104 protein-coding genes and 1 tRNA gene (1 of these 105 cut by a window edge) are annotated in these 115,343 nt (G+C 45.2%); 71 read left to right on the forward strand and 34 right to left on the reverse strand.

All coding sequences use genetic code 11. The features are described 5' to 3' along the window. The first annotated feature begins 49 nt into the window (after positions 1–49). Entirely contained in the window at positions 50–1,093 is a 1,044-nt protein-coding gene (locus OCU35_RS13785; protein WP_065598282.1) for a DUF1254 domain-containing protein, read from the forward strand. A 161-nt stretch (positions 1,094–1,254) separates the two neighbouring features. On the opposite strand, the gene OCU35_RS13790 is transcribed toward OCU35_RS13785, so the two are convergent. The 3 genes from OCU35_RS13790 to OCU35_RS13800 all read right to left on the reverse strand — a co-directional run bounded on the left by OCU35_RS13790 (position 1,255) and on the right by OCU35_RS13800 (position 3,155). Then, positions 1,255–1,569, reverse strand: a complete 315-nt coding sequence (locus OCU35_RS13790; RefSeq protein ID WP_017028235.1) for a helix-turn-helix domain-containing protein — start codon at positions 1,567–1,569, stop codon at positions 1,255–1,257. Continuing rightward, complete coding sequence (locus OCU35_RS13795; RefSeq protein WP_017028234.1) at positions 1,556–1,888, reverse strand: type II toxin-antitoxin system RelE/ParE family toxin; 333 nt, start codon at positions 1,886–1,888, stop codon at positions 1,556–1,558. Before OCU35_RS13795 ends, OCU35_RS13790 begins: the two co-directional genes overlap by 14 nt. Before the next feature lie 382 nt (positions 1,889–2,270). Next, positions 2,271–3,155 carry a LysR substrate-binding domain-containing protein gene (locus OCU35_RS13800; RefSeq protein ID WP_261826293.1) on the reverse strand — a complete coding sequence of 295 codons (885 nt, stop codon included), beginning with the start codon at positions 3,153–3,155 and terminating at the stop codon, positions 2,271–2,273. Positions 3,156–3,356: 201 nt separating this feature from the next. Between OCU35_RS13800 and nagE the strand changes: the two genes are divergently transcribed. Then, positions 3,357–4,817, forward strand: coding sequence for an N-acetylglucosamine-specific PTS transporter subunit IIBC (nagE, locus tag OCU35_RS13805; protein ID WP_017028232.1), 1,461 nt, complete (start codon positions 3,357–3,359; stop codon positions 4,815–4,817). Between the two features lie 236 nt (positions 4,818–5,053). Here the strand turns inward: nagE and OCU35_RS13810 are convergent, their stop codons facing one another. Continuing rightward, the gene (locus OCU35_RS13810; RefSeq protein WP_102360358.1) at positions 5,054–5,983 is read right to left on the reverse strand and encodes an NADP-dependent oxidoreductase; all 930 of its coding nucleotides are present in this window, start codon (positions 5,981–5,983) and stop codon (positions 5,054–5,056) included. Between the two features lie 72 nt (positions 5,984–6,055). Continuing rightward, positions 6,056–6,478 (reverse strand): organic hydroperoxide resistance protein, encoded by a 423-nt coding sequence (locus OCU35_RS13815; RefSeq protein WP_017028230.1) that lies wholly within the window; start codon positions 6,476–6,478, stop codon positions 6,056–6,058. Positions 6,479–6,607: 129 nt separating this feature from the next. On the opposite strand from OCU35_RS13815, the gene OCU35_RS13820 reads away from it, so the two are divergent. Together OCU35_RS13820 and OCU35_RS13825 are read left to right on the forward strand one after the other, a co-directional pair. Next, positions 6,608–7,045 carry a MarR family winged helix-turn-helix transcriptional regulator gene (locus tag OCU35_RS13820; protein WP_198590674.1) on the forward strand — a complete coding sequence of 146 codons (438 nt, stop codon included), beginning with the start codon at positions 6,608–6,610 and terminating at the stop codon, positions 7,043–7,045. A gap of 458 nt (positions 7,046–7,503) precedes the next feature. Continuing rightward, positions 7,504–8,796, forward strand: a complete 1,293-nt coding sequence (locus OCU35_RS13825) for a DEAD/DEAH box helicase (RefSeq protein WP_102443538.1) — start codon at positions 7,504–7,506, stop codon at positions 8,794–8,796. Positions 8,797–8,868: 72 nt separating this feature from the next. Here the strand turns inward: OCU35_RS13825 and OCU35_RS13830 are convergent, their stop codons facing one another. Continuing rightward, positions 8,869–9,168, reverse strand: a complete 300-nt coding sequence (locus tag OCU35_RS13830) for a type II toxin-antitoxin system RelE/ParE family toxin (RefSeq protein ID WP_261826294.1) — start codon at positions 9,166–9,168, stop codon at positions 8,869–8,871. A 6-nt stretch (positions 9,169–9,174) separates the two neighbouring features. Next, entirely contained in the window at positions 9,175–9,417 is a 243-nt protein-coding gene (locus OCU35_RS13835; protein WP_102427610.1) for a type II toxin-antitoxin system Phd/YefM family antitoxin, read from the reverse strand. Between the two features lie 257 nt (positions 9,418–9,674). Here OCU35_RS13835 and OCU35_RS13840 point away from each other — a divergent pair, with 257 nt between their 5' ends. The 8 genes from OCU35_RS13840 to OCU35_RS13875 all read left to right on the forward strand — a co-directional run bounded on the left by OCU35_RS13840 (position 9,675) and on the right by OCU35_RS13875 (position 15,977). After that, a complete protein-coding gene (locus OCU35_RS13840) occupies positions 9,675–10,364 on the forward strand; it encodes a zinc metallopeptidase (protein ID WP_261826295.1) in 690 nt (229 codons plus the stop codon). Positions 10,365–10,725: 361 nt separating this feature from the next. Continuing rightward, positions 10,726–11,085, forward strand: coding sequence for a carboxymuconolactone decarboxylase family protein (locus tag OCU35_RS13845; RefSeq protein ID WP_261826296.1), 360 nt, complete (start codon positions 10,726–10,728; stop codon positions 11,083–11,085). After that, positions 11,085–11,600, forward strand: coding sequence for a VOC family protein (locus tag OCU35_RS13850; RefSeq protein WP_102427612.1), 516 nt, complete (start codon positions 11,085–11,087; stop codon positions 11,598–11,600). The genes OCU35_RS13845 and OCU35_RS13850 overlap by 1 nt, the downstream gene beginning before the upstream one ends. Further along, entirely contained in the window at positions 11,597–12,040 is a 444-nt protein-coding gene (locus OCU35_RS13855) for a DMT family transporter (protein ID WP_261826297.1), read from the forward strand. The genes OCU35_RS13850 and OCU35_RS13855 overlap by 4 nt, the downstream gene beginning before the upstream one ends. Then, positions 12,037–12,543 carry a DMT family transporter gene (locus tag OCU35_RS13860; RefSeq protein WP_261826298.1) on the forward strand — a complete coding sequence of 169 codons (507 nt, stop codon included), beginning with the start codon at positions 12,037–12,039 and terminating at the stop codon, positions 12,541–12,543. Before OCU35_RS13855 ends, OCU35_RS13860 begins: the two co-directional genes overlap by 4 nt. Further along, positions 12,533–12,856, forward strand: a complete 324-nt coding sequence (locus tag OCU35_RS13865; protein WP_261826299.1) for a hypothetical protein — start codon at positions 12,533–12,535, stop codon at positions 12,854–12,856. The genes OCU35_RS13860 and OCU35_RS13865 overlap by 11 nt, the downstream gene beginning before the upstream one ends. A gap of 89 nt (positions 12,857–12,945) precedes the next feature. After that, positions 12,946–13,884, forward strand: a complete 939-nt coding sequence (locus tag OCU35_RS13870; protein WP_261826300.1) for a LysR family transcriptional regulator — start codon at positions 12,946–12,948, stop codon at positions 13,882–13,884. A gap of 524 nt (positions 13,885–14,408) precedes the next feature. Next, a complete protein-coding gene (locus OCU35_RS13875; RefSeq protein ID WP_102329051.1) occupies positions 14,409–15,977 on the forward strand; it encodes a polysaccharide lyase 6 family protein in 1,569 nt (522 codons plus the stop codon). 471 nt (positions 15,978–16,448) lie between these two features. On the opposite strand, the gene OCU35_RS13880 is transcribed toward OCU35_RS13875, so the two are convergent. Further along, the gene (locus OCU35_RS13880) at positions 16,449–17,111 is read right to left on the reverse strand and encodes a M15 family metallopeptidase (RefSeq protein WP_065599637.1); all 663 of its coding nucleotides are present in this window, start codon (positions 17,109–17,111) and stop codon (positions 16,449–16,451) included. A gap of 458 nt (positions 17,112–17,569) precedes the next feature. On the opposite strand from OCU35_RS13880, the gene OCU35_RS13885 reads away from it, so the two are divergent. Together OCU35_RS13885 and OCU35_RS13890 are read left to right on the forward strand one after the other, a co-directional pair. Then, positions 17,570–18,877: a carbohydrate porin gene (locus tag OCU35_RS13885; protein WP_261826301.1), complete on the forward strand. Its 1,308-nt coding sequence runs from the start codon at positions 17,570–17,572 to the stop codon at positions 18,875–18,877. A gap of 284 nt (positions 18,878–19,161) precedes the next feature. Next, positions 19,162–20,169: a LacI family DNA-binding transcriptional regulator gene (locus OCU35_RS13890; protein WP_017031621.1), complete on the forward strand. Its 1,008-nt coding sequence runs from the start codon at positions 19,162–19,164 to the stop codon at positions 20,167–20,169. Between the two features lie 64 nt (positions 20,170–20,233). On the opposite strand, the gene OCU35_RS13895 is transcribed toward OCU35_RS13890, so the two are convergent. Continuing rightward, entirely contained in the window at positions 20,234–20,833 is a 600-nt protein-coding gene (locus OCU35_RS13895) for a LysE family translocator (RefSeq protein ID WP_017031620.1), read from the reverse strand. Positions 20,834–20,952: 119 nt separating this feature from the next. Here OCU35_RS13895 and OCU35_RS13900 point away from each other — a divergent pair, with 119 nt between their 5' ends. After that, positions 20,953–21,438, forward strand: a complete 486-nt coding sequence (locus OCU35_RS13900; RefSeq protein WP_261826302.1) for an Lrp/AsnC family transcriptional regulator — start codon at positions 20,953–20,955, stop codon at positions 21,436–21,438. A 38-nt stretch (positions 21,439–21,476) separates the two neighbouring features. Here OCU35_RS13900 and OCU35_RS13905 read toward each other — a convergent pair whose 3' ends face one another. After that, on the reverse strand, positions 21,477–22,535 hold the full coding sequence (locus OCU35_RS13905) for a GGDEF domain-containing protein (protein WP_261826303.1): 1,059 nt from the start codon (positions 22,533–22,535) through the stop codon (positions 21,477–21,479). Positions 22,536–22,871: 336 nt separating this feature from the next. Here OCU35_RS13905 and OCU35_RS13910 point away from each other — a divergent pair, with 336 nt between their 5' ends. After that, on the forward strand, positions 22,872–23,975 hold the full coding sequence (locus tag OCU35_RS13910; protein WP_261826304.1) for a choloylglycine hydrolase family protein: 1,104 nt from the start codon (positions 22,872–22,874) through the stop codon (positions 23,973–23,975). A gap of 90 nt (positions 23,976–24,065) precedes the next feature. Here the strand turns inward: OCU35_RS13910 and OCU35_RS13915 are convergent, their stop codons facing one another. After that, positions 24,066–24,686: an SGNH/GDSL hydrolase family protein gene (locus tag OCU35_RS13915; protein ID WP_102321800.1), complete on the reverse strand. Its 621-nt coding sequence runs from the start codon at positions 24,684–24,686 to the stop codon at positions 24,066–24,068. 170 nt (positions 24,687–24,856) lie between these two features. Here OCU35_RS13915 and OCU35_RS13920 point away from each other — a divergent pair, with 170 nt between their 5' ends. The 3 genes from OCU35_RS13920 to OCU35_RS13930 all read left to right on the forward strand — a co-directional run bounded on the left by OCU35_RS13920 (position 24,857) and on the right by OCU35_RS13930 (position 26,830). After that, positions 24,857–25,906, forward strand: a complete 1,050-nt coding sequence (locus OCU35_RS13920) for a cysteine synthase A (protein WP_261826305.1) — start codon at positions 24,857–24,859, stop codon at positions 25,904–25,906. Between the two features lie 226 nt (positions 25,907–26,132). Continuing rightward, complete coding sequence (locus tag OCU35_RS13925; protein WP_261826306.1) at positions 26,133–26,426, forward strand: Fis family transcriptional regulator; 294 nt, start codon at positions 26,133–26,135, stop codon at positions 26,424–26,426. A gap of 269 nt (positions 26,427–26,695) precedes the next feature. After that, a complete protein-coding gene (locus tag OCU35_RS13930) occupies positions 26,696–26,830 on the forward strand; it encodes a hypothetical protein (RefSeq protein ID WP_017031615.1) in 135 nt (44 codons plus the stop codon). Positions 26,831–26,941: 111 nt separating this feature from the next. Here OCU35_RS13930 and OCU35_RS13935 read toward each other — a convergent pair whose 3' ends face one another. Together OCU35_RS13935 and OCU35_RS13940 are read right to left on the reverse strand one after the other, a co-directional pair. Continuing rightward, positions 26,942–27,817 carry a patatin-like phospholipase family protein gene (locus tag OCU35_RS13935; protein WP_102429501.1) on the reverse strand — a complete coding sequence of 292 codons (876 nt, stop codon included), beginning with the start codon at positions 27,815–27,817 and terminating at the stop codon, positions 26,942–26,944. 61 nt (positions 27,818–27,878) lie between these two features. Then, the gene (locus tag OCU35_RS13940) at positions 27,879–28,013 is read right to left on the reverse strand and encodes a hypothetical protein (protein ID WP_261826307.1); all 135 of its coding nucleotides are present in this window, start codon (positions 28,011–28,013) and stop codon (positions 27,879–27,881) included. Between the two features lie 295 nt (positions 28,014–28,308). Between OCU35_RS13940 and OCU35_RS13945 the strand changes: the two genes are divergently transcribed. The 3 genes from OCU35_RS13945 to OCU35_RS13955 all read left to right on the forward strand — a co-directional run bounded on the left by OCU35_RS13945 (position 28,309) and on the right by OCU35_RS13955 (position 30,634). Further along, complete coding sequence (locus tag OCU35_RS13945) at positions 28,309–28,845, forward strand: hypothetical protein (protein WP_261826308.1); 537 nt, start codon at positions 28,309–28,311, stop codon at positions 28,843–28,845. 639 nt (positions 28,846–29,484) lie between these two features. After that, a complete protein-coding gene (locus OCU35_RS13950; RefSeq protein WP_261826573.1) occupies positions 29,485–30,144 on the forward strand; it encodes an SDR family NAD(P)-dependent oxidoreductase in 660 nt (219 codons plus the stop codon). A gap of 58 nt (positions 30,145–30,202) precedes the next feature. Further along, the gene (locus tag OCU35_RS13955; protein WP_261826309.1) at positions 30,203–30,634 is read left to right on the forward strand and encodes a DUF2000 domain-containing protein; all 432 of its coding nucleotides are present in this window, start codon (positions 30,203–30,205) and stop codon (positions 30,632–30,634) included. A gap of 130 nt (positions 30,635–30,764) precedes the next feature. On the opposite strand, the gene OCU35_RS13960 is transcribed toward OCU35_RS13955, so the two are convergent. Together OCU35_RS13960 and OCU35_RS13965 are read right to left on the reverse strand one after the other, a co-directional pair. Beyond that, positions 30,765–31,217 (reverse strand): exoribonuclease R, encoded by a 453-nt coding sequence (locus OCU35_RS13960; RefSeq protein WP_261826310.1) that lies wholly within the window; start codon positions 31,215–31,217, stop codon positions 30,765–30,767. Between the two features lie 74 nt (positions 31,218–31,291). Then, positions 31,292–32,113, reverse strand: coding sequence for a helix-turn-helix transcriptional regulator (locus OCU35_RS13965; RefSeq protein WP_261826311.1), 822 nt, complete (start codon positions 32,111–32,113; stop codon positions 31,292–31,294). 139 nt (positions 32,114–32,252) lie between these two features. On the opposite strand from OCU35_RS13965, the gene OCU35_RS13970 reads away from it, so the two are divergent. The 3 genes from OCU35_RS13970 (at position 32,253) to OCU35_RS13980 (ending at position 37,033) form a co-directional block, all read left to right on the forward strand. Continuing rightward, positions 32,253–33,872 (forward strand): MFS transporter, encoded by a 1,620-nt coding sequence (locus OCU35_RS13970; RefSeq protein ID WP_261826312.1) that lies wholly within the window; start codon positions 32,253–32,255, stop codon positions 33,870–33,872. Between the two features lie 41 nt (positions 33,873–33,913). Beyond that, positions 33,914–36,271: a GH36-type glycosyl hydrolase domain-containing protein gene (locus OCU35_RS13975; protein ID WP_261826313.1), complete on the forward strand. Its 2,358-nt coding sequence runs from the start codon at positions 33,914–33,916 to the stop codon at positions 36,269–36,271. 255 nt (positions 36,272–36,526) lie between these two features. After that, positions 36,527–37,033, forward strand: coding sequence for a DUF3087 domain-containing protein (locus OCU35_RS13980; protein ID WP_017028947.1), 507 nt, complete (start codon positions 36,527–36,529; stop codon positions 37,031–37,033). 112 nt (positions 37,034–37,145) lie between these two features. On the opposite strand, the gene OCU35_RS13985 is transcribed toward OCU35_RS13980, so the two are convergent. Beyond that, complete coding sequence (locus tag OCU35_RS13985; protein ID WP_261826314.1) at positions 37,146–38,456, reverse strand: serine hydrolase domain-containing protein; 1,311 nt, start codon at positions 38,454–38,456, stop codon at positions 37,146–37,148. A gap of 173 nt (positions 38,457–38,629) precedes the next feature. Here OCU35_RS13985 and OCU35_RS13990 point away from each other — a divergent pair, with 173 nt between their 5' ends. The 3 genes from OCU35_RS13990 (at position 38,630) to OCU35_RS14000 (ending at position 41,846) form a co-directional block, all read left to right on the forward strand. Then, entirely contained in the window at positions 38,630–39,529 is a 900-nt protein-coding gene (locus OCU35_RS13990; RefSeq protein ID WP_261826315.1) for a LysR family transcriptional regulator, read from the forward strand. 12 nt (positions 39,530–39,541) lie between these two features. Further along, positions 39,542–40,312: a nucleotidyltransferase domain-containing protein gene (locus OCU35_RS13995; RefSeq protein ID WP_261826316.1), complete on the forward strand. Its 771-nt coding sequence runs from the start codon at positions 39,542–39,544 to the stop codon at positions 40,310–40,312. A 211-nt stretch (positions 40,313–40,523) separates the two neighbouring features. After that, the gene (locus OCU35_RS14000; RefSeq protein ID WP_261826574.1) at positions 40,524–41,846 is read left to right on the forward strand and encodes an MATE family efflux transporter; all 1,323 of its coding nucleotides are present in this window, start codon (positions 40,524–40,526) and stop codon (positions 41,844–41,846) included. A gap of 32 nt (positions 41,847–41,878) precedes the next feature. On the opposite strand, the gene OCU35_RS14005 is transcribed toward OCU35_RS14000, so the two are convergent. Together OCU35_RS14005 and OCU35_RS14010 are read right to left on the reverse strand one after the other, a co-directional pair. Then, complete coding sequence (locus OCU35_RS14005; RefSeq protein WP_261826317.1) at positions 41,879–43,045, reverse strand: alpha/beta hydrolase; 1,167 nt, start codon at positions 43,043–43,045, stop codon at positions 41,879–41,881. 279 nt (positions 43,046–43,324) lie between these two features. Then, positions 43,325–44,542 (reverse strand): BamA/TamA family outer membrane protein, encoded by a 1,218-nt coding sequence (locus OCU35_RS14010; RefSeq protein WP_102377160.1) that lies wholly within the window; start codon positions 44,540–44,542, stop codon positions 43,325–43,327. Positions 44,543–44,851: 309 nt separating this feature from the next. Between OCU35_RS14010 and OCU35_RS14015 the strand changes: the two genes are divergently transcribed. The 3 genes from OCU35_RS14015 to secF all read left to right on the forward strand — a co-directional run bounded on the left by OCU35_RS14015 (position 44,852) and on the right by secF (position 48,209). Then, positions 44,852–45,292: a hypothetical protein gene (locus tag OCU35_RS14015; RefSeq protein WP_102329056.1), complete on the forward strand. Its 441-nt coding sequence runs from the start codon at positions 44,852–44,854 to the stop codon at positions 45,290–45,292. A gap of 176 nt (positions 45,293–45,468) precedes the next feature. Continuing rightward, positions 45,469–47,304: a protein translocase subunit SecD gene (gene secD / locus OCU35_RS14020; RefSeq protein WP_261826318.1), complete on the forward strand. Its 1,836-nt coding sequence runs from the start codon at positions 45,469–45,471 to the stop codon at positions 47,302–47,304. Positions 47,305–47,306: 2 nt separating this feature from the next. Further along, complete coding sequence (gene secF / locus OCU35_RS14025) at positions 47,307–48,209, forward strand: protein translocase subunit SecF (RefSeq protein ID WP_261826319.1); 903 nt, start codon at positions 47,307–47,309, stop codon at positions 48,207–48,209. A 334-nt stretch (positions 48,210–48,543) separates the two neighbouring features. On the opposite strand, the gene OCU35_RS14030 is transcribed toward secF, so the two are convergent. The 3 genes from OCU35_RS14030 to xylF form a co-directional block, all read right to left on the reverse strand. Next, positions 48,544–49,716, reverse strand: coding sequence for a sugar ABC transporter permease (locus tag OCU35_RS14030; RefSeq protein ID WP_102549692.1), 1,173 nt, complete (start codon positions 49,714–49,716; stop codon positions 48,544–48,546). Further along, complete coding sequence (locus OCU35_RS14035; RefSeq protein ID WP_017028450.1) at positions 49,716–51,236, reverse strand: xylose ABC transporter ATP-binding protein; 1,521 nt, start codon at positions 51,234–51,236, stop codon at positions 49,716–49,718. Before OCU35_RS14035 ends, OCU35_RS14030 begins: the two co-directional genes overlap by 1 nt. Positions 51,237–51,346: 110 nt before the next feature. Next, positions 51,347–52,336: a D-xylose ABC transporter substrate-binding protein gene (gene xylF, locus OCU35_RS14040; protein WP_017028451.1), complete on the reverse strand. Its 990-nt coding sequence runs from the start codon at positions 52,334–52,336 to the stop codon at positions 51,347–51,349. A 442-nt stretch (positions 52,337–52,778) separates the two neighbouring features. Between xylF and OCU35_RS14045 the strand changes: the two genes are divergently transcribed. Further along, positions 52,779–53,426, forward strand: a complete 648-nt coding sequence (locus tag OCU35_RS14045; protein WP_261826320.1) for an HAD family hydrolase — start codon at positions 52,779–52,781, stop codon at positions 53,424–53,426. Positions 53,427–53,571: 145 nt separating this feature from the next. After that, a tRNA-Gly gene (locus OCU35_RS14050) sits at positions 53,572–53,646 on the forward strand. A 498-nt stretch (positions 53,647–54,144) separates the two neighbouring features. Here the strand turns inward: OCU35_RS14050 and OCU35_RS14060 are convergent. Next, positions 54,145–55,035 carry a LysR family transcriptional regulator gene (locus tag OCU35_RS14060; RefSeq protein ID WP_261826321.1) on the reverse strand — a complete coding sequence of 297 codons (891 nt, stop codon included), beginning with the start codon at positions 55,033–55,035 and terminating at the stop codon, positions 54,145–54,147. A gap of 162 nt (positions 55,036–55,197) precedes the next feature. Here OCU35_RS14060 and OCU35_RS14065 point away from each other — a divergent pair, with 162 nt between their 5' ends. Next, positions 55,198–57,156 carry an amidohydrolase gene (locus OCU35_RS14065; RefSeq protein ID WP_261826322.1) on the forward strand — a complete coding sequence of 653 codons (1,959 nt, stop codon included), beginning with the start codon at positions 55,198–55,200 and terminating at the stop codon, positions 57,154–57,156. A gap of 109 nt (positions 57,157–57,265) precedes the next feature. Here OCU35_RS14065 and OCU35_RS14070 read toward each other — a convergent pair whose 3' ends face one another. After that, the gene (locus OCU35_RS14070) at positions 57,266–58,543 is read right to left on the reverse strand and encodes an NAD(P)/FAD-dependent oxidoreductase (protein ID WP_017028453.1); all 1,278 of its coding nucleotides are present in this window, start codon (positions 58,541–58,543) and stop codon (positions 57,266–57,268) included. 13 nt (positions 58,544–58,556) lie between these two features. Further along, positions 58,557–59,969, reverse strand: a complete 1,413-nt coding sequence (locus tag OCU35_RS14075) for a glutamine synthetase family protein (protein WP_261826323.1) — start codon at positions 59,967–59,969, stop codon at positions 58,557–58,559. Between the two features lie 234 nt (positions 59,970–60,203). Between OCU35_RS14075 and OCU35_RS14080 the strand changes: the two genes are divergently transcribed. From OCU35_RS14080 to OCU35_RS14115, 8 genes are all read left to right on the forward strand, one after another. After that, positions 60,204–61,535: a glutamine synthetase family protein gene (locus OCU35_RS14080; protein WP_261826324.1), complete on the forward strand. Its 1,332-nt coding sequence runs from the start codon at positions 60,204–60,206 to the stop codon at positions 61,533–61,535. A 60-nt stretch (positions 61,536–61,595) separates the two neighbouring features. Then, the gene (locus OCU35_RS14085; protein WP_102329060.1) at positions 61,596–62,960 is read left to right on the forward strand and encodes an aspartate aminotransferase family protein; all 1,365 of its coding nucleotides are present in this window, start codon (positions 61,596–61,598) and stop codon (positions 62,958–62,960) included. Positions 62,961–63,017: 57 nt separating this feature from the next. After that, positions 63,018–64,127 (forward strand): extracellular solute-binding protein, encoded by a 1,110-nt coding sequence (locus OCU35_RS14090; RefSeq protein WP_261826325.1) that lies wholly within the window; start codon positions 63,018–63,020, stop codon positions 64,125–64,127. A 56-nt stretch (positions 64,128–64,183) separates the two neighbouring features. Beyond that, a complete protein-coding gene (gene potG, locus OCU35_RS14095; protein WP_261826326.1) occupies positions 64,184–65,326 on the forward strand; it encodes a putrescine ABC transporter ATP-binding subunit PotG in 1,143 nt (380 codons plus the stop codon). Further along, positions 65,323–66,240 carry a putrescine ABC transporter permease PotH gene (gene potH / locus OCU35_RS14100; RefSeq protein WP_017028459.1) on the forward strand — a complete coding sequence of 306 codons (918 nt, stop codon included), beginning with the start codon at positions 65,323–65,325 and terminating at the stop codon, positions 66,238–66,240. Before potG ends, potH begins: the two co-directional genes overlap by 4 nt. Further along, the gene (locus OCU35_RS14105; protein ID WP_017028460.1) at positions 66,237–67,079 is read left to right on the forward strand and encodes an ABC transporter permease subunit; all 843 of its coding nucleotides are present in this window, start codon (positions 66,237–66,239) and stop codon (positions 67,077–67,079) included. Before potH ends, OCU35_RS14105 begins: the two co-directional genes overlap by 4 nt. A 48-nt stretch (positions 67,080–67,127) precedes the next feature. Beyond that, the gene (locus OCU35_RS14110) at positions 67,128–67,670 is read left to right on the forward strand and encodes a cupin domain-containing protein (protein WP_065598509.1); all 543 of its coding nucleotides are present in this window, start codon (positions 67,128–67,130) and stop codon (positions 67,668–67,670) included. Between the two features lie 214 nt (positions 67,671–67,884). Then, positions 67,885–68,307 (forward strand): Hsp20/alpha crystallin family protein, encoded by a 423-nt coding sequence (locus tag OCU35_RS14115; RefSeq protein WP_065598508.1) that lies wholly within the window; start codon positions 67,885–67,887, stop codon positions 68,305–68,307. Between the two features lie 43 nt (positions 68,308–68,350). Here OCU35_RS14115 and OCU35_RS14120 read toward each other — a convergent pair whose 3' ends face one another. Next, positions 68,351–69,838 carry an aldehyde dehydrogenase gene (locus tag OCU35_RS14120; RefSeq protein ID WP_261826327.1) on the reverse strand — a complete coding sequence of 496 codons (1,488 nt, stop codon included), beginning with the start codon at positions 69,836–69,838 and terminating at the stop codon, positions 68,351–68,353. Positions 69,839–69,854: 16 nt separating this feature from the next. Then, positions 69,855–70,403, reverse strand: a complete 549-nt coding sequence (locus OCU35_RS14125; protein WP_261826328.1) for a cupin domain-containing protein — start codon at positions 70,401–70,403, stop codon at positions 69,855–69,857. A 238-nt stretch (positions 70,404–70,641) separates the two neighbouring features. Between OCU35_RS14125 and OCU35_RS14130 the strand changes: the two genes are divergently transcribed. Genes OCU35_RS14130 through OCU35_RS14140 form a run of 3 tightly spaced genes read left to right on the forward strand, consistent with a single transcriptional unit; the run spans position 70,642 to position 74,246 of the window. Further along, complete coding sequence (locus OCU35_RS14130) at positions 70,642–71,988, forward strand: aspartate aminotransferase family protein (protein ID WP_261826329.1); 1,347 nt, start codon at positions 70,642–70,644, stop codon at positions 71,986–71,988. A 4-nt stretch (positions 71,989–71,992) separates the two neighbouring features. Beyond that, positions 71,993–73,489: a CoA-acylating methylmalonate-semialdehyde dehydrogenase gene (locus OCU35_RS14135; protein WP_017031589.1), complete on the forward strand. Its 1,497-nt coding sequence runs from the start codon at positions 71,993–71,995 to the stop codon at positions 73,487–73,489. A gap of 7 nt (positions 73,490–73,496) precedes the next feature. Further along, positions 73,497–74,246: a type 1 glutamine amidotransferase gene (locus OCU35_RS14140; protein WP_261826330.1), complete on the forward strand. Its 750-nt coding sequence runs from the start codon at positions 73,497–73,499 to the stop codon at positions 74,244–74,246. Between the two features lie 96 nt (positions 74,247–74,342). Here the strand turns inward: OCU35_RS14140 and OCU35_RS14145 are convergent, their stop codons facing one another. Continuing rightward, positions 74,343–75,281: a LysR family transcriptional regulator gene (locus OCU35_RS14145; protein ID WP_017243642.1), complete on the reverse strand. Its 939-nt coding sequence runs from the start codon at positions 75,279–75,281 to the stop codon at positions 74,343–74,345. 176 nt (positions 75,282–75,457) lie between these two features. Between OCU35_RS14145 and OCU35_RS14150 the strand changes: the two genes are divergently transcribed. Both OCU35_RS14150 and OCU35_RS14155 read left to right on the forward strand, forming a co-directional pair. Beyond that, entirely contained in the window at positions 75,458–77,428 is a 1,971-nt protein-coding gene (locus tag OCU35_RS14150) for an alkyl sulfatase dimerization domain-containing protein (protein ID WP_261826331.1), read from the forward strand. A gap of 81 nt (positions 77,429–77,509) precedes the next feature. Further along, positions 77,510–78,001 carry a hypothetical protein gene (locus OCU35_RS14155; RefSeq protein WP_261826332.1) on the forward strand — a complete coding sequence of 164 codons (492 nt, stop codon included), beginning with the start codon at positions 77,510–77,512 and terminating at the stop codon, positions 77,999–78,001. Between the two features lie 87 nt (positions 78,002–78,088). Here OCU35_RS14155 and OCU35_RS14160 read toward each other — a convergent pair whose 3' ends face one another. Further along, positions 78,089–78,448 carry a glutaredoxin family protein gene (locus OCU35_RS14160; RefSeq protein ID WP_017028470.1) on the reverse strand — a complete coding sequence of 120 codons (360 nt, stop codon included), beginning with the start codon at positions 78,446–78,448 and terminating at the stop codon, positions 78,089–78,091. A 553-nt stretch (positions 78,449–79,001) separates the two neighbouring features. Here OCU35_RS14160 and OCU35_RS14165 point away from each other — a divergent pair. From OCU35_RS14165 to speB, 7 genes are all read left to right on the forward strand, one after another. Continuing rightward, the gene (locus tag OCU35_RS14165; RefSeq protein WP_017028471.1) at positions 79,002–80,402 is read left to right on the forward strand and encodes a glycoside-pentoside-hexuronide (GPH):cation symporter; all 1,401 of its coding nucleotides are present in this window, start codon (positions 79,002–79,004) and stop codon (positions 80,400–80,402) included. 166 nt (positions 80,403–80,568) lie between these two features. Continuing rightward, complete coding sequence (locus OCU35_RS14170) at positions 80,569–81,591, forward strand: aldose epimerase family protein (RefSeq protein ID WP_261826333.1); 1,023 nt, start codon at positions 80,569–80,571, stop codon at positions 81,589–81,591. A 12-nt stretch (positions 81,592–81,603) separates the two neighbouring features. Further along, a complete protein-coding gene (locus OCU35_RS14175; RefSeq protein ID WP_017028473.1) occupies positions 81,604–83,094 on the forward strand; it encodes an L-fucose/L-arabinose isomerase family protein in 1,491 nt (496 codons plus the stop codon). A gap of 150 nt (positions 83,095–83,244) precedes the next feature. Continuing rightward, on the forward strand, positions 83,245–83,802 hold the full coding sequence (locus OCU35_RS14180) for a hypothetical protein (protein WP_261826334.1): 558 nt from the start codon (positions 83,245–83,247) through the stop codon (positions 83,800–83,802). Between the two features lie 158 nt (positions 83,803–83,960). After that, entirely contained in the window at positions 83,961–85,709 is a 1,749-nt protein-coding gene (locus OCU35_RS14185) for a formate--tetrahydrofolate ligase (protein ID WP_261826335.1), read from the forward strand. A gap of 471 nt (positions 85,710–86,180) precedes the next feature. After that, complete coding sequence (gene speA / locus OCU35_RS14190) at positions 86,181–88,091, forward strand: arginine decarboxylase (RefSeq protein ID WP_065211038.1); 1,911 nt, start codon at positions 86,181–86,183, stop codon at positions 88,089–88,091. Further along, positions 88,092–89,009 carry an agmatinase gene (speB, locus tag OCU35_RS14195; protein ID WP_102359876.1) on the forward strand — a complete coding sequence of 306 codons (918 nt, stop codon included), beginning with the start codon at positions 88,092–88,094 and terminating at the stop codon, positions 89,007–89,009. Between the two features lie 331 nt (positions 89,010–89,340). Here speB and OCU35_RS14200 read toward each other — a convergent pair whose 3' ends face one another. Together OCU35_RS14200 and OCU35_RS14205 are read right to left on the reverse strand one after the other, a co-directional pair. After that, positions 89,341–90,711 (reverse strand): L-serine ammonia-lyase, encoded by a 1,371-nt coding sequence (locus OCU35_RS14200; protein ID WP_017031578.1) that lies wholly within the window; start codon positions 90,709–90,711, stop codon positions 89,341–89,343. Positions 90,712–90,723: 12 nt separating this feature from the next. Continuing rightward, entirely contained in the window at positions 90,724–92,265 is a 1,542-nt protein-coding gene (locus OCU35_RS14205; protein WP_261826336.1) for a sodium:solute symporter family transporter, read from the reverse strand. 347 nt (positions 92,266–92,612) lie between these two features. Here OCU35_RS14205 and OCU35_RS14210 point away from each other — a divergent pair, with 347 nt between their 5' ends. The 16 genes from OCU35_RS14210 (at position 92,613) to OCU35_RS14285 (ending at position 109,523) form a co-directional block, all read left to right on the forward strand. Next, on the forward strand, positions 92,613–93,917 hold the full coding sequence (locus OCU35_RS14210; protein ID WP_261826337.1) for an MFS transporter: 1,305 nt from the start codon (positions 92,613–92,615) through the stop codon (positions 93,915–93,917). A gap of 214 nt (positions 93,918–94,131) precedes the next feature. Then, positions 94,132–95,148, forward strand: a complete 1,017-nt coding sequence (locus tag OCU35_RS14215; protein WP_102359879.1) for a nuclear transport factor 2 family protein — start codon at positions 94,132–94,134, stop codon at positions 95,146–95,148. Positions 95,149–95,353: 205 nt separating this feature from the next. Continuing rightward, positions 95,354–96,454, forward strand: coding sequence for a porin (locus OCU35_RS14220; protein ID WP_261826338.1), 1,101 nt, complete (start codon positions 95,354–95,356; stop codon positions 96,452–96,454). 224 nt (positions 96,455–96,678) lie between these two features. Then, the gene (locus OCU35_RS14225; protein ID WP_102359882.1) at positions 96,679–97,692 is read left to right on the forward strand and encodes a LacI family DNA-binding transcriptional regulator; all 1,014 of its coding nucleotides are present in this window, start codon (positions 96,679–96,681) and stop codon (positions 97,690–97,692) included. A gap of 70 nt (positions 97,693–97,762) precedes the next feature. Then, a complete protein-coding gene (locus tag OCU35_RS14230) occupies positions 97,763–98,278 on the forward strand; it encodes an NUDIX hydrolase (RefSeq protein ID WP_065598498.1) in 516 nt (171 codons plus the stop codon). Positions 98,279–98,696: 418 nt separating this feature from the next. Beyond that, the gene (locus tag OCU35_RS14235) at positions 98,697–99,488 is read left to right on the forward strand and encodes a transporter substrate-binding domain-containing protein (RefSeq protein WP_102449104.1); all 792 of its coding nucleotides are present in this window, start codon (positions 98,697–98,699) and stop codon (positions 99,486–99,488) included. A 14-nt stretch (positions 99,489–99,502) separates the two neighbouring features. After that, entirely contained in the window at positions 99,503–100,171 is a 669-nt protein-coding gene (locus OCU35_RS14240) for an amino acid ABC transporter permease (protein WP_261826339.1), read from the forward strand. Positions 100,172–100,183: 12 nt separating this feature from the next. Next, positions 100,184–100,834, forward strand: a complete 651-nt coding sequence (locus OCU35_RS14245; RefSeq protein WP_017029522.1) for an amino acid ABC transporter permease — start codon at positions 100,184–100,186, stop codon at positions 100,832–100,834. After that, entirely contained in the window at positions 100,821–101,549 is a 729-nt protein-coding gene (locus OCU35_RS14250; protein ID WP_017029521.1) for an amino acid ABC transporter ATP-binding protein, read from the forward strand. Before OCU35_RS14245 ends, OCU35_RS14250 begins: the two co-directional genes overlap by 14 nt. 25 nt (positions 101,550–101,574) lie before the next feature. Continuing rightward, complete coding sequence (locus tag OCU35_RS14255) at positions 101,575–102,393, forward strand: MurR/RpiR family transcriptional regulator (RefSeq protein ID WP_261826340.1); 819 nt, start codon at positions 101,575–101,577, stop codon at positions 102,391–102,393. 21 nt (positions 102,394–102,414) lie between these two features. Then, positions 102,415–103,416, forward strand: coding sequence for a bile acid:sodium symporter family protein (locus OCU35_RS14260; protein WP_102479985.1), 1,002 nt, complete (start codon positions 102,415–102,417; stop codon positions 103,414–103,416). Between the two features lie 10 nt (positions 103,417–103,426). After that, positions 103,427–104,620 carry an amidase gene (locus OCU35_RS14265; protein WP_261826576.1) on the forward strand — a complete coding sequence of 398 codons (1,194 nt, stop codon included), beginning with the start codon at positions 103,427–103,429 and terminating at the stop codon, positions 104,618–104,620. Then, positions 104,617–106,191 carry a gamma-glutamyltransferase family protein gene (locus OCU35_RS14270; protein ID WP_261826341.1) on the forward strand — a complete coding sequence of 525 codons (1,575 nt, stop codon included), beginning with the start codon at positions 104,617–104,619 and terminating at the stop codon, positions 106,189–106,191. The genes OCU35_RS14265 and OCU35_RS14270 overlap by 4 nt, the downstream gene beginning before the upstream one ends. Beyond that, complete coding sequence (locus OCU35_RS14275) at positions 106,181–107,413, forward strand: pyridoxal-phosphate-dependent aminotransferase family protein (protein WP_261826342.1); 1,233 nt, start codon at positions 106,181–106,183, stop codon at positions 107,411–107,413. The genes OCU35_RS14270 and OCU35_RS14275 overlap by 11 nt, the downstream gene beginning before the upstream one ends. Before the next feature lie 21 nt (positions 107,414–107,434). Next, positions 107,435–108,673 carry an allantoate amidohydrolase gene (locus OCU35_RS14280; protein WP_261826343.1) on the forward strand — a complete coding sequence of 413 codons (1,239 nt, stop codon included), beginning with the start codon at positions 107,435–107,437 and terminating at the stop codon, positions 108,671–108,673. 1 nt (position 108,674) lies between these two features. Beyond that, complete coding sequence (locus tag OCU35_RS14285; protein WP_261826344.1) at positions 108,675–109,523, forward strand: DUF5718 family protein; 849 nt, start codon at positions 108,675–108,677, stop codon at positions 109,521–109,523. A gap of 162 nt (positions 109,524–109,685) precedes the next feature. Here OCU35_RS14285 and OCU35_RS14290 read toward each other — a convergent pair whose 3' ends face one another. After that, positions 109,686–110,567, reverse strand: coding sequence for a DMT family transporter (locus tag OCU35_RS14290; RefSeq protein WP_261826345.1), 882 nt, complete (start codon positions 110,565–110,567; stop codon positions 109,686–109,688). A 385-nt stretch (positions 110,568–110,952) separates the two neighbouring features. On the opposite strand from OCU35_RS14290, the gene OCU35_RS14295 reads away from it, so the two are divergent. Then, complete coding sequence (locus OCU35_RS14295) at positions 110,953–112,560, forward strand: DUF4145 domain-containing protein (protein WP_261826346.1); 1,608 nt, start codon at positions 110,953–110,955, stop codon at positions 112,558–112,560. A gap of 264 nt (positions 112,561–112,824) precedes the next feature. On the opposite strand, the gene OCU35_RS14300 is transcribed toward OCU35_RS14295, so the two are convergent. The 3 genes from OCU35_RS14300 to OCU35_RS14310 all read right to left on the reverse strand — a co-directional run. Beyond that, on the reverse strand, positions 112,825–113,880 hold the full coding sequence (locus OCU35_RS14300) for a permease (protein WP_261826347.1): 1,056 nt from the start codon (positions 113,878–113,880) through the stop codon (positions 112,825–112,827). A 132-nt stretch (positions 113,881–114,012) separates the two neighbouring features. After that, a complete protein-coding gene (locus tag OCU35_RS14305; protein ID WP_017029510.1) occupies positions 114,013–114,306 on the reverse strand; it encodes an ArsR/SmtB family transcription factor in 294 nt (97 codons plus the stop codon). 163 nt (positions 114,307–114,469) lie between these two features. After that, positions 114,470–115,343, reverse strand: a protein-coding gene (locus OCU35_RS14310; RefSeq protein WP_261825663.1) for an IS3 family transposase; it runs 298 nt beyond the window's last position. Within the gene, positions 114,470–115,343 belong to an annotated coding region that runs on past the window's edge; the region does not span the whole gene.

The raw sequence follows: 115,343 nt of genomic DNA on the forward strand, positions 1-115,343 counted from the left end.
TTATACAGTGGTTGCATTTTTACTTAGAAAGAATTGAGGTATTGAATAGATGAAAAAATTTCTACTAGCACCAATCGCGATAAGTATCCTAGGTATGTCAAATATGGCATCTGCTGAAGTGAATGTTAATCGAGACAACTATATTCAAGCTGAAACTTCTAAGTACTTTGCAGTAACTGAAGCAAAAGCAACAGATGGCGTAAATAGCTGGAGACACTTCCGTACGCCACCATTGACTGAAGAACAGCCAATCGTGCGCATGAACCGTGACACAATCTACTCCACTGCAGTAGTTGATACGGAAAAAGGCGCGACAGTGACGCTACCTGACTTTGGTGACCGTTTTGTAATGGTGCAGTTTACTGATGAAAACCACCAAACTTATGACATGGTTTACACCAAGGGTAATGAAACGCTAGAAGTGCCAAACTCGACAAAATTCATGTTCGTGATTGTTCGTACTTACCTTCCAAACCTTCATGATAAACAAGAAATTGCAGAGCTTAATAAGCTGCAAGATCAGTTAGTGATCAAAGCGGGTTCAAAAGATGACTACCCAATCTTTGGTGGCTACGACTTGCCAACGCTCGCGGCAAAGCTTGAGCCAGTGAAGAAAGAGGTTTTGACTGAAATTGCCGTTGAAGGTGTTGCTGACTCTGAGAAGATGTTCGGTACAGGAGAGTACACAACTGCAGAAAAGCGCATCCAAGGTGCAGCTTACGGATGGGGTGGGGCGACGTTTAAAGATAACATCTATCAATACTCGCCTAACTTTGAGTCAACGCAGTGTCACTCAGTGACATTTGAAGACCCTAAAAACAAAGGCTTTTGGTCATTCACCGTCTACAACGAAGATGGCTTCATGTTCAATGATGATGCAAGCACCAACAGTGGTGTAGCTCAGCCAAATGCAGATGGTACATACACTGTATACTTTGGGTGTGATGAAGAGAAATACGGAGCTAACAATATTCCGTTAGATGGCTTACAAGAGGGTCAAGAATGGAACGTGCTAGTGCGTCACTATGCACCAACGACAGAGTTCCTGTACAAGGACATTGACCCGAGCAAGGGCATCACTCTAGTAAAGTAGTAATGACTCAAAACTCTTAGTGTAAAGACCTGATTATTCAGGTCTTTTTTATGTCATTAGTTATGTGATTATGAAATACGTTTTTGTACATAAACGATTTACGATTACTGAGCTAAACCGTTTCTATCAGATTAGAAACAGTATCTTAAATCCTTAAGCGCTTATAGTTCAGCGATATGAGACAGAGTTTCAGGATGACGCTGAACCAATTTTAGAAGGGTTACCGCTTGTCCATTTGGTGCGCTACGCCCTTGTTCCCAGTTTTCTAGTGTACGAGATGATGTATGCAGCAAACGCGCAAACACACCACGCGACATATTAAACTGCTCACGAATACTCACGATTTCATCAGGTGAAATATCTAGCTCACTGATATTGTTAACATGATGAGTTTTAAGGGTTAGTTTACCCTCGGAATGCTCTTGAGCCTCAACAAGAGCTGAACTTAACTCTGCAAATAGATCACGATTGCTCATTACGCCACGCCTCCATAAAAGCCTTTAGTTGTTTCTTTTGGTCTGCGGTTAAATCGGACATTTCATTCTTGCCATAAATTGTCAGTAAGTAGAAACGACGTCTTTCATCGAGGAAGTAATAGATAACCCGAGACCCGCCACGCTTGCCCTTACCTTTACTTGCAACTCGAATCTTTCGCAAACCACCTGTACCCTGAATCACGTCCCCTTGTTTTGGGTTAGACATTAACTCAGCTTGAAAAAGCCTAAACTCATCATCACTTAGATATTCATTGCGATACTTTTCAAATATGGTTGATTCGACAAATATACTTTTCATACGCAAAGTATACGTAAGTAACGTACAGATGGCAAAACTATACGTGATTAACGTAGTCGTAACTTTAAGATGGTGGATCTGACCTGAGCTATATCGGCTTTAGACAGAACTTTCCCGTATTCTTATTCTACCTATTTTGCTGTTATCCATTATTAAACCCATTGGGTATCAAAACGTTATGTGAAAATAAAGAAAAAATCAGGAAAAACCACGTGAAGTATCTGCGCAGAATGGAGTTCGAATGAGTAACATCCTCCACACTAGTTCAATGCATTGTTGCTAACGAAACGTTTATGAAGTCGTTATTCAATTGAATCACCAACTACAAACAAGCTTCCGACTCAACAGGTGGCGTTACACCTCATATGGCACATAACATAAACTACTGTTCTAACTCACTTTTTACCCACTGAATAAAGGCCGCTATTTTCGGTCTATCTTGCATGCCTTCTACACAGAGTAACGCGTAGTGCTGTTTAGTCTCCATAGCAGAGAAGGGGGCTAACAGTTCTCCGGATTCGATGGCATCTGTTATAAACCGCAGTCTGCCAATCGCAACCCCAACGGAGTGCTTAGCGGCGTCCACGGCCAAACCCTGCTGAGAAAATTGGTAACTGTGCTTCAGGCAATCAATATCGCATCCGACCGAATCTAACCAGCGCTGCCAAGCAGTTGAGGGCGTTGAGTGCAAAAAATTCACCTCTTTTAGTCCTTCATGGCCCCGTTCTAATAGGCGATATTGTTTCGCATATTGTGGGGAACACACAGGCAAATACTTCTCTTCAAATAGTGGCATAGCGTATATGTTTGGCTGATGATAATCGCCATAGTAAAACGCGACATCAAACTCTTGCGTCGCCAGATCCAACGCTTCCTCATTGAGTTTCATCACCAAGTTCAGCTGTGGGAACGCTTTCTGAAACTGTCCCAGTCTTGGTACTAACCACTCTTTGGCAAAGCCAGGAGCGGTTAAGATCCTTAACTCTCCGGTTAAATCAGAAGACTGAATGCTGTCAATTTCATTAAAAATGCTAGAAAGCGAGCGCGATAAGGTGGAATACAAGCGCTCACCTTCAGGTGTCAACGAAAGCTGTCTTGTGCCTCGAACAAACAGATTAAAACCGAGCTCTTTCTCTAGGCCTTTAATGCGATGACTAACCGCACTTTGCGTTAAATGCAGTTCGTCAGCGGTGCGCTTAAAGCTCATGTTTTTCACAGCAATATTGAAAGTGTGCATGTTCCTTAGCAATAACTGTTTGGTATTCATATTGCCTCATAGGTGAAATGCTTTCATCTATAGTAACTTTTTTTTCGTTTGTCTGGATAGCTGAAATTAGGTCAAATGTAGCCATGTTAAAGAGTAAATTGCGCCTAAAGAAGTTAATTTCAATTAGAAAATAAGATTCAAGCGGCGATATAGACACCACTATAACTAAATTTTTTTAATCTATAACGTAAGGTCTACAACATGAACATTCTCGGTTACATGCAGAAAGTAGGTAAAGCATTGATGGTGCCTGTCGCCACCTTGCCTGCGGCTGCCATCTTAATGGGTATTGGATATTGGCTTGATCCAACCGGTTGGGGAGCAGATAGCGTTCTGGCTGCATTCTTGATTAAGTCGGGTGCTGCCATCATCGACAATATGGCGGTGCTTTTCGCAATGGGTGTTGCCTTCGGTCTCAGTAAAGACAAGAACGGGTCAGCTGCACTTTCCGGTTTCATCTGTTTTCTTGTTTTAACGACCTTGCTAGAGCCTGGTAGTGTTGCCCAGTTGCTCAGCGTACCAATTGAAGAAGTGCCCGCAGCCTTTGGTAAGATCAACAACCAATTTGTGGGTATCTTGCTCGGTATCATTTCAGCGGAAATTTATAACCGCTACTCAACGGTTGAACTGCCAAAAGCGCTAGCCTTCTTTAGCGGAAAACGCCTTGTGCCTATCCTGACTTCTATTGCTGGCATGGTAATGGCGTTTGTTCTGATGTACCTATGGCCGGTAGTTTACGATTCACTGATCATCTTTGGTACTAAGCTACAGTCGCTAGGTGCGGTTGGTGCTGGCTTGTTTGGCTTCTTTAACCGATTAATGCTAACTGTGGGTATGCACCACGCATTGTATCCAGTGTTCTGGTTTGATGTGGTGGGTATCAACGATATTCCAAACTTCCTGGGTGGTGCTCAGTCGATTGCCAATGGCACAGGTATCCCTGGCACAACGGGCATGTATCAAGCCGGCTTCTTCCCTATCATGATGTTTGGTCTTCCAGCTGCAGCGTTGGCAATGTATCACTGCGCTGATGCTAAAAATAAGAACAAGACGTTCTCGATCATGCTGGCTGCTGCAATGGCATCATTCTTTACCGGCATCACAGAACCTCTAGAGTTCAGCTTTATGTTCCTAGCGCCAGTGCTTTATCTAATTCATGCGGTTCTAACGGGCCTATCACTGTTCATTGCCGCAAGTATGCAATGGATGGCTGGATTTGGTTTCTCGGCAGGCTTTGTAGACTTTGTACTTTCAAGTCAGAACCCACTTGCGACTCAGTGGTACATGTTAATACTGCAAGGCATCGTGTTCTTTGTGCTTTATTACTCTATTTTTAGATTCGCTATCATCAAGTTCAACCTAAAAACACCGGGTCGCGGTGAAGATGATGAAGAAGAAGTAAAAGAACAAAGTATCGAAGGTTTAACGGTGAGCTACATCGAAGCGATTGGTGGCAGGGACAATATTGTTGAAGTCGATAACTGTATTACTCGCTTACGCCTGACAGTAAAAGATTCATCACTTGCAGATAAGAAAGCGTTACTTGCCTTAGGTGCGGCTGGCGTCGTACCAATGGGTAAGAGTGGTCTTCAAGTTATTGTTGGGCTTGGCAAAGTCGACAAAGTTGCTAGCCAAATGAAAATAGCCTTGGCGAACGCATAACAGAGTAAACGTCCAGTAAGTGAGCTTTATCCAAGACTCGCTTACTGGATTCCCCCGAAGTGCAGATATTTAGTCAGCGCAAGTTATTGCGTTTCTGCACTTCACTTTTTTTCTACACCACCCCACAAAATCATCAACCACATTACAAGCATCTACTCATAGTGAATCCGTTCTTATCGTGCAGTGTATTGTCAGCAACTTAGATAAGTCACCAATCAGATTATCGTAAAGAAAGCTTAGCTTACTTCTATACCAATCTTACCTCGTGTACGACCTGATTGGCTTTGAAGGTGAGCATCAGCAATATTCTCTAGTGGGAAGCGGTGCTCTACGAACGGGCGAAGCTGATCAGATTCAACCAACTTATTAAGCTCAGTAAGAATGCGTGCGCTTGGTTGTATGAAGACAAATGCGGCTTGTACATTGTGCTCTTTTGCTGTCTCTTCACTTGGTGGCTCAACAACAGAAACCATCATGCCATTAGGCTTAAGTAACGACCAAGATAGTTGCTGCACTTCTCCGCCCATTGTATCGAGAACCACATCAACCGGTGAAATCTGTTCACTTAACGGTGCTTTAGAGTAATCAATCGCTTCATCTGCACCAAACTGAGTTAATAGTTCAAGGTTTGCTGATGATGCGGTAGCAACAACTGTTGCGCCTTTGGCTTTGGCTATTTGAATCGCGAGGTGACCAACACCACCCGCACCAGCATGAATTAGGACTCGTTGACCCGTCTGGATATTGGCGACATCGACCAAGCACTGCCATGCAGTAATACCCGCAAGTGGAAGGGCAGCAGCTTGTACAAAATCGAGTTTAGTCGATTTTAATACCGCTTCATCTGCTTTAACTGCAATGTAATCAGCGTAGCTGCCATCACGCGCAATATCGGGGCGGCTAAAGACTTCGTCACCTACAGAAAACTGACTGACATTGCTGCCTACTTGAGTAACGATACCGGATACATCCCAACCTAGCGTAATAGGCAATGCGTAAGGGATGAAGTCTTTCAAATAGCCTTCACGAATCTTCCAATCAACAGGGTTGATAGAGGCGGCTTTTACTTGAATTAGGATGTCATCGTTATTAATTGTTGGTTTATCAATCTGCTCTAACTTCAATGTTTCAGTGCCACCATATTGGTGGATTCGTACTGCGCGCATAGGATGTCCTTTTTAATTAACTATTCTTTTGAACAGGCAACTCGCCTAGTTTTCTATCGGTTTATTGTGGGATTAAACGGCTTGACCATTCACCGACAGTTTTACATCGATGTTGCCACGAACTGCGTTTGAGTACGGACAAACTTGGTGGGCTGTTCTTACTAATGTGAAGGCTTGCTCTTGGTCTAGATCTAATTCAACTGATAACGCTACCGTCAATGCAAAACCGCCGCTTGCATTTGGACCAATACCTACAGTTGCGGTAGTCGGAGCAGAACTGATTTTAATCTTCATTTCTTTAGCAACGTGTAATAGAGCATTTGAGAAACACGCAGAATAGCCAGCGGCAAAAAGTTGCTCTGGGTTGGTTGCACTGCCAGTACCACCCATTTCTTTAGGGTAACTTAGTGCAACGGAAAGTAGGTTGTCGTCAGTAGATACTTGACCGTTACGGCCTGCTGTTGCGGTAGCTGAAGTAGTGTATAGCGTAGTCATTGTTGAGATCCTTGAATTTAAATTGATAGCAATTAGGTTGTGCGCAATCTAATTTTGAATTCATACTAATTGATAAAATCTAAGTGCGCAAGTATATTGTGCACAATGTAATTGCGGGGCGAGATGAACATGAGCGATCAAGATGAATACCTAAAGCTAGACAATCAGGTGTGCTTTGCACTTTATAGTGCGTCAAATGCAATGGGCAGAGCTTATCAACCCTTGCTTAAAGCGCTTGACCTTACCTACCTTCAATACATCGTCATGATGGTGCTTTGGGAACAAGAAGAAGTGAATGTGAAAACGTTAGGAGAGAAAACTCATCTTGATTCTGGAACGCTAACACCACTGCTTAAACGCCTAGAAGCAAAAGACTATGTGCGCAGAACGCGAAGTAAAGAAGATGAGCGAGTGCGTGTGATTACATTGACACCAGCAGGTGTAGACTTGAAACAGCAGGCACAACAGGTGCCTGTAGAGATGTTTTGCCTTTCAAAGATGGATGAACAAGAACTTACGCTTTTGAAGAAACAGTGCGAACAGTTGCTGGCAAACTTGCAATCATAAGTCATTGAAAGATTAATTTAAGCCCAGGTCTTATTTACAGTTTTCAGGCTTTTCTAAACATCTGTATTGGTTTTTCTGGGTTGAATTTGAATTTGAAGTTGCCGGATTGCTTTGGTGCTTGATACGGCAACTACAAATTTAGTGCGACGTGTTTGATCCCTCGCGATACATAGCCGGTTTAATATCTAGAAATGCATGCAATTGAGGCAAAGGAGTTTTTGCTTGCCGGTATTTGATAGTCCACTACACTGTTAGTCGTTGGGAGTGGTTAAGCCGCACTTTTACTTTAAAAAAATGGCCACTAGAGGACTTGTTGCCATTAAATAGTCATATTTTCGAGCTTATTGCGACGAATTGGTAAAAAGCCTGCCGTTCCGATGCAGTTTGTTCTACAATCTGCGACCGTATTTTTGGTTATGCTTTACGTGGTCGTAGCCGCTTAATTTAGGAACACAACAATGTCATTTTCATCTCAGAATTTTTCTCCAGAAATTGTGAAAGCACTGTCCGAGTGCGGCTACGAAAAACTTACTCCTGTTCAGCAGAAAGCGATCCCTCTCGCTCGTAAAGGGCACGATATCTTAGCGAATGCTCAAACAGGGACAGGTAAAACTGCCGCTTTCGCTCTGCCAATTATTCAGCAGCTATTAGACAAGACCAAAGTGACTAAGCACTTTCAAACACGAGCACTGGTTCTTGCACCAACTCGTGAATTGGCTGCACAGATTGCGCAAAGCATTGAAGATTATATCAAGTACACATCATTGAGTGTTGCTGCCATTTATGGTGGCGTGAAAATGTCATCTCAGGTTCAAAAGCTAAAGAATGGTATCGACATTTTGGTGGCAACACCAGGTCGCTTAATTGAGCATCTGGATGAGAAAAATGTTTCCCTACAGAATCTTGAATTCTTGGTTTTCGATGAAGCCGACCGTATGTTAGACATGGGCTTTATTTCATCAATTGAAACCATTATGTCTGGTGTTTCAACCAAGCCACAGACGATGCTGTTCTCGGCGACGTTCTCTCCGCAAATGAACAAACTAGCGGCGGAAATGTTGAATCAACCGAAAAAAGTTTCCGTCACTCAAGAAAACGTGACGGCAGACACTGTCGCGCATGTTGTCTATCCAGTGGACCAAGAAAGAAAGAATGAAATGCTGTCTGAACTTATTGGTCGTAAGAACTGGCAACAGGTATTAGTCTTTGTGAACTACAAAGAAACGGCCAACATGTTATTGAAAGAACTCAAACTTGACGGCATTAAAGCGGTACTATGTCACGGCGATAAAGCACAAAGTGCCCGTCGTAGAGCGCTTGACGAGTTTAAAGAAGGCAAGGCACGTGTGATGATTGCAACCGATGTGGCTGCTCGTGGCTTAGATATTAAAGGCCTTCCACACGTAGTGAATTTCGATATGCCATTTTTGGCAGAAGATTATGTTCACCGCATTGGCCGAACAGGCCGAGCTGGCCAAAAAGGTCATGCTGTGTCTTTTGTCAGCCGTGAAGAAGAACTGACGTTGCAACAAGTCGAGTCGTTGATTGGTCATACTATCCGACGTGTAGAGCAAGCAGGATACGAGCCAAAAAGCCGTGATGCTCTATTGCAGAAAATGCACAGCAAACCAGCATTCAAAAACCGTAAAACCCGTACAAATAACCCTTCTGATGCCAGTCAGGGTTCAGCTGAGAGAAGCGCTCGATTACGTAATATCGTAAAAAATAAAGCCGCAGGCTCTAAGAAGTAAGCGAATCAACACACACTAAACGCCGATGATGCAAATCAATCGGCGTTTTTTTCGTTTTATCCAGTGAGATTTCTATCTTAGATGGTTTTGCGGCAACTGTGATTGACTGAGTACAGCCACTACCAAAATGAAACCATCTTCTTTGGTAAAATATGCTGTGTGTTTGCCAACAGGGAAGTAGTATCCGTTTGCGTAGATATCGTCACAGTTTCTACCGACAGCAGGGTTATCAGCGAGCATCTGGAATCCGGTAAGCAGTACTTCCTTATAATTTCGCCATTGTGCTTCTGAAAAATTGTTAACAGTATAGCTTTTGATTTTCTGCAAATGAGACTGTGCTAATCTGCTTAGTTTGCAATTGCTCTTTGGCATAAATAGTTACAAAGCTCTAAAAAAATCTTCACCATCAATGACATTTCCTTGAGCTAAATCTTGCTTTGCAGACTCAAAGCAATGCCTGAGGTAATCAACCTTCATGGCTTCTAGCTCTTCATAATCTTTAATAGACATAACAACTACAGCGTCTTTGCTGTTTTTGCTAATCTTGACAGGTTCACGTTGAGCACTAAGAAGTAACTCGCCAAAATTACGTTTCGCATCATTTGCTGTCAATGTGTGCATGATCAATCTCTAAGTTTGGATCTATAATCAGATTATAACTTGTCGCACGAAATGTTCAATATAATTAAATCGTGCGATCTGTGCGAAAACGTTTAAAGTGTAAAGATACCTATTCTAATCTGATTGTGACACTGTAAAACATTGCTTATAAAACGCTTCTGTCCATCTCGAGTCAGACTATTATCGAAAGCATCTGTTGCTCATTTCTATGCGTATAATATATCGTAGTCACACAATTCTCTTGGCATACTGTTTAAATGTTCTGGATAGTCCTATTACTCATAATCGCGATATGCGTCTTCCTGCCGGGCCTGTGGGTCAAGCATGTGATGCAAAAGTACAGTCAGCCGGCTGATCGCTACCGCAAGCAGGGAAGCGGGGGTGAACTTGCTCGCCATCTGCTGGATTGCTCCGGCTTGAGTAACGTCGTGGTAGAGGAGACCTCTGCAGGTGATCACTATGACCCGGTGGCTAAGGCTGTGCGACTGACGCCGGAAAACCACTCAGGATATTCGCTGACAGCAGTGACTGTAGCCGCCCATGAAGTGGGGCATGCCATTCAGGATTCTCGTGGAGAGGCTTTGTTCCTGGCGCGGCAGAAACTCGTAAAGACTGCCATGGTTGGCGAGCGTATTGCCGGAATAATGCTGGTGGCTGCCCCGCTTGTCTTAATGCTAACCCGTCTGCCGCAAGCGGGAGCGATAACGATAATGATTGGTATTGTTTCAATGGCACTAAGTACCTTGGTGCACCTGTTGACTCTTCCGGTTGAGTTCGATGCCAGTTATGGCAAGGCTCTGCCTATCCTGAAGGAAGGCGGTTACCTGCACGATGGTGATCTGGAGCATGCGGAAAAAATCCTCAAAGCGGCGGCGCTAACCTATGTCGCCGCCTCGCTGACCAGCTTGTTGAACTTGGGGCGATGGATCGCGGTGCTCCGTCGGTAATGGGTGCTTGATGCTAGAGGTTTAGCAATAGCCTATGTCATTGAGCACGTGTGGTATCAACTGGGCCTCTGAGTTAGTTCTTTCATACCTCATATTATCCGCTACCTACTAGATGACTAAAATATCCAATAAGGAAATGCCCTAAAATCTACTAGTGACGCACTCCCGCTAACACAACTAAGCTCCAATCCCAGTCAGTTACACGCGCTTCTTTATCCTTTCTCACTTTTCCCTTTTCCAAGCACCTGTGCAAGATCTGCATAAGTCCTATTCCATTCTGCTAGTTTTTCAAAATCCCTCGCTCTCTATAATGCCCGACATCCGCTACAGCGAACAAGATTCACTAACGAGAGTGTCGAGTATGACTAAGAAATATGAAAATGCAGTGCTGGATGATCAAGCACTGATTGATGGGCTTAAATCAATCAATCCAGTATGGGGCGATATGACAGTGCGCGTTGCTGGAGAAGCATGGGGCATGCCTTTAATTGACCAAAGAACCAAAGCATTAATTACCATCGTCATTGACCAAATGGCGTTGAATGTAACGGGCGAAGGTAATCCATTTGGAGCCCATGTTGATATGGCGCTTAAGCAAGGCGCTACCTATGCAGAGCTTGAAGAATTAATCGTGTTTGCATCGGCATACACCGGCTTCAATAAGGGTGCGACCACTATGGGTGCATTAAATAAGATTCGCCACGAACGAGGAGATTTCTAATGGCTATTCCAGGCTTAAAAAAACCAGACCACATCGGCTTCACGGTTCCAAATCTGGATGAGGCGATTGCCTTTTTCCAACAGCACTTTGAGTTTGAATTGGCGTACCAGTTTGGTCCATTCGCTTCAGATGATAATTGGATGACAGATCACCTAAATGTTAATCCACGCGCTGAGATCACCAAGATAGCGGTGATGAATGCAAAAGGGATTAACTTAGAGATCTTTGAATACGCAGACACGGTAGAACGCAACAAAACAGCGCCTAATAACGCAGACATTGGCGGTCATCACCTCGCTTTTTATGTTGAGGATATGAATGCCGCAGTATCGTATCTAAGAGAGCAAGGTATTCAAGTCCTTGGTGAACCGACAACTATGACCGAAGGTCCCACAGGTGGCGAGTCTTGGGTCTACTTTATGGCGCCTTGGGGGATGCAGTTAGAGCTTGTTTCTTATCCGAACGGCAAAGCCTATGCCGATCACTCAACAGTAGCGCTGTTTGATCCACGATGAACATCATCTTTATTGTTCTGATTGTGATCGCGGGAATGGGGCTGTCTTTCGAGGCAGGCCTGTTAGGCCCTCTAGGTGAGCAAGTTGGTCATCTATGGGCAACGTTGAGCATCTTTGGTGTTGGTACCGCGCTGCTGTGGATGATCCGCCATTTTACACCGCAAGGAAAGTTTAAGGCTTGGAATACGATTCCAAAATGGCAGCTTATTGGTGGCTTACTAGGGCCCGTTTACGTAGTGATCCTTACGTTATCGACACCCATTTTAGGTGTGGCGATGACGATGGTCTGCGTCTTGTTTGGGCAAATCACTAAGAGTTTTGCCATCGATTACTTCGGTTGGTTCTCTATGCCAAAGCAAGCAACCAATCCACTGCGTGTGCTTGGCTTGATGTTTATTTTTCTTGCGCTTTGTTTTGTCTACTTAGGGGGACAGCAATGACCTTAATTATTTTACTGGCGATTGCGTCAGGTATGGCGCTTAGCGCTCAAGCGGCGATAAATGGGCAACTTGGTGCAAAAGTGGGTGTGATTGAGAGCTCGCTACTGACATTTAGTATGGGCACTGTCATAACCGGTTTATTGATCTTTTTCTTTGAACCTAGCTATGACGCCACACTGTTGACGGTTCCTAAATGGCAACTGGCAGGGGCACTCTTTGGCATCTTTTATATGATCGTTATGGTTGCTGCGGTGCCCAAGGTTGGTGTTGCCATCGCAACTGTGGCAACTATTTTGGGCCAGGTGATCATGAGTTTAGTGATCGATACTCAGGGCTGGCTCGGTAATGCTCCAATTGAACTGAACTACTGGCGCATAGCCGCCATGGTGTGTATTGCATGCGCTTTGCTATGCATCTATTTAGCGAATCAACAAACACAATCTGCGTTGGATGCACCTGTAGCAAAGCCAACAATTATCAAGGAAACACTGCATGTCAGCTAAAACACTGATCGTATTTTTTAACCTAAAAGCGACAACAGACGAAACACAGTATCTGCAATGGGCCAAAGAGTCCGATTTACCCACGGTAAACAAGCTCAGCAGCGTGTCATCGTTCGAAGTATTCAAAGGCATCAGCATGTTTGGCCAAGATAAACCCTCACCATGGGATTATTTTGAGGTAATACATATTGAATCTGAGGACGCATTTCTGAGTGATATCCAAACCGAAGAAATGCAAAAGATTGTCGACCAGTTCCAGTCTTTCGCCGAAGATGCGCACTTTATCGTTACCGAGAATATTCTTGCTGCATAATAGATAAAGGTTCAGGCAAGCTAAGTATTAGCTTGCCTTTTTTTATGTTTAGAACTTAATCTTTGTTTATTGCTGGTAGGAGAAATTTTGTGAATTACGATGTGTCTTTATTGGAAATAAAATTGTTCTTGATGACCACTCAGTTTGGCAATTTTTCTGAAGTGGCACGTCGGCAAGATATGACGCCATCTTCGGTGTCTCGCAAAATGGCGCATCTAGAAGATAAAGTCGGAACAAAGTTATTACACCGTCATACTCGCTCCATATCACTGACCGATGAAGGCATCGCATTTCATAAGCACTGTGCCGAAATCATTAACCAGTATGAACGTGTCGTTGAACATATTGAGCAGCGGGCAAATACCCCTCGCGGCACAGTAAAGATAAGTGCTCCTGTTGCCTTCGGACGCCTTCATATAGCGCCATACCTCACCGAATTACTAGAACGTTATCCACTTCTTAAGGTTGAAATCCAGCAGACCGATGCCTTTGTGGATCCCGCAGCAGAGGCGATTGATCTGATGATCCGAATCGGTGTCCCCCAAGACTCCTCACTGAGAATGAAGCGTTTTGCGAAGCAATGCTATGTGATGGCGGCAAGTCCAAGCTATCTAAAGTCTTATGGCGCACCAAGCACACCGGAAGAGCTCAAACAGCACAACTGCTTAGTGTTTAAGGGGACCAATGGTTTGCAGCGCTGGTTTATCGGTAAGGATAAATTAGAGCCATATGAGGTTACTGGCTCACTCTACGGCAATAATGCGGAAACCTTAGTGGCTAGTGCGGTGGACGGCAGTGGTATTGTGGTCTTTCCCACTTGGTTGATTGGTAAAGAGTTAAAGAGCGGCAAATTAGTACCAGTGATGAAAGATTATCAAGTATCGACCAGTATAGAGCAGCAAGTGATTGGTGCTCTCTATCTTGAGACCGATAATCTTGCTGCAAAGGTGAGGGTAGTGATTGATTTTTTGGCGGAGAAATTCAGTAGTACAGGCGATAAAGATAAATGCTACTGGGATGAAGTCTAGCCAAATACTCTTGCCGTGAGTTTGTTTAAGCAAGGGAGAGAATAGACACATCGCATGCCACAATTGCCACATCAATAAGTAAAACACGACCAATTAGCGTTTCTATCCTACCTATACTGAAAATACCTAGATTTCGAAATAAAATATTACAATTAGAGCTATTTAGAGGGGTGTTAATATTGTTCGTGGTATGCATTCGACCGTGACAATTGATTCTATGTTGAGTCGTAATAGTCGGGTTATTAAAGATTAAAATTATTTAAAATCAATTACTTATGTGTGATTTTTCCTGCTTGGCACTACACAATTCCCTATTGCAGAACTGGTTCTTCTAACTTGAACTTTAGCTTTTTTCAAGCCTATGTCCCTTCAGGTTTATTTGTATTATTAAATTATTTGACGGTGTCCACAAATCGATAAATTAGGTTGGTGTAAGTAGACATTTCTGGGCAATAGAGAGTTTCTATAGATGCAACATGTTGCTAATCTCGCGCTCAACGGAAACACCTTACAAAGAGATACTTATGAAAAAGTCACCAATTCTATTAATCGCAGGTTCACTACTATTAGCGGGTTGTACTTCAAATCAGGGAAGTACAGTGCCAGTTACTCAGTCTACATTCATCATGGTAGACCAAGGCGTTGCTATGGCTTCTATGCAAGAGGTTTTAGAGCTACGAGAAAGCATTCTTAACGCTCAAGATGGCGACGTAATCAGCATCAAAGAAGGTCGTTATAAAGACCTAGGTAGTGTTACGCTGACTGCGAATAACGTGACTATTAAAGCTGAAAAGCCAGGTTCTGTTATTTTTAATGGTTCGACTCAGTTTGTGATCAAGGGTGACAACAACCTAATTGAAAGCTTGGTATTCACTGAAGGTGGCGCGACACTAAGCACAGAAAGCCATGATGCAAACATCATGGGTGTATTTGGGATCTTCGGTAAAAACAATACGCTAAACAACTCTGTTATCTACAAGTTCAATGACTACGAATACGTTGCAGACGAGAAAGGCAAATACCCTAACATCCGATGGGTAACGGTTGGCGGCGAGAACAACAAGATCACCAACAATACCTTTGAAGGTAAGTACAAGCGTGGCGCTATGCTTGTGGTTGCAACTTCAGACAAGCTAGAAAAGACATTGATTGAAGGTAACATCTTCAAAGACTTAACTGCTTTGGATATCGAACTGATCGAAAACTCTGACCCTAAGATGGTGAGAACAAACCGTAACGATCGTCAAGCAATCCGAGTAGGTGATAGCCACAACTCTCTGTTTGATTCTCAAAGCATCGTAAGAAACAACTACTTTGACAACATCAGTGGCTACGTAGGTAAAAATGGCTCTGGTGAAATTGAACTGATTTCAGTGAAAGCGAGCGGTATTACCTTTGACGGAAATACTATTAAGAACAGTACTTCAATGATCTCTCTAAGACATGGCCACAATAACGTCGTAACAAACAACGTTATCTTACCTGGCGATACACCAAACTCTGGCGGTATCCGAATCTATGATGAAAACCATATCATTGAAAACAACTACATCGAAGGAACATTAGGCAAAGGTACATACCGAGGTGCGCTTGTTCTTAATACCGGTATCATCGATGTAACTAAAGGTGAAGTACTAAGCAAGGACTCTACAGACGGTAAAACGCTACAAAAGCAGTGGACGCCTAAAGATGTCGTTGTTAAGAACAATACTTTAGTGAATAACACGCAAGGCATCTTTGCTAGTAATGCGGTTCACCGCGTAAGCCTAACTGACGATGCTCGTGTTGAGACTATCTTCCCAGCTGTTGATACATTATTTGAAAACAACTTATCAATTGCTGCAAACGAAGGTACCAACGCGTTCAGACAATTTGAAGGCGAGAAATTCCAAATGGTTGGCTCTGAATATGTGAACAACATCTTCTACGGCCAGATTGAAGGGCTTGAGCCACTTCCTGCAGGGATCTCTACAGAAAAACCAGCAATGGAGCGTGACGAGCAGGGCTTGATCAAAGCGGTAGGTACAGTGGGCGCAACTAACCTAACGGTACTAACCGAAGATATGGTTGGCTCTTCAATCGTATTCAAATAATAAAACTATCTAAATACTAAGGCGGGTCATTCACTTTTTACGAAAGTACAAAGTGAATGGCCCGCCTTTTTGTATGTCTAGAATTTGGCGATCGCTACGGATTTAAAACACTACGCCAACCGTTTATTTGCAACATGAAGCTCGATGGTTGCAATGCCAATGAAATTCCTAGCTACAGGCAAACCTTCAATTTACATGTTAGGTTCCGCAGAACTGGTTTTTCGGCAGATCTAGACTATTGAAGATAGTTTGATATAAAGCTGAGGTATCATTTGGCAGCATAACGATAATTTAGCGGTTCATTTCATTGATGATCAGCAAGTCGAATTAGGCTTTACTATTGCCCCTGACACTCAAAAGTTAGGCTTCTATTTTGTATTAGAGATAGAGGTGCTGTGCTTCCCAAGAGAAGCGCACTTTGTTCAGAGTGTTTTTGCAAAGGCGCTTGGGCGAACAATATCAATATACTGCCTATGTCTCAAAATCTACAGCAGAGAATAGAGCGTGTGGTGCTTCACTCATAGCGGCCCAGTACTTGTCTCCATAAGACCAGTGCCACCATTCAAATGGGTAATTAACAAAGCCCACCGACTCCATGCATCCAAATAAAATCTCTCGATTCTTTAGAACATTCGGTGGTAGGTCATCGAAGAAGGAGTAACACTTGCCACTAGATGCGGTTGGATCCTCATCGTACTTGCAACCAAGGTCAATCTCAGCTCCATTTTTGTCTATCAATGACACGTCAACGGCTCCACCTGTTGGATGACCGGCGACATTAGGTGGTGCTATATATTCAGACGTAAGCTTATGAACCTGAGCAGATGAAAGGTTCTTATGTTCTTGCAGGCAGAACAGTTTAATTAGTCTTCGATTATAAATAAAAGACTGGAATGACTTAGGTCTATGGGTCTCTTTTACCAATAGATAGAGCCCTTCGGGAAGAAGAAGTGACGCTTGCTTTAATCTATCCACTACGCTTTTTCGCGCTATAAATTCGTTCGCATATCCCAGCTCTACATCATGGTCTAAAACCAACTTAGCCCCCTGCAATGCTATTGAGACCATTGGCTCATTGTTTTCAATGACAGCCATGTTCTGAACGCTAGGGTGCAGTAAGTTGATGTTATCCAATTTAAATATCCTACTGATAGAAGTGAAAAAAGCGATGAATGATAGGTTTTGGGAAATGTTCATGCAACAAAAAGTTTGTGTTCATCACAACGTGCTTAGAGGCTTAGGGGAAATCTCGTGCTATGGCTGCAACATGATAGTCGAGTAAAAGAGTGGTCGAGCCCTTTAAGTCCCATGAAACGTTTCATGAGTATCACTTCTTTCATAATTTGCGATGCAAATAAAGTTTATCTGTTACATAAAAAGGTGATACAGGTCTTGTTGTGAACTTATAGATAAGGTTTTTCCCTCTGTATATTTATGGCTAAACACCTAGTAAGCCTAGGGTGAGGCTCTTTTTAAATTTTCACCTCAAATAATAGAAATTGGGCTGTGAAGGCCTTCAATATTTTCGCGCGTTTCATTCCATATAATTTTTCCCGTCCTAAAACACATTCAAAAATTGGGAAATAATAATAATGAAACAATTTAACCTATTACCTGTATCTTTAGCTGTTGCTGCCACTTTGGCTGCAGCACCTTCTTTTGCGGACACTGAACTGGAAGAACTAAAACAACGTTTGGCAGAGCTAGAATCTAAACAACAAACCTCTAGCTATGTAGATGAGCAACAACCACTAATACTCTCTTCCAAAAGTGAAGTTCCTGAAGGCGTAGTTTTTACAGGTTATGCTCGTTACGGCATGCAATATGCTGCAGATGATGCGGGACGAGTTACCACTGATGGCGCACTCACAGGTAACTCGACAGGTCGTCTAGGTAACGAAGGCAATGGCGGAGAGTTCCAGTTTGGTAAATTCTTTGAAAGTGATGGTGGGGCGATCTGGGATGTACAGGTCATGCTTGAACACTGGCAAGGTGATGCTGATGGCGATGCGGTAGGCCTTAAAAAGTTCTATGCCGGTGTTACAAATCTGTTTGAGTCTCAGCAGGATCTCTATATTTGGGCTGGACGTGATTTCCACCAACGACCTGCAACAGACCTAAACGATTACTTTTGGATGATGCACGATGGTCAAGGTGGTGGTTTCTATAACCTCGACCTAGGCGGCGTGAGCTTTGATATGTCTGTGGTTGGCCAAGTTGATGGTGCTTCAGTTGAAGACAACGGCCGCTATGCGGTGACCTCTAAGTTGCACGGTATCTCTTTGGGTGAAGCTGATTTTAGTTTCTACGCCAACTATGGTTTTACATCGAAGGATGATTTGACCAATATTTCTGAAAAAACAAGAAGTAGCGTAGATGCTGCTAGCAGTGCTTACCAACTTGTTGGTCAGGTGGGAATGTATGACCAAAACTTTATTGTGCGTTACTCGAACAACGCCCTTGATAGTGTTTTTGATCTAGCCGAAGACCAAACAGCGCTGTTGTTTAGCTTTGATGGTAGTTACTCATTTAACGACCAGTGGGGTGTTGAATACCTAGCAGCCTACCAATCACTGGAAGGCAAAGATGTCGAAGACCGCGTAAATACTAACTTCATTGTACGCCCGACCTATGCCTGGAATGATGTCCACTCTACATGGTTAGAGATGGGTTACAGTGTCGTAGAGTTTGACGATATTGATGCCACGAACTCATCTTGGAAGACGACTCTGTCGCAGAATATCTCATTTGGCGATATGGGCACGGCGCGACCAATGCTTCGCTTCTACGCGACTGTGGGTAACTCTGATAACGAGTACACAATTAACCACAGCGATCCAACCTACGTTAGAGATGAAGACACTTTAACTGTTGGCGCAATGTTTGAAGCTTGGTGGTAAATAGCCACTGTTTAACAATAGGGCTAAGATATTATTTCTTAGCCCTATTGACTGTAATTATTAATATTAAAACTGAATAATTGATTGATATTATTAATTAATGAGGTGGTTGTTTGTCGTTACAATTATTAACTTTTTTAATTAGCAAATATGTAGTATTTAAATATCTATAATAAAAGATTTAATTGCGCGAGTAGTGAATTTCTCACTTCAATATTAATCACAGAGGATTAAAGCGCCCTTAGCAATGGATGCATTTTTACTTTAATAGAGGTAACCATTCTATGGCGACAATTCGAGACGTTTCAGAGCGTGCAGGTGTATCTGCTGCGACAGTATCAAGAGTCATCAATGGCACTAGCCATGTATGTCATGACAAAAAACTAAGAATTGAAAAAGCGATCAGAGAACTCAATTATAAACGAGGCTTTACCCGCTTATCACCACGCCTTAACCGCAATGGGGGCATCGGCATTGTGGTTCCTGAACTAGGTGGACCAATTTACGCCAGCATATTCCAATCAATCGAGGAATGCTTTCGTCAGTTTGGGTATCACATCATTGCCACTTCAGGCTCAAATGATTCGAGTAAGCAAAAAGAATCCGTCGAATACCTTTTGAGCCGTAGAGTAGATGCCATCATTCTGTGCAATCTAGATCTCGATGACGACTACCTAATGGAAATCGAGAAACGAGGTGTCCCATTAGTGATCTTGAATCATTACGTCCCAGAACTTTCAGAGAGCTGTATTAGTATTGATCATCATTCGGGTGGACGGATTGCAACGCAGTATTTGCTCAACAATGGGCATACTCAAATAGCCTGTATTTCTGGGCCACAAAACAAAGCAGGTGCTAGAGCAAGACTACAAGGTTATAAAGACGCGTTAACATCGGCAAACATAGAATACAATAATGACCTAGTGTGCGAAGGGGACTATCTAGAAGCTTCCGGCGCCAAGGCGATGGAGCGGATACTCAAACGAAAACAACCGTTTACCGCTGTATTTGCCTCAAATGACAGGATGGCTTTTGGCGCGATGCAAACCCTACGCAAACATGGTTTGTCAGTACCTGAGGACGTTTCATTACTAGGATTTGATAATTGGAGTTTTAACCAATATATCACCCCAGGCATTACTACAATCAATATCCCACTTAAAGAAATGGCATCAGAAACTGTGCAGCTCATCTTACAAAAACTCTCCAAGAAGCCCTGCAGTGTTGATTTTGTTCTGCAGCCAACATTGGTTATAAGAGACTCTGTTCAATCATTGGCGGTGCATTCATAGCGTTTGTCGTAGACAAATAACAAAGCCTCCAAAATGGAGGCCTAAGTTAACGATCTACTTTATTTTACGCTGGCTGATAAAGCATGAAAGCCACTACAAGCGCAAGGCTTCCTCCTAGACAGCGGTTCACGATCATCATCTGTTTGGGTGATTGCAGTAGCTTTTTAAGCATAGTGCCGCAATATGCCCACACCAACATGCAAGGTACACCGGTTATGACCATGCCGCTAATGATGGTCACTACTTGAATTAGGTAGTCCGCATTTGGGGTGATGAACTGTGAGAACACGGTTAAAGAAGCAATCCAACCCTTAGGGTTCAATACTTGAACCAATACGCCGGAAACAAAGCCTGAACGTTTGTCCGTGGTGCTTTCTTCTATTTGAAGGTTGGCAATAGACCACGCCATGAACAACAAGTAAGCCGCACCCGCGTATTTTAAAATAGTGTACAGCTCTGGGTAGAGGCTAAACAGGCCCACTAAGCCGACGCTAGACCCTGCCAGTACGATGATAATGCCAAACGCGTTGCCAGATATAAAAGGTAAAGTCGCGGCAAACCCATAACGACTTGATATCCCAAGTAATGCGATATTTCCTGCCCCAGGTGTAATTGCGATAGATGTTGAAAACAGCAAGAACGCCAGCATTAACTGAGAGCTCATTCCTCTCACTCCTAATTGATAAAGTTTTGATGCGGAGAGTCTACCTATTTGACTAGGAATTAAATTGCTAAATGCGCTAGTATATAGATAAGTTTGAGCAATATATTTCTAAAAACGGCATGAAGAAGAAAGAATCCACCAATGAAGTGCTAGATGACACAGATGTTGCCATCTTGGATCATATTCAACAAGACGGACGCATGAGTAATAGCAAGCTTGCCGAAAAGGTTAACCTTAGTGAAACCCCTTGCTGGCGTCGGTGGAAGCGCATGGAAGATACCGGCTATATCGATGGTTATGCGGCTAAGTTGAACCGTAAAAAGCTGGGTTTTCATGTGGCTGGTTTCACCCTTGTCACCTTAGGGAACCACGAAGTAGAAAACACCGAGCCGTTTGAAGAGTTTGTAGCCGTCACCGACTGGATCCCAATGTGCCACTGTATTGCGGGTGGAGCAGACTACATGGTTCAAGTGCTTGCCAAAGATTTGGAAGAGTACTTTGAGCGTATTAGTTCAATCAGGCGGGTAAAAGGCGTCAGCGCAATTCAGTCCAACATCTCAGTGAAAGAGTTGAAGAACAGCTACGCGCTACCTCTGGGTGATTGATAGGTCTATTTGAACCTATTAAGTTAGGTTCTTTACGATTATTTGTTAGTTTCGAACTCAGGCTTCCACACTTTAATACAATCCCTACCTTGGTGTTTCGCTTCATACAGCGCTGTATCAGCACGTTGAATGAGCTCTTTGCTAGGGACATTATTTTCGTAAGCGGTTAAGCCAACACTGGTCGTTACTGAGTCATCAATTGAAAAGTTGTGTGCTCTAATTTGCTCACTTATTCTTTCGCATATATTTAAGGCTTCATTAATTTTTGTTCTAGGTAGTAGCAACACAAACTCTTCGCCACCCCACCGAGCTAAAATGTCGGTATTACGTATCCCCTTATTAATGACCTCAACAAATTCCTGGAGTACCAAATCTCCTGTTGTATGACCGTACTTATCGTTTATTTTTTTAAAGTGGTCTATGTCATAAATGACTAATGTGAATGGAGTTTTTAAGCGCAGTGCGTTTGATATCTCGGTATCCAAGCTTTGCAAGAAGACGTATCTGTTCCAGCAATTGGTTAGCTCGTCTTTTGTGGCACTGTCATGGAGCGTATTAATGACTTTTTGCTTACCCAACTCTAAGTAACAAGCCGCTCCGCCTCCGAGTATGAGGGCAATTAAATGGTTGTAAATAAAGGCATTTGGAGTTGCAGAGCCTACGTCTGGAGGATTAAGTATTAAGTTGCCTATGATAAAAACAGAGAACACACCAGACAATGCAACGCCTGAGCTTACGCCTATAAGAGAGAAAGAGATGAGTGGCACCAGCAACAACAGTGGAGCGGCGAGGATAGGGTTGTGATAGGACAGGTCTCCAACAATCCAAGCGACAGACAGCGAGCCTACCCATGCAGGAAAATCAAGGCGATGCTTTACCCTAAACAGATAATAAGCCACTGCAATAAGTACACACCACAATATGCCAACCGTAAGTTCTAAACTGGTGCCGATATACATAAAGTTTCGCGCGGTTGACCTTGCCAGAAATAGAAAACCAATGAGCAACCAAAAATTGAGCAGCTTAGCTCTTCGATAAGCATGCAGGTCATCGCGAGAAAAGAAACGGGGAGTTGAAAATAATCTAACTGGACTCATAACAGTACGGCGTATGGCTGGTTTCTTATAATAAACAGTTCTTTAATGATTAAGCTACTTATTTATTGAATAGGTACTGTGCTGATATTTCTATTTGGGGGTTGTAGATAATGCTCCTATAAAGGGCTTTGTATTTATTTGTGTTGTCTTTGTGATGCTCCCATAATAATTAAATCTAGAACGGCTTCTTATTTTAGTCTCTGAATTTTGTAGGTTTTGGTCATTCATGAGTGAGTGCTCAGTAGTAAATAGCGCATGCTAAAGTGGCGTTAACACCGAGGATTTTGCCTTCTGGTGTAACTAATCTCGCTTAATTAACCAAGATTACAGGTTCCTATGAAGACTCCGTTTCGTAAACTCGCGTTAGCGTCAATGCTTGCCTTTACTATCCCAGCACAGAGCGTACTTGCGTGTACCGCAATCACATTGAATGCCAATGATGGTTCAATTATTCAGGCTCGTACGCAAGAGTGGGGAGCGTTTGATCTTCGCTCAGAAATCATCAAAGTGCCACAGAATGTGATGATGAAAGGCAATACCCCAGAAGGAACTAACGGTCTTACTTGGGAGAGCAAATACGGCGCAGTAGGCATCAATGCGGTAGGTTTACCTGTGTTTATTGACGGAATGAACCAAGAGGGTCTTGCCGTTTCTGTTCTATATATGCCAGGTTTTGCTCAGTTCCAAGATTACGAGAGTCAACAAAGTGACATCACTTTGGCTGCTTATGATCTGCCAGCATGGTTACTGACAACAAAAGCCAATGTTGAAGAAATTAAAACAGAATTGCCGAATATTCGAGTCTCGGATGTGAAAGTCCCTTCATTTGGCAATATCGCACCACCGATTCACTTTCTTGTTACCGATAGCAAGGGTGGCAGTATTGTCATTGAATATACTAATGGTGAGTTAGCCATCTACGACAATGAAGTGGGCGTAATGACAAATAGCCCAAGTTACCCTTGGCATCTTACCAATCTGCGCAACTATGTAGGTCTGCAGCCAGAGTCGGTTGAACCGAAGCAAGTGGGTAATATTACCCTAAGCCCTATTGGTGTCGGTTCGGGTATGTTGGGTCTGCCTGGCGACTTCACCCCACCATCGCGATTTGTTCGCGCCGTAGCAATGCGAAACACGGTGGTAGAGCTAGAAGACAGTGAGCGCGCAATCAACGAGTCATTTCGTATTTTGGATAACTTCAATATTCCACTCGGCGCAACTGAAGCACCCGATCAATTGCCAACAGATGGAACACAGGGCTCCACTCAGTGGACAACCGCCATGAATGCGCACTCCCTAGAGTATTACTACCATACGATGAACAACCGCACCTTGCGTAAAATAGACCTCAAAGAGATTGATTTTACAAAGGGAGAAATTACGTTTTATCCGCTGGATAAGAAAAAAGTGCAGACCATAGAAATGGTTGAAGTGGACTAGACATTAGATGAATGGAAGCAAGCACCTATCGAGTGCTTGCTTGTTTACTATCCCTTGTTCTACCTACAGCTACACCACACAAGCTGTGCTTTAGAGAATGGTAGGAATACGCTTAGCCAGTATATTGGCAAATTTTTCATGTTGATCCAATTGCCAGTGAATACCCTCTTTCGGGCAAGGTTGAATCTCGGTTGCCGCATCAAAGAAATGGCAACCAAGCTCTTCAGAGCGAAGCTTAAAATAGTGGCCAAGCTCTTTTGATTTTGGTTCAGCGTTTTCAAACCCCTCTTTAAGCGGGTTTACTTCAAGGACATGAGTGGGTGATATCAGCAAGACCTCAGGTGGCTTCGCCATGAAACCGTGTTGATAGTTTTGTACCAATTGAACAAGTCGTGCTGCACCTTTAGAAATATCACTGGCAGTCAAATTGAAGCGAGACTTTAAGTCATTTGTGCCAAGCATCAGCACGACAAGATCTGGATGGTGACTTTCGATACATGGGAAAAGGTAATCAAGTCCTTTTTTCCCTGCCTCATAAGGGTCTTCTAACACGGTAGTTCGACTGTTTAAGCCTTCTTCAATGACCACATACCCAGCAGGTAGCTTTTTCTGCAGCAGCTTAGTCCAACGTTCTTCAGTGTTATACCTGCGTGGTAAATCAGGCGAGCAACCCCAAGTATTAGAGTCCCCAAAGCATAGAATTGATTTCATAGTTATTACTATTGTCATTAGAATTTGTTTAATTGTATTACAAATGAACTTGAGATTGTTTGCGCAGTGTCATGGATAACCTTGAATAAGCACCCCTTAGAGCTACGCTTAGGTAATCGATGATTCCGTCGACAAATAATCGAATATTCAATTAGATAAGTGAAACCATTATGTCAATCTCCTCCATTGCAAATAATGTCAGTGAACTCATTGGGCATACTGACCTTGTCAGAATCAATAGCCTTTCCGAGATCTCTGGCTGTAACATTTTACTTAAGTGTGAGCATCAAAACCCGGGAGGATCGATCAAAGACAGAGCCGCTCTTCAGCTCGTTACCGATGCCATAGAGTCAGGCAAGCTCAAGCCTGGCATGACCATAGTCGAAGGCACAGCGGGTAATACGGGCATTGGCCTTGCGCTGGTGGCTAAATCTCTTGGATACAAAATGTTGGTGGTGATGCCTCGCGGACAGGCGCAAGAAAAAGAGCGCATGATCGCGCTGCACGGTGCAGAATTGTTACTGGTGGATCCTTGCCCTTTTGCTAATCAGAATCATTTTTATCATACCGCGAAGCGAATAGGTGCAGAGAACGAGGACTACTGGTGGGCCGATCAGTTTGAAAACCTGAGTAATTACCGAGCGCACTATTTGCACACTGGGCCTGAAATCTGGGAACAAACGCAAGGCAATATCGATGCCTTAGTTTCAGTTGTAGGCACAGGAGGGAGCATTGCCGGAAACTCGCATTACCTTTCTTCAAAACAGCCGAATTTTAAAACTTGGATAGTCGATCCAGATGGTTCGGGCATTTATTCCTACTTGAAAGAGGGCACCTATCAATCTAATGGAAGTTCGTTCACAGAAGGGATAGGTATCATGAGACTGGTCGAAAACTTCAAGCAGGCCAAAATCAATCACGCAATCACCTTACCCGATCAGGATCTAGTGACGATATCGCGCATTGTTGCAGAGCAAGATGGCATTCTTTTGGGGAGCAGTTCTTCGTTAAATGTGGCTGGCGCGTTATACGCGGCTGCGAGAATGGGCAAGGGCAATACGATTGTCACTTTTAGTTGTGATCTTGCTGAGCGTTCTTATTCAAAGTTGCATAACGAGCAGTTCTTAAAAGAACGAGAAATAGAGCTTAATAAAGAGAACCTAGCAGAACTATGGGCACGTTATCAGGCCGATGGTGACAGCAAGGTGGTCAATGTGTAGTGGTTTAAGAACACGAATAGCAAGAGTGTGTTTTGTATCGCTTGAAGTGTAATGTCATGTTGGATGGCTAAATCAACACCTTAGCCATCTATCGAAAAGAGCTGATCTGCTCTTTTGTTTTTTGTTGGAACTCAAAAGTACCCAGATACGTGCCAGCACGATTATCGCTAGCACGTTGTTGCCCGAAATATCTTTTTTCAGATGTGTTAAATAGGAAGTTTGCTTCATGCGTAAAACAGATAAGAAGATCGAAAATAGAATTAGAAGGGTGTTAACCGAAGTTTGTGAAGATACGTTGAAAGGCTATGATGGTTTTCTTTGGGTAACTCATACGGTCAATTACTCTTCTTTTCCCCAAAGCTTAAGAATTGTCTGTGTATTCGACACAAATCAAGATAGAGCAAACTTTTTAGCAGGAGAAGGGCAGCTGAATGTCTCAACAACCATTCAAAAGGCGTTTGATCAGGTTGGGATCCAACTAAAGAACGTAGATAAGCAAATCAGTTACGAACACAAGTAAATTGCGATTGCGGTCGGCAAGGTAAAGTTAATTAGGTTTTAGTGGGAGTCTAAGGCTTTATATCGGGAGTTTTGATAAAAAGCCAGAAGGCTATGTCTGTCCCCACGTTTTGTTATGCTGATTGATTACAAACATCCAGACCTAGACAAATCTGTATCTAAATCGCTGACTTTCGTTAAGACAATACTGTAACTGCAGTTAATATCACAATTCATATAGGCTACTTAAGATACTGTTTAAGAAGTTTTCTTTATAAATAGGTGAGTGTCATGGGTACAGTTATAGGTATGTTGGTTTTGGCATTCATTGCGTATTTGATAAAGAAAAACACAGGCCTACATTTACACCAGTGGGTTTCTAAGAAATACCAAGAGCACCTAGATGCGAAAGAAATGAACAAATAGTCAGCATGACTCACGATGAGATATGTTGCTCCCATTCGTCACATGAAATTGTCCATATTCGAGTTAACAAGGCACTCACTTTTGCCCAGAATACACTGATGTTTCCTTTGCTTATCCATAACACGCCGAGCACTCTTCTGGAGTAAAGCGCTTTATCCCTTTCAAGTTTGCCAGGTGCTCTGCTCCTGCATTGACGCCCATTTGATAGCCTGACTCGAGTACAGCATGTTTACGAGATAAGCGCTTAACGGGAAAGTCTTCTGGTGGAGCAATAACCCGTATTTTGGCATCCGCTGGTGGGAAGCGAATGAAGTCTAAGGCTTGGTTGTATCGATTTGCTCTGGTTTTTAGAGTTTCAGCAACCATAGGATTGTCTGACAGCAATCGTTTCATTAGCCAGTGGCTATTTGATTCTGGCATCGAGTAGCTAAGTGGGTGAGACAGTATCACCGTGATGTCACGCGCTCCTCGTCTATATGCTTCCTTGACAGGAATAGAGTCCGCTACCGCGCCATCAGTAAAGCAACTACCTGAAAAACAAGGTGTCTCTCTATAGGCGACAGGTAATGCTGTGGTCGCTTCCATTACATTGAGCAGGTTGTCTTGTGTGACTTTAAAGTAATTGGCCACACCAGTGTTGATATCGGTTGTAGCTGCATATAAGGGGATGTTACTGAGTAACTGTTCAAGGTGAAGTGGGTATTGTTGCAAGGAGGTTTCGCTAAGCCATTTCACATCTGTTAAGTGTCCACCCTTCACGAACCGAGCAGGGTTGTAGAAGTCTTTGGATGTGCCGAGATCAGTAATGATTTGGTAACTACGCTTTGGTTGCTTTGCTAAATAACCAAGTAGATTGGATGCACCCGCAGAAGCTCCGATTGCGAACTGAAAAGGGTTATATTCTTCTTGCATAAAAGAGTCCAACACACCCGCCGCAAAAATACCGCGCATGGCCCCACCTTCAACGACTAATGCTTTATTGTCCATCACTCCAACTCACCTAAACCTGAATAACCGAATGTTATTGGAAAAATAATGGTAGGTATAGTCAATCGTTCTTATAGATTTGATAGTTATTACCAATGGTGGTGGGGTGTTTTAGCTGTGCGATCAATTTGGAGTGGCAGCCAGGTGTCGCAAGCGCGGTACTCGCCTTTGCCCCAAAGCTTGTCAGAACTGCCAAACCGGTTTCCTAGATTGCTCGAGAATAGATAAATGTGATTTAAGCCATATTCTTGGGGAGCTATGTGAAGATTGTTAATAGTATTCTCTTTAAAATTCTCTTTAAAATTCTCTTTAAAATTCTCTTTAAAATTCTCTTTAAAATTCTCTTTAAAATTCTCTTTAAAATTCTCTTTAGGTTCACATAAGAAATTGATGTTGGTTGAATTTCATAATGAGTAGTAGTTATATTGATTTAGTTTAGGCGCGAAACTAGTTTGCTATACGCGTTCAATTTTCAAAGACAAGGAGTCGTTATGAAAATACACAATTTAAAATTACTGATGCCATTAGCGTTAACTATGTTGTTAACGGGTTGCCCCATTGATGGAGATAATGGTTCTGATGGCACTGTGGGGCTCTCAGGGATTAATTGCTGGGACTTAAATGGAAATCGCATCAACGATGATGACGAAGATAAAAACAATGATGGTCTGTGGGATGCGGACGACTGCGGTTCTCAAAATACTATTTCTCAAAATACAGACGCAGTTTTAAACCATCAACATTTTTGCGAAGCTTTTGCAGCCCTCGGCCAGTACCCATCTAGTTGTCCCTCGATGAGTCATACCCCTCCAACTGGAACTCTCACTCAGCAAACTAGAACTACTTGGTATGATGACGGACTAGGCAATGGTTGGAGCTGCAATCAACCACCACCGAACAGTGGGCCAGTAAGCATACAACCCAAGGCTGATGGATACTATTGGGTAGTTGAAGGTGGTTTTATAGCGGCCGAGGCAACATTTGCTGTTGAAGACGAAATTAATGATGCAAGGTGTTTTAATCTTTGAGATTTAGACCCAGACTGTATTGCCTCTTTAGCCAGCCTGAAGTCTAGCCCAAGTGTATATGCGTGCAATACTTTCCATCATTCTGATACAGTTTCTCCATGGTCGCAACGTTGCGGGAACTCGGGGGAAGAGTGTATAAACAAACAAGTCCCTGCCGTATATTGGAGTGCCCGCTGCCCCTAACCTAACAATAAGTAGTACCGGCAGCTTTTTGCTGCCGGTGTGCTTGGTGTTATATGAACGTAGGGAATAACGATATAACAGGATATTAGGTGGCAATAGGTAATTTTTGACGCTACCTTTGTCCCACATCACCTCGCTTAAAGATATAAGGTGCTTTTTCTAATCCGATAGAAACAGCTTAGAGCAATTTCCGTAAATCGTTTTTGTCCAATACTTTCATAGAACAACCTTCCTCTTCGGCACGACATACTCAGAAATAAATCAACTTAATAGCCGACCTAAGAGACTTCCCGCAAGCTAGAAAAACATCGACCAATAGAATGTAAGATTGTGACAATGGTGAACCTTCGCATCTTCTGTAAGGATAGAATTTCGAACGAGAGGTGAGCTATAAATCTGGAATTAGATGGGAAGAAAGTTGTTGTTACTGGCGGCTCTTCTGGTATTGGGGCTGCGATAGTTAAGACCTTTTTAGAAGAAGGTGCGCATGTCTATTTCTGCGGGCGTGACCAAACAAAGATCGATACTCTTTTGGGTGAGCTTGAAGAATATTCCCACCTGCATGCCAAGCAATTGGACGTTACGCATGCTGAGGATTTCAAGGCTTGGGTCGAGGATATTGGGCAGGTTGATGTATTTGTTCCCAACGTCAGTGCGCTGTCTTCTGATTGGGAGCAGTCTGTTAATATCGACTTGCTGGCATCAGTGCGTAATATCGAATGCGTAATTCCGGCGATGACAGGGAGTAATTCAGCAGTGACATTTATAGGCTCCACCAGTGCTTCCGTGAGTGAGAGTAAAGGGAATGCCTACGGAGCAATGAAAGCTGCGGTTACCCATTATGTTCAATCTTTATCAAAGGCACATGCGGGGACTATTCGCTTTAATATCATAGCGCCTGCCTCAACGTTATTTGCTGGTGGCGGTTGGGATAAGTTTCGTATAGCTGCCCCAGAGCGATTTGCTGAGAAAGTAGATACACTACCAATGAAGCGTTTGGCAACACCGCAAGAAATCGCAGATAGCGTCGTCTTTGTTTCATCAATGCGTGCAAGCTATATCTCGGGCGAAGTGATTCATGTGGACGGTGGGGAAGGGAATTCAATTACTCTTTAGTTTCACCGTGTGTACTTAGTTACTCGAAGTTCCGGACTCCAATTAATAAGAAGGTTCTATGTCAGTTTTACCAGATGAAAACCAAAAGCGATACGTTGCAATTCTAAGTAAAAAGATGGATCTAGGAAGATCACTGAACGTCTTAGGTCACTTAAGTGTTGGCCTATCTAATCTGCTTGAAGATAGCGAAGGTCAGTATGTTGATTATCAAGATATGGATGGCAATGTGCACCCTAACTTATCGCATTACCCTTTCATTGTTTTAAAAGCAGATAACTCCAACAAGCTTCGAAAAGTCAGAGACGAAGCCATCAGTCGCAATATCAAATTTACCGATTTTACTAGTTCAATGATTGAAGGGGGCTCAGTTGAGCAGCAACAGAGAACAAGGGAAACGAAAGAAGCAGATCTGGAGTACCTAGGAGTGTGCTTGTTTGGTGATACAGATGTTCTGCGTGAGATTACGAAGAAGTTTAGTTTGTACAAATAAATCTATATATACAGTTAGTTAATTTTGTCCCGATGCTGGGGGTTTTTAACTCAATCTTCAGGTGGTGTGCACCTTTCTAAGGCATGGGAATAGTCACCATGCCTTATTGATCTTCGCAACCCCGTCTCTATTAAGGGTTCTGCTCCGCATTAATACTCGCGTAGGTATGCAGCAGTTCTGTCAGTGTTTTTACCCAACCGAAGGCATCTTGAGGCGGGTTAACTAAGATTTTTTCCACCTGCTCGCAATGGGTTTCTAGGGTGATGGCTTCTTCTAGGTTGAAGGAGATAGCGTAGAAGTGCCACAGTACCAAACGGGTCATTCTTTCGCTGTTTTGCTTGGCATTTTCTGAGTCATCAAAGGCTTGCTGAACTTCACTAAGAGCAATTGCTGTCATGCGTAGGGTTGCATCAAGGCGTGCTGACATCATGCGCTCTTCGCTATCCACTTCTTCATGATCAAAAGTGAAAAGCTCGCTCATCACGTCTTCTGGCACCATTTTACTGATCATTCGTGCGCCAAACTCTTCAAGTTCGTGGCGGGGCATGGTGACAAGGCAATCGAAGGTGTAATCACGAAGCATAAAAATCGCTCTAGTTAGCTGTTGAATAGAACCCGCATTCTAAGCCTTGTGTGCGATTTTACCAGTGTTAGATGCTATTGCTCAGCCTTATTTCTTAGGCTTTCTGGGCTGACGCCCAATACCTTTTTACACATCTTAGATAAACCAAAGCCATCTTTATAACCCACTTGCTCGGTGATAACCGCAAGGGGCCAGTGCGTATTGAGTAGCAAGAACTGTGCGCGTTTAATTCTGAGTTCGATGACCTTTTGCTTCGGGCTCTGCTGGTAGATGTTTTTACAAAGACGGTGCAAGGTGGGCTCTGAAATATGCAGTTTCTTTGCCATGACTTGTGTCGTCCATGGGAAATGCAGCTGCTGATCAACCTCTAGGAACAGACGCTCTAGTTGCCCTTCCATATCTGGCGCATCGAATTGAATGATGGATTTTTGAATATAGCGATGGATGTCTTGGTTGAGGATCTTTCGGGTTTCAAATGGCACATCCAGTGTCAGCAAGTGCAGCATGTGCTTTAAGTTATCGTTGTAGTGGCCCTTCCCCAAAGAGAGCGGCAGCGAGTTCATTCCTGCCCAGTTAGAGGTGGGTTCGAGAATAAACCACACAAAGTCCCAGTGGTTGTCCGTTTTGTAATACACAAAATCAACATCGTGTTTGAGCAGCACCATGCTAGAGGCGGTGAGGTTTATAGTCTGTCCTTCACTTTCCACCGTAGCGTTGCCTGAGAGGGTAAACAGCAAGGTGTGATGATCAGGGTTCTTCCTAGAGCAAAGGTATTCATCAGCCACATGAGTCACCCCCGCCATTCGTATCTGCTGGCTGGCAAAAAGCGGCGCGTTGTCTTGCGAAATGAATAACTCTGTCGAGTTTTTACCCAATTTGAATTTATTTGACACCATCGACGTTATTGCCCGCTTGATAGTTTATGACATGCTCAAGAGAGATTGTGCCATAGAATGAGATTATGAATACATTAAAGTGTCAAACAAGCCGTGTATACGGACATAACAGAAAATAATAAAAAATAGGGCACAACAAATGTCGAACTCTTTAGATAGAACAGCAAAGCTCAGCCTGCGTGAAAAGCTAGGTTATGCCATAGGTGACTCTGGCTTCAACTTCTACTGGATCATCATCGGTTCTTACTTATCTTACTTCTACACAGATATCTTTGGTTTATCTGCGGCTGCCGCAGGTACCATGTTTTTGGTTACTCGAATCGTCGATTCCTTCTCTGATCCATTGATGGGGGCTATCGCTGACCGTACTCAATCTCGCTGGGGTAAATTTAGACCCTATTTGATCCTAGGTGCTCTGCCGATGGCAGGTGCGGCAGTACTGACAATGAGTACTCCCGATTTAGGTGAAGGCGGAAAGCTCGTCTGGGCATACGGCACATACACACTAATGATGCTGTGCTACACCATTCTTAGTACGCCATATTCGTCTCTTGCAGGGGTTATTACGGCCGATACAGAAGAAAGAAACTCTCTGTTTGGTCTGCGTTTTTTCTTTGCGTACTCAACCGGCATCTTAGTAGGTGCGTTCACTCCTGAGCTTGCTGACTTCTTCGGCAATGGCGATGACGCGAGAGGCTGGCAGTTAACCATGGCATTGTATGCGAGCGTGGCAACTGTGTGTTTCTTTATCACTTTCTACACCACTAAAGAGCGCGTAGTGCCGCCTGTTGGGCAGAAGACCAACCCAATTTCTGACATCAAAGACCTAATGAACAACAAGCCTTGGGTGATCTTATTTGCTCTTGCGATGATCATCATGATGACCATTGTTTTCCGTGGCAGCAGCGCAACGTATTACTTCAAATACTTTGTTGAGCGCCCAGACCTTATGGGTTCGTACATTGGCTTGCAGATGGCGGCTTATGCAGTGGGCTGTCTGGCGACGCCTTACCTAACACGTAAGGTTGCAGATAAAGCCAAGCTTCTGATGATCCTGATGGGGATTGTCGGTTCTCTAAGCCTAGCGTTTGCATTCGTACCAAAACCTGCGGCAACAGGCGTTGTAACTATCCCTTCAAGTGAGGCTATTACATTAACAGCGACTGAAGTACTGGGTGAATCAACACGTGAAGGCGAACACATTCAGTGGATAGAGCACCAAAAATCATTCTGGATATTCAGCGATAAAGTCGTAGTTGCCCAAGGTACAGAAGAGCTCAAGCTTGATGATGCTCGCGGTACGGTCATTAGTATTCAAAAAACCTTGGCTAACGGTGAGGTGATGAACAGCTCAGACCTACCGATAGAGATTATCACCATGTTTGTGCTGAACATCTTAATCAGCTTGGCACTAGGGCCTAAGTCTCCAATTACTTGGTCAATGTACGCTGATGCCGCTGACTTCAATGAGTGGAAAACAGGCCGCCGCGCAACGGCAATGACCTTCTCTGCAGCGACCTTCTCTCAAAAACTGGGTGGCGCTATCGGCTCGGCAACGGTGCTTTGGGTGCTCGCGGCCGTTGGTTACTCCGCGAATGAAATTCAAGATGGCGCTTCACTATCAAGCATTGTCTATCTGCAAACCATCGTACCTGCGTTCTTTGCCTTTGTTGCAATTTGGGCATTGCGTTACTACGACCTAACAGCAAACAAGATTGAGACCATTCAAATAGAACTAAAAGAACGAGTAGCGATTTAAAAACGCAGCGCTTTAAAAATTATTAAGAAAGGCTAAGCAAAATGTTGATTACCACCAAACAAAATGGCGAGCGAGTAGAGCTTTTAAGCCCAACAGAGATGCCAAGGGCTTCAGGGTTTCTTTGGAACAAAAAAATGATGATTCAAGTAAATTGTCGTGGCTATGCGACCGCACAATTTATGCAGCCAGAGCCTGCAAAATACATGCACGCTCCAAACCTTGAAGCAAAGAGCTTCATGCAACCTGAGCAGCCGTATTTTGCTCATCATCCTGGTCGTTTCTTTTACATCAAGGATGAAGAATCTGGAGAAATCTTCTCGGCACCTTATGAGCCAGTGAGAGCAAATCTAGACAAGTACTGCTTCTCATTGGGGCAGTCGGATATCCAATGGCAGATTGAGCACCTAGGTATAGAAATAGAGCTGTGCCTTAGCTTACCTGAGGATGATGTGGTCGAGCTGTGGCAATTAAAGGTGAAGAACGTGTCTGGGCGCGCTCGAAAGCTTAGCGTTTATCCATACTTCCCAATCGGTTACATGAGCTGGATGAATCAGTCAGCTAAATACCGTCAAGATCTGGGCGGTGTAGTGGCTAGCTGTGTAACGCCGTATCAAAAGGTAGCCGATTACTTTAAAAATAAAGGTCTGAAAGATAAGACGTTTTTCCTTCATGACAGAGCGCCGACGTCTTACGAGACCATTCGTGAGGTGTTTGAAGGTGAGGGGGGCTTGCACAATCCTACTGGCGTTCAGCAAGGTAACTTAGACAATGGTGATGCCTTGTATGAAACGCCTACCGCAGCTTTGCAATATCAGATGGAATTGGGTGCAGACCAGCAAGAGGATTATCGATTCTTGTTAGGCCCTGCCTTTGATGACGCAGAGATTGAGCTCAAGCGTGATCGTTACTTTGCTGATGCAGACTTTGCTAACACCAAACAGAAATACGCCGCTTATGTGGCGCAAGGCAAGGGCAATATAGAGATCAACACGCCAGATACTCAGCTTAATGAGTTTGTGAATAGCTGGCTACCGAGACAGATGTTCTATCATGGCGATGTAAACCGTCTAAGTACCGACCCGCAGACACGTAACTACATCCAAGATGCGATGGGTATGGTGTATATCAAGCCCGACGTGACTCGCGCTGCGTTCCTGCATGCTCTTGCTCAGCAAGAGGAGTCAGGGGCTATTCCCGATGGGATTTTGCTCACCGAAGAAGCGGAGCTTAAATACATCAATCAGATCCCGCATACCGACCACTGTATTTGGTTCCCTGTGTGCTTGCGTGCCTATCTTGATGAAACCAACGATTACGCCATCTTTGACCAATCAGTTCAGCAGTTCAAAGGTACTGAAACTAAGACCGCCTTTGAGCGTATTAACGATGCCATGCGCTGGCTGTTCAACGAGCGTGATCATCGAGGTCTAAGCTATATCGCGCAAGGTGATTGGTGCGACCCAATGAATATGGTGGGTTACAAAGGCAAGGGCGTATCGGGCTGGTTATCTATGGCCGCCGCCTATGCACTGAACATTTGGTCTGATATCTGCCATCAGCTCGGTGAAGATGAGCTTTCAGAAGAGTTCAAACGCAATGCTGACGCGCTCAATGAAGCGGTGAATAAGCACATCTGGGACGGTGATTGGTACGCGCGTGGTATCACCGATGATGACGTGGTGTTTGGTACCAGTAAAGATGAGGAAGGCCGCATCTTCCTTAATCCGCAAAGCTGGGCAATCTTGGCCAATACGGCAGACGCGGAAAAGCGCGACAAGATGATCAAGCAAGTAGAGCAGCAACTCGAAACGCCTTATGGGGTGATGATGCTTGCGCCAAGCTTTACCGGAATGCGAGATGATGTTGGCCGTGTAACGCAAAAGCATCCAGGCTCGGCTGAAAATGGCAGTGTTTATAATCACGCTGCGATTTTCTATATCTTTAGCCTTTACCAAGCGGGTGAAACAGACCGTGCATTTAAGCTAATGTCGCAGATGTTAGCCGGTCCAGATGAGGCGGATTATGTTCAGCGTGGCCAGCTTCCAGTGTTTATCCCTAACTACTATCGCGGCGCCTATTATCAGCACCCAAGAACGGCCGGCCGTTCGAGTCAGTTGTTTAATACTGGCACAGTATCTTGGGTCTACCGTTGTATTGTTGAGGGTTTATTTGGTCTGAAAGGCTGTGCTGGTGGCTTATCTATTGAACCTCAACTACCTGCAGATTGGGATAAAGCCAGTGCCGTTCGCAGTTTCCGTGGGGCAACGTTTGAGGTGACCATTCAGCGAGCCGATGTGACACAAACTCAAGTGAGTGTTGATGGAGTGAAGCTATCGTCCACTATGATCGAAGAGTTCGAACCAGGAAAAACCTATAAGGTTGAGGTCTTGATTGCTTAGCTTTGCTTGTTGATTGAGTCTGCAATAGTTCGATTGAACGAAAAATGCCGCTGAAGAGATTTAGCGGCATTAGCGCATTAAAACACTTGGTTATCCATCCTAATCAGCCCCTTAAGTTACCTCATCCGAAAATAGGGTTCTATAACGCAATTACTAACAAATAATCCTTATTCGCAATATTGAAGCGTGTATAATTTTTTCCTTATCGACCATGGTCGGTATCATTCATTCGGCGATAGGGATTCTGGTATAAAAATGCAGTTAAAAGAAATAGATAAAAAGCGATACCGTTCACGATTAAACGTGGTGATTGTTGCCTGCATCGTCAGCCTAGCGGTGCTGAGTTTATCTATATCTCAGACATTGATTTACCTCTTCCCCTCAGAGGCGGGTTCTCACTTTCATTGGAACTTACTGGGAGTGGTAGTCAGCGCAATTGCAGTAGGTATGACACTGCGTAAACTCAAGAGTCATCCAAAAATGTTTGAAGTGGCTTATATTTGGGATCTGAAGCATCAGCTGAATTTGATCTACAGAAAGAATCGCAAACTCCTTGCCGCAGCAGAGCAAGGCAATAAAGAGGCCATGTTAGCCCTGCAATTTAGCTATCAAGGTTCTCGCCAGTTATGGCAGATGGATGACAACACCATCACCATGAGCAGTCTGAATACCGCGCAAAATCAACTGGATAAATGGGTTGAAGAGTACGATGTGCAGCTGGATATTTCAGACTATCACTCAGGTTTACTTAAAGAGTTTTAGCCGTAATACAGGCGCTAATTGTGTTCTCGTTTTTTAATGTAAAAAAGCCCGCTTACTGCGCAATGAGCAAGCGGGCTATCTGTTATCTAACGCTTTTCTTAGTTCTTACTTCTTATTTGTTATAGTGATCGGCGATGGCTTCAAATGCCGCTAGCCTTGGTAGATTAGTCGCTCTTGCTGCGTTGGAGGCTGACTCCGCGGAAGAGAAGGTGGCAATGACTAGGTTCTTCTCTTGGTTAATGTACAGGTGCTGTCCAAACACTCCGCGGAATGTCGCAATGCCTTTCTCGCTATCATGAACCCACAGGTAGTTTTTGTAACCCTCTAACCATTGGTCATAAACGCCTGAATCGCGGTCTTTATACACGCTGCGATCCATGTGTGACTTTTCATCGTCAGTGAGAGCGAAGGTATCTTTAATCCACGCTTCTGAGAACACTTGCTGCCCGTTGTATTGGCCATTGTTAGCCATGGCGATCCCGACTCTTGCAAAATCTCTCAATGTTGTCGTAAAGCCACCCGTTGCAATGGGGGTAAATGTCATGTCCGCCATGAAAGTCGCATCGTGCTCTACACCTAGCTTGGACCAGATATTTTCAGCAATGAACTTTTGAAGAGGTTGCCCAGATACTCGAGCGATAAGCCAGCCTGCAACATCTACATTAGGTGAGTGATATTCGTATTTATAATCTACCGCGAGATCTGAATTTTGCGTAAATTCTGGAGCGAACTCTAATATACCTCGGGGCGTGTCGTCTTTGGTTGGATCGATCGCCATGAGATCATAAGCAGGAACTAGGCCTATTCTGCGGAAGTATTCAAAGTGCATGGTTCCTGGAGTGATATTGGCATAGTCTTCGCTGTAATCTAGGGCCGATGTCATGTTAAGGACTGTTCGAACGGTTTGCTTACCAAAGTGACTACCTTTTAGTTCCTCTATGTAACTCTCGACTGTCTCATTAGGGTCGATCTTACCTTGCTCAACTAAAAGGCCGATTGCTTGACCAGTCATAGACTTGGTGCTTGATGCCCACATATGATGATCTTTAGGGCCAAACGTACCATAGTACTCTTCATGAACAACCTCACCATCTTTGATAATGATATAGCCATCAGTGCGGTCGTTGATCATCGCTTCTTCAACTGTGTAGCTTGCGTCAGCATGTTCGAACTTCAGTTTTGCGATGCTAGGGTCTAGTTTGTTTGGTAGAACAGAAATATTGCCATCTCTAGGCACCATTACCGTTGGGTGAATGCCCATATTCTGAAATGCCCAGTGGTTATAATCATGATGCATCCAGTTACCCAAAGTCACCTGACCTTTTGCTGCAACAGGTACTGAATACATTGCTTGAGCCTTGTCGTTAGCACTTACTGACAAAGCCGATAAAGATACAGTAATCGCAAGTAATTTTAGTTTCATGTCATAGACCTTTATTTGTTGTTTTCTTGAGTTCTAGATTCAAAGTGCATGATTAAATCAATGTGATTTCACTAAGGGTTCATCACGTTTCAAAGGGATAATATGTTTTATAATTGATACAATCGAATCCATAATGGATGGATTTCACGTACATATTTTTGGCGAGATAAACGATGATTACGTTAGAGCAGCTTGCATGTTTTAAAGCGGTGTATGAGCTGAGCAGCTACAGCAAAGCGGCAAGAGAAACCAATAAAACCCGAGCCACAGTGCGAGAGCGGGTAAAGGCTTTAGAGGATGTATTGGGTTTTGAGTTGTTTGAAGTTGTAGGGAAAACCCTTTTCGCAACTGAGCAAGCGAAGCATTTGTACTCCAGAGCGGACAACCTTACTAGGCAAGCAAAAGAGTTTTATAGCGTCGCTCTATCCACCTTTTCGACAGAGATCACCTCCATCGTTTTGCATCATGACGATCTGATACCTTTGTGCTTGTTATCCGATATCGATGACGCCATTGAGCGTGAGTTTCCACATATATCGATTAATTGGTTGCAGAGGGATAGAGAGTCGAGCTTTAAGGATATTGAAAGTGGCAGTGCACTGTTTTCAATTATGCCCACTGTTGGAAAGATTTATCCTAGCATCAAGGTAGGGATCGTTAACTTAGGGACATATCAATACGCACCGTATACGTCAGTAAAATCCAGCATTCCCGAGCAGTCTATTGACCTTGTACAGCTAACGACGGAAGATTTTCTGGTGACAGAAAATGCAGTGCTGAACGAGATGCGCTACGCAAACATTAGTAATCAAAAGCACCTAATTTCTAACAACGACATGCTGATGCATAAGATTCAAAAAAAGGGTTGGACCCTATTAAGCATTGCTAATGCCCAAGACTATGTGGATACAGGGAAACTTCGAACCATACAAGTGAAAGAGACATTAGGTAACTTAAGGCAAGAGATGGTCTTGTTCTATGGGTTGCATTCAGAAATGGATGCTGTGAGAAGCCGCATCATAGACATCACCAAGCAATGTGCGGCTAACTTTGCCAAAGGGCCTTATGCCTAGAGAGGACTAAACATGTCAGAGCAGGGAAACGGGCTCGATGAGCTCGGGTATATCGTAAACAGTTGTTCGTTGGATAAGATTCAGCCTGAGTTTCACGCAGTGGTGAATGCGGTTATTGATGAATTGTGTCTACGATTCCCAGACAGAATCGATGGGATTTATCTTTATGGTAGCGTTCCAAGAGGCACGGCTAGAGTAGGGGAGTCCGATCTTGATGTGTCTATTGTATTTAAAGATGAAGTGACCAGCGACGATAATGAAGCCTTACGTTCAATTTCTTTATCATTATCCAGATTACACATTGAAATCAGCAAGTTAGATTTAGACCCTGGCTCTCTTCAGGACATATTACAGCCTCAAGAAAAATACCATTGGCAGTTTTGGCTAAGGCATTGCTGTTGCTGTGTTTGGGGTAACGATCTCTCACGTCAATTTTCTCAGCTAAAGCCAAGTCTGCATATTGCACGCGCTTTGAATGGAGATGTCGATGATTTTGTTGGGCAAATGGCAGATAAGTTTGAACGCATGTCAGCGGGGGAAATGAGTCGAGTTGTCGGCAAGAAACTTTTGCGCTCAGCTTATTATCTCATTGCAGAGCAAGATGGCAGCTGGCATACGGATCTCGCCCTTTGCGCAAAGGCTGCCAGAGAATATCACCCACAGCATAAAGATGAACTACACCTAGCCTATCAGTTAGCGACAGGTCATCTATCGTCAAAAGAGCAAGCCTTATCACTTTTTAACAAGCTTAAAGAGACATTGAATGCAGGCCTAATCAGCTAACTTAATGGTTTTAATTATTGAATGAATGTTTAGATCGCAATGATCTTTTCAATATTCGCTATTGAAATACCGCAACGATCTGGATATTTTGTGTCACCTTACAAAGGGCAGAACACTACCGCACCCTTTGTAATATTACCCCCACACTCTGCAACATATAAAAAGGCATTCAGTGTTTAAGAACAGCACCTACATTAAAAAGAACATCAAGATGGCTTGGCCGATTGCGATCAATGCCTTGTTAATGCAGGGCATGTTGATGATTGATACTTTGCTTATTTCGCCATTAGGAGAGGGCTCTCTGGCGGCAATGGGGATTGCAAGTACCATCGTTGCATTAATGCTAGGGGTTCAGAATGCTTTAGCGAATGGCTCGCAGAACGTGTTATCTCGAGCCTTTGGCTCTGGTAAAGAGAGCTTGTTATCAAAATCTTTCCTCTCTGGCATGATTATCAACCTGTCGGTTGCTGTATTGTTCTTTGCTTTGGTGACGGTATTCAAATGGCCACTGATCAAGTTGATCAGTCACGATACCCATTTGTACTCGGACATCGATGCGTATCTGTCTACGATCAAATATGCCTTGCTACTGACCGGCATTTCTCAGGTATCCATTGCTCTGTTCAATGCTATGGGCAAGACCAAGCTGCCGCTGCTCAGCTATTTGCTCACCATGCCAGTTAATGCAGTGGTCTCTTATTATCTGATCTATGGGTTAGGTGATTTTTCAGGTATTGGTATCTCGGGTGCCGCCTTAGGCTCTGTGATTGCGCTTGGGTTGAGAATGCTATTCTTGTTGGTGTGCTTACGATACCAAAAGACCTCTAAACTCTCGTTCAAACAGGCTAGCGAAGGCGTTGCACGTAACGTTAGGCTGCACTTTAAAGAAACCTTCCCGATTGCGGCCAACATGATGGTGTTGGCGATGGGCCTTGCTGCCTATAACCTCTTATATACGCAGTTACCCACAGAAGCGTATGCAGCTGTTGTTATGATAACGCCATGGCTTTCTGCGCTGTCGCAGTTTGTCTTGGCGTGGGCGGTGTCATCGGCAATTACCATTTCGCAGGCTATCGGCTCAAACAAGCTAGAGACTTTGGACTCGGATGTGAGCCTGAGCATTAAGGTCACTATTGCGGTATCTGGCATTATTGCTTTTGCCTCTTTTATCCTGAGTTTGGTAATAGACAAAATCTACCCAGGTCATTCACAAACCACCTATCAAGCGCTAGCGGTGATCGCCCCTTTGTACATCTTGATGCCTTTGATACAAGGTTATACTACAGTGCATGGTCAGGTACTTCGTGCGTTGGGTAAGACGACAGCAGTCTTTAATATCAACTTTATTACTCGTTGGCTGATTGCCTTACCGCTGTGTGCCTTTGTTGTGCTCGTTCTAAATGCATCAATCTTCTGGGTTTATGCGGTGGTTGTGTTTGAGCAGGCCTTGAAAATAGTGCCAATGCGTTACCAAGCGCGTAAGTTCTTGCGAGAGTTTGATAGCAAAAAAGCCAAAGATCTCATGTACGACTGATCGCGTGAGTAAGTGTTAACTTTTTCTGCTCGCTACTGCTTCGACAGCACCTTTTCCAATTCCTCAATGCTCTCGTCAAAGTAGGGGTTGAAGGTGAGCCTTGCGTGGACCTTTCCTGGTTCTAAATAGCCATAAGATGAGTACCAAACCGGCTCACCAGACTGGCATTTCAGAGTATCTTCAATGGGTTGTCCATTATCGCAGATGCGAACCTTGCCCTCGATGCCATATTCTTTATTCTCCGGTGAGAACAATCCGCCCATATGTGAGCCCTCACTCACCCGAAATGAGGGAAGGTTCATGCTGTAGGCTGATACGCGTTGGTCTTTGGGTGGATTATCCCCAAGCCAAACGAGGTGCGAATTAGGGTTGGTAAAGGTCGTTGTAAACTGCTGCACAGCAAAGCTTTTATCGATGACAGTGTCCCCTTCACTGAGAAGCATGAATACTGGCTTATCATAACTTCCCGCCTTTGAGAGCTGTTGTTGAACTTGCTGCGTTGTCTCGTAGTAGCTGGCCGCCGCTTTCATTGGTAAAGAGCCGTAGCGTAAGTAGTTATCCTCTGGGTCTTGGTCAGCCCAATCCATAAAGTATTGTGCCCATTGCGTCATAGGAGCAAGGTTAGACTGCGCTTTAAACGCAGGAGAGAAGAGGATCAGACCGTTAAGCGAGTCATCGTTCAGTGCGTAACTGGTCACAAGATTTGCGCCAGTTGAATACCCCCCAAGCCAAACACTGTTTACTTCTCGCTGAAGCAGTTTTATCTGCTGTTCTACGCTTTGTTGCCAAAGCTTCGCAGAAACCAGTTTTAAGTCGCCAACCTTAGTGCCGTGACCGGGCAGTAGCATGGTTCTTACCAGATAACCTTGATCAGAGAGTCGCTGCGCAATATCAATAAAGGAGTAGGGAGAGTCACCCAAGCCGTGAACCAGCAAGATAGCCTCGCCATTCATCTTGGAGGGACGGTATTCCTTAGGAGAATTCAGCGCTATTTCGCGTTCTTTATCTTCCGTTAAGTAATAGCGCTCAGCGCGTATCCAGGCTTGTGTCTCAGAGACGTACTCCTCGAAGGTATCTTGATCAAATGAGCTTAGGCTTTCACCGCTTTGATAATAGAGAGGCTCATTGTGATTAGAACCACACGCCGCCAAGGTGGTAGTCACAATAGCAATGGTTAAGTGTTGGGTCTTTTTTAGCATGGATAAAATCTATTTCCTTATGGATTTTCCATTTATACGCACAAGTTTACCTGAGCAGAACAAGAATAGCAGTGGCAAGGTGCGCTTAACCTCAGTGTCGATTGACTGTGACTAAATCCACTTATAAAAGTCATTGCATCGATCATCGTCTGTCAAAAATTTAGACTGTACTTGTTTTTAAGGACCCAGGGACCCAGGGTCCTAGGCCCTAGGATCCTAGTTACCTAGAACCTAGAACCTAGAACCCAGAACCCAGAACCCAGGGCCGGGTTCTAATCCCTAAAACCCCGTCCCCACTGTAAAATAGAGCGCTTGTTCTTCATCACTAAAGCCCAAGTCGACGCCCATGTGTAAGCCGTAGCGACGAGCAATTTGGTATCTGAAACCGGCGCCATAGGCGTCAACGGTTGTTGATGATGTTTTCGAGGTGAAGCAGTTGCTTGGGCACCCGCCAAGGTCGAATCCGGTGGTTTCGTTGCGAGTATGGCCAACACCGTAAAAGCCTAAGATCGTCCAGCGATTGTCGATACGATACATCAATTGCGTTTGCGCTGTGGCCACTTGATCCCCTTGATAGCGAAACGATGAGATGCCTCGCAGGTCGATGTACGGGTTCGAAGTAGGAGTGAGCATGGTTTCGTCACTACTAATGGAGTCGTAACTTCCTGCAAAGGCAATGATCCATTTCTCGCCAATAGGAACAAAGGCTTGCCCTTCGATGGAGAGAGTATCGTAATCGTGATCAGCACCTATCTCTTTTCTATGCCACATATAATCAGCGTTGAGAGAGTAGCCCTTGGTAGGGAAAAACATGTTGTCACGGCTATCGTATTCCAACACTAAGCCTAAGCCTGAATTGTTGGTTTCATCTAAGTCCATGAATTGCAGGGTTTTATCAACCACGCCATTAGAAGACTCAAGAGTCGATTTACTCCATGTTTGCTTCGCACCTAACAGCCAATTGGTGTTAGGGAGGCGAAACTGTATTTGCTGTAACAACACGGCAAAATCGGTTTCGGTATCGAACTTAAAGGCTTTGTCTGGAGGGAGTAGACCGCCAAAATCATTGTAGATATCGATGTTTGCATGACCAATAGCGCCGCCACCCATATAACGAATGCTGTCTTCTTTCCAAGTGCGTCGGTGACCTGCGGCTATCACCCATGTGCCATTTTCGGTTCCTGCAGCAGCAACGGCCGTCATTGCGGGTGGAATTAGCTGCGCACCACCATCGAGGGATTCTTTGGCCAATCTCTGACGTGTCTCTTTTTCTTCATCGGTTTCGTGCAGAAACAAACCCGCAACGCCACCGCCATAACCCACAGCAGGCTCGGTAATGATGATGGGAACGGGAAGAAAGCCATAAGCGTTATCAGCGAGATAATCACCCATATCAAATCGCCCATCGACGGGATCGGTAAACGAAGCGAATGCAGCCGAAGGCAATACGCTTAGAGACAAGAGTGCAGCAAAAGAGGTGTGTCGAAAATTGGTCACTGTAGAGCTCGGTTCAGGTTGAAAAACGAGCTGATTTTACGGATCTAGGCGAAAGTGCAAACTACCGTTTGATGGACGGCTTCCTACATAAGAAACATCTAGGCTAGATTTAAATCGGTTGAATTATGTCGCAAGAGGTTTCGTATCATTGCAGAATTAATGGGAGTTTTGTTCGTTAATTTTTTGGCCTGAATTTCTTTGAATTCACTATGCAAGAGAATTTACATGTTTTTAGTTGTAAGTCACTCTGAGTCCGCTTAGGATGCTCTCGTCGAATGGTGAGTTCGATTTATTTCAGATGAGAGTTTCATGCCTTTATTTACTATCAGACAATTCGTTCTACTGCTACTTGTAGCAGCGCTTGCTCCTATGCAAGCACTCGCGTCTGATGCAAGGGCGCCAGGGTTTACTGCCGAACAGATTGTGGCTTATAGCCAGCTATTGGAAGTAGAATCCGCTCCTACCTCTGAAATACCTGCAAGCACCTCATACGTGCAGCACAATACCCTGGCTATTGTGCAAAACCAGCGCAGTGTTTTTGCTCCTAAGCAAGAATTAGACAGCAATAATTCAGCGCGCAACACCTCAAATCCAAACGTATTTTGTTTCAATGATGACGCCTATGCATTTACTGCTAAATGGCATGCATCTCGCGCTGCGTTTCATCATGATAAGAGTGCACACAGACTTGGTGGCTGGAAAGACAGTAATGCCCTGTATGTCGCTCTAAACGGCCAATACTCTTCATAGTTCCAATCGCTTAATTTTTCGTGCACTAGTGACTATTTCTCTCACTGGCTACAGCGAATCTCTAATGACATTCGGCTTAAACCCACCACTATTTAAATAGTGCGATATCGCCTGTCTGTCATAGCCCAAATTAATTGAATTTACTCTGTCCTTAGGGATGGAGGGATAGCTTATATATGAAGAACAAAGGCATAACTCATAAAAGCAGAAAGCGCATCAATCACTATTCTGCTTGGAAATACGTCATACTTGTTGCCACTGTTATCATCCTTACGCTCAGTGCCATTCCTACATGGTTTGGTGAGAAGCCAGCAATACAGATACAAGTACCTGAAAAGACGGTATTTCCTACCTCAATTCAGACCCTAAAACGCTCACTAGAAGAGCAGGGTATCCCTGTTTTGTCTGCTACAGAGCAAGACAACCAGATCTCGTTACTGTTTGATAATGAGTCTGACCAAACACACGCTCGTACCCTTCTAAACAAACAGTATTCTGAAGAATCCATTGCCTACTCGTATCAATCAGTAGCACCGCAGTGGTTGTCTAATATGGGTATGAACCCGATTAAATTAGGGCTCGACTTGCGTGGTGGTGTGCAATTTTTGTTGCACGTTGATGTTGATAAAGCGATGCAAGAACAACAATCCACCATGGTAGAGGACATCAAGGCGCATCTGCGTCAGAACTCCATTAGAAATGTACAAGTCCGAGTAAGCAGCGCTGACGCTATCAATGTGAATGTGCGCGACTCTAAGGCTCAGCAACAACTGATGGAGTATGTACGCACTCACTTCCCTGATTGGCAAATTAGTGCAAGTTCAAGTGGTTTCAGTTTGGCTCAAAATGAACAAAACCGAACCGAACTTCAGTCCACTATCGTGCAACAAAACTTGCAAATCATGCGAGGCCGAATCGAAGAGCTTGGTATTACTGAGGCTATGGTGCAAAGGCAAGGTACGGACAATATCCGCATCGAGCTGCCCGGCGTTCAAGACCCCGCTCAAGCTAAGAATGTGATTGGCGCTACTGCCAGCCTTGCATTTTATGAGGTCAAAAGTGGCTCTTCAGCCTACAGCCGTCAAAACTTAGTACTCAAAGATAATGATGGTCGCTCGGTTGTCCTTGAGAAGAGACCTGTGCTTGCAGGCGAGCACATTACCAATGCGCGCTCTGGCATGGATGAGATGGGGCTTTCAGAAGTGAACATCACCCTTGACCACGCTGGTGGCAAGAAGATGAGTGACTTTTCGGCTACCCACATTGGCAAGCCTATGGCGACGGTCTACCGAGAATACCAAACCAATGAGCAAGGCATGACTGAACGTAGTGAGCGAGTGATCAGTGTCGCTACTATTCAATCTCAGCTAGGCAGTCAGTTTAGAATCACCGGCTCTGGCTCAATGCAAGAAGCACAAGAGTTGGCAATGTTGTTGCGAGCGGGCTCTTTGACTGCGCCGGTTACCATAGTGGAAGAGCGCACTATCGGTGCTTCGCTAGGTGCTGAAAACATCCAAAATGGTTTTGCTGCTTTGGCATTTGGTATGGGTATGACGCTGCTGTTTATGGCCGTTTGGTATCGTAGACTTGGCTGGGTGGCCAACGTTGCACTGTGTACCAACATGCTGTGCTTGTTAGGCCTTATTGCACTGTTGCCGGGCGCGGTTCTAACGCTACCTGGTATTGCGGGCTTAGTTTTGACCGTGGGCATGGCAGTAGATACCAACGTTATTATCTTTGAGCGAATCAAAGACAAGATGCGAGAAGGCCGCAGCTTTGCTCAATCTATCGATGCCGGGTTTGATAGTGCGCTTTCTACCATCTTAGATGCCAATGTCACCACCATGATCACCGCAGTGATCCTCTATTCCATCGGTAATGGTCCTATTCAAGGGTTCGCGTTGACCTTAGGTCTTGGTCTTCTGACCAGTATCTTCACTGGCGTTTTTGCCTCAAGAGCGATGATCAATTTAATCTGGGGCCAAGATGCCCGCCGTGAAGTGAGGGTGTAATCATGGTTAAGTTTTTTAAACACAATATTCGTAAAGTTCGTTACTTCACTACTGTTGTTTCAGTATTACTCACAGTGGTTGCTATCGCGGCTATTGGCCTTAAGGGGTTAAACCTTGGCTTAGATTTTACCGGCGGTATGGTCACTGAAGTACAGCTCGACAAATCACTGTCGAGTAATCAAATAATGAAACAGCTTCAGCCTGAAATGGGAGAGTCTGTGAGTGTCACCTCTGCCGGAGAAGAGGGACGTTGGGTTATTCGCTACTCGGTTCCTGAAGATGGCTCAGATGCTGTGGATGTAGGCTCAGTGCTATCGTCTTACTCTGATCAGGTGGATGTAGTGAGCAATAGCATCGTTGGTTCTCAGGTAGGACAAGACCTATTTGAGCAAGGTGGGTTGGCATTGATGATCTCAATCTTGTCGATACTGGGTTACCTTTGCTTCCGATTTGAATGGCGACTGGCGAGTGGTTCGTTGTTTGCGCTATTTCATGATGTGATACTGGTACTAGGCTTCTTCGCACTGACTCAGATGGAGTTTAACCTCACGGTATTTGCCGCCATTCTGGCGATTCTAGGATACTCATTGAATGACTCGATTATCATTGCCGATAGGATTCGCGAACTGCTGGTGGCCAAGAAAGATAAGGGCTCCAAGTGGGTCAATGACCAAGCGATTATTGCGACCTTCTCACGTACTATGGTGACCTCGGGTACTACATTGATTACCGTCGGGGCATTATGGGTGATGGGTGGTTCTGCGCTGGCAGGCTTTTCTACCGCAATGTTCATTGGTGTTCTTTCTGGGACTTGGTCTTCAATCTCCATTGGTACCGTACTGCCTGAATGGCTGAAACTAGAAGCGAAGCACTATCAACCTGTAGAGGTAGATGCTGCGCCTTAAAACTTAGCTATCCAATAACACATTACAACGCAAACCAGCAGCCTTAACTCAGCAGAGTTAGGGCTGTTACCTGTGTTTATTTGTTATCATCCCCTCCTTGATAATTTCGCTTGTCTCAGTCTGGGGTGAAATCCAGCCATCGAAGCGATACGCCACATACACCTTACCTATAGTATTCTTATTTTACCCATTAAGTTGAGAGAGATTTTTAACGCTCGTCGACGAAGAAGGAATTATCAGTGAGGATAGAATATCAAGATGACAATAAAGGTGATTAAAAAATGAAAGCCCTAAAGCTGTCGGGCTTTAGGGCTTTGTTATGAATGACAGGTGACTAGCGACGCTGTTTAGTAGCACTATCCATCCATACTGCTAATAGCAAGATCGCGCCTTTAACAACGTACTGCCAGAAGGTCGGAACGTCCATCATGCTCATTCCGTTGTCTAGAGAGGCCATGATAAACGCTCCAATCACAGCGCCGATAACAGTACCAACGCCTCCCGCCATACTCGCGCCGCCAATAACACAGGCTGCAATGGCATCCAGTTCGGCAATGTTACCGGCAGAAGGAGAGCCTGCGCCTAAGCGTGAGCTCAGTATGAGACCGGCGATAGCAACCAAAAAGCCGTTCATTGCGTACACTTTTAGCTTGGTTTTCTCGACATTGATACCAGAGAGTCTTGCTGCATCAATATTGCCACCAATTGCATAGATGCGACGACCAAAGCGGGTTTTCGAAGCCAATATCGTGCCAGCAATTAGGAATATGGTTAACAGTAGTACGGGTGTTGGCACACCGCGATAATTGTTTAGCACCAAAATCAGAGATAGAGCCGCGATACCAATAAAGGCACTTTTAAACAGTGATGTCCCAGTTGCGCTTGTTGGTAAGTTATATTGAGCTCGATTGATGGTTTGCTTTTTCTGCCACCCAAAGTAGAGAGCAAGACAGGCGGTACCCAGAATTAAACTGAACAGGTTCGGTAGGTAGCTTTGACCAATCAAAGACATGGCCTCTGAAGTAGGGGCTACCGTTGTACCGTCAGTAATCCCAATAAGGATACCGCGAAACGCCAACATGCCCGCGAGCGTTACTATGAACGAAGGTACCTTGCGATACGCAACCCACCAACCGTTCCATGCACCCAGCAGAAAACCAGCGGTAAGGGTAATCACTATGGTCAGTGGCAGTGGCAGGCCAAACCACACATCCATAATGGCAGCGCAGCCGCCGAGTAATCCCATCATAGAGCCCACGGACAGGTCGATCTCACCACTAATGATCACAAACACCATACCGATGGCCAAGATACCGGTAATTGCCGTTTGTCGGAATAGGTTAGAGATGTTCCTTGGTGTTAAGTAACTCCAGTCGGTCATGATGCTAAAGAACAGCATGATGAATAGGATGGCACCTGCCATGACGAGCAGTTGCAGATTCATGCTTTTCAGTTTGTCCAGCCAACTCTCATTGTTGATGGCATTGATTTCTTTTGATTGCTCCATTATGCAATTTCTCCTTCAGATAATGCACAATCCATCACGATCTCTTGTGATAGATTCTCATTAATTAGATCGCCTTTAATTCGGCCTTCATGCATGACAAGCACGCGGTCGCTTATTCCAAGTACCTCAGGTAGCTCGGACGATATCATGATGATACTTATGCCTTTTTTGACTAACTGAAACATCAGCTTGTAGATTTCGTATTTGGCACCAACATCAATACCGCGTGTTGGCTCATCCAGAATAAGCACACTTGGATTGATCATTAAAAAGCGGGCTAGGATTGCCTTTTGTTGGTTACCACCGGATAGATTTTTTATGGCGGTTTCTGCATTAGGGGTTTTTACGGTGAGTTTCTTGATCGAATCGCTGATGGCATTGGCTTCCGCAGACTCATCAAGAAAGCCGAGGCTTTGGAATTGGTCGATTCCAGCTAAAGAAATATTCTGACCTACGCCCATAATGGGCACGATGCCGTGACGTTTTCTATCCTCTGGCACCATCGCAATGCCTGCATTCAGCGCATCTCTGCTACTGGAGCAATTGAGGACTTCGCCATTGAGGTAAAATGTCCCATTGTGTTTGCCTTGATAACACCCGTATAGACACTCCATCAGCTCAGTTCGGCCTGCGCCTACCAAGCCGGAAACACCCAATATTTCGCCACGGCGCAAAGTGAAGCTGGCATTTCTCACCTTAGGTATGGATGAATTGGCCTTGTCCCATGCATTGATGTTTTTTGCCTCTAACACCACCTGTCCTATGTCGTGGGGCTCTCTAGGAAATAGCTGTTTCATCTCACGACCTACCATCATAGTGATGATGTCATCGGTGGACATATCTGCCGCTTTACGAGTGCCAATATGCTTACCGTCTCGGATCACGCAGATTTGGTCTGAGATCGCTTTCACTTCACCTAATTTGTGGGAGATGTAGATACAGCTGACTCCAGAGGAGCGTAGATCTTTAACCAGATCGAGTAAGATATCGGTCTCGGATTCTGTAAGGGGAGCGGTAGGCTCATCAAGAACAAGCAGTTTTGCGTTCTTTGACAGGGCTTTTGCTATCTCTACTAATTGCTGCTGACCTACGCCAAGGTCCTCAATCTTTGTTTCTGGGGATACCGAAAGCTTTACTTTCTTTAATAGAAGCTCGGCTTCATAGTGCATCAACTCAAAATCAAGAAGCCCGTACTTTGTCAGCTCGGCTCCTAGAAATAGATTCTCAAGAATCGACAGCTCTTTTACTAAGGTCAGCTCTTGGTGAATGATGGCAATACCAAGAGCCTCGGTATCTGCAATGCTTTTGGGTTGTATGTTTTCGCCGTTATAAGAGATTGTGCCTTCGAACTCTCCATGAGGGTATATTCCACAGAGCACTTTCACTAAGGTTGATTTTCCGGAACCATTTTCTCCACATAAAGAGAGAATCTCGCCTTTTTCTAGGCGAATACTGACACCATCTAATGCTTTCACTGGTCCAAAGCATTTGACGATATTTTTCATTTCTAACAAGGACATCTTGCACCTCTAACCATTCCAAGACCCATCCTGTGCTATTCACTTAGCAACGAATAGATGACAAATCTGCAATTGCGCCAAGCTAGGCTCGGCGCAAATATCGCTATGGTTTACTGTGTATAAACATCAGATTCTTTGTGGAATTTGTCCGCAATAACGGTAGTTTTTACGTTGGTTCTGTTTACTGGAATAGGCTCTAGTAGGAAAGAAGGAACGTCTTTGATGCCGTTGTTGATAGAGAAGTTAGAGGTTGGAGATTGGTCTTCACCTAACTCAACAGCAATCTCAGCAGCTCGAGTTGCCAGTGCAGAAATAGGCTTGTAAATGGTCATAGTTTGCGTGCCATCGACAATACGGCGGATTGCAGCTAGGTCAGCATCTTGCCCTGAGATAGCGACTTTTCCTGCGAGTCCTTGTGCGTCTAGTGCTTGAATTGCACCACCTGCAGTAGCGTCATTTGAAGCGACAACAACATCGATTTCATTTTGATTAGCCGTTAGGGCATTTTCCATGATTTTGAGAGCATTCTCTGCTAACCAGTAATCAACCCATTGATCGCCAACAACCTTGATATCGCCTGAGTCGATCTTAGGTTGTAGAACGTTCATTTGGCCTTGACGGAACAGCTTGGCATTGTTGTCCGTAGGAGAGCCACCCATCAGGAAGTAGTTACCTGTAGGTTGTGCTTCAACAAGTGCTTTAGCCTGCAGTTCGCCCACTTTTTCGTTATCAAAAGAAAGATAGAAGTCGATTTCGGCGTTATTGATCAGGCGGTCATATGCAAGAACATTGATGCCATCACGCTTCGCTTCCTTAATCACGTTGGAAAGGACCTCGCCATTGGTTGGTATGATCACTAGCACATCTACACCGCGAGAGATCATGTTTTCAACTTGGGAAATCTGGGTTTGTTCATTACCGTTTGCAGATTGAACGTAAACCTTTGCACCCAGTTCCTCGGCGCGATTCACGAACATATCTCGGTCTTTTTGCCATCGTTCAAGCCTAAGATCATCAATCACCATACCAATCTTAACCTGAGCAAAAGCAGGGGTGGCGAAGCCAATGATTAGAGCGCATAACATTATTATTTTTTTCATTACACTATCCTTTGATTCACGTTTATTATTGAAATTCATTATTTTTTGAATCTCATATATATTTTAAATCAATAGGTTGCTTCATTCTTTTGTCTGAAATGAAAATAGGTTTACGTTTTTTAGTGTTTGTATCAAATTGTGATAACGCTTAACATACAAGCAATCTGTTTAATATTTAAGCTGCTAAAGATCACTAAAATTAGCCCTAATTTCATCTTGAATGTGATCTTTAAATCTCAGTGAGAACGGAAAAGCAGTGTCAATGGGATTATTTGGCCATTAAGTTCTGAAGTCATGCGTAGGAGAATAGAAGTCATTAGCAAATGACAAAGAAAATTATCTGGAGCCTTGTCTTAATTTTCTAAACTCGAGATCTAAATGTGTGGTCAGCTAGAGTAAAATAGTCGGGTTAGCTTGGTTAAAAAGAGTAGAGGAAAAGACAATGCTGAAAGCCGTGCTGTTTGATATGGATGGCCTCATCTTCGACACTGAATCTGTCTATAAACAAAGCTGGCAGTTTGCCGCACAGGAGCAAGGGCTTCGCATTACCGATGACTTTTATCAGCAGTTCATTGGAGTTCAAGACCCTGAGTGCGAACGCATCCTGGCAGAGCATTTTGGTTCAAAGATGGATATGACCCGTTATTGCATGGTGAGAGATAAGCACTTCCATGCATTAAGAGACAAAGGCATTGCTTACAAGCCCGGTTATGACGCTCTGTTTAATGCTATTAAGCAGCGTGGGTTAAAAATGGCGATTGTGACTTCCTCGCATCTACCTGAGGTAGAGCATAATTTCCGTGATAGTGAATACTTAGCGGATTATGACCTAGTGATTACCGCCGAAAATGTCGCTCGCGGTAAGCCAAACCCAGATTGCTATCAAATGGCCTATCAAAAGCTAGGCCTTGAAGCCGAGCAATGCCTAGTATTGGAAGACTCCAACAATGGAGTACAAGCAGGCCTTGATGCCGGTTGCCATGTAGCGATGATTCCTGACTTATTGCCTCCAAAAGAAGACTTTTTGCACAAAGTGAGGGTTCTAAAGCAGTTAGATGAAGTGATAGAAATACTAGAAAGCAGCTGTTAAGAGCTAGGCGAACCCCAGATAACGCCTTGTGTTCGCATGGTTTTTGCTCATTTAGGGCAAAAAGCGCGCGAACGCTCATAAACAGTGAAATTAGGGCTTTTAATTTCTCATCGTTATGGCATATTAAATGCGTCTACACGATGATGCGTGCATCGTATAATGGCTATTACCTCAGCCTTCCAAGCTGATGATGCGGGTTCGATTCCCGCTGCACGCTCCAATCGCCTCTCCTAGATTTAAAATCCCAACTATTTGAAAATGATACGCTTTATTGCGTGTTTTTGTGTGTCTGAAAGCTAATTTCTATTATTCCTGGTTTCATTCCTGAAGATAAATCTATTGCACCTTGTGAGGCTGCGAACCGCTTCGATCCTTCAATTACACACCGTGAATTGACGACTGAAGAAGTAAAATACTTCATCTCCAAATTTATTGAGTCCGCAGCTATTGCCCAAAAAGCAGGGTTTGATGGTGTATAAATATATACGGTTCATGAATGCAGCTTGCTTGACCATTTCACCAGACTTTTTGTCGGTTATTTGTATTTAGTCACACAGGTCTCAATAGCTAATGACAAAGCTTGAATACGGTAGCACGGATTCACAACGCCAGACGGTTGGCGTTTAGATGGTGATGTAGAGTTGAAAGCTGAGACTGGCATTAAGTGGCCCTTTTAAGTAGCAATTAAACGGACATCTGCCCAAGATATGGCACTTTTTTATACAAAGTGTTTCTTTGCATACTCTCGAACCACCCTTTGTAAACCATTAAGCTCCGGTGAATTTTTCATTGATATTGGGAAATAAAACGAAAGACCAATTTTGATTGGAGACGGCGATTCTACTGGCATTATCTCTACCAATTTTCCTGCGTTAACCAGCGGTTGCGCTAACGCATTGCTACAAAAAGCCCATCCGTCATGTACAAGCAGGTTTAAAAGTACATCATTGTTGCTCACTGTATGCTGCATTGATGAAACTGAAAAAACTTCAGGAAGGGAATGAATATGGTTCTCGCTCACATACTGCTTAGAGAGTTGCAAATCCTCGATCGTTAAGTGTTTAACTTTTGTGAGTGGATGGTCAGGTCGACAATAAACAGAAACTTTATCTGAACCTAAGTGTAAGTACTGATAGGCATCTTCTGTATTGGATTGCAGTTTATGTTGCATGATAGCAACGGCATTTTTTTCTGTAGCAACTTCGTTCAATATTTCCTGACGGTTACGGTGTAGCCAGTTGATTGTAATGTGAGGGAAATGCTCCTGCATATATTGTTCAATATGAAGAATAAGCGTGTGAGGTGCCAAGATGTCGTGATAGAAATTAAAACTCGTAAACTGTGTTTTATAACTGTCCATCATACGAGCATTGAGCTTGTCACTATTATTAACCAATAGTTTAGCCTGTTTATATATTGCCTCTCCTTCAGCAGACGGTACCGCTTTTTTCCCTTGTATATCAAATAGCGTGACAGCGTAGCTGTCTTCTAACGCTTTCACTTGCTCCCTAACCGTTGTCCTATCTTTTCCAAGATGTTTAGCCGCTTGGCTGTAACTACCGTGATCAACCGTAGCGCAGAAAGCGGCAAGGTGTTCATATGAAAACATAGTGATTCCAAATGATGGGTTTTACCCAACAAACTGTAATTTTTAGAACGACTATAGAGTGGTAAGGTTCAACTTTCAATGACATGGATGCTTGAATTGGTTTTTGGGTGAACCATTATCAGACTTAAGGAGGAGAGAATTTAAACCTAGCAGGTGAAATCTATGTACTCTCATTTCAAATTAACGCTATTGGCATCAAGTGTCGCATTTGTTGTTGGTTGCTCCCCGCAACATTCAACGAATCAAAACGTCACTCCAGAACTCACTTCCGACAGCCCTATTACATTATTCGCTACAGGTGAACTGATTACTATGGCCGAAGATACTCCAGAAGGTGCTAATTCTGTTGTTGTTCAAGACGGCAAGATTCTAGAGGTCGGTATAGATTCTGAATTAAAACAAAAATATTCGGCCCTAGATGGCTTTAGTGTTAACCAAGATTTCGCAGATAAGGTTGTGACACCAGGGTTTGTCGAACCTCACATTCATCTATGGATGAGTGCCATGTTCTTGGGTATGGAGTTTATTACACCTGCTGATTGGAATTTCCCGTGGGGCGAAAGAAAAGGGGTAACTGGCAGTGAGGGTTACTTCGAAAGATTGAATCAGTTGCATGCTGAAATGCCAGAAGGTGAGCCTATCATGACTTGGGGTTACCACCACTATTTCCACGGTAGTGATATGAGTCGTGAAGCGTTAAATAAAATTTCAAAAGAACGTCCTATCTTGGTCTGGCATCGCAGTGCCCATGAGTTCTTTGTGAATGATGCGGCTATTGAATTACTAGGCTGGGATAAGTCTGATTGGCATGGTGATGGCCCTGCCTTTGACCAATTAGATTGGGAACAAGGTCATGCTTTTGAAAATGGCATGAAATTAATGGCACCAAGATTAATGCAGTACTTTATTGAATCTGGGCGTTTTGCAACGGGTATGGAAAGAACGCGAGATTACGTTCACTCAGGTGGTATTACGACCGCTGTCGATCCGGGCGTAATTGCTACACCAGCGTTATACGAGCAGATGGTGAGAATTCTACTAGATGATAATTTCCCAATGGATTACTGGCTGATCCCTGCAGGTAACATGTCTTACGCTATGGCGGGCTATGATTCCGAGAAAGGCAAAGCGATGGCCGAGGCTCAGACTGAAATCATGACAGGTGAAGAGCAAATCCAATGGCTACCTAAGTTTGTGAAATTGTTTTCAGACGGCGCTATGTATAGCCAGTTAATGATGATGAAAGACGGCTATACCGATGGCCATGAAGGCGAATGGTTGCAAACACCTGAGCAACTTGAAGACAGCATGCGACCTTACTGGCAAGACGACTACACGATCGTTGTTCATGCCAATGGTGATTTAGGTTTTGAAACGGCAGTAGATATTGTCGAGCAAATGCAAAAAGAGAAGCCACGTGACGACCATCGCATGAGCTTCCACCATCTAGGTATGACAGATAAAGACGATATCCCTCGTGCGGTAGAGATAGGGACAAACTTCAGTGTGAATCCTTATTACACGCATATTTTGTCTGAGCTATACAGCGCAGAAGGTGTGGGCGAAGAGCGTGCTTCGGTGATGTCTCGTGGCCGTTCATTCCTAGATGCTGGTGGCCACCTATCTCTGCACTCGGATGCCCCAATGGCACCCGCACAACCACTTTCGTTGGTTTGGGTTGCTGTGAACAGAATTGGTTTGTCAGGTGACAAGGTAATGGGGCCAGAAGAGCGCATTACGGTTGATGAAGCAATGAAAGCCATCACAATCGACGCGGCTTATACAGCTAGGCTTGAAGACAACATTGGTAGCATTGAGCCTGGCAAGTATGCCGACTTTACGATTTTGGATGCGAACCCTTATACCGTTATGCCAGAAGACATAAACCAGATTGATGTTCATGCAACGGTTTATCGTGGTGTACCAGCTGAAATCGCAGTGAGTAACGCTGGTATTTCTTCTAATAGACGTACCTTGTTGGTATTGAATCAACTGCAACGTCTCGAAGCTCACGATCACAGTCATCATGGACACAGCCATGCACATGGTGACGTATGTGAGAGCAGCTTGTACTTCCAACAAGTAATAAGTGACACATTAACTTCAAACGTTAACAAATAAATTTTTCTCCCGTCGTTACGATTCATTTCGATGGGAGATTTTTTATCTATTTTTTAGAAAGAGATGATCTCTTGATCAAACCTCATTTAAAAATCGTCACAGCTGGGCCCTACAAAAGATCGCGAACTCTATAATACGACATAGCTAAAAGTAGCGCCGGTGTTCGCAATAGACGTCCGCCGGGGAAGGGCATATGAGGGATTTTGTCGAAGATTGAAAAGCGCTCTGCGGTTGTCGCTACACACTCTGCCATAAGCGTGCCTGCCATACCGGTTGCTGCAATGCCGTGGCCGGAGAAACCTTGTGCGAAATAGACGTTAGGCTTTAAGCGTCCAAAGTGGGGCGCTCGGTTCATGGTAATTGCGACATTGCCGCCCCATGCGTAGTCAATTTTTGTATCTTTTAGCTGAGGGAAGATATCGAGCATTCGACCTTGCATCGCTTTTTCTAAGTTAACGGGTGCAACCCCCGAGTAGCTTACTCGGCCGCCGAACAACATTCGATGGTCCCCAGAGCAGCGGTAGTAGTCGAGGACAAAATTAATATCACAAGCCGAGATATGATCTTTCATCAGTGCGCCAGTTACCTCTTCACCTAGAGGCTCGGTGGCACAGATATAGGTACCTACTGGCATGACTTTATTTTCAAGCTTTGACTCAAGCCCTTTCATATAGGCATTGCAGGCCAGAATGACATGGTTTGCCTTTACTGTTCCCTCTTTGGTAAACAGCGTCGCTGGATCACCGTGCTTAATTTGGTTCACCGCGCTGTCTTCATAGAACTCGGCGCCAGCCAATTTTGCGGCGTTCACTAGGCCTAGTGTGTAGTTAAGAGGGTGAAGGTGGCCACTGTTGCTATCGAACATGCCCGAGGTATATTTGTTACTGGCTATTCGGCTGCGGACCTCATCTTGGTCCCACATTTCGAGTGATTCATAACCATAGTTTTCTGTAAGATCGTCGTGCCAAGCTTGAAGCTCTTTATCGTGGCGCGGTTTCATACCCACATGCACCATTCCATCACGCCAATCACAATCGATGTTGTATTTGTTGATGTTGGATTTAGTTAACGCTAACGCTTCAACAGAGATATCCCACAGCTTTCTCGCATCGGATTTACCCACTAGTTTCTCAAGGGTGTCTTGTTCCGACGCCCAACCAAAAATTGCTTGCCCGCCGCTACGTCCAGAAGCGCCCCAACCCACGCGGTTTGCTTCTAACACAATGACCTTAAAGCCTTTATTGGCGAGTTCTAATGCAGCGGTGGCTCCGGTGATTCCAGAGCCAATCACACAGACGTCGGCAACATGTTCTCCCGTGAGTTTGGGAAAATCAAACTGCTGATTTTTTGATGCTGCGTAGTAGGAGTCTGTGTGTTTCACTTTCATTGTGTGTCCTTACTTATTTGTACCACTGATATTCTAAAGGAGAGACTTGCGCTGAGAATCGCGCTTGTTCGTGTTTTTTATTGGCTAGGTAAACCTTACAAAACTCTTCGCCAAAGCTACGCTTCATAAATTGACTATTCTCAAATTCATGCAAAGACATATCCCAAGATATAGGCAGCATTGGTAGCTCTAATAAGGTTGCGTCGCCTTCAATTGGCGGTGGTGGAGTCAGTTTGTTCTCAATACCGTCGAGTATTGAGGCCAGCAACACGGCGACAGTTAGATAAGGGTTAACATCAGCGCCTGATAGGCGATGCTCGATACGCTTGTCTGTCTCTCCACTTGCGGGGATCCGTACTGCGACAGTGCGATTATCCCAGCCCCAAGTAGAATGAAGGGGGACAAACATATTGGGTTGAAGTCTGCGATAAGAGTTCGCGTTTGGTGCAAAGATGGCCATGCTATCTTCAAGGTGTGCAAGCACTCCTGCGACGGCATTCAATAACACTTCTTCATTCTCACCAAAGATATTGGTGCCCATTTCATCTTGAAGACTGATGTGTACATGACAGCCATTTCCAGCATATTCGGTATAAGGTTTTGCCATAAAATTAGCGTAGAAACCGTGTTTTTTGGCAACGGCTCGTACCACTCGTTTGAGCAGCATCGCCTGATCGCACGCCAAAAGGACATCATTAGTGTGTTTTAGATTAACTTCGAATTGTCCGGGCGCATATTCGGCGGTAATGTTTTCAGCAGGAATGTTCTGTTCGTTACAGGTTTCGATTATCTCGTCGAGGAAGGATTTAAATTCATCAAGCTCTTCCAGCGAATAGACTTGTGTTTGGGTCATCCTTTCGCCGCTAATCGGCATCAGTGGCGGTTGAGGATTCCCTGCTTCATCAGGTTCTAGATCTTGTAAGTAGAATTCAAGTTCTACTGCAATACAGGGCTTCAATCCCTTGGAGGCGAATTTATCCAGTTGCACCTCTAGCACATGGCGTGGGTCGGCAAAAAAGGGTTGATTGGAGATTGGTTCGAACATGGTCACGATAGCTTGCGCGCTATTTTCCTGCCAAGGGGTAGTGGTCAGTGAGCTTGTCACCATGCGGCATATTCTATCACCGTCACCTTTTTCAAAACCAAGGCCGGTTTCCTCTACGGTTTCTCCGCAAATATCCAATGCAAAGACAGAAGCGGGCAAACAGATGCCTTGTTCTAATACTTTATTGAGCTGAGAGAGTGGAACACGCTTTCCTCTGACAACACCATTCATATCAAACAGGATCAGGTCTAACGTCGTGACATCAGGGTGCTGTTCAATAAATCGTTCTATGGTCAGCTTTTCTTGGCTCACCTGAATTTGTTCGATGTTATCAGTGCTATTCGAAAGTTGACTTGTTCCCACTGTGGTTCCTCCACTCATTTCCAACATATCCCTATTTAGCCAGCATTGCGTTGTGTTTTGTGCTGTTGGTTTCTTTTTAACCATAGACATAATGTTTAGTAAAAGACAACACTTATGTGTATAAAGTGTTAATGGTTGCCTCATGATTTGCTAAATAATTAACATATTTGTTTGACAATCGTACACTTTGATGTCAATTCTAAATAGAGCTTATCGATAAATTCGTTGAGAAAATAACGAAAAGAAGGATTTATGGAAACGATTAGGGAATGGATAGAAAAGAACCGTATTACTGAAGTTGAGTGTCTGATCCCAGACATTACAGGCAACGCTCGTGGCAAAATCATGCCTGCGAAAAAATTTCTTCGAGAAGGAGGAATGCGTCTTCCCGAAGTGGTTTTTTTCCAGACCGTAACCGGTGATTGGCCAGATGATGAAAGTATGATTGATCTGACCGAGAAGGATATGACTCTGGAGCCAGACCAAAATACCATACGTTTTGTACCCTGGACTAAAGAGCCAACCGCACAGGTTATTCATGATTGCTATACCGTAGATGGCGATCCCGTTGATATTTCACCTCGCGCTGTCCTGCGCAGAGTATTGAGTCTTTACGAGAAAGAAGGCTGGCAGCCAGTCGTAGCACCAGAGTTAGAATTTTTCCTAGTCAAGAAAAACCTCGATTGGGACTACCCATTAGAGCCGCCAATTGGCCGTAACGGCCGACCAGAAACAGCACGTCAGTCGTTCAGTATTGATGCGGTGAACGAGTTTGACCCTATCTTCGAAGACATGTACGACTACTGCGAAGCGCAAGAGCTAGACGTGGATACCTTAGTTCACGAATCTGGTGCGGCTCAAATGGAGCTGAACTTTGATCACGGTGAGCCTCTAGATCGCGCCGATCAGGTGTTCTTATTTAAGCGTACGATGCGTGAAGCGGCACTGCGCCATGATGTTTATGCCACCTTTATGGCAAAACCTATGGAAGATGAGCCGGGCAGTTCAATGCATATTCATCAAAGCTTGGTGGATAAAAACGGTAAGAACCTATTTTCAAATGCGGATGGCAGTAACAGTGACCTCTTCCTGAATTACATCGCCGGAATGCAGAAATATACCCCCGCCGCTATCGCCTTCTTTGCTCCTAATGTGAATTCCTACCGCCGTTTAGTCTTTGGTGAATCTGCACCCACTAACGTGGCGTGGGGAGAAGACAATCGCACGGTTGGATTACGTGTACCAAATTCTGATAAAGAAGCTCGTCGACTTGAAAACCGCTATGCGGGAGCGGATGCGAACCCATATTTAGCAATGGCGCTGACGCTAGCCTGTGGCTACTTAGGCATGAAAGAAAAACTGACACCAACAGAGAAAAGTACCGGTGACATGACCACTGAGCCGTATTCACTTCCGCACAATCTGGAAGATGCTCTGGGCTTGTTAGAAAACTGTGACGAATTGAGAGAGATATTAGGCGATCGATTCGTGTCGGCTTACGTGGCAATCAAGCGTAAGGAATACCGAACCTACTTCCAAGTCATCAGTTCTTGGGAGAGAGAGTTCTTATTATTGAACGTTTAACACAGGTAACGCTATAGAGAAAAGCACACCCGTTAATACCACGAGAAATGGAATTAAGTTATGTCACAACAAACTGGGTCTAAATGGATTGAACAAGATAGTGCGCATTGCTTGCACCCATTTACCAACTTTAAAGCACTCAATGACAAAGGCTCACGAGTAATTACTCGAGCTGAAGGTATCTATATCTACGACGAAGACGGTAACAAAATCCTAGATGGGATGGCGGGATTGTGGTGCGTAAATATGGGGTACAACTGCCAACCGCTTATCGACGCGGCAACAAAGCAGCTTCAGGAGTTGCCTTACTACAATTTGTTTTTCCAAACCACGCATCCACCGGCGGTAGAGTTGTCAACGCTGCTTGCTGAAGTGGCTCCTGAAGGAATGAATCATGTGTTCTTTACGGGGTCTGGCTCGGAGTGTAACGACACGGTTGTGCGTATGGTTCGTCATTACTGGGCAAGCTTGGGCAAACCTAACAAGCAAACCATTATCAGCCGTAACAACGCTTATCACGGCAGCACAATGGCGGGCGCGAGCCTTGGTGGCATGGCGTTTATGCATGCTCAGGGAGGGTTGCCACTTCCAAATATCGTTCATATTGATCAGCCGTATCACTTTGGTGAAGGGCAAGGTGTTGATGCCAATGAATTTGGTTTAGAGCGTGCTCAGCAACTGGAAGCCAAGATCTTGGAAGTCGGCGAAGACAATGTTGCTGCCTTTATTGCCGAGCCTATCCAAGGTGCGGGTGGGGTGATTATTCCCCCAGACAGTTACTGGCCTGAGATTCAGCGCATCTGTGATAAGTATGAAATCTTGCTTATTGTCGATGAAGTCATCTGTGGCTTTGGCCGAACGGGAGAGTGGTTTGCGAGCCAAACGTTCGACATTAAACCTGATTTAATGTGCATGGCGAAAGGCATTACCTCAGGTTACCTGCCACTGGGTGGCGTCATGGTTAGGGAGCATGTTGCTAAGGTTCTCACTGATGCCGATACCGAGTTTGCTCATGGTTTTACCTATTCAGGTCATCCTGCGGCATGCGCCGTTGCCATTGCCAACATCAAAGAGATGCAAAAACACAATATTGTGAGTCGAGTTCGTGAAGACATTGCTCCATATTTTGCTTCTCGTTGGGGTGAGTTACTGGATCACCCGATGGTCGCCGAAGCCAGAACGAAAGGCTTAGTGGGAGCCATTGAGCTAGTAAAAGATAAGGCAACAAACGAGCGCTATCACAAGGATCTCGATGTTGGAACACGATGTCGTGAACACTGCTTCTCTGCGGGAGTGGTACTTCGCGCCGTTGGCGACACCATGATTTGTTCGCCACCGCTGATCATCACTCGTGATGAAATCGATGAATTTATTGAAAAAGCAAAAATTGCGTTAGATAACACACTCGCCGACGTTTCGCGGTAGCCGACGAGACTTATACCCAAAGGTATTAAACAAGAGCAAACAGGAACGGAGATCCAAATGGAGAAAATTAAAGCATACTTTAGTGTCGCGTTAGGGATGACGATAGGACTTAGCTCTATAACATCCTATGCTGCTGAGGAAAAGGTGCTCAACATCTACAACTGGTCTGATTATATCGCGGAAGATACGATTAAAAGATTTGAAGACGAAACAGGCATCAAGGTGGTTTACGATGTTTTTGACTCAAATGAAGTGTTAGAAGCGAAAATTCTGTCAGGAAACACTGGTTTTGACTTGGTTGTACCAAGTAATGACTTTTTAGGACGCCAAGCGAAAGCCGGCGCGTTCCAAAAGCTAGATAAATCTCAGCTGACGAACTACAAAAACTTAGACCCTAAATTGATGGGGATCTTGGCTGAAACCGTTGACCCAGATAACGCTTATTCTGTTCCTTACCTTTGGGGCACAACGGGTATTGGCTATAACGTTGAGAAGGTCACAGAAGTCTTGGGTGCTGACGCTCCTGTAGATAGCTGGGATTTGGTATTCAAGCCAGAGAACATGGAGAAGCTGTCTAAATGTGGTGTGGGCTTCTTAAATGCCCCAACGGAAATTATGGCGGCTGCCTTGAATTACATAGGCAAAGATCCAAACAGTGCCGATCCTAACGACTACAAAAAGGATGCGTTAGCGCTACTGAAAGAGGTTCGTCCTTATGTCACTTACTTCCATTCTTCGCAGTACATTAACGATCTTGCCAATGGTGATATCTGTGTCGCTATCGGCTGGTCTGGTGACGTATTGCAAGCGGCTGACCGAGCAGCAGAAGCGGATAATGGTGTAGAAGTCGCGTATTCAATTCCAAAAGAGGGCGCTCTTGCTTGGTTTGACCTGATGGCCATTCCAAAAGAAGCGAAGCATCCGAAAAACGCACACTTGTTCATTAACTATCTACTTCGCCCTGAAGTCATTGCAGAAGTGAGTAACTACGTTTGGTATGCAAATCCTAACCCGCCATCGCGTGAGTTTATTGACGCTGATATCTTGAATGATCCAGGCATTTATCCAACGGAAGAAGCGCAAGCAAAATTGTATAGCTCCAAGATGTTACCGCATAAAACATCTCGTGCTATGACCCGTGCTTGGACAGACTTCCTTAAGAACTAAATCAATACCTATGTTGGCGACTCTCTTTGAGTCGCCATTTTTGCTTGGAGATTACCATGACATTGATGTCACTCGATACCAAACTCAACCATGAACATGTTGCACCTGTACCGCCAAAGCCACTTTTAGAGATTCGAGGTTTAACCAAGGAATTCGACGGCTATCCTGCGGTAGATAATATTGATTTAACCATCAATCAAGGGGAGCTGTTTGCGTTACTTGGCGCATCGGGTTGCGGAAAGTCGACTTTATTGAGAATGCTCGCCGGATTTGAGCAACCAAGTGCCGGAAAAATTATTCTAGATGGACAGGATTTGGCAGAAATTCCACCCTATAAACGTCCTGTAAATATGATGTTTCAATCTTATGCTTTGTTCCCGCATATGACGGTTGAAAAGAATATCGCATACGGCCTAGAGCAAGACGGAATGCCTAGTCAGGAAAGAGCGAATACGGTCAAGCATATGCTTGAACTGGTTCGAATGACCGATTTCGCCAAGCGTAAGCCACACCAGCTATCGGGTGGTCAGAAACAGCGCGTAGCGCTAGCTCGAAGCCTAGCTAAGAAGCCGAAACTCTTACTGTTAGACGAACCTATGGGCGCGCTTGATAAGAACCTTCGTGAAAAAATGCAGCTTGAAGTGGTCGATATCTTGGAAAGTGTTGGTGTGACCTGTGTGATGGTGACTCACGACCAAGAAGAAGCGATGACAATGGCCAGTCGAATCGCAATCATGAATAAAGGGCAGTTTGTTCAAATCGGTTCGCCGGAAGCTATTTACGAGCACCCTAATTCCAAATTCTCCGCTAAATTTATCGGTTCGGTCAACATCTTCGAGGGTGTTTTAGAAACCAACCTTAGCGATAAATCGACCGTAAGAACGCCTGACCTACCAAACGCTATCACTATTAATCACGGCATCTCTGGTGCTCCAGGCATCCCTGTGATGATTGCCGTCCGACCAGAAAAAATGACCCTTTGTGAGCACACTCGTCACGCAACGAATTCGTGCAGTGGAGTGGTGGAAGATATTGCGTATATGGGCAATCAGTCCATTTATCATGTGCGATTGGACTCGGGTAAACTGGTCACTGCGACTTTGCAAAATACCAGTCGTGTTAGAAAAGGCATGCCCACATGGGAGCAGCGAGTCAACCTTTGCTGGGATATGGACAGCTGCGTGGTGTTAAAATTATGAAGAAACGAGCCAAACTCAATCTTTGGCGTGTTATACCAACGCCCAAATGCTTACTCCTTGCGATCCCTTATGGTTGGCTACTCCTGTTTTTCTTGTTGCCATTCTTAATTGTCTTCAAGATCAGTTTTGCTGAAGCCCAAATCTCTATTCCTCCTTATTCAGAGCTAATAAGTTACGCCGAACAACAACTACAATTGCTGCTGAATGTAGGAAGCTACCAATACCTTATTGAAGATGATCTTTATGTGTCTTCGTATTTGCAGTCAATTCGAATCGCACTGGTCTCGACTGTACTGTGCCTGATTATCGGGTTTCCCATTGCATGGGCGATTGTGCACTCAAAACCATCAACGCGTAATGTGCTTTTGATGCTGATAATTCTGCCCTCATGGACCAGTTTCCTAATACGTGTTTACGCTTGGATAGGCATTCTCAAAAATAATGGATTGCTGAATAATGTGCTGCTGGCTGCAGGTGCGATCGATGAGCCACTAAAAATACTCCACACCGATACCGCTGTGTATATCGGTATCATTTATACCTATCTGCCGTTTATGGTGTTACCGCTTTACACCGCTTTAATGCGCGTTGATTATTCTTTGTTAGAAGCGGCCAGCGATCTGGGTGCTAAACCTATCACCACACTCTTTACTATTCTCGTGCCGCTAACGAGAGCGGGAATTATCGCGGGCTCAATGCTGGTGTTTATTCCTGCAGTGGGTGAATTTGTTATCCCCGAATTACTCGGTGGACCCGATACGGTATTAATAGGCAAGGTGTTGTGGCAAGAGTTCTTTAATAACAGGGACTGGCCCGTTGCATCGGCAGTGGCAATTGTGATGCTACTCATTCTGATGTTGCCTATTTTATGGTTCCATCGCTATCAAAAACGTGAACTGGAGGCGCAAGGATGAACGACATTCCGGTCTACAAAAGTAAGCTAAAATGGGCAATTCTTGCAGCAGGTTTCACCTTCTTATATTTGCCAATTTTTATTCTGATTATTTTCTCATTTAATGAAAATCGTCTGGTAACGGTTTGGTCGGGCTTCTCATTCAAGTGGTATTTTGAATTATTAGAAGACGATCTACTGATGGGCGGGGTAAAGCTGAGCTTGATCATTGGCTTCTTATCGGCCAGTGCCGCTGTCGTGCTTGGCACCATTGCCGCCTTTGTGGTGAGTCGTTTTGGTAAATTCAGAGGCGAGACAGGCTTTGCGTTTATGATCACGGCTCCGTTGGTGATGCCAGAGGTGATTACCGGTCTTTCTTTATTGCTGCTGTTTATCGCCATGGGGCAAGTGTTTGACCTATTCAGTCAACGGGGAATGTTGACCATCTGGATTGCCCACGTCACTTTCTGTACCGCTTATGTGACGGTTGTCGTCAGCTCACGATTGCAAGAGGTGGACCGTTCAGTTGAAGAGGCTGCAATGGATTTGGGCGCGCCACCATGGAAAGTCTTCTTCCAAATTACCCTTCCGTCCATTGCTCCAGCGATCCTTGCCGGTTGGCTTCTGGCCTTTACTTTGTCTCTCGATGACTTGGTTATTGCCAGTTTTGTCTCTGGTCCGAGCGCAACAACCCTGCCAATGGTGGTATTCTCCAGTGTACGCTTAGGAGTCAGCCCTAAAATCAATGCGTTGGCAACGTTAACTATATTAGCGGTCTCTTGTGCCACCTTTATCGCTTGGTGGGTAATGGCGAAAGCCGAGAAGCGTAGGCTGCTTGAAATGAAGATGAGTCAGCAATAGAAACTGCCTTCAGGCTGCTCGGTACTTGGTCCTTTCTGGGAGAAAAACATGGATGTAGGGAAACAATTAAAAACAATTCGTACTATGCGAGGAATGTCCCAGCGGGAGCTCGCAAAGCGAAGTGGTGTCACCAACTCCATGATTTCCCAGATAGAGCAGAACCTAGTGAACCCCTCGGTTGGATCATTGAAGAAGATCCTCGACGCTATACCTATTTCGATGGGGGAGTTTTTTACCTTAGACGTAGAACCGAAAGACGATATTTTCTTTACCGCCGAACAGATGGCTGATCTTGGCGATGGCAAAATAAAAATGCTGCTGGTGGGTGCAAAGCGCGAAGGGCGTCAATTGGCTGTTCTCAGAGAGATCTATCCTCCAGGCTCAGATACCGGTACCGACTTTATTGAGCATGATGGTGAAGAGGGTGGGATAATCATTCGTGGTGAAATTGAAATCACCGTGGGTAGTCACACTCGTGTCTTGAAAGCGGGCGACTCTTACTACTTTGAAACACGTAAACCGCACCGATTTCGCAACAGAGGCAAGGTCGAGTGTGAATTAATCAGTGCTGCGACTCCGCCTACCTTCTAGATTATACCAATCGTACTAAATAACGAGCTAGGCTGATCACATTACTTAATGTGATTGGTATTACTGACTCTTTTTACGCTGAGGTTGTCTCATCGGCAATTGCTTACCTCTTTGTGTAGTTTGATGGTGATCAACTTTGACCGAGAATGTTTAAATACACTCTACCAATAGAACTAAACTTATATTGGGTATCTAAACAAGGTTGGAGGTGATTATGAGCTTGCTACCAAGAGACTCTTGGTCTGACTTCGGGAGACTGTTTGATAATGCGGTACCTACGTTTCACCCTCGGTGGAATCATTGGCAGTTTTCTCCAAATGTTGATGTGATGGAAAAAGAGACTGCGTTTGAAATCATCGCTGATTTACCGGGTGTCGACAAAGACAACATTTCGGTGTCGTGTGAAAAGGGGATGTTAACCATTTCTGCGGTCACCATAGAGTCACGTAAAGACACTCAACAAGAAAAGTACATTCACAAGGAGCGCTACCAAGGTAAAATGGTACGCAGTTTTACCTTAAGCAACAATGTGAACACGAGTGATATTTATGCTGAATTCACCGATGGTGTTTTGGTTGTAGTGGTTCCTAAAATTGAGCCGTCTGCGCCAACGCCAAGAGAAATAGAGATCAGCTAATATGTGTAAATGAAAAGGCCTAGCTCATGCTAGGCCTTTATTGTTAGTCCAACTCTATCCAAGTTGATTTAACCTCAGTGTACTTGTGCAAGGCATGCAGTGACTTGTCTCGACCATTACCACTTTGTTTATAACCACCAAATGGCATTGTCATATCACCGCCGTCCCAGTTGTTCACAAAGACGGTTCCTGCTCGTAAAGCCCGTGAGCACTTAATGGCGGTAGACATATCCGACGTCCAAATACCCGCAGCCAACCCGTACTCGCTGTCATTGGCGAGCGTTATGGCCTCATCTATGGAATCAAAGCTAGTCACACACAAGACAGGGCCGAAGATTTCCTCTTTATAAATGCGCATGTCTGGAGTGACGTCGGTAAATAAAGCGGGTTGAATAAAGAAGCCATCGGTGTGGTTCATCACGGTAGTGCCACCAAATGCCAGTGTAGCCCCTTCAGACTGACCGATATTGATGTAGTTTAAGACTCGCTCATACTGGGCTGAATCAACAATGGCTCCTACTCGAGTATCGCTTTCAAGGGGATCCGCAGGTTGCCAATTGGCCATGTGTTTTTTAACCAGCTCGATGAACTCATCTTTGATGGAAGAGTGGACCAGTAAACGAGACCCTGCTGTACAAACTTCGCCTTGGTTATAACAGATGGCTGAAGCCGCTGTAGCGGCCGCTTTCTCTATATCCTTAACATCATGATGGACGATGTGAGGGCTTTTCCCGCCGCACTCCATGAATGCACGCTTAAGGTTTGATTCACCCGCGAAACTGAGAAGTTTTTTGCCTACAGCGGTTGAGCCGGTAAAGGTAATGCAGTCAACATCATTGTGCAGAGCAAGTGCTTGTCCTGCCTCATGACCAAAGCCTGGAAGAACTTGAAATACGCCATCTGGAATACCCGCTTGTTTGGCCAAGTCTGCCAGCAAAATGGCGGTAAGAGGGGATTTCTCCGAAGGCTTTACTATCACTGAATTACCGGTGGCAAGAGCTGGGCCGATTTTCCATGACGCCATGACAGTCGGGAAGTTCCAAGGCACAATAGCGGCAACCACGCCCAAGGCTTCTCTAGTCACCAGCGCCAGTGCACCCTCGGTGACAGGTGCGACTTCGTCGTACACTTTATCGATAGCTTCTGCGTTCCATTGAATACAGCGAGCCGTTGCAGGGGCATCATAGCCCATAGCATCTGAAATGGGTTTGCCCATGTCTAAGGATTCCAACAAGGCAAAATCTTCCTTGTGTTCGTCAATGAGCTTAGCGTAGTTAAGGAGAATCTCTTTGCGGTCGGCTGGAGCTAAACCGCTCCAAATACGACTTTCAAACGCATTACGAGCAGCATCGACCGCAAGGTTAACATCGGCCTCATCACAACGGGCAACATGAGCAAGCAGGCGCCCAGTAGCAGGGTTAATGATTTCAAACGTATCGCCAGAAACGGAGTTTACAAATTCTCCGTTAATAAATGCTTGAGTACGAAAGCTAAGGGCTTCGGCCTTAGCATGCCAAGTAGTAGTATCCATAAATTTACCTTCTTCCTTAAAAACTGGCCGGTGAATTTGCGCTGACGATAACGCAATCGTAGTTTGTGGTATTTCTAAATCGGTGCGCACGCATGCTGTCAAAGTAGTAGCTATCACCTTTGCGTAGCACGGTTACTTCATTATCAACGGTAAGCTCTAATTCGCCCTCTACGATGACACCGCACTCTTGTCCTTCATGATTCAACATCTCTTTGCCAGTGTCTGCACCGGGTGCTAGGGTCTCTCTTAGCATGCCAATATGCCTACCTTCATGGTAATGCCCGACTTGGCGATAGCTGATCTTGCCTCTTCCGATTTCGGGTTGCTCTTCTTTACGCGTAAAGAACTGCTCTGGCATTGGCTCATCGATGGCAAAAAAGTCCGCCATGGATGAGGGGATCTTACTGAGCAACTTACTCAGTGACGCAACAGAAGGGCTAACCGCGTTGCTTTCTATTTGTGAGATAAAGCCATTGGTGACACCCGCTCTCTTAGCGAGCTCACGTTGTGATAGACCGGCTTGCTCTCTCAAGGTTTTAAATCGTGGTCCTATTTCCGTATCCATTGGGCACAATCTCCAACTTTTCGCGTTGTGATTAGTAAACTAAACACAATCCTAGCTCACTAAACGCAAAAAACCAGTAAGTGTTTATAATTCAATCATTGAACAGCTAAATAAAACGTTCTATAGTCAATTTTGTTCATTATTTAATAACATTGTATTTACATGTTGAGGTGTGAGTGTTTTGCGGTGTTTAGTAAAAGAAACGATGTTGATTCAACATGCTTAGTTGGAGTGCACAATGCAAGGGATAAACAAGCAAGATACCAATAGTTCAGCAAATAGGGATGCATTCTGGATGCCGTTTACTGCCAACTCGCAGTTTAAGGCTTCGCCAAGGATGCTAGTGTCTGCTGAAGGGATGTACTACACATCTGAAGATAGACGCAAGATCCTCGATGGGACGGCTGGGTTGTGGTGTTGTAATGCGGGTCATGGTCGACGTGAAATTAGCGAGGCGGTGGCTAATCAAATTCACAACCTTGATTTCGCTCCTACATTCCAAATGGGACACCCATTAGCGTTTGAGTTCGCAGAATCTCTAGCCGAGATTGCTCCTGCAGGTCTATCTAAGGTGTTTTTTACTAACTCAGGTTCAGAATCGGTCGATACCGCCTTGAAAATCGCGCTGGCGTATCAAAGGGGCATTGGGCAAGGTACTCGTACTCGTCTTATTGGCCGAGAGCGTGGCTACCATGGTGTCGGGTTTGGTGGCATATCGGTAGGTGGCATTGTTAATAATCGAAAGGCATTTGGAAGCTTATTAACTGGTGTTGACCATCTCCCACATACGCTAAGCATTGAAAACAGCGGATTCAGTAAAGGTTTACCCGATTACGATCCTGGGTGGGCTGAAAGCCTTAACAATATCGTCACTTTGCATGATGCCAGCAATATTGCTGCGGTTATCGTTGAACCTATTGCTGGCTCTACGGGCGTTATTCTGCCACCTAAAGGCTACCTAAAGCGTCTTCGAGAAATTTGTACGCAACACGGCATTCTGCTGATCTTTGATGAGGTGATTACCGGATTTGGTCGTATCGGTAGCCCTTTTGCCGCTCAAGAGTTTGATGTTAAGCCCGATATTATTACCTCGGCGAAGGGACTGACCAACGGTGCAATACCAATGGGGGCGGTCTTTGTGAGTGATGAGATTTACCAAGCGATGGTTGCACCAGACAGTCAAGCTATAGAGCTCTTTCACGGATATACCTATTCTGGGCACCCAGTGGCAGCGGCGGCGGGACTGGCAACCCTTAATATTTATCGCAACGAAAACCTCTATACCCGCGCTGCCGATCTGGCCGATTACTGGGAACAAGCCGTGCATAGCTTAAAAGGTCTACCTCACGTGAAAGACCTGCGTAACTACGGTTTGATTGCCGGCATTGAACTAGAAGGGATTGCCGGTAAACCGGGTTCACGAGCGTTCCAAGTCTTCACTAAGTGCTTTGAAAAAGGCGCGCTCATTCGAGTGACGGGCGATATTATCGCGCTGTCGCCACCGCTTATTATCGAAAAACAGCATATCGATGATCTATTTACTTTAATAGCAGATGTTTTACAAAATATTGATTACAAGGAATAAGACTATGTCAGTTTTGGTATCCAATTTTATTAACGGACAAACGGTAGCAAGTAACAGTGGGCGAACGGCTGACTTGTTTGATCCTGCCAATGGTGAACTTCGAGGACAAGTGCAGTTATCTAGCGCCGAAGAGGCATTAGCGGCTGTCGATGTAGCAAAGCAAGCACAACAAGCATGGCAAGATACACCGCCGCTACAGCGTGCGCGTGTGATGTTTCGTTTTAAAGCCTTGCTTGAGGAAAATGCCGATGAGTTGGCCACCCTCATTTCCACAGAGCACGGTAAAGTGCACAGTGATGCTTTGGGCGAATTAACCCGTGGTTTAGAAGTGGTGGAGTTTGCCTGTGGGATCCCGCACCTTTTGAAAGGAGAACATTCGCTGAATGTCGGTCGTGAGATTGACAGTTATTCCATGATGCAACCTGTGGGGGTGTGCGTAGGTATTACACCGTTCAACTTCCCTGTGATGGTGCCACTTTGGATGATTCCGGTGTCACTGGCTTGTGGTAATAGCTTTATTCTAAAACCTTCAGAAAAAGACCCAAGTGTGTCCTTGATGCTAGCGGACATGTTGAAGCAAGCGGGCCTTCCCGATGGCGTGTTTAATGTCATTCAGGGTGACAAAGAAGTGGTTGATGCCCTTTTGGAGGCACCCGATGTTGCCGCAGTCAGCTTCGTTGGCTCGACGCCGATTGCCGAGGCGATATACAGCAAAGGCAGTGCTAATGGAAAACGCGTACAAGCGCTGGGCGGCGCAAAAAATCACTTAGTGGTGATGCCTGATGCCGATCTCGAAGGAGCCACAAACGCCCTTATGGGAGCCGCTTATGGCGCTGCTGGTGAACGCTGTATGGCGATTTCGGTTGCGGTTGCGGTGGGTGATGAAACAGCAGACCGTTTGGTTGCCTCGCTAAAAGAGAAAGTCCAAACCCTGCGCGTTGGCCCAGGTCTTGGCGTTTCCCCAGAAAATGAAATGGGGCCGCTTGTCAGCGAACCGCACATGAACAAGGTGAAAGAGTATATTCAAACCGGTGTGGATCAAGGAGCCACCTTGGTGGTAGATGGCCGTGATATTAATGCCTCTGCGCCTGGGTATTTTGTTGGGGGCACTCTTTTTGACAACGTCACTTCTGATATGACGATTTACAACGAAGAAATATTCGGCCCTGTGCTGTGCGTTGTTCGCGCTAAAGATTATCAAGAGGCGCTGCAGCTAATTAATCAGCATGAGTTTGGCAATGGCACAGCTATCTATACCCGTGACGGTGATACGGCCCGTGATTTCTCGGAGAAAGTTGAAATTGGTATGGTAGGGGTAAACGTACCTATCCCAGTGCCAATGGCATTCCACAGCTTTGGGGGTTGGAAGCGTTCAATATTTGGCCCTTTAAATGTCCACGGCAATGATGGGGTTCGCTTCTACACCCGAATGAAGACAGTGACTGCCCGCTGGCCGAAAGGACAACGAGAAAGTGAATTTGTAATGCCAACAATGAAGTAGGTGAACAATGAAGATAGGGATATTAACGTGCGGTCATGTTGACTCACCATTGTCGGATGACCATGGGCAGTATGCGGACATGATTGAGGCTTCGCTTTACGAGGTCAACAATGAGTTCACATTTCAGAACTATGACGCAACCAAGGGAGAGCTGCCTCATCACGATGAATGCCATGGGTTTATTATTACTGGTAGCGTGAACAATGCGTACGATGATCATCCCTGGATTCTACAACTCGTTGATTGGATCATTCGCTGTGAAGTGCTCAGGCGTCCCCTTGTTGGCATATGTTTCGGCCATCAATTGATTGCTCGTGCCTTAGGTGGCACGGTGCAAAAGTCAGATAAAGGCTGGGGCCTGGGAAGCTATGAGGTGAAAGTCACCGCTCAGAAAAAATGGATGAACTTATCCGTTGATAGCGTCCGACTGCTTGTGAGTCACCAAGATCAGGTGACAACGGTGCCTCGCGGCGTCAAAGTGATCGCAAGTAATGAATTTTGCCCTAACTTTATGTTGGTTAAAGACAACCATGTGTTAACCGTACAGGGGCACCCTGAGTTTGGCGTTAGCTTTACTGAAAAATTAGTGGAGAAACGCAAACACTTGATTACGCCGCAGTATTACCAACAAGCCTTTATCGAACTTAGTCAGCCGCAGGATTCGGCATTGATATTACATTGGATAGACAATTTCTTTGTAATGGCTAAGCATGATAAAGCCATAGAGCATCGAACGAATCCAATGGAGATTTTGTAAAATAGCTCATTGAATAAATCCTTTCTAAGCATAAAACTAAACGCCAAATTATCGTATTTGGCGTTTTTTATAACTATCGAGTCTCACATCTGTCGCTTAATCATGCTCAAGCTTATATCTATCCAAGTACACCTGAATCTTCTTCGATATTGAAAAAATCGTATCTCTGAGCCATATATGCGCAGGGTCATTATCAAGTCGTTTTGGCCAGATCAAATAAGTGCTCATAGCCGTATGCTCAAACGGGGGGGTGAATACCTGTAGTTGCAGTCTGTCTTTGAATTGCAGTGCCAGTGATAGCGGCACAACACTCAGGCAGTCGGTTTGGCTACAGAGCATCAAGTTACTGAACAGGGTGCGTCCGTGATAGGCCACGTTTCGTTTGGATAAGTCGATACTGGTGTAGTGGGTGAGGCTATACAGGCTGTTTCTTTTCCTCTCTAGTAGGGCGTGCTTTTCTTGCATGAAGAGCTCCGCTGTCAGCGTCCCTTGTATGCGAGGATGATCTTGGCTGCATACCACCACAAAGCTGTTCTCCAGTAGTTTTGTACTTCGAATGCTAGCTTGCTTTGGCGGCAAGATATCTATCAACAGGTCAACCTTCTGACTCATCAAGTCATCGTACATCTTGCTTTCATCTGAAGGCTGATCAAACACTTCCAAAGTGATATCTGCTGGCGTGGTTTTGGCAAATCGATTCATTAACACCCATTGCAGATGCTCTGGCGCAGTAATAACAAATTGACGCTTAGCGGTCTCCGGATCAAATGAGCCCAGAGATTGGAAGACCTGATTAAGCTGGCTGATAGGCTCTTGTACTTGCTTATAAAGATTCTTCGCGTAGCTGGTGGGCTCAATGCCTCTGCCTTTGCGCAAATACAGCTCTTGCCCCAACTGCTTTGATAGACGAGCCATTGCCGTACTCACCGTCGACTGGTTGGTATTGAGCTGTTCAGCCGCCTTACTCAAGCTACCTTGCTCTATGACAGCCGCAAATACAGCCAGCAAATTAAAGTTTGGGATATCGTTTTGCATAATAAATCTCTCTATATCACGACTAATAATATCGTAATTACGATATATTGATATCGAAACTCATCATTTATTCGATTGTACCTAAGCCCTAATATCATTTTTAACTAGTTTTCGGAGAGTTCTTGAAAGGTTCTTCGAAAATACGATTATAAAAATAGAGTTAGGTATTACTCCCTATGACAAACACATTTCGAAAAATGTCCCTACCTGCTGCGATAGCAACGGTGCTTTTTGCATCTAATGCCCTAGCAAGCACACCCGTTGTAGAAGCGACCTCAAAAACAGGTCAAGAACTTCAAACTAACAACGCAGATCAGTATCAGAATGTTGATATGGATGCGCGCTACAACGACGGCGTGCTATTTGAGCACAAATCAAACCTATTCTGGGGTAAGGGCGAGCGCATCAAGGTGTTGTCTACCACTGGCGATACTCTAGCTTATACAAAAGAATCAGAATATGTTCATCCAATCTTGACCAAGCATGGCCGTAAGATGGATCAAGCAGTCATTCAAGTAGATCACAATGTGTATCTCGCCTACGGATTTGGCCTTGATACTCCTGTGATGATTGAGGGTGACGACGGCATCATCATTGTCGATCCAGGCGAGTCTGTGCAAATGGCGCAAGCGGCCAAAGAGCAGTTTCGTAAGATCACCGATAAGCCAGTGAAAGCGATTGTTTATTCGCACAACCACATCGACCATATCTCAGGCGTTCGTGCGTGGACCAATGATGAAGAAGTAGCATCTGGTGAAGTACAAATCATTGCTCAAGAGGGGCTAACTGCAGCGGTTGCAAACTGGTCTTCAAACCTAGGCACACTGTTTGGTCACCGCACTTCATACACGGGCGCTAAGCACGTTGAAGAAGGCGAGCACGGTACAGTGAATGACGGTCTTGGTCCTCGTTTTATGCAGGGTGATATCTCGTTCATCGAGCCAAACGTGGTATTCAAAGACAAGATTGAAACCACGATTGCCGGCGTGAAACTAGAAATCGTCAACGTTCCTTCTGAAACCAAAGATGAAGTTGTCGTTTACCTGCCAGAGCAAAAAATCCTGCACGCGGCAGAAGTGCTACAGGGCGAAAACTTCCCGAACCTGCACACTATTCGTGGCACGAAATTCCGCGACCCATCCATGTGGTTCAAGGGTATCGACATCATGCGTCAGTTTGATACTGAAGTGATGATCAACTCTCACGGCCGTCCTGTTGAAGGAAAAGAAGCGGTAGCGAACGTATTAACAGCGTACCGTGATGCGATTCAATACACGCACGACCAAACTATTCGCTATATGAACAAGGGTATGACCCCTGATGAGTTGGTTGAGGTAGTTAAACTGCCTAAGCATCTTGCTGAGCACCCTTGGTTGGGCGAGCACTACGGCACGGTGGCACACGCTGTGCGTCAGATCTATGTCGGCTACAACGGCTTCTTCGAGGGTGACCCGTGGCAGCTAGAGCCAATGGCGTATGAGCAGCGCGCTAAAGCCTTCATTGAGATCATGGGCGGTCGCGACAATATCATTAACACCGCAAATGCAGCCATTGAAGCGGAAAACTACACCTTTGCCGCTGAGATCCTGTCTTACCCAATCACAGTGAACAAAGATGATATGGAAGCTCGTAAGCTTAAAGCGAAAGCGTATAAAGCGTGGGCTGCAGATCAAGTGAACATTAACTGGCGTAACTGGGCACTTAACGCTGCCGCTGAGCTGGAAGGTACCCGTGACTTCTCTAACATGATTAGCTTTGCTTCTGTTGATGTGCTTACCGCTCTTCCTAGCAAGCAGATCTTCGACATGATGACGTCGACACTGATTGCTGAGAATACCCTAGATGTGAACATGACGCTGGTATACAACTTCTCTGATACCGATGAGTCTTTCACTATCGAGATTCGTCAAGGTATTGCACAGCTGCATGAAGTAGCGCTAGAGAATGCAGACGTAGAGATCAATACCACTCGAGCCACCTTAAATGACGTCCTAATGGCCGGTGCCAATGCCCAGCAAGTGATGGGACAAAAGATGCAAAGCGGTGAGTTTACGTTTGCTAATGGTGATATCCAAGGCTTTGGTCAGTTCATGAGCTACTTTGATAAGCCAATGGCACCACAAGACATCATGTTGATTGTTCGCTAACTCCTACTTCGATAACAACAGATGTAACTCCTATGCAACGGTAAGGGGACCTCAGGGTCCCTTTTGCTTGAGGAAGGTAAAATGCTAAAACTCGGTACAGTGGTCGCTTTGTGTATTTGTTCTGCTACTGCATTTGCGTGTGGGTTTCATCAAAGTGCGGGCTTCAATATGACAATTGAACAAGGCTCTCTTGATGTATTTTCGAGTGTGATTGAGGTGCGCCAATCTGGTGAGCTCCATAACGCCAATAAGCCTGATCACTTTCGCTTGTTCAGCTTTAAATCATCCATTGAGAAGCCCTATGCCAATAAGGTGGATTTCACGCTATTTGAGGCGATAAAGGGTCACTACAGCGACGTAAAGATGGAACCTAGTGTTCAAGTGACAGGGAAGGACATCTTGCCAACGCAAGCAGAGGTCATGCTGGTGACAGAACTGGACGTACTGGATGCTCTTGCTACGGGCACTCTCTCTTGGGATGAGGCTAAGCACATGGGCTTAGTACATATTAACGGCCCTGAGCATAAGCAACGTGCGCTAGATGTTTGGTTTACAAAGATATTTCAAGGGTAAATCTAGGAACATTGTGCATGAAAGGCTTAATAGAGCGCTCGATGTCGGATCTCTTTAAAGTTGACTCGAACGCTCAGAGTATCAATGTTAAGCAAACTCTTTTTGTAAGTAAGCCACAATGTCTTTTGATTCATACATCCAGGTCTCTGTGCCTTGCTGTGTGATCTTAAGACATGGCACCTTAACTCGGCCTCCACCAGATAACAGCTCCTCACGTGCGGCTTCGTCACCCTTTGCGTCTTTAAGCGCGACATTGACGGATTGACGCTTCATTTCGCGACGCACCTTCACGCAAAACGGGCAAGCATCAAATTGATAAAGGGTTAAATCATTGGCTTTTGCATCGGCTGCTTGCTGTGCTTCTTCAGACCTTTTGACTCCGCGTGGCGTGAAGATAAAGTTGAGCAACAAGATAATCTTTCCTAGAACAATCCTGATAAATTTCATGGTGACCTTTTTCTAATTCATTGGTTTTGAGAATAAGTCTCAATGCTCTATTAAATCCCTTCTAGAGTCAATTTGCTTGCACTCTTGCTGCCAACTGAAGCACAGCATTGACAAACAGTCGGAGATTTTTTGTGCAGTGATATGGAGTGGTGAACCCTATAAAATGAGGCAATATCCTGCTTAACGGCATAACAAGGCTTGTGAACACTAGGTTACACCTCAGTTATTTAAGGTTTATTTGTTGATGAATTTGCGTGAAATTTGAATTTTTTGATGACCTGTTTGCGTAAGGATCAATTGTTATTTTTCATTTCTTAGCGGGTAAATCTTCTAAATGTGTATTAGCCCTCAACTCTGTCACTTTTTGGTCTTTCGTGCGGAACTTGGTCTTAATGCTATGATTTTAAAGAAGTATTTTCTGGGCGTTGTTGTGGAATTCTGAAGTTGCTCACACTAATCAAATAACATAAACCCTTTGCTAGTTTGGGCAAATGAACAATGGAATCATAAGGATAAGAATAACAGGCAACTAATTTGTACCCGGAGAATAATAATGAATACGATCAAGCTGTCCGTAAGAGAGAAGGTTGCCTACGGCTTAGGTGATACCGGCTGTAATTTCGTTTGGCAAACAGTGATGCTTTTCCTCGCCTATTTTTATACCGATGTTTATGGGCTTTCTCCTGCACACATGGGCACAATGTTCCTTTTAGTTCGCTTCATTGATGCTGTAACTGATCCGCTTATGGGCTCAATTGTTGATCGAACTAAATCAAAGCATGGTCGCTATCGTCCGTATTTGTTGTGGATGGCCGTGCCATTTGGCATTGCGTGCATGTTCGCCTTCTACACACCCAACTTCGGCGAAACGGGCAAGATTGTCTATGCATACGCGTCGTACATCTTTCTAACTCTTATGTATACGGCGATCAACGTTCCTTATTGTGCTATGGCCAATGCCTTGTCTAATGATTCAGAAGAGCGCACATCACTACAGTCTTATCGTTTCGCTCTAAGCACTGCTGGTGGTCTTGTGGTTGCAATGGTTGCGCTACCTTTGGTAGGAGTGATTGGTGATGGTGATTTACAAAAAGGTTATCTTGGTGCAATGGCAATCATGGGGGCAATCGCGATTGCACTATTTTTCGTCAGCTTTGCGAATACTAAAGAGCGTCACGTGCCTGAAGTGGAAGAAAAGCAATCTGTTTGGGAAGATTTGAAGCTACTTCTAGCGAATGACCAATGGCGGGTACTGTTTATCGTAAATATCGTGTTGCTTACGGGGGCGGTGCTAAAAGGTGCGACGACTATGTATTACGTAAACACGGTGATGGGGCGTGGCGACCTAGCAACCATGTTTATGGTTGCAGGAATGCTAGCTGCTATTGCTGGCGCGATGTTATCGTCACCACTGTTTGGCAAATACAACAAACCTACGGTTTACCGCATATTAATTGTCATCTCAGGTTTTATTTCAATGCTGATGTACGCCGTTGATCCAACGAACGTGACAATGATATTCGCTATCACCATTGTGCTAGCGTTAGTTCAAACAGCGACTACACCAATTCTTTGGAGCATGATGTCCGATGTGGTCGACTACGAGAAAACACGCAGCAATCGCTCTCTAAGCGGTATGGTGTTCTCTACCAATCTCTTCGCTATCAAACTTGGTATTGCATTAGGTGGAGCAGCAGTTGGCTGGATACTGGCATGGTCAGGTTATATAGGTGGCGCTGAAGTGCAAACTGCAGAAGCAGTCAACTCCATAAACCTACTGTTTACTGTGGTTCCTGGAGTGATGTTTGCTTCTCTAGCTGTGTTTATGATGTTTTATAAGCTTGACCAACAAAAGCTGAAACAGATCAAAGCACTTCTAGAGCTAGACGCTAAGAAACCGGCTCAAGAAGTTGAGGTTTCAGAGGCTGGATTGAAGGTTCAACTTAGCCAGTAACTGATATCACTGAGAATTGAAATAGCCTCCTACTTGGAGGCTATTTTTTTACCTAAACAGAGTTCACAAATACATTTTTTCTCAATCTTGTTTTTAAAAAACATAATGGAAACTCTCTTATTAATAGAAGAAAATAACTTCATTAGCTTGTTATTAGGACTCTAACATGAAAGACGTAAAGGTATCCAATTGGGGGGAATATAAATTGTTTTCTCTAGTTAATAATAAAGGAACACAAATTGATATATCAGACCTTGGTGGTTTGATCGTTAATTTTTATACCAATGATATCAGTGGCAATAGAAAAAACATTGTCCTTGGCTACGATACCCCAGAGCAATATTTGAACGGTAAGTGCTACTTGGGCTGTCTTGTTGGGCCATGGGCCAACAGAATTGCCAACGGCCACTTCTCTATTGGTGAAGACGACTATCAACTTGAGTGCAATGAAGGCACTAATCATTTACATGGTGCTTCCGCGAGCCTTGGCGCGAAGCGTTGGAATGTTGAAATAGTAAACAGTGCGTCTTTACGGTTGAGCACTATGGTTGAGAGTGGTGACGCAGGCTACCCTTGTGATATTGAGTTTAAGGTTGAGTACCACTTGTCTGAAGACAATGCTCTTAGCATTAACTATCAAGCGTTCCCGCGTGCACTAACACCTATCAATATGACGCAACACACCTACTTTAATCTAGGCAGTAGTGCGGATGTACTTGACCATTTCATCCAGATTGAGGCCAACGATTACCTTCATGTCGATGCGCTAGCTATCCCGCTGTTTAAGGCTTCAGTCGAGGATACTCCGTTTGATCTGCGTACGGGAATGGCTATTAGAGAGGGGCTATCTCAGTCCAATGAGCAGCTAGAAAATTCGGGCGGCTATGATCATTGCTGGTGTTTTGACTCAACAGAAATCAAACCCGTTGCAAGAGTATTTGGGAATAATTCTGGAATAGAACTACAGGTCGCTACAGATCAAATAGGCATGCAGTTTTATAGCGGAAATTTCTTAAATAATGAAATTGGTCGAGACTCTAATATATACAATAAACATGCAGGCTTGTGTTTAGAAACTCAGTGTTATCCAAATCAAATTAATATGGATAATAAACAAGAATGTATATATGGGCCAGATAGACACTATCAGCACAATGTTATTTATAAAGTATTCACTACAAAAAATTAAATCGAGACAATTATGATTAATATTCCTCAAGTAAAAATGGGTATTGTTGCGGTCAGTCGTGACTGTTTCCCTATTTCTCTTTCAAAGCAGCGTAGAGAGAATGTGGTACAACACTGCGAGCAAAAAGATATTGATATTGTGCAGTTAGAAACCATCATCGAGAATGAAAATGATATGTTGCTGGCGCTTGAAGAGGCCAAAGACAAGGGGATTAACTCGCTAGTGATTTATCTTGGCAACTTTGGTCCCGAAGGTCCGCTGACTCAAATGGCGCAACGCTTTGACGGGCCTGTAATGTTTGTTTCTGCTGCAGAAGAGTCAACTGCGTGTCTGAGCAATGACCGTGGTGATGCATACTGCGGAATGCTTAACGCTTCATACAGTGCCAACTTGCGCAACATTCGTCCTCATATTCCTGAATATCCAGTGGGCACCCCGGAAGAAGTCGCAACAATGATAGGTGATTTTGTTCCTGTCTCTCGCACTATTCTTGGTCTTAAAGGGCTAAAAATCTTTAGTTTTGGGCCGCGTCCTCATGACTTTGTTGCGTGTAACGCGCCTATAAAAGCCCTGTTCGATCTTGGTGTAGAAGTGATGGAAAACAGTGAGTTAGACCTGCTTGATCTATACCAAGCCGCAGAAGGTCATTCCGATATTCCAGGCATTGTTGCAGAGATGGAGAAAGAGCTAGGCGACAACAATCCGTACCCTGATTTGCTTCCTAAACTTGCTCAATATGAGGTTGCACTACTGACCTTCCATAAAGAAAACCTAGGTGCCTCTAATTTTGGTATTTTTGCTAACAAGTGCTGGCCATCCTTTGAAAAATTCTTTGGCTTTGTGCCTTGTTACGTCAATGCTCGCCTTGCAGAGCGTGGCATACCCGTCGCTTGCGAAGTGGATATCTATGGCGCTTTGTCGGAGTACATGATCACTTGTGCGACCAACCACCCAGCTACACTGCTAGACATCAATAATACTGTACCGAAAGATATGGTTGAGAATGCAGGTGATAAGATGGGAGAGTACACAGAGAAAGACCTGTTTATGGGTTTTCACTGTGGTAATACCGCACCAAGCTGTATGAAGAATTCCCAGCTACGCTTCCAGAAAATTATGCATAGCTTGATGGAGCCAGGACAAGACCCAGATATTACTCGCGGTACGTTAGAGGGGCAAATCAAAGCAGGAGAGGTGACACTGTTCCGTCTTCAATCTACAGCGGATACTAAGCTTCGCTCCTACGTCGCTCAAGGTGACATTCTGGACATTGACCCAGAGTCATTTGGCTCGATTGCGGTATTCGCTATCCCAGAAATGCAGCGCTTCTATCGCCACGTTCTTATTCAAAAACGCTACCCGCACCATGCAGGGATCGCCTTTGGCCATGTAGGTAAGACACTCTATCAGGTACTTGATTTGATTGGTGTATCAGATATTGATTACAACCAGCCAAGCTATGATCGATACCCGAATGAGATTCCGAGTGTGTTCTTGAACTAACTAACCTCAATCAAAAGCCTGCACATGTGCAGGCTTTCATCTATTCAGGCAACTCAAAGTAGTTGTGAAGCGATACGATTTTCATTGATGTCATAGGCACAATGAAAGAGATGAGGTATCGTTAGCCTTTTCTCGTAACGCCTTGGCCCTATGACAACACCTAACGCTTTATATAACGCTGTTCATGCCATTGGCTTTGAACTTCCAACGAACTCCGTTTCTGTAAACGTGGACTCGTCGCAACTTGAGCAATTGTGTGAAAAGCTCTCGCCATTGTTTGAGCGCTCCAAGTTGAAGCATTCGCAACATTCTGATCTTCAGTTGCTGTTGGGCTTGTTTACTCTGCACCATGAAAAACTGCTGCATCAGTTGAACGCTCAGCAAGAGAGCTTGCTTGCCATGCAGCGCGTTATTGATGGGTCCTTAGAGGATAAACACGCAGCTGCGTTTAAGTCTCCTCTGGTCATTGAGTTTTGGCTTACCATGCATCTGTGGCTGTTTGTACAAGGGCAGCTAGAAATGGATTACTCTCTGGCGAATGATTACGCCACCGAAGGGAGTCTATTACTGGTTTCGTTTACCCCTGTTTCGGCTGACGAGTTACGTTGTGAATGGAATGAGTCTTTCTATAAAGGAAGCAACATTTTGAAAGAATTTGCTGGGGGCAATAAGGGAATTCGAGGCTGGCTAGCTAAGGTATTCAAATAAAAGCGGTTTATAGCCTGTATAGGCTTCAGTTTGTGACCCTTCCATAATTGAAATGTTCGTTTTTCATTCAACGCAAACGTTTGCACTTTACTTATTGTCAGAATTCTTTATTATCCCCGCCAAAATCAGATTGTCTCTTTTATCTCCCTGAGGAAGCCATGCTGTCGGACATTGAAATCTCTCGTTCTACCCCATTACGCCCTATTGCTGATGTAGCTACTGCCGTAGGTTTGCATGCTGATGAGATTCAAACTCATGGTCAACACAAAGCCAAGGTTTCTCTTAAGGCGCTTAAGCGTCTAGAAAACAAGAAAACCGGTAAGTTAGTCGTAGTGACTGCGATTACGCCAACCCCTCTTGGTGAAGGTAAAACCGTGACCGCCATTGGCTTGGCACAAGGCCTGTTCAAGGTAGGTCAATCTGTAATGGCCTGTATCAGACAGCCTTCTATGGGGCCAGTATTTGGCGTCAAAGGAGGTGCAGCGGGTGGTGGTTACTCGCAAGTTGCGCCGATGGAAGAGTTAAACCTGCACCTTACGGGTGACATCCACGCTGTGACTGCCGCTCACAACCTTGCTTCAGCGGCAATAGATGCGCGCATCTATCACGAGCAGCGTAATGGCTATGAAGACTTTGAAGCACGCTCAGGCTTAACGGCACTGCGTATCGACCCGCAAAGCATCGTGTGGAAGCGCGTGATCGATCACAACGACCGTGCGCTTCGCAAGATCAACGTAGGCTTGAACGATGAGGGTAAAACCATCAATGGTTATGAGCGTGAAGATGGCTTTGATATCTCAGCGGCATCTGAGCTTATGGCGGTACTTGCCCTAGCCAGTGATTTGCAAGACCTGCGTCGCCGCATTGGTAGCATAGTGATTGGCTACAACCTTGATGGTAAAGCCGTGACTACCGAAGACTTAGGCGTAGCGGGCGCAATGACAGTCAGCATGCGTGAGGCCATCGAGCCAACCATGATGCAAACCCTTGAGGGTATCCCAACGCTTATTCATGCGGGTCCTTTTGCCAATATTGCACACGGCAACTCGTCTATCATCGCTGACAACATCGCGACTAAACTTGCAGATTACACGGTCACTGAAGGTGGCTTTGGCTCAGACATGGGCTTTGAGAAGGCATGTAACATCAAGGCTCAGGCTTCTGGTAAAGCGCCAGATTGCGCAGTAGTAGTGGCAACGCTTCGCGGCTTGAAGGCCAACTCTGGTCTCTATAACCTAAAGCCAGGTCAACCGATCCCAGACAGCATGTTCGACAAGGACAGCGCAGCCCTTGAAGCGGGTTTTGCGAACCTAAAATGGCACATCGAGAACGTCGTAAAGTACGGCGTGCCGGCGGTAGTTGCTATCAACCGCTTCCCGCAAGACAGCGAAGAAGAACTAGCAAAGCTAAAACAAATGGTTGAGGCACTGCCTTACTCTATTGAAGTTGCTGTATGTGAAGCATTCGCACAAGGCGGCGCAGGAGCCGCTGAGCTTGCTGCTAAGGTGGTTGCTCAGTGCCAAACACCTGCTCAATTTAAACCTCTTTATCAGATGTCTCAGACGCTAGAAGAGAAGATCATGGCTGTAACGGAAGTAGGCTACGGCGCAGCATCAGTGACCTTAAGCGACAAAGCGAAAGCTCAACTGGCGCAGTTTAAATCTCTAGGTTTCGATAACCTTGCTATCTGTATGGCAAAGACGCCAATGTCGATCTCAACCGACGGCAACATTAAAGGCGCTCCGACCCAGTTCGACGTACCCATCCGCGAACTAAAGCTATGCGCAGGCGCAGGCTTCATCTACGCCCTATGCGGCAACGTAATGACCATGCCAGGCCTACCAGACAAGCCAGCCTTCATGAATCTTGATATTGATGAAGATGGGAATATTACTGGGTTGAGCTAAGTTACCAACAAAGACCTACTTCCACAATACAATAATCGCACCGTCATCCTGACGAAAGTCAGGACCTTAGAGAGTACCCATACCTGACTTTCGCACCCCCCAAGATACTGGATAAACACCATGTGTTTTCCAGTATGACGGTGATTTGAGATTTTGCTGGTGGGGTTCAAATCAGACTGAAAGCTCGAAGCTTGAAGCTTGATATGACCCCGTCATCCTGGAAACTACGCCAGTAGTTATCCAGGATCTTAGCATGCACAAACACCAAACCTTGCACGTCCTAAGCTGACTTCAACCCCGCACCTCCTTTATTTATCCTCACGACAAAATCCTTTTGTTAGACTCCAACCTCATTTTATCCGTTAATGCGCCCCACACGGCGGTGAAACGAAACCGAATGAACCCGTGTTAGGTTTGGCTTCAGGTTCTTCTGAGTCATTTGTCCTTCCTCTTGTCTTTGTGAGATTTGACGTGGAAAAACTTTCTAAACTTGACCGTGTTCGCGCGGATTACAACGTTCATTACTGGAGCCAAGGCTTCTACGGTATCGACAATCAAGGTGAGGTGTATGTATCACCGCGCAGCGACAACGCACACCAAGTACCGTTGAGTAATATTGTTTCTCAATTAGAGCAAAAACAACTTAACTTGCCTGTTCTAGTAAGGTTTCCTCAAATCTTACATCAGCGTGTGCATGGTATTTGTCAGGCGTTCAACCAAGCGATAGCCGAGTACCAATACCCAAATAATTACTTGTTGGTCTACCCAATTAAGGTAAACCAGCAAAAAGAAGTGGTCGACGAGATCCTAGAGAGCCAAGCGCAGCTTGAGACTAAGCAGTTGGGGCTAGAAGCGGGCAGTAAGCCTGAGTTACTCGCGGTATTGGCTTTGGCACAAAAAGCGAGTTCTGTGATTGTATGTAACGGCTACAAAGACCGTGAATACATCCGATTAGCACTGATTGGCGAGAAGCTAGGACATAAGGTTTTCATCGTACTTGAGAAGCTATCTGAGCTAGACCTAGTGCTTAAAGAAGCCAAAGACTTAGGTGTAACGCCTCGTCTTGGTCTTCGCATTCGCCTTGCATCTCAAGGTGCGGGCAAGTGGCAATCAAGCGGTGGCGAGAAATCTAAATTTGGCTTGGCGGCATCTCAAGTGCTTTCGGTTATCGAGCGCTTGAAGAAAGAAGGCCAGCTAGATGCATTGCAATTGGTTCACTTCCACCTGGGCTCACAGATGGCGAACATCCGTGATATTCGCAACGGTGTGAATGAGTCAGCTCGTTTTTACTGTGAATTACGAGCTATGGGCGCAGGCATCCAGTACTTCGATATCGGGGGCGGTTTGGCGGTGGATTATGATGGTACACGCAGCCAGTCTTCTAGCTCGATGAACTACGGCTTGATTGAGTACGCGCGCAACATTGTGAGTACGGTAGGCGATGTATGTCAGCAGTATGAGCAACCAGTTCCGACCATTATTTCTGAATCTGGGCGCTCACTAACGGCTCATCACGCGGTATTGATTACCAACGTGATTGGTACTGAGGCGTACTACCCTGAAGCGGTTGATGCTCCACAGCAACTTGCTCCAACGCTACTGCAAAACATGTGGCGTAACTGGGAAAGCCTACAAGATGGCAGTGACGCGCGTGCTTTAATCGAGATCTACAACGATACTCAGAGTGACTTGGCTGAGGTCCACTCTCAGTTTGCAACTGGGGTATTAAACCTAGAGCAACGAGCTTGGGCTGAGCAGCTTTCACTTCGAATCTATTTCGAATTGAGCCGTCAGATGAGCAACAAAAACCGCTTCCATCGTCCAATATTGGATGAGTTGAGCGAGCGTTTAGCGGATAAGTTTTTTGTTAACTTCTCACTATTCCAGTCTCTACCCGATGCGTGGGGGATTGATCAGGTGTTCCCTGTTCTGCCTCTATCAGGGCTTGAGAACGTGGAAGATCGCCGCGCGGTTATGTTAGACATTACCTGCGATTCAGACGGCGCGATTGAGCAGTACGTTGAAGGTCAAGGCATTGAAAAAACCTTGCCAGTACCGGCTTGGGACAAGGATAAACCTTACTTGATGGGCTTCTTCTTAGTGGGAGCGTATCAAGAAATCCTAGGTGATATGCACAACCTGTTTGGCGATACTCACAGTGCGGTTGTGACTGTGAATGAGCACGGCGAATCGATCATTGAACGTATCGATGAAGGGGATAGCGTTGAAGACATGATGCGCTATGTTCATATCGATGTAGACAAGATCCGCGACAACTATCGTGACTTAGTCGCTCAACGCGTACACGCGGATGAGCAACAGCAGGTATTAGAAGAATTAGAAGGTGGCCTAATGGGTTACACCTACTTAGAGGATTTCTAAATGGATGATTTGTTTACTAAAACTGATTATTCGTTGTACTCAAACTCAATGAGTTTTATGCGTCGACCTTATCTGCGCGATCCTGTGTCTGCAGAGGCTGATCTAGTAGTACTTGGAGTACCGCTAGATCTAGCCACCTCGGGCAGACCGGGTGCACGCATGGGGCCTGATGCGATACGACGGGCTTCGGTGAACCTTGCATGGGAAGGTAAAAAGTTCCCATGGGATTTCAACGTATTTGATCGCGCAAAGGTGATCGATGCCGGTGACTTGGTATTCGACAGCGGTGATGCCGAAGGCTTCACCGCACGTTTAGAAGCGGCCACCGATGAAATCCTGAAAAGTGGCAAAACCATGCTTGCATTAGGTGGCGACCATTTTATTACTCTGCCAATACTGCGCGCATACGCCAAGCACTATGGCGAGATGGCATTGATTCATTTTGATGCTCATACGGATACTTATGCCCATGGCAGTGCGTATGATCACGGCACCATGTTTTATCATGCGCCGAACGAAGGCCTGATCTCTTCTGAGCACTCAGTGCAGATCGGCATTCGTACAGAGTATGAGCAGCAAGATCACGGCTTTACTGTCATCAATGCGATGCAGGCCAATGATCAAAGTGCTGATGAGATTGTGGCTCAAATCCGCAAGGTAATTGGCGATAAGCCAGTGTACGTTACCTTCGATATTGACTGCTTAGATCCAGCATTCGCACCAGGCACAGGAACGCCGGTGTGTGGCGGACTAAACTCAGACAAGGTGCTAAAGATTCTACGCGGCTTGGCTGGGGTAAACATAGTGGGTATGGATGTGGTGGAGGTTTCTCCTGCCTACGACCATGCGGACTTGACGGCTCTGGCAGGAGCAACAGTGGCGCTGGAGTTGATGTACGCTTGGGCGTCTAATCGTTAAGTTGTATTGATTGCATTGTTTATGGGAAGGGGAAAGTCTTAGGGCTTTCCCCTTTTTTGATCTAAGGATCTATAGTTGAGCATTGGTTTCGCCTTGCCCGGCGACTTCCTTTTTCGCTATAGGTCGAAAAAGGAAGCAAAAATTTGTCCAAGCAAGTACTTAGATCTTCGATAGGATCGCTCGAAGATGACGAAGGTAGTGGAGTCATGACAAGACTAAACCAACGTCATGCCCGAAGTGTTTTCTGGGCCAGCACTCTGGTCGGGCATCTGCTTCAATCCCAGAACCCAGAATCCAGAATCCAGAACCACTGCAACACGCAGTGAAGCACTTACTCACACGGCGGAGCAAGGTGAATCATCGCTAAACCACCCAGCGACGTTTCGCGATATTTCTTATTCATATCCTTACCCGTCTGATACATGGTATCGATAACATCATCCAACGAAATCAGACACTTACTAGAACGTTTAAGAGCCATGCGAGAGGCATTGATCGCCTTCATTGCGCCCATTGCGTTACGTTCGATACACGGTACCTGAACCAGTCCGCCAATTGGGTCGCAGGTCATACCTAGCGAGTGCTCCATTGCAATCTCTGCTGCAATACAGATTTGCTCGTTACTGCCACCGCGTAGCGCTGTTAAACCAGCCGCCGCCATTGAGGAAGATACACCTACTTCACCCTGACAGCCTACCTCTGCACCAGAGATCGACGCATTAGTCTTGTACAAAATACCGATAGCACCAGACACCGCCATAAAGTCTTTAAGCTGCTTAGTATCTAGCTCTTTGATAAAGCGGTTGTAGTACATGAGTACTGCAGGAATAACGCCAGCTGCGCCATTGGTTGGTGAGGTAACCACCTGACCACCGGCCGCGTTCTCTTCACTTACCGCAAAGGCAAACAGGTTGATCCAATCTAAGATCTCCATTGGGTCGTTCTCAACCAAGGCATTCGCTTCTAGTTTCTTTAGCAAGTTAGGTGCGCGACGCGTTACGTTGAGTCCGCCATCTAGGATGCCTTCGGTCTCAAAACCGCGCTCCATACACAGACGCATTACCTTCCAAATCTGATCCGCTTTGGCATTGATAGCGTCGGTATCTTGGAAGGCCAGTTCGTTGCGAAGTACCATACCACCAAGGCTTAGGCCATTTTTCTCAGCTTGTGCAAGCATCTCGTCAGCGCTTGCGAAAGGAAACTCTACCGAAACATCTTTAGTCTTTTTGCCATGTAGCAGCTCATCTTCTGTTGCAATGAAACCGCCGCCAATAGAGTAGTAAGTTTCAAAACCAACACGTGTGCCTGCAGCGTCAAAAGCTGAGATAGTCATGCCATTTTCATGCAGAGGCAGGTTATCGGTATGGAACAGAATGTCTTTGTCGTAATCAAAGTCAATTAGGTGGTGACCGGCAATATTCATTTTGCCGTCACTAATGGCATTGCGCATTTCAGCGTTAGCACTAGAGATCTTTATGGTGTCAGGACGATTGCCAAGCAGGCCCAGAATCGAAGCGCGATCCGTGTGGTGACCTTTACCCGTTAGTGAGAGTGAGCCATACAAATCCACCTGAATGCGCGTTACCTTCGCTACATCTTGCTGAATAAGTTGAGTAAAGTGATACCCAGCAAGCATAGGACCATTGGTATGAGAGCTAGAAGGACCGACACCTATTTTGTAGATATCAAAAATTGAGTACATATTCTTTACCTATTACGACAATACGGCTAAAAGCCAATCTGGAATAACAAAGCACAGTGCAATAGTTGCTACCGCAAACACGATCAGGCCGTAGTGGCTAGCCTCGGGTTTTGCGAACAAGTGCTTCTGCTGTTTGATGAAGTCCTTTTGCTGAGGAGTGTTAGCTCCCCAAAAAATACTGGTAAGCAGACCTGCTACCATAAATACAGCCGTTCCTAACGGTGCATACCAAGGCCAAGATATATCAGCGGTGTGCGCAATATATACCGCAACTATGCTAAGTATACTGCCAATAATGACGCCCTTCTCATTTGCTTTGTCAAAAAAGAGACCTAGCAAGAAAGAGCCAAGGCGTATACCAACAAATATTGAGGTTAAGCTAGCAATGGTTTTTAAAACGGATTCGTTTGATACCGCAAACAATGCGGGCAAGACTACACTAAACGCAGCCACGACACTCATTTTTCTTGCCACACTTTCATAATGGCTTTTTTCTGCTTCGCGACGAACAAATCGTTTATAGATGTCGAACGTCGCTACTGTTGCCATTGAGTTATAGGTCGAGTCTAAGGTCGACATAGCGGCAGCGGCTAAAGCTGACATGATCAAGCCAATAACGATGGGATTGGTGTGATGAAACACAAAATCTAGGATCACTTCATTGGCGTTGGAGAACTCCGCATCTTGATAGTAGAGCTTTAACAATACACCGATGATAGAAAAGAACAGGTAAATGAAGAATGCACCGTAACCACAGAGCAACATGGATTTCTGTGCGGTTCTAACACATTTTGTGGCCAGCGTTCTTTGAATGATTAATTGATTGGAGCCATACACGCTTAAGTGCAAGAAGGTCACCGCGAATATTCCAGCCCACAGAGTGGTGTCGAGACCTAAGTCTGTAGAAAGATTAATGATCTGTAGGTCTTTGGGATCTAACGTATGGCCATTAGCGATGTTCATGACCAAAATAACAAAGATCGCTACCGTTCCTATCACTAATACTGCAGATTGCAGCATATCGGTCCAAATTACGGTCGAGATACCGCCTGCGTAGGTATAAATAGCCGTAAAAATGGTGATGTAGATGATGGCTTCAGAAACGGTAATGGGTAAAGCCTGTACCAGTATCAAAGCGACGGCATACAAGATAACACCCGCGGAGATGCACTGAACGACAATGAAGACGATGGAGTTTATGGTTCTGGCGTACACACCGAAGCGCAACTCCAGATATTCGTAAATAGAGGTGAGTTTTAGCTTATAAAACACTGGAATGAAAAACAGAACGCTGAAAAAGACCACGATAGGGTAGTTCAGGTGAATATTCATAGCCTGCATGCCTGAACTGTAAACCCAGCCAGGCATACCAACAAATGTCATAGCGCTAATATAAGTCGCTAATATAGAGACGCCAGCAGTAAACCAACCAAATTGTCGACCCCCAGTAGAAAAGTCTCCTCCATTCTTTAACTTTCTATTCACTAAGTAACTGATAAATAGAGTAAGTGCGACATAGATAGCGATTACCAAAAGGCTTGACTGCGTAACCATTATTTTGAGGGGCCTCATTCTTTGGCGAGATTTTCGAGGAATTCTCGCTCAAATTATTGCCAATAAGCCATAGTTTAAGGTGAGTTTCCGCGCTGGAAGCGTTTTATATCATCAGTGCTGATGGATTTGTAGCCTAGAGTGCTAGTTTACCCTATGAATGTGATCATTGTCGGAGTTTGATTTATTTTGGGTGCGTATTCATTGTGAAATTGATTTCGATCACGGTTTTATATTCATCAAACAGATTAAACTTGCCGTGAATTTGACAGATAGCTAGAACGAAAAGTAAAGCATACTAACTAGTGACTAGCTTAATAAACTTAACGCGAAATAGAGGATTCTCGGTCATGACAGCCAAGAAACACATGAGCGAAGTTCCAATGATTCAAAGAGTAGCGGCATATCTAGCGATACTAGTGGGCTATTTTTTCTATTGTTATAACTTTGTAATTATTGACTACGTACGCCCATACATTGTTGAAGCGTATGACGGCATTAGCCTTTCAGATACCGCTCAGTTCTATACTTGGCAGTCCGTTGGTGCCCTGCTTGGTGCATTGAGTTGCGCATGGTTCGCAACAAAATTTGGTAAAAAATCAACACTGATTGCGATTACAGCTCTAAACGGCGGCGCAACTATCATCAACATGATGTTTACCGACTACACGACTTGGGCAGCAATGCGTTTCATCATTGGTTTATCGCTAGGTGGTTATTTCACCGTAGCAGTATCGCTAATGATTGGCCTGTTTAACCCAACGGTACGTGGTAAGCTGACGGCGTTTGCATCATCTATGTTCTCTGTTGCTCTAGTTGCAATGGGTGCGTATGCAGCGTTCATTACTAGCATTGATGCACCTTGGCAGAGCCTAATGTGGGTTGGTGGTGTTCCACCACTAGTTGCTGCTGTTGTAATGATGTTTGTACTTCCAAGCGACAAAAAAGTCATTGCTTTTGGTGAAGAAGACCAGCAGGCAACAACTAACGAAGCAGGCGAAGTAGTTGAAGCTAAAAAAGGCACTTGGGGTGAAATGCTAAGTAAGCCTTACCGCACCATCACTCTTACTTGTCTTTTGCTGTCTGGTTTGAACTTCTACGGCTTCCAATTCTTCGGTGGTTTTGTCACAACGTACTTGCGTGAAGTACGTATGTTTGACGGTGCAACTATCGGACTTATCTTCTCTATCTCTGCATTTGGCTCTTTGTTCGGCGCTTGGTTCTGGGGTTGGGCTGCAGATAAGTACGGTCGTAAGGTCAACGCATTTGGCTTCATCCTTGCCGGTATTATGGTTTCAATCTTCTTCATCGCTCCTGGTGACATGATTATTGGTGGCATAAACATGCTAGCGCTTCTAGGTCTTATCTATAACTTTGGCTTGTCTTCATCGGCTGTATGGGGCGGATACTTCTCTGAATTGTTCCCTGCGCATCTGCGTAGCTACGGTGCAGCACTGTTTCACGGTGGTCGTATTATCGGCATGTGGGCGCCAATGGTTCTTATCTTTATTCAAGAGCGTACAGACCTACAAACTGCAATGTGGGGCTCGCCAATCGTGTGGATCATCGCAGGTCTACTATGGCTAACACTGCCAGAGACTCTTAAAGGCGGCGTGTTCTACAAGAAAGATAAAGTTGAAACGGCAAAGGCGTAACTAGTCGAAAAGCGCTGTGATCCCTGATTGAAGGGAGTCTTAAAACAACAGCGCTCTTCTCGAAACTTAGTCTCGAGAATGACGATACAAGACGTATCGAAAACTACCACGGACAAGGTAATCAAGATTCAGGAAATGACTGAAGAGACTCAGTGACTTCCTACCTAATAAAAAGACAGCGCTTTGGCGCACATTCAAATAAGGGTTTTAAACCATGTCTAAGTACCAAGAAGCAAAACGCATCGTTCGCGATTACTTTGATGCGATGGAAAATGCAACTCACGAAAACGTTGCAGAAGTATTGAAAGCACACACTTCAGAAGATTACTTGTGGAGAGGTGTTTACCCGTTCCGCGAGCAAGAAGGCGCACAAGCAGCAGCTGACGTATTCTGGGCTCCAATGATGAAGTCAATGACTCGCATGCAACGTCGTCAAGACATCTTTATTGGTGGTAACAACGAAGTAAACCCAGATGAAATTTGGGTAATGAGCATGGGTCACTTCATGGGTCTATTCGACGCAGAATACCTTGGTATGCGTCCAACAGGCAAAATCATGAACGTTCGCTACGCAGAATTTAACTGTGTTGTTGACGGTAAGATCACTAAAACAGGCCTATTCCTAGACCTTCTAGGCATGATGGATCAAGCGGGTTGCTACCCACTGCCTCCATCAACGGGTAAGCACTTTGTTTACCCTGGTCCACGTAACCACGATGGCCTACTGTTCGAAGATGCGGCTCCAGAAGAAGGTATTGCAACACTAGCACTAGTAAACAAAATGGTTGATGACCTATCTGCTCTTAACGACAGCGGCGCTATGGGTTGCCCACCAGAAGTACTAGCGAAGAGCTGGTCAAAAGACATGATTTGGTACGGTCCATGTGGTATCGGTGCGTCTTACACTATCCCTCGCTACCAACAACAGCATCAGCTTCCTTTCCGTAACAACCTGAAAGATAAGAAGTTCAATGGTCACGTTTGCCGTTTTGCAGAAGGTAACTTCTCTTGCTTCTTCGGCTGGCCTAACCTATCAAACACCCCAACAGGTGGCTTCCTAGGTATGACAGGCGGTGAAGTACGTGCAAACATGCAAGTAGTGGACGTGTACTACCGTGACGGTGACAAACTGTCTGAAAACTGGGTTCTGATTGACCTACCATACTGGCTACAACAACAAGGTCTAGACGTTTTTGAGCGTACTCAACAGATCTTGAATCCTTCACTGTAAGGAATAGATATCCGATTTAAGTGTGTCATTTTCAGTCGAACTGAAAAACTTCTCTCCGGTGAGAATGGCGCTAACCCGTGACATACTTAAATTAGGTTGCTCCCAAAGGTGCCTCTAGTCTGAGGCACCACTTTTCAAAGAATATTTAATTTTTAGGCCGTGTGCATACGGAAGGGCTAGTTGCGCCTGAAATTCGAGTGATTTTATGAAAAAGTCTAGATTAAGCCTTTTGGTTTTAGCTGCAGTAACTTCTACCTCTACTTTTGCAGCCCACACTTGGACAAATGAAGCGGGCGATAGCCTGACAATTGACGGTCGTTTTGACCTTCGTTACCAAGACCGTGGTAACGGCGATGAAGGCGAGTGGAACAGTGGTTCTTCTCGATTCGGCCTTAAAGGTGTGATGCAGCTTGACGATGGCTGGAAGGGTTTTGGCCACGCAGAATGGGGTTACAACTCTGGCGCAAATGGCGACAACATTTACGACCGCCTTTTGTACGCAGGTGTAGAGCACGACAAATACGGTAAGGTTGCTGCAGGTACCAAACAGTGGTCTACCTTCTACGATGTTGCTTGGTACACCGACCTTGGTCGTGTATTTGGTACTCGTGGTTCTGGCGTTTACAACCTATCGGACTGGGGTATCGCCTCGGGTACAGGTCGTGCAGAAAACTCAATCACCTACCGTAACAATGTGGGTGAGAAGTTCCAGTACGGTTTTACTTACCAAACTACGCGTGAAGACGTTGCACTATCAGGTAGCGAAGGCAACCGCGGTACAGCAACACTCAAAAATGGTATTGGTGCGTCTGTAACTTATAAGCCAGTAGATGGCTTGCGTATTGGTGCGGCATATCATCAGAATGAACTCGACAATGTCACTTCTGGTGTTATTGGTGCGCAAGATGGCGACCATATGCGTATCTATCTACTTGGTGCGAACTACACAACGGGTGCCTTTTATGTAGGCGCTACCTTCCATGTGGGCGAAAACTGGGAATCAGTTGAGACATCAACGAGCAGCAACGTCCTGATGGATACGCTAGGCGGTGAAGTGTATGTGTACTACCAATTTGAAAACGGTCTACGTCCAACGCTGAACTACAACTACATGGAAGACCGTGGAGATGAGACAAATGGTTATGAGCGTAATCTTCTTATCCCAGGTCTTGAATATCACTTCGTTGAAAACAAGTTCCTAGTTTGGACTGAATACCAGTTCGATCTTGGCAATGACCAACTTAAAGGTACTGAATTTGTTAATCGTGATGACCAGTGGGCAGCGGGTATTCGTTACTACTTCTAATTGCGTAGCATAGGCAGACTCAGCTATTTGCTAACATAGCGGTAGAGTCTTGCTTGAAAAGATAAAGCCACTCGTTTATCGAATAATTCGATTTAGAACGAGTGGCTTCTTGGTTTGAGTCAGATTCTTATTTGAATGAGCTTCCCATTTCTTAAATTGAAATAATGACATCCGTCCAGTTGTGTTAAAATAATCTCGAATACAGCACTGAAATTACAATGAAAATGTCTACGTCAAAAGCACCAGTAACCTCTAAAGATGTCGCAAAACTAGCCGGCGTTTCTCAATCGACAGTCTCTCGAGTCTTTGTTGAGGGAAGCTCTGTCGCTGAAAAAACAAAACAGAAAGTGTATGAAGCAGCTAAAGCTCTAAACTATCGACCAAATGCATTTGCACGAAGCCTAACGACAAACGAATCAAAACTTATTGGTTTGGTATTTCCAGATGCTGATTACCCTATCCATATGAAGACCTTGCAACAAATCAGTATAGAGTTGCAAAAGCACGGTTATTCGGCAGTGTTGATCCCATGGCAAGTGAGCGATCAAGACGGGCATTCCATTCCGAATATATTTCGCTACCGTGTAGATGGTGTGATTGCTGCCTCTGCAACCTTCAATACTGAACTGTATGAAGAGTGCGAAGAGTTCAATATCCCTGTGGTTCAGTATGCGAGAGTCGTAGAGGGTACTAAGAGTAGTTTTGTAGTGAGTGATAACTATTCGGCTGGCCAAATTGCCGCTCGCTGCTTCTACGAGTCACAAGCGAAAAAGGTGGTATATCTTACTGGTGAAGTCCCCACCATTACTAATAGCGAGCGCAGTGTAGGGTTTTGTGATGAGTTTACGGAACTCTCTGGTAATCGTCCTGAGATTATTGAGGCTAACTATGATTACCTTGGTGCGATCCCTGCGATAAGAGAGATGCTTAACACAGATTCAAAGCCTGATGCCGTATTTTGTGCCACAGATAACCTGGCGATGGCAGCGATGGATATTGCTCGCTTTGAGTTTGGGTTAAACATTCCGCAAGACCTTCAAGTGATTGGTTTCGATGATATCCCACAAGCCAAGTGGCACAGCTATAAACTGACTACCTTTAAGCAGGACTTCAATCGATTAGCAAAAGAGGCAGTGAAAATACTCGTCGATCAAATCAAAGAAGGCGATATGAGCCGCGTTAAGCTAATGGTGCCAGTCACTTTAGTGGAGCGAGACACCACACTTAAGGCAAAATAAGCACGTTTTTTCTATTAGGATTTGATGATAAAGTGAATTTAATCAATGACTTTATCCTAGGTATCCAACAATGCTTTACTGCCCCAAGTGCGGAGTTAAGAGCTTAGCCACGATTAAAAACCAGTTTAACTGCAGCGAGTGCGATTTTACCTTCTTCCAAAATATGGCGGCTGCCGTAATGGCCGCTGTCATCAAACAAAACACTGATTCAGAAACCATGCTACTAGTCGCGACTCGTTCACGTGAGCCGGGTAAAGGGCAATGGGACTTGCCGGGCGGATATGTGGATCCCCATGAAAGTGCAGAAACGGCATTAAATCGTGAGTTAAAAGAAGAGATTGGGGTAGAACCTAAGTCATTTCAGTACCTTACTTCCTTTCCCAATGTTTATCCTTACAAAGAGGTGGTCTACACAACCTGCGATATGGTGTTCATCGTGACCCTTGATGATGAGGCGCAAATTATTGCCGATGATGATGTTGAAAGCCTGAGTTGGATGTCTTTAGACGAGATAGATTTAAACGGGTTTGCGTTTGAGTCGACGAAGCAGGCTGTGTCTGCGCTTAGGGCGCATTTGGCTCAGTAGTTAGTGCTGGTTTTTGAGTGGTGTCTAATCTAAGGCTGTGCTCTCTAAGATTCTGGATAAGCTCATTCGAGCTTTCCAGAATGACGTGTTTTGGTTCTTGTTAGGCTAAGTTTGCCTTCCAACCAGGTTGTCATCCTAGAAGTTGCAGCGCAACTATCTAGGATCTTAGGTGCTACCGAACTCAACAATGCGCACCCCAACACTCCAACTCAAAACCCTCCCATTGCGTCCTTATGGCGCAAGCATTGCACCAAATAAATCATTTACCGTTTCATCTCTAAAAACCTACCTTCACCAAAAAACACCCTCAAGCCCTTATTTACCTAGCCTCAATCGATACTTTCAATTTTTGGCACGTTCGTTGCAATAACTAAATCAGTTGTTCCAATTGTTTCATTTCTTTATAGGGAAATACCATATGAACGTATTTAAGGCTGTAATCAAAACCGTTTTAACTGCCTCTTTACTGCTGAGCGCACAAGTGGCTAGTGCTAACCAATTAGACGCTATTAAAGAGAGTGGTGTGTTGAAGGTGGCAGTGCCGCAAGACTTTCCTCCATTTGGGTCGGTGAATATTAATCTTCAGCCGCAGGGTTACGATATCGATATGGCGCAGTACTTGGCCGATCAGATGGACGTGAAACTTGAGTTAGTACCCGTGACGAGTGCTAACCGTATTCCTTACCTGCAAACGCGTAAGGTTGACCTAGTGATCTCAAGCCTGGGTAAAAATCCAGAGCGTGAGAGAGCGATCGATTTCACGGATGCCTACGCGCCTTTCTTCCTTGGTGTGTTTGGTAGCGATGCTGAAACCGTATCTTCCCCAGAAGAGCTAGCGGGTAAAACGGTAGGCGTAACACGCGGCTCTGTTGAAGACATCGAGCTGAGCAAGCTAGCGCCAAAGGGCACAACGCTAAAACGCTATGAAGATAACAACGCAACACTATCAGCTTACCTATCTGGCCAAGTAAGCCTAATTGCGACGGGTAACCTAGTAGTGACTGAAATTGCCAACCGCAATCCAACTAAAGCGCCTCAAGTTAAGTTCATGCTGAAGGATTCTCCATGCTACATCGGCATTAAGAAAGGTGACACTGAGCTATTGGATGAGATCAATGTGCTTATCAAGCAAGCGAAATCACAGGGTGAGTTAGAGAACATCTCTCAGAAGTGGCTTAAGGCGCCATTCCCAGCTTCACTTGGCGCTTAATTAGGAACCCATTGATGAGCTATCAACTTGATATTGCAGGTCTTGCTCCGTATGTGCCCCAGCTCCTCACCGGAGCTTGGGCCACCATTAAGCTAACGACCATTTCTACGTTAGGTGGCCTGCTACTCGGAACACTGTGCGCGGCAGGGCGCATAAACAAATATCGCTGGCTGCGTTTGCTTAGCGCCAGCTACATAGAAGTGATTCGAAATACGCCATTTATTGTGCAGCTGTTCTTTATCTTCTTTGGCTTGCCAGCCATTGGCATAAAGCTAACGGCATGGGAGGCGGGTTGTATTGCTATGGTGATCAACCTAGGCGCTTACAGCGCTGAGATTCTACGAGCCGGAATTGAGGCTGCACCTAAGGGGCAATGGGAGGCAGGCAGAGTATTGGGTCTGACCAATCGCCAAATCTTTATGCACGTTATCTTGCCACCGGCTTATCAGCGTGTGTATCCGGCGATTACTAGTCAATGCATCATAGTGATGCTCGGCTCAGCGGTTGTCTCGCAGATTTCGGTGGAAGAGCTGACATTTGCAGCTAACTTTGCTCAGTCACGCAGCTTCTTGAGTTTTGAGGCGTACCTAGTGACTGCCTTGATTTACTTGATGTTATCCATGCTTATGCGTCAAGTGTTTGCCATGGTGAAGCACGCAAGCTTCAAAAACCCATCGTTATAGGAGAGCCCAACAATGATGCAATTTTCTGATTGGGATATTTTACGCAACCTTCTGATGGCAGCACGCTGGACCATTTTATTGTCCCTTATCGCATTTGTGGGTGGTGGCATATTAGGCGCCTTGCTGACCTTCTTGCGTAGCACGCGTAATGTGGTTTTTACTCGAATCATTCAGGTGTATGTGGAGATATTCCAAGGAACGCCACTACTGATGCAGCTGTTCCTGACCTTTTTCGGTTTGTCTCTGCTAGGGATAGAAGTCAGCGCTTGGTCTGCGGCCATTTTGTCTTTGACGCTATTTAGTAGTGCATTTTTTCATGACATCTGGCGCGGATGTATCGATGCCTTGCCAAAGGGGCAATGGGAAGCGTGCCGCACGCTCGGCCTGACTTACTTGCAGAGTATGCGGTACATCATCGCACCTCAGGCGATGCGCATGGCCATAGCCCCAACCGTTGGATTCTCAGTTCAAATCGTTAAGGGCACAGCACTGGCATCGATCATTGGTTTTGTGGAATTAACCAAGGCTGGAACCATGCTTAACAATGCGACCTTCCAACCCTTCAAGGTGTTTGCTTTTGTGGCACTGCTTTACTTCGTTATCTGTTTTCCTCTGTCTTTATTAGCTCGCTACTTGGAGAGTAAAAATCATGTCACTCGTTAGTGTTGAAAAAGTCCATAAATACTATGGCGAAAACCACGTATTAAAAGGTGTAGACCTAAAGATCAATGCGGGTGAGGTTATCTCCATCATTGGTCGCAGTGGCTCAGGAAAAAGTACCTTATTACGCTGTATGAATGGTCTCGAGACCTACGAAGAAGGCGTAATTATCGTCGATAGCCAGTCGGTAGAAGACGACGACTACAAACTGAGACTGCTTAGCCGCAGCGTTGGCATGGTATTTCAAAGCTTTAACCTTTTTCCGCATAAGACGGTTGGTGAGAACGTCATGCTTGCACCAAAGCTTGTGTTAAAGAAAAGCCCGCAAGAGTGCCGTGAGATAGCCAAAGAGCTACTAGAAAAGGTAGGGCTTGCTGACAAGTTTGATGCTTACCCTGGCAACCTGTCTGGTGGTCAGCAGCAGCGTGTAGCGATTGCTCGCTCGCTGGCGATGAACCCAAAAGTCCTGCTTTGTGATGAGATCACATCGGCGCTGGATCCTGAGCTTGTCGGAGAAGTGCTCAAGGTGTTAGAACAGCTAAAAGCGGAAGGAATGACCCTTATTTTGGTGACCCATGAAATGAATTTTGCTCGCGATGTGGGTGACAAAGTGGTGTTTATGAACGAAGGTAAAGTTTGGGAAACAGGAGAAAGCAGCCAAGTGTTTGCCAATCCTCAAACTCCTGAACTACAAGGCTTTTTGTCTGCAGTTCGCTAAATCACTTTCTTTGTAGGAGCGTTTCATGAGTCCCATTAGTAATCCGTTAAGTGAACGAATAACTAGGCACTACTCAGAGCTGACTAAGAATAATCGTCGCTTAGCCGATTATCTACAGCTCAACCCTGAAAAGATCTTGATGCTGTCGACCAATGAGATTGCTGAAGCGTGCGAGGTGTCCAAGGCCAGTGTCAGCCGGTTTATTCGCAAATTGGGTTATGAAGACCATGTAGCGCTGCGCAATGAATTACTGAGTGAGCGTGATAAAGGCACTCCAGTTATTACTGCGCCAGTAGAAGAGAAAGAACTGCAACAAGAGCTTGTCTCCCTTGAGCAGCTGTGGGCACAGCTTGGTGAAATGGACTTAACCGACCTTACCGAAAAGCTGTCGTCGGCTAAGCGCATAAAGATCATTGGTTATCGCAATAGCTACCCATTGGCACTGCACTTTAGACAGCAGTTGATGCAGTGCCGTGGCAATGTTGAATTGTTGCCAACGCCAGGGCAAACCATCGGAGAGGATATTGCTTCTATCACTGATGAGGATTTTGTCATTGTTATCGGCATTCGTAGACGCGTTAACCACTTTTCCAAGATCTTAGATTTGCTGGCAGAGCATGACACCTTGCTTATCACCGACCAGTCGGGGCAAAAGTACATTCCTAGCGTTTCTCACTACTTGATTTGCCATATGAACAATCAAAATCCGTTAGATAGCTATGCCGCGCCAATGAGCCTTATCTCCTACCTAGTGAACAAGGTATATCGCCACTTAGGGCCGGAAGCGGTCAAGGTCAGCGGTAAGGTCAGCGCTCATTACTCGCAGCTCGATGAACTTGAATAAATTAGAGAAGTAATCCCAATAATGAACATAGTAAGCAAGCTAAAAAAAGAATGGTTTCTAGTGGGCATGGTACTCGCCATTGCGCTGGCGACCATAACCCCCGATCTTGGTAAGACGGGTGGAGCGATTCATCTCGATAAACTGACGGGCATTGGTGTTGCCATCGTATTCTTTCTACATGGTCTGGGTCTTGCGCCAAGTGCTATCAAAGCGGGCTTGAGTAACTGGCGTCTGCACCTGTTTATTCAATCCGCGACCTTTATCTTTTACCCTTTGTTATGGGTGATCTTTGGTGACCTGTTTTTAGCCTATATGCCTGCGGCCCTCGCGTTTGGCTTCTGCTATCTATTCGTATTGCCAAGCACGGTTTCCTCGTCTGTTGCCATGACCAGCGTGGGCAAAGGAAATGTACCTGGCGCTATCTTCAACGCGTCTCTGTCCAGCATTATTGGCGTCCTGATCACTCCATTTCTCATTCAGTTGTTTATGGGCTTTGAAGGTGCACAGCTGAACCTAATGGACTCAGTGATATCCATTGCCAAACTGTTGCTTCTGCCAATGCTAGTGGGTCAACTTGCTCGTCCCTTGCTGCTCGCTTTTGCTGAAAAACACAAAGCTGTGGTCAACAAAGTGGACAAATACGTCATCTTGCTGATTGTCTACAACGCGTTCTGTGACTCGGTAGCAAATGGCATCTGGCACACCTTCTCTATTGCAATGCTGGCAACCACTATTGCTGTTTGTGTTGCAGTACTAATGGTGATGATCCATTTCTTCCAGTGGGGCGCGCGTAAGAGTGCGTTTAGTCATGAAGATGAAGTGGCCGCCGTATTTTGCGGTACCAAGAAAACCCTAGCCGCAGGCGTTCCTATGGCGGCGGTTATCTTTGGTTCTGATCCGTCTTTAGGCATGATTTTACTGCCTATCATGCTTTATCACCCAATTCAGATCTTCTACTGCGCAGTAATGGCGAATCGCTATGCCAAGAGTGCAGAACAAGACCTTGCCGTCGCGGCTAAGTAATGGAGGCATGATGAGTACTCACCAGCGCGATATCAGCCTTTATTGCCAGCAAGGCCCTTTTCAAATAGCACCATCACATCAAGGTGCGCTCGATGGCCACAGCTTTGTATTTAAAGATCTATTTGATGTGGATGGCTTTACCACAGGTGCGGGTAATCCCACCTGGCTTGCAACACATCCAAAGGCAGAAAGCACGTCACCCATTATCGAAGCTTTGCTTGAGCAGGGAGCGAGCTGTGTTGGCCGAGTGCAAACCGATGAGCTGGCCTATAGCCTCAATGGCACCAATGTTCACTACGGCACGCCAGTGAATCCGCTTGCACCTGAGTGCATCCCGGGCGGATCTTCAAGTGGTAGTGCGGTGGCCGTCGCCCTTGGAAATGCTGACTTTGCCATCGGTACTGATACGGGCGGCTCGGTACGCGTGCCTGCTAGTTATTGCGGCCTATACGGACTTAGACCAACCCTTGGCGCGCTCTCTCTTAAGCACTGCTTTGAACTATCCAAGAGCTTTGATACCGCCGGACTGTTTACTCGCGATCTTACGCTGATGAAGACTGTCTTCGAGGCATTAAATCAAGAGCAGCAGCAAGCAAACCAGATCGATACTCTATGCCTTGATCAAGACCTGGTTAAGTTTCTAAGTAAAGAGCGCCTGCAAATGCTGACTAAATGGTGTGAAAGTGCCGGCATCAGCATTAAACCGGTGCGCTTCTTGGCAGATATTGGTTTAGACCTTGCCTCTCTTAGTTTGATGTTTAGAACGATTCAGGGCTTTGAGATCATTCAAACCCGTGAGCAGTGGCTTAGCCAACATGGCGATAGCCTAGACCCAAGGATCTTAGAGCGAGTGCAATGGGCTCGTACGATCACCGAAGATGATTATCTGTCAGCGAAGAGTGAGCAGGCGAACTTTACTCAGTCTTTAGTTAACTGTATCCGAATGTCCAAGGCGGTTTGGTTAATACCCACCACGCCGACGGGACCTCCTAAGTTGAATATCGCCGACGCAGCCCTTGCTCAATATCGCACAGAGCTGATGGGATTGACCTCTATTGCTGGTCTTGGAGGTCTTCCTCAGCTGCACCTTCCTATGTCAGGGCTACCCGAGGGCCCAACAGGCATTTCTTTGATGGGATTAGCTAACAGCGAGTCAACGCTCATTGCAACGGCACAGCGAATGCTTGAAGGAGAAGTATCATGAGTTTTCAAACCGCCTTCACAGCGCCACATGCGAAAGCCGCTGAGGTAGGGCAGTCGATACTGGATGCGGGTGGCACTGCCAGTGAGGCAATGGTGGCGGCTGCCGCTATGGTCGCAGTGCAATATCCCCATATGAACAGCATTGGTGGCGACGGGTTTTGGCTTATTTGTAAAAAGGGCGAAGCGCCGATCGCTATCGATGCTTGCGGTGCGGCTAGCCTGTCGGTTGACCCAGAGGCATACCGAATAGAGCCCTTACTACCAGAAAGTGGCGGGGCATCAGCGATTACTATGGCAGGCACTGTGTCTGGGTGGGATAAGGCATTGCAAATCAATGGCGGAGAGTTTGCACTAGAGCGCCTACTTACGCCTGCTATCAATGCTGCCAACAATGGTATTAGCGTCACCCAGAGTTTAGTGAATGCCAGTGAGAAAACCTTGCAGCGCTTGGGCAGTGCTGCAGAGTTTGCCAAGCTGTACCTAAACAATGGCGAGCCTTTAAAGGTCGCCGATACAGTGAAGAACCCTGCGCTAGCAAGCACTCTAAAGACGCTAGCAAAAAACGGGCTTGATGATTTTTATCGAGGCGACATTGCACGCAGTATCGCCTCTGATCTGCAAAAGTCAGGAAGCCCCTTATCTATAGAAGATTTGCATCAGCATCAGGCCAGGGTATTACCACCACTTAGCGTGGAGATTTCAAAGGGCAAGCTGTTTAACTTTGGCGCGCCAACCCAAGGGGTTGCCTCACTGCTCATTCTGGCCATCTACGACAAGCTCGTTGGTCAGGCACAGCAGGAGATTGACCATATGCATCTGCTGGTTGAGGCAACCAAGCAGGCATTCATCATTCGTGACCGCGTTGTGACTGATGAAGCCTATCTGCAGCAGCCTCTGCAATCTTGGCTTACCGATGAAGTGATTGAGGAATGTGTATCGAACATTTCTGCAACGCAAGCACAGCCTTGGCCTCACGTTGCCAAACCGGGCGACACCATTTGGATGGGGGCGACGGATCAATACGGCACTATGGTGAGCTTTATCCAAAGTATTTACTGGGAATTTGGCTCAGGTGTGGTGCTGCCAGAGACGGGGATCCTGTGGAATATACGTAGCCAAAGCTTTTCTCTTGAACCTTCACACCACAATGCCTTGCAGCCTGGAAGGAAACCATTTCACACCCTTAACCCTGCTTATGTCGAGCTCAATGATGGCAGGCGCATGGTGTATGGAACCATGGGCGGCGAAGGCCAACCACAGACTCAAGCTTGCCTGTTCAGTCGCTATCTTTATCAGGGTAAAACCCTCGCTCAATCGGTGGCAGAGCCACGATGGTTACTGGGCAGAACTTGGGGAGACTCCGCTAATAACCTCAGGCTAGAACAAGCACTTTATCAAGAGTACGCAGCGGACTTAACCCTTATGGGACACGATGTCACCGCTGTCGCTGATCACAATGAATTAATGGGCCACGCCGGCGCCGTTGTATTGAATCCACAAGGGGACGCGTCTGCAACCAGCGATCCTCGTAGTGATGGAACCTATTTTCTTGGAGAAACACATGACCAATAACACCGTTTTTGAACCCCTAAACCCACCACAACGCATGCTGATGGGACCTGGTCCAATCAACGCTTATCCTAGGGTTCATCAGGCGCTCTCTTCTTCTTTGATTGGCCAATACGATCCAGTCATGACGGGTTATATGAACCAAGTTCAGCAGTTGTTTCGCGGTGTATTTCAAACTCAAAATCAGCAGACCATGCTGGTGGACGGTACTGCACGCTCGGGCATTGAGGCAGTATTGGTGTCGGTATTGCAGCCGGGCGATAAAGTGCTTATTCCTGTGATTGGTCGTTTTGGTCACTTATTGTGTGAGATTGCGCAGCGTGTTGGGGCGAAGGTGAAAACTATTGATATCGAATGGGGCGAGGTGTGCCCGCCAGAGCTTATCGAAAAAGCCATTAAAGAGTTTCAGCCAAAGCTACTAGCGACAGTGCAGGGCGACACGTCCACCACGATGAATCAGCCGCTAAAAGAGATGGGTGAGATATGTCAACGCCACGATGTGCTGTTCTACTGTGACGCTACCGCTTCTGTTGCAGGGAACGATCTTAAAGCCGATGAATGGCACCTTGATGCCGCATCCGTTGGCTTACAGAAATGTTTGGGAGGGCCGTCTGGCAGTGCGCCAATCACCCTAAGCGATCGCTGTGCTGAGGTCATCAATCGACGCAAACACATTGAGGCCGGCATCCGTGCTGACCACCATGTTGCGGGTGATGAAGCCATGATCCAATCCAACTACTTTGATCTTGCTATGGTCATGGATTATTGGGGACCAGAGCGTCTAAACCACCATACCGAAGCGACCAGTATGCTGTATGCCGCTCGCGAATGTGCTCGCTTGTTTTTAGAAGAAGGCGCAGACCAAGTGGTTGCTCGCCATAAACAAGCAGGCGATGCCATGGCATCGGGCTTGCGCGCTATGGGGTTAGAGCTGTTTGGTAACCCGCAATTTAAGATGAATAACGTGGTAGGTGTTTACATCCCGCAAGGCGTTGATGGTGAAAAGGTGCGCCTTGAATTATTGCACCGCTTTGGTATTGAGATTGGCACTTCATTTGGGCCGCTGCATGGCAAGATCTGGCGCATCGGCACTATGGGCTTCAACGCTCGCCAAGAGTGTGTATTGACCACTCTAGCGGCGCTCGAATCTATCTTGGTCAAACACAAAGCTAAGATCATCCCAGGCCAAGCGGTAGTTGCAGCCATGGATTATTACAGCCATTAATGCTGACAAGGAATGTGAACAATGACGCAAGGTAGCGGCGACGAAATATTAAAAAGAGCCGATGAAATGGCCCAATTTAGTGCCATGGAGAAGGGGCTAACTCGAGCCTATCTCACTAAAGAGCATAAGCAAGCACATCAGCAATTATCCCACTGGATGGCCCTGGCAGGGCTAGAGGTTTGGCAAGACAGCGTTGGAAATCAATGGGGAAGAAAGGCTTCTTCCAACCCGACCCAACCGACCCTTATCATAGGTTCTCACAGTGATACTGTGGTGAATGCAGGAAAATACGATGGCAATCTTGGTATCTTGCTTGGGTTAGAGGCGCTAAAGCAGCTTGAAGGTATCGACCTGCCGTTTCATGTGGATCTAGTGGCCTTTGCCGATGAAGAGGGAGTGCGTTTTAATACCACTCTTATAGGCTCAAGTGCGACAGCTGGCTGTTTTCAGCCTGCATGGCTGGACATCAAGGACAGTGACAATATCGCTATGGGCGAGGCCATGCTGAGTTTTGGCTTACCCCCTGAATTGGCAGGTAAAGACGCTCGATTGCCACAGGAGGTGAAGGCATACCTTGAGGTGCATATTGAGCAAGGCCCGGTACTGGAAGATCTTAACTTGCCGGTTGGGGTGGTGACGGGGATTGCTGGCGCTAAGCGCTATCAATTTTCAGTTAAGGGCATGGCGGGCCATGCTGGTACCGTGCCACATGCTTTGCGTATGGACGCGTTATGTGGTGTTGCTGAGATGATAACGACCATAGAAACCTATGGCTTAGAGCACAATGTGGTTGCCACTGTAGGCAAGTGCAATGTGAAGCCTGGTGCTGTGAATGTGATCCCTGGTGATGTGGTTTTCTCTTTGGATGTTCGTAGTCCGGTACAAGGCGATCTTGAAGTGGCGTGCAATGAACTGCACTCTCAACTGGAAGAGATCGCGCAGCGCCGCGAACTGCAACTGACCTCCGAGCTTACTTATCAAGCCGAAGCAGTACCTTGCAATGCCGAACTGCAGCAGCAGTGGGGCAAGGTTGTCGAAAAACAAACAGGCACCAAGGCGTGCTTTTTACCAAGCGGAGCAGGTCATGATGCCATGGTGATGGCGAATATCACTGATATCGGAATGCTATTTGTGCGCTGCGAGAAAGGCATTAGCCACAACCCACGAGAGCAGGTGAATGCGCAAGATGTCTCCGTTGCGCTCAACTGCTTGGTGGATATGGTGCAGCTATTGGCGAACCCAAACTCTGCAGAGGCTTAATATGAAAACTCATCAACGCCTTGCAGGATTTGGCATTGCTGGCAATAGTGCGGGTCACCTTGACCAAACCGGAGAGATCGCCGCACTTGATGTCAGCGATCAATCGGATAAACCACGCGCCTTGTTTCCGTTCTATGTTCCTGATGCAAGCGACGATTATCTGACAGTGGATCCTTATTCATCGGACACCTTACAACTGCCTGATGACGAGGATGCCATAGTGCAGATGGAACCTGAGCTAGCGATTCGCTTTTCTGTGCAAAAGCCGCTCAACGGGCACGTTATACAGCTAATCCCTCGCGCTATGACAGTCGCCAATGATGCAACCCACCGCAATTGCAAAGCCAGTAAACTCGCCCAGAAAAAGAACTGGGGACAAGCATCAAAAGGACTCGCCAATGTGGAAGTGGCACTTGAGCAGTTTGATAGTGGCTTAGGGCATTTTCGGCTGTGTGGTTTTCACTACCGCAATGGCACCTGGCAATTGACAGGCAAAGACACGGCCTTGACCGATTACACCGTCTTTTATGATGAGCTAACACAGTGGATCAACAAGCAAGCAGCAACACAAAGCGATGAAGGTGCTTTGCATAATATCCAAGGTTTGCTTAAAGCGTCTGATGACTCGAGCGATGTTTACATTATGGTAGGCGCTGTTCGTTATACTGAGTACGGCGAAACCCATAGATTGCAGGCTGGGGATAAAACAGCTGTTATTTTGTACGACTCAAGGAAACATAGCGCATGCGAAATACAAAATGAACTAGAGCAATGTTGGGAATGTGCGGGTGAGGGGGTGGTTAGTTTGGTTCAGGTGGTTAGGGGGGGACTGACAGCTTTCAGTTTTTAGCTGTCAGCGATCAGATTTAACGAAAAGTGCGAAAGGCCCCGTCATTCCCGAGTGCTTTTCTGGGCCAACACACTGGTCGGGAATCTGCTTGTACGAAATACTACGATCAGGTCCCCGATAAAATACCTCGGGGACGACGGTTATGCGTCTACTAAATCCCACCTACTGCCACATCACCAACCCAGCCGCCACGGCAACCAGTAGTAGCGCAAAAATATCTTTTCTCGGAATACTTTCCTTCAAATAGAAGAAAGAAACCAACATGGTGAAAAAGATCTCTACCTGCCCCAATGTCTTCACATAAGGCACAGCTTGCAGTGACATGGCGCTAAACCAGCCGAAAGAGCCGACAAAGCTGGCGATACTGGTCATGACCACGAGCTTTGGCTTAGTGATCATTTGCTTAAGAGTGTCTCTATCCCTTATTAGCAGATAGCCCACAAGCATGATGGTTTGCAGCAAGATAACAATAAACAACACCCATGCCGCGCGATGAGGAAATGGTAAAGATAAGCTGAGACTGGCCTCTCGTATCCAAAGGGAGGTGAGGGCAAAGGCGCTGCTACAAGCCAAACCTAGGGCAGCAGTATTGATAGATATGCTTCGAAAGCCTTGCGGACAACTGAGGATCAATACGGCAACGCCTCCCACTAATACCCCTATCCAGCCAAGGAATGTCAAGCTTGTACCAAAGAAGAGTACCCCCAGAAAGGCGGATACAGGCGCCTCAGACTTCGCCAAGCCGGCACCAATAGCGAAATTCTTTTGCTTAAATAGCACCACCATAAGTGCAGTGGCGACTATCTGCATAATCGAAGCGCCAATCAAGAAAAACCAAGAGTGACCAGTAAAGGTGGGTAAATCGGTGGGTTGCCATTGATAAAGTGCGACAAGGTAAATGAGTGCCAGTGGGCTTGCCCACAGGAAGCGTGCCAGCGTAACTCCAGTCACATTGAGTGTTTTGCTCAACTGACTCTGAAAGGCGTTGCGCCATGCCTGACTAAAAGCCGCTAAAAAAGTGAAGAGAATCCAGCTCACAATCATCCTTGGTGAATAAAATTAACAACTTACTATCCTACATGGACGATGAGTTATGACAACTTTAAATCCTGGACCTGAATCGGGATTTGAGTGTGCACAAAACAGAGTATTGAGCCTGCTAAGATACTGGATAAATACTTCGTGTTTTCCAGTATGACGCGGGAGTGGAGCTTACAATTAACTATCGCTTAGTGTTAATTTCTGGAAGTTGGAAGTTGGAAGTTGGAAGTCGAAAGCCGAAAAACGGCTGTCATCCTGAACTCGATTCAGGATCTTAGGGAAAACCCAACTTCGATATGTCTAAAAAACACACACGCTTCAGTATGAGACACTATCTGTCGCCTACCTGGTTATTATTAACGCAAATAATCAATATAAGGCTTAAACCATGTCACACAATCAAGTGTCCCACACACAACACACTTCATTATTCACTACCCAGTCAGTTGATAACTATGCTTTCTTGCAAAGCGAGCTCAATGAGCTGTATATCCAAGCAATACAGGCAGAAAAGTATGCCACATCAGACACGCAATCCAGTTTGGCTAAGATGCGCTTGTTTGTTGAGCTTGCGTGCCATGAACTAGGGCGTTTCTATGGCCTCAAGCCACCAGTATCTGGGGATTTAATTAATAAGATTAAGCAGCTTGAGGCCTCAGGTAAGATTGATGCTTGGATGATTGAAAGCATGAACACACTGCGTCATCTGGGTAACCAGTCAGTGCATATCAGTGAAAGCCACGGACACTTTGTCGCGCAAATCACCTTGTCCCATTCACGAATGCGCGAGCTGATGCAAGAAATGCATGACATTGCTAAGTATGTGGCGGGTAAGCTATTGAACATTAGCCAAAATCAGATGCCTGAATGGCAAGAGAACCACTCACTAGAACTGGCAGATTCCGTTGCTCTTGCGTTAAGTGGTAGTAACCAATCAAGCTATGGCATCGCAAAGTATTTCTTAGATAAGCTTTCTTCTAAAGAGTTTGGTAACAAGCAACAGCGCGCCAATTGGCAGCTTGATCTGGAGTATTGGTCAGACAAAGCGATTCTTCAGGGATGCACGGATACATGGTTGCTACTGGCCAATGCTTATGCAGAAAAGCATCTGGTGGACAAAACCTCGCAAGAGATCAAAGAGCTCTACAAAAAAGCGCTTCAATTCGATAAAGATAGCGAGGCTCTGCTTGGATTTGGACTCTATCTTACCCGCATAGGGGAGTCGAAGTTAGGGCTCGATTATCTAGCGGAATCTGCCATGAAGGGCAATCATGAAGCACTTTCATTCATGCTGTCAGTGACCTACAAGCTTGATAACAATGCGTATTTAGAGTTTGTTCAGCAGGGTCTAAAGGTTCAGCACAAGGCTTCGCTAACGCTAGAGTTATTTGAGAAAATAAAGCGCTACGAGGCAAACCCACAAGATGAAGTCGCGCTGCGATCATTACGTTCAGGCTTAATAGAAGCGGAAGCAAAGAAAGCACCAGCTGTGAACTTTTTCAAAGGCTACGCGGCGTTTATCTCAGACAACAAAGCGGTGTGCAAAGACTTGTCTTCGCAAGAGCGCGCCGATCTGATGGTAGCGTCTTACGAAGATTTACCAATCGCATTGGAAGTGGAAGCTCTATTGGTTGATGTGATCGCTCAAGCTGAGGGGCATCAAGCGTTCTTAACCAAGATCTTTGACCGAGCAGTAGCCCAAACGGATGATTCGCAAAAAGTTGCACACATCAAATCAGTGGTTGCTTTGCGCTCTATCGACTTGTTTAAAGAAATGCGCTCAGTGAAAACACCAATGCCACTTCGCCAGATGCTACAAGAGGCAGCTAATGAGGGCGATGCAGAGGCACGAACTTACATGAATTCTACCGAAGGAAGGGCCCTACTTAAAAAAGGTGGATTTGGTGTTGAGGGTAATGTGGGCCGTAAGGCTGGCGTTAAAAAGGCTAAAGATAGAAAGAAGAACAAGGCGGCGAAGAAGGCACGTCGTAAGTAGTTTGGGTCGCGCTTTATAAGCGACGTCATCCTGGAAGTTGCATCGCAACTATCCGGTGTGCCGGCTCAGCAGGATCTTAGGGAGTACCTATCTGATTGTGTGCACGCTAAGATCCTGACTTTCGTCAGGATGACGCGGTAGTTCAGTTCACGATTTATAAACAACGACATCCTGGAAGTTGCAGCGCAACTATCCGGTGTGCCGGCCCAGCAGGATCTGTTGAGGGTGCCTATCTGAGTATGTGCACCCTAACGTTATTACTACTTAAAACAAGTAGCTATACAAAACACCTGCACCCATTGCCATACCTAGGATTACCGTCAAGAATGCCGCAATCATTTGGTTCTTGAAGATAGACTTAAGCAAGATAACTTCAGTCAAGCTTGCACCTGCTGAGCCGATGATCAAAGCCATTACAGAGCCTAGCGCCATGCCTTTTTTAACCAGTGCTGCACTAAGAGGAATTACCGCTTCAGCTCGGATGTATAGTGGGATACCGATAACCGCAGCTACTGGAATCGCGTACCATACGTTCTCACCTGCATATTTAGCGATTAGATCCGTTGGAATAAAACCGTAGATAAATGAGCCGATAAAGATACCTAACATCAAGTATGGCAATACTTGTTTAAAGTCTTTCCAAGTTGAGTGCCAGATGCGTACCCAGCGGCTTGGTTCTACTTTTTCTACTGCTAGCGTACCGTCACAGTTAGTTTTCACTTCAACTTGTGCTTCAGAAGAATCACAACAGCTGGTTACTGGTTTTGGCTCGCCGCAGCTTGTAGCTGGCTTCGAATCACCACAGCTTGACGCTTTTGGGGTGTCATCACAGCTAGTACCGCAAGAACTTGCTACCGCATCATTTTGATATGCTTCTTCGCGAACGTATCTCTCAAAGCCAAGCTTTTCAAGTACATAGCCCGATACTACAGACACTGTCATAGCAATTGCAAAATAGAATAGCGCTACTTGCCAGCCAAATGTCACTACGAACAACCCAATGATCACAGGGTTAAGTAGAGGACTTGCAAACAAGAACACCATCATAGGGCCAAATCCAGCTTTAGCGCGCAACAGACCTTTCAAAAACGGGATGGTTGAACATGAGCAGAAAGGGGTGATTGAGCCTAATAGCGCGGCAACAAAATACCCTTTGCCGTTCTTCGAGCTCAGGATCGATTGGATGTTTTCAGGAGTAATAAACTCTTGCAGCACACCAACCAAGTAGCTGATGGCAAGGAATAGTACAGTTAATTCTGCAGCTAAGAATAAAAACATGTGACCGGCTTCTTGCGCCATAGTCATGATTTCGTTGTTCATAATGGTAAACTCTGTATTTCGAATATGTTGGAATTATAGAAATATAACGGAATGAGTCAATCTTTTATTTCGATAAAATTAGAAATATAAGGGTGGGATCTGCTAACTCATTGAAAATATGAAGATTGAATTTTAATCACATTCGTCGATGCAGCACTCGTTTTGTAGGAAATCGATAACATCGTTGAGATTTTCGTAGAGCGCCAAGCAGTAAAGGGTACGCCCTTCACGGCGCTGAGTGATGAGGTTGGCAGAAGAAAGGCTGGAAATATGATGTGACAATGTAGAACCAGGAATGTCTAATTCTTGCTGAATGTCACCGACAGGGATCCCTTTATGACCCGCACGCACTACCTGTTTGTAGATGGAAAGGCGAGTAGGATGACCAAGTTCTTTAAGGGCTTTTGCGACGTGTTCTAATTGCATGGGGATCTCCAGTTGATATTTCCATGTTAGTGGAAATTTGGCTGGCAGTAAAGAGCGGTGCAGGGTATTAGGTACTTGGTGCTTTGGTGCTTTGGTGCTAGGTGCTAGGTGCTAGGTGCTAGGTCCTAGGTTGATATGACCCCGTAAAAGTAGACACGGGGTTTTATTTTACTAGTTCGAAATCATTGGGACTAACTCTACCGAGTGTCCCATGTTTTCTTACTGAATTATAATAATTAACGATATAAAGTCGACTTTGAGTGATCATTTGCTGGCGAGATATCTCTCCAAGGTTACTCATCCACTCTTTTTTGTACTGTGCAAAGAAGCTCTCTGCACACGCATTATCCCAGCAATTTCCTTTCCTAGACATACTCACGGTAATGTTCCGTTTGTGATGCCAAAGCAATGTATTCTCAGCCGTATATTGGGTTCCTTGATCTGAATGAAATAGTAATTTGTCACCGTCCGGCTTTCTGAGCTTCCATGCTCGATTTAATGTCTTTATGACTAAGTCAGCATTGTTTATTTTGCTCGTTCCCCAACCAACAACTTTTCTTGAGTACAAATCAAGAATTACACACAAGTATTGCCAACCATCCCGGCACCTAACCTGAGTAATATCGGATACCCAAACACGATTAGGGTCGGCGACTTTAAACTCTCGATTCAGCAGATTAAAAGCGTTAATGGTATTTGATTTACTCACTGCGCGACCAAAGCTGCGTTTACAAGCCCGAGAACGATAGCCCATAGCTTGTAGTAAGCGCTGGACCCTCGCTTTGCTGCACACAAAGCTGTTTTCAATCGCAAGTTTCCAAAGCTTCCGATAACCAGGAATACAGTGCTGCTCGTCGCTGGTAGCCTTGAGAAAATCAGATAATGAACGATTCTCTACAGACCGTTCACTAAGTTCACTGTTCAACCACTTATAATACCCTGAACGAGAGACTTCAAAGAGATGGCAAAGCCACTTAATCGGTCGCTTGGCGCTATGGTTCTTAGCTATAAACTCAAACTTTATTCTTTTCGGCTGT

It is taken from the genome of Vibrio breoganii (assembly GCF_024346795.1).
GTDB lineage: Bacteria > Pseudomonadota > Gammaproteobacteria > Enterobacterales > Vibrionaceae > Vibrio > Vibrio breoganii.

Excerpts from the sequence above, each read along its gene's own strand:
- OCU35_RS13785 (WP_065598282.1), top strand. The coding sequence starts at position 50 with ATGAAAAAATTTCTACTAGCACCAATCGCGATAAGTATCCTAGGTATG.
- OCU35_RS13790 (WP_017028235.1), bottom strand. The coding sequence starts at position 1,569 with ATGAGCAATCGTGATCTATTTGCAGAGTTAAGTTCAGCTCTTGTTGAG.
- OCU35_RS13795 (WP_017028234.1), bottom strand. The coding sequence starts at position 1,888 with ATGAAAAGTATATTTGTCGAATCAACCATATTTGAAAAGTATCGCAAT.
- OCU35_RS13800 (WP_261826293.1), bottom strand. The coding sequence starts at position 3,155 with ATGAATACCAAACAGTTATTGCTAAGGAACATGCACACTTTCAATATT.
- nagE (WP_017028232.1), top strand. The coding sequence starts at position 3,357 with ATGAACATTCTCGGTTACATGCAGAAAGTAGGTAAAGCATTGATGGTG.
- OCU35_RS13810 (WP_102360358.1), bottom strand. The coding sequence starts at position 5,983 with ATGCGCGCAGTACGAATCCACCAATATGGTGGCACTGAAACATTGAAG.
- OCU35_RS13815 (WP_017028230.1), bottom strand. The coding sequence starts at position 6,478 with ATGACTACGCTATACACTACTTCAGCTACCGCAACAGCAGGCCGTAAC.
- OCU35_RS13820 (WP_198590674.1), top strand. The coding sequence starts at position 6,608 with ATGAGCGATCAAGATGAATACCTAAAGCTAGACAATCAGGTGTGCTTT.
- OCU35_RS13825 (WP_102443538.1), top strand. The coding sequence starts at position 7,504 with ATGTCATTTTCATCTCAGAATTTTTCTCCAGAAATTGTGAAAGCACTG.
- OCU35_RS13830 (WP_261826294.1), bottom strand. The coding sequence starts at position 9,168 with ATGCCAAAGAGCAATTGCAAACTAAGCAGATTAGCACAGTCTCATTTG.
- OCU35_RS13835 (WP_102427610.1), bottom strand. The coding sequence starts at position 9,417 with ATGCACACATTGACAGCAAATGATGCGAAACGTAATTTTGGCGAGTTA.
- OCU35_RS13840 (WP_261826295.1), top strand. The coding sequence starts at position 9,675 with ATGTTCTGGATAGTCCTATTACTCATAATCGCGATATGCGTCTTCCTG.
- OCU35_RS13845 (WP_261826296.1), top strand. The coding sequence starts at position 10,726 with ATGACTAAGAAATATGAAAATGCAGTGCTGGATGATCAAGCACTGATT.
- OCU35_RS13850 (WP_102427612.1), top strand. The coding sequence starts at position 11,085 with ATGGCTATTCCAGGCTTAAAAAAACCAGACCACATCGGCTTCACGGTT.
- OCU35_RS13855 (WP_261826297.1), top strand. The coding sequence starts at position 11,597 with ATGAACATCATCTTTATTGTTCTGATTGTGATCGCGGGAATGGGGCTG.
- OCU35_RS13860 (WP_261826298.1), top strand. The coding sequence starts at position 12,037 with ATGACCTTAATTATTTTACTGGCGATTGCGTCAGGTATGGCGCTTAGC.
- OCU35_RS13865 (WP_261826299.1), top strand. The coding sequence starts at position 12,533 with ATGTCAGCTAAAACACTGATCGTATTTTTTAACCTAAAAGCGACAACA.
- OCU35_RS13875 (WP_102329051.1), top strand. The coding sequence starts at position 14,409 with ATGAAAAAGTCACCAATTCTATTAATCGCAGGTTCACTACTATTAGCG.
- OCU35_RS13885 (WP_261826301.1), top strand. The coding sequence starts at position 17,570 with ATGAAACAATTTAACCTATTACCTGTATCTTTAGCTGTTGCTGCCACT.
- OCU35_RS13890 (WP_017031621.1), top strand. The coding sequence starts at position 19,162 with ATGGCGACAATTCGAGACGTTTCAGAGCGTGCAGGTGTATCTGCTGCG.
- OCU35_RS13895 (WP_017031620.1), bottom strand. The coding sequence starts at position 20,833 with ATGAGCTCTCAGTTAATGCTGGCGTTCTTGCTGTTTTCAACATCTATC.
- OCU35_RS13900 (WP_261826302.1), top strand. The coding sequence starts at position 20,953 with ATGAAGAAGAAAGAATCCACCAATGAAGTGCTAGATGACACAGATGTT.
- OCU35_RS13905 (WP_261826303.1), bottom strand. The coding sequence starts at position 22,535 with ATGAGTCCAGTTAGATTATTTTCAACTCCCCGTTTCTTTTCTCGCGAT.
- OCU35_RS13910 (WP_261826304.1), top strand. The coding sequence starts at position 22,872 with ATGAAGACTCCGTTTCGTAAACTCGCGTTAGCGTCAATGCTTGCCTTT.
- OCU35_RS13915 (WP_102321800.1), bottom strand. The coding sequence starts at position 24,686 with ATGAAATCAATTCTATGCTTTGGGGACTCTAATACTTGGGGTTGCTCG.
- OCU35_RS13920 (WP_261826305.1), top strand. The coding sequence starts at position 24,857 with ATGTCAATCTCCTCCATTGCAAATAATGTCAGTGAACTCATTGGGCAT.
- OCU35_RS13925 (WP_261826306.1), top strand. The coding sequence starts at position 26,133 with ATGCGTAAAACAGATAAGAAGATCGAAAATAGAATTAGAAGGGTGTTA.
- OCU35_RS13930 (WP_017031615.1), top strand. The coding sequence starts at position 26,696 with ATGGGTACAGTTATAGGTATGTTGGTTTTGGCATTCATTGCGTATTTG.
- OCU35_RS13935 (WP_102429501.1), bottom strand. The coding sequence starts at position 27,817 with ATGGACAATAAAGCATTAGTCGTTGAAGGTGGGGCCATGCGCGGTATT.
- OCU35_RS13945 (WP_261826308.1), top strand. The coding sequence starts at position 28,309 with ATGAAAATACACAATTTAAAATTACTGATGCCATTAGCGTTAACTATG.
- OCU35_RS13955 (WP_261826309.1), top strand. The coding sequence starts at position 30,203 with ATGTCAGTTTTACCAGATGAAAACCAAAAGCGATACGTTGCAATTCTA.
- OCU35_RS13960 (WP_261826310.1), bottom strand. The coding sequence starts at position 31,217 with ATGCTTCGTGATTACACCTTCGATTGCCTTGTCACCATGCCCCGCCAC.
- OCU35_RS13965 (WP_261826311.1), bottom strand. The coding sequence starts at position 32,113 with ATGGTGTCAAATAAATTCAAATTGGGTAAAAACTCGACAGAGTTATTC.
- OCU35_RS13970 (WP_261826312.1), top strand. The coding sequence starts at position 32,253 with ATGTCGAACTCTTTAGATAGAACAGCAAAGCTCAGCCTGCGTGAAAAG.
- OCU35_RS13975 (WP_261826313.1), top strand. The coding sequence starts at position 33,914 with ATGTTGATTACCACCAAACAAAATGGCGAGCGAGTAGAGCTTTTAAGC.
- OCU35_RS13980 (WP_017028947.1), top strand. The coding sequence starts at position 36,527 with ATGCAGTTAAAAGAAATAGATAAAAAGCGATACCGTTCACGATTAAAC.
- OCU35_RS13985 (WP_261826314.1), bottom strand. The coding sequence starts at position 38,456 with ATGAAACTAAAATTACTTGCGATTACTGTATCTTTATCGGCTTTGTCA.
- OCU35_RS13990 (WP_261826315.1), top strand. The coding sequence starts at position 38,630 with ATGATTACGTTAGAGCAGCTTGCATGTTTTAAAGCGGTGTATGAGCTG.
- OCU35_RS13995 (WP_261826316.1), top strand. The coding sequence starts at position 39,542 with ATGTCAGAGCAGGGAAACGGGCTCGATGAGCTCGGGTATATCGTAAAC.
- OCU35_RS14000 (WP_261826574.1), top strand. The coding sequence starts at position 40,524 with ATGGCTTGGCCGATTGCGATCAATGCCTTGTTAATGCAGGGCATGTTG.
- OCU35_RS14005 (WP_261826317.1), bottom strand. The coding sequence starts at position 43,045 with ATGCTAAAAAAGACCCAACACTTAACCATTGCTATTGTGACTACCACC.
- OCU35_RS14015 (WP_102329056.1), top strand. The coding sequence starts at position 44,852 with ATGCCTTTATTTACTATCAGACAATTCGTTCTACTGCTACTTGTAGCA.
- secD (WP_261826318.1), top strand. The coding sequence starts at position 45,469 with ATGAAGAACAAAGGCATAACTCATAAAAGCAGAAAGCGCATCAATCAC.
- secF (WP_261826319.1), top strand. The coding sequence starts at position 47,307 with ATGGTTAAGTTTTTTAAACACAATATTCGTAAAGTTCGTTACTTCACT.
- OCU35_RS14030 (WP_102549692.1), bottom strand. The coding sequence starts at position 49,716 with ATGGAGCAATCAAAAGAAATCAATGCCATCAACAATGAGAGTTGGCTG.
- OCU35_RS14035 (WP_017028450.1), bottom strand. The coding sequence starts at position 51,236 with ATGTCCTTGTTAGAAATGAAAAATATCGTCAAATGCTTTGGACCAGTG.
- xylF (WP_017028451.1), bottom strand. The coding sequence starts at position 52,336 with ATGAAAAAAATAATAATGTTATGCGCTCTAATCATTGGCTTCGCCACC.
- OCU35_RS14045 (WP_261826320.1), top strand. The coding sequence starts at position 52,779 with ATGCTGAAAGCCGTGCTGTTTGATATGGATGGCCTCATCTTCGACACT.
- OCU35_RS14060 (WP_261826321.1), bottom strand. The coding sequence starts at position 55,035 with ATGTTTTCATATGAACACCTTGCCGCTTTCTGCGCTACGGTTGATCAC.
- OCU35_RS14065 (WP_261826322.1), top strand. The coding sequence starts at position 55,198 with ATGTACTCTCATTTCAAATTAACGCTATTGGCATCAAGTGTCGCATTT.
- OCU35_RS14070 (WP_017028453.1), bottom strand. The coding sequence starts at position 58,543 with ATGAAAGTGAAACACACAGACTCCTACTACGCAGCATCAAAAAATCAG.
- OCU35_RS14075 (WP_261826323.1), bottom strand. The coding sequence starts at position 59,969 with ATGAGTGGAGGAACCACAGTGGGAACAAGTCAACTTTCGAATAGCACT.
- OCU35_RS14080 (WP_261826324.1), top strand. The coding sequence starts at position 60,204 with ATGGAAACGATTAGGGAATGGATAGAAAAGAACCGTATTACTGAAGTT.
- OCU35_RS14085 (WP_102329060.1), top strand. The coding sequence starts at position 61,596 with ATGTCACAACAAACTGGGTCTAAATGGATTGAACAAGATAGTGCGCAT.
- OCU35_RS14090 (WP_261826325.1), top strand. The coding sequence starts at position 63,018 with ATGGAGAAAATTAAAGCATACTTTAGTGTCGCGTTAGGGATGACGATA.
- potG (WP_261826326.1), top strand. The coding sequence starts at position 64,184 with ATGACATTGATGTCACTCGATACCAAACTCAACCATGAACATGTTGCA.
- potH (WP_017028459.1), top strand. The coding sequence starts at position 65,323 with ATGAAGAAACGAGCCAAACTCAATCTTTGGCGTGTTATACCAACGCCC.
- OCU35_RS14105 (WP_017028460.1), top strand. The coding sequence starts at position 66,237 with ATGAACGACATTCCGGTCTACAAAAGTAAGCTAAAATGGGCAATTCTT.
- OCU35_RS14110 (WP_065598509.1), top strand. The coding sequence starts at position 67,128 with ATGGATGTAGGGAAACAATTAAAAACAATTCGTACTATGCGAGGAATG.
- OCU35_RS14115 (WP_065598508.1), top strand. The coding sequence starts at position 67,885 with ATGAGCTTGCTACCAAGAGACTCTTGGTCTGACTTCGGGAGACTGTTT.
- OCU35_RS14120 (WP_261826327.1), bottom strand. The coding sequence starts at position 69,838 with ATGGATACTACTACTTGGCATGCTAAGGCCGAAGCCCTTAGCTTTCGT.
- OCU35_RS14125 (WP_261826328.1), bottom strand. The coding sequence starts at position 70,403 with ATGGATACGGAAATAGGACCACGATTTAAAACCTTGAGAGAGCAAGCC.
- OCU35_RS14130 (WP_261826329.1), top strand. The coding sequence starts at position 70,642 with ATGCAAGGGATAAACAAGCAAGATACCAATAGTTCAGCAAATAGGGAT.
- OCU35_RS14135 (WP_017031589.1), top strand. The coding sequence starts at position 71,993 with ATGTCAGTTTTGGTATCCAATTTTATTAACGGACAAACGGTAGCAAGT.
- OCU35_RS14140 (WP_261826330.1), top strand. The coding sequence starts at position 73,497 with ATGAAGATAGGGATATTAACGTGCGGTCATGTTGACTCACCATTGTCG.
- OCU35_RS14145 (WP_017243642.1), bottom strand. The coding sequence starts at position 75,281 with ATGCAAAACGATATCCCAAACTTTAATTTGCTGGCTGTATTTGCGGCT.
- OCU35_RS14150 (WP_261826331.1), top strand. The coding sequence starts at position 75,458 with ATGACAAACACATTTCGAAAAATGTCCCTACCTGCTGCGATAGCAACG.
- OCU35_RS14155 (WP_261826332.1), top strand. The coding sequence starts at position 77,510 with ATGCTAAAACTCGGTACAGTGGTCGCTTTGTGTATTTGTTCTGCTACT.
- OCU35_RS14160 (WP_017028470.1), bottom strand. The coding sequence starts at position 78,448 with ATGAAATTTATCAGGATTGTTCTAGGAAAGATTATCTTGTTGCTCAAC.
- OCU35_RS14165 (WP_017028471.1), top strand. The coding sequence starts at position 79,002 with ATGAATACGATCAAGCTGTCCGTAAGAGAGAAGGTTGCCTACGGCTTA.
- OCU35_RS14170 (WP_261826333.1), top strand. The coding sequence starts at position 80,569 with ATGAAAGACGTAAAGGTATCCAATTGGGGGGAATATAAATTGTTTTCT.
- OCU35_RS14175 (WP_017028473.1), top strand. The coding sequence starts at position 81,604 with ATGATTAATATTCCTCAAGTAAAAATGGGTATTGTTGCGGTCAGTCGT.
- OCU35_RS14180 (WP_261826334.1), top strand. The coding sequence starts at position 83,245 with ATGACAACACCTAACGCTTTATATAACGCTGTTCATGCCATTGGCTTT.
- OCU35_RS14185 (WP_261826335.1), top strand. The coding sequence starts at position 83,961 with ATGCTGTCGGACATTGAAATCTCTCGTTCTACCCCATTACGCCCTATT.
- speB (WP_102359876.1), top strand. The coding sequence starts at position 88,092 with ATGGATGATTTGTTTACTAAAACTGATTATTCGTTGTACTCAAACTCA.
- OCU35_RS14200 (WP_017031578.1), bottom strand. The coding sequence starts at position 90,711 with ATGTACTCAATTTTTGATATCTACAAAATAGGTGTCGGTCCTTCTAGC.
- OCU35_RS14205 (WP_261826336.1), bottom strand. The coding sequence starts at position 92,265 with ATGGTTACGCAGTCAAGCCTTTTGGTAATCGCTATCTATGTCGCACTT.
- OCU35_RS14210 (WP_261826337.1), top strand. The coding sequence starts at position 92,613 with ATGACAGCCAAGAAACACATGAGCGAAGTTCCAATGATTCAAAGAGTA.
- OCU35_RS14215 (WP_102359879.1), top strand. The coding sequence starts at position 94,132 with ATGTCTAAGTACCAAGAAGCAAAACGCATCGTTCGCGATTACTTTGAT.
- OCU35_RS14220 (WP_261826338.1), top strand. The coding sequence starts at position 95,354 with ATGAAAAAGTCTAGATTAAGCCTTTTGGTTTTAGCTGCAGTAACTTCT.
- OCU35_RS14225 (WP_102359882.1), top strand. The coding sequence starts at position 96,679 with ATGTCTACGTCAAAAGCACCAGTAACCTCTAAAGATGTCGCAAAACTA.
- OCU35_RS14230 (WP_065598498.1), top strand. The coding sequence starts at position 97,763 with ATGCTTTACTGCCCCAAGTGCGGAGTTAAGAGCTTAGCCACGATTAAA.
- OCU35_RS14235 (WP_102449104.1), top strand. The coding sequence starts at position 98,697 with ATGAACGTATTTAAGGCTGTAATCAAAACCGTTTTAACTGCCTCTTTA.
- OCU35_RS14240 (WP_261826339.1), top strand. The coding sequence starts at position 99,503 with ATGAGCTATCAACTTGATATTGCAGGTCTTGCTCCGTATGTGCCCCAG.
- OCU35_RS14245 (WP_017029522.1), top strand. The coding sequence starts at position 100,184 with ATGATGCAATTTTCTGATTGGGATATTTTACGCAACCTTCTGATGGCA.
- OCU35_RS14250 (WP_017029521.1), top strand. The coding sequence starts at position 100,821 with ATGTCACTCGTTAGTGTTGAAAAAGTCCATAAATACTATGGCGAAAAC.
- OCU35_RS14255 (WP_261826340.1), top strand. The coding sequence starts at position 101,575 with ATGAGTCCCATTAGTAATCCGTTAAGTGAACGAATAACTAGGCACTAC.
- OCU35_RS14260 (WP_102479985.1), top strand. The coding sequence starts at position 102,415 with ATGAACATAGTAAGCAAGCTAAAAAAAGAATGGTTTCTAGTGGGCATG.
- OCU35_RS14265 (WP_261826576.1), top strand. The coding sequence starts at position 103,427 with ATGAGTACTCACCAGCGCGATATCAGCCTTTATTGCCAGCAAGGCCCT.
- OCU35_RS14270 (WP_261826341.1), top strand. The coding sequence starts at position 104,617 with ATGAGTTTTCAAACCGCCTTCACAGCGCCACATGCGAAAGCCGCTGAG.
- OCU35_RS14275 (WP_261826342.1), top strand. The coding sequence starts at position 106,181 with ATGACCAATAACACCGTTTTTGAACCCCTAAACCCACCACAACGCATG.
- OCU35_RS14280 (WP_261826343.1), top strand. The coding sequence starts at position 107,435 with ATGACGCAAGGTAGCGGCGACGAAATATTAAAAAGAGCCGATGAAATG.
- OCU35_RS14285 (WP_261826344.1), top strand. The coding sequence starts at position 108,675 with ATGAAAACTCATCAACGCCTTGCAGGATTTGGCATTGCTGGCAATAGT.
- OCU35_RS14290 (WP_261826345.1), bottom strand. The coding sequence starts at position 110,567 with ATGATTGTGAGCTGGATTCTCTTCACTTTTTTAGCGGCTTTTAGTCAG.
- OCU35_RS14295 (WP_261826346.1), top strand. The coding sequence starts at position 110,953 with ATGTCACACAATCAAGTGTCCCACACACAACACACTTCATTATTCACT.
- OCU35_RS14300 (WP_261826347.1), bottom strand. The coding sequence starts at position 113,880 with ATGAACAACGAAATCATGACTATGGCGCAAGAAGCCGGTCACATGTTT.
- OCU35_RS14305 (WP_017029510.1), bottom strand. The coding sequence starts at position 114,306 with ATGCAATTAGAACACGTCGCAAAAGCCCTTAAAGAACTTGGTCATCCT.